The 113,700-nt window shown below is 68.0% G+C and carries 102 protein-coding genes, 1 tRNA gene and 1 pseudogene (2 of these 104 running past the window's edge); 67 read left to right on the forward strand and 37 right to left on the reverse strand.

Annotation, left to right across the window (positions count from 1 at the left end; all coding sequences use genetic code 11):
* The 8 genes from WDC82_RS08545 to WDC82_RS08580 form a co-directional block, all read right to left on the reverse strand.
* Positions 1–62 carry the start of an ABC transporter permease subunit gene (locus WDC82_RS08545; protein ID WP_340116838.1) on the reverse strand. It extends 1,636 nt beyond the left edge of the window, so 62 of the gene's 1,698 nt are visible here — the first part of the coding sequence; it begins with the start codon at positions 60–62; its stop codon lies off the left edge, out of view.
* Positions 63–75: 13 nt separating this feature from the next.
* Positions 76–1,305, reverse strand: a complete 1,230-nt coding sequence (locus WDC82_RS08550) for an ABC transporter substrate-binding protein (RefSeq protein ID WP_340116839.1) — start codon at positions 1,303–1,305, stop codon at positions 76–78.
* Positions 1,306–1,429: 124 nt separating this feature from the next.
* A complete protein-coding gene (locus tag WDC82_RS08555; RefSeq protein ID WP_340116840.1) occupies positions 1,430–2,815 on the reverse strand; it encodes a HAMP domain-containing sensor histidine kinase in 1,386 nt (461 codons plus the stop codon).
* A 4-nt stretch (positions 2,816–2,819) separates the two neighbouring features.
* Positions 2,820–3,497 carry a response regulator transcription factor gene (locus tag WDC82_RS08560; RefSeq protein ID WP_340116841.1) on the reverse strand — a complete coding sequence of 226 codons (678 nt, stop codon included), beginning with the start codon at positions 3,495–3,497 and terminating at the stop codon, positions 2,820–2,822.
* A 250-nt stretch (positions 3,498–3,747) separates the two neighbouring features.
* Positions 3,748–5,229: a DegQ family serine endoprotease gene (locus WDC82_RS08565; protein ID WP_340116842.1), complete on the reverse strand. Its 1,482-nt coding sequence runs from the start codon at positions 5,227–5,229 to the stop codon at positions 3,748–3,750.
* Between the two features lie 133 nt (positions 5,230–5,362).
* Positions 5,363–7,360, reverse strand: a complete 1,998-nt coding sequence (locus tag WDC82_RS08570) for an HWE histidine kinase domain-containing protein (protein WP_340116843.1) — start codon at positions 7,358–7,360, stop codon at positions 5,363–5,365.
* A gap of 313 nt (positions 7,361–7,673) precedes the next feature.
* On the reverse strand, positions 7,674–8,339 hold the full coding sequence (locus WDC82_RS08575; RefSeq protein ID WP_340116844.1) for a cytochrome c: 666 nt from the start codon (positions 8,337–8,339) through the stop codon (positions 7,674–7,676).
* Positions 8,340–8,470: 131 nt separating this feature from the next.
* Positions 8,471–8,683 carry a hypothetical protein gene (locus WDC82_RS08580; protein WP_340116845.1) on the reverse strand — a complete coding sequence of 71 codons (213 nt, stop codon included), beginning with the start codon at positions 8,681–8,683 and terminating at the stop codon, positions 8,471–8,473.
* A gap of 238 nt (positions 8,684–8,921) precedes the next feature.
* On the opposite strand from WDC82_RS08580, the gene WDC82_RS08585 reads away from it, so the two are divergent.
* The 4 genes from WDC82_RS08585 (at position 8,922) to WDC82_RS08600 (ending at position 13,491) form a co-directional block, all read left to right on the forward strand.
* Positions 8,922–8,995 (forward strand) — tRNA-Gly (locus tag WDC82_RS08585).
* Positions 8,996–9,191: 196 nt separating this feature from the next.
* Positions 9,192–12,698: a pyruvate carboxylase gene (locus WDC82_RS08590; RefSeq protein WP_340116846.1), complete on the forward strand. Its 3,507-nt coding sequence runs from the start codon at positions 9,192–9,194 to the stop codon at positions 12,696–12,698.
* Positions 12,699–12,732: 34 nt separating this feature from the next.
* Entirely contained in the window at positions 12,733–12,912 is a 180-nt protein-coding gene (locus WDC82_RS08595) for a hypothetical protein (protein WP_340116847.1), read from the forward strand.
* Positions 12,913–13,053: 141 nt separating this feature from the next.
* Positions 13,054–13,491, forward strand: coding sequence for a hypothetical protein (locus WDC82_RS08600; protein ID WP_340116848.1), 438 nt, complete (start codon positions 13,054–13,056; stop codon positions 13,489–13,491).
* An 18-nt stretch (positions 13,492–13,509) separates the two neighbouring features.
* Here the strand turns inward: WDC82_RS08600 and WDC82_RS08605 are convergent, their stop codons facing one another.
* The 4 genes from WDC82_RS08605 to WDC82_RS08620 all read right to left on the reverse strand — a co-directional run bounded on the left by WDC82_RS08605 (position 13,510) and on the right by WDC82_RS08620 (position 16,626).
* Entirely contained in the window at positions 13,510–14,595 is a 1,086-nt protein-coding gene (locus WDC82_RS08605; RefSeq protein ID WP_340116849.1) for a GTP-binding protein, read from the reverse strand.
* Positions 14,595–15,659 carry a COX15/CtaA family protein gene (locus WDC82_RS08610; RefSeq protein WP_340116850.1) on the reverse strand — a complete coding sequence of 355 codons (1,065 nt, stop codon included), beginning with the start codon at positions 15,657–15,659 and terminating at the stop codon, positions 14,595–14,597. The genes WDC82_RS08605 and WDC82_RS08610 overlap by 1 nt, the downstream gene beginning before the upstream one ends.
* Positions 15,660–15,784: 125 nt before the next feature.
* Complete coding sequence (locus WDC82_RS08615) at positions 15,785–16,048, reverse strand: usg protein (RefSeq protein WP_340116851.1); 264 nt, start codon at positions 16,046–16,048, stop codon at positions 15,785–15,787.
* 173 nt (positions 16,049–16,221) lie between these two features.
* Entirely contained in the window at positions 16,222–16,626 is a 405-nt protein-coding gene (locus tag WDC82_RS08620) for a tellurite resistance TerB family protein (protein WP_340116852.1), read from the reverse strand.
* A 230-nt stretch (positions 16,627–16,856) separates the two neighbouring features.
* Between WDC82_RS08620 and WDC82_RS08625 the strand changes: the two genes are divergently transcribed.
* Positions 16,857–17,795 carry an AEC family transporter gene (locus tag WDC82_RS08625; RefSeq protein WP_340116853.1) on the forward strand — a complete coding sequence of 313 codons (939 nt, stop codon included), beginning with the start codon at positions 16,857–16,859 and terminating at the stop codon, positions 17,793–17,795.
* A 70-nt stretch (positions 17,796–17,865) separates the two neighbouring features.
* Here WDC82_RS08625 and WDC82_RS08630 read toward each other — a convergent pair whose 3' ends face one another.
* The gene (locus WDC82_RS08630) at positions 17,866–18,432 is read right to left on the reverse strand and encodes a cytochrome b/b6 domain-containing protein (protein ID WP_340116854.1); all 567 of its coding nucleotides are present in this window, start codon (positions 18,430–18,432) and stop codon (positions 17,866–17,868) included.
* 4 nt (positions 18,433–18,436) lie between these two features.
* Positions 18,437–18,718, reverse strand: a complete 282-nt coding sequence (locus WDC82_RS08635; protein ID WP_340116855.1) for a PepSY domain-containing protein — start codon at positions 18,716–18,718, stop codon at positions 18,437–18,439.
* Between the two features lie 194 nt (positions 18,719–18,912).
* On the opposite strand from WDC82_RS08635, the gene WDC82_RS08640 reads away from it, so the two are divergent.
* Together WDC82_RS08640 and WDC82_RS08645 are read left to right on the forward strand one after the other, a co-directional pair.
* Positions 18,913–19,572: a response regulator gene (locus WDC82_RS08640; RefSeq protein ID WP_340116856.1), complete on the forward strand. Its 660-nt coding sequence runs from the start codon at positions 18,913–18,915 to the stop codon at positions 19,570–19,572.
* A 2-nt stretch (positions 19,573–19,574) separates the two neighbouring features.
* Positions 19,575–20,999 (forward strand): ATP-binding protein, encoded by a 1,425-nt coding sequence (locus WDC82_RS08645; protein WP_340116857.1) that lies wholly within the window; start codon positions 19,575–19,577, stop codon positions 20,997–20,999.
* Here WDC82_RS08645 and WDC82_RS08650 read toward each other — a convergent pair.
* Positions 20,913–21,629: a helix-turn-helix domain-containing protein gene (locus tag WDC82_RS08650; RefSeq protein ID WP_340116858.1), complete on the reverse strand. Its 717-nt coding sequence runs from the start codon at positions 21,627–21,629 to the stop codon at positions 20,913–20,915. The two genes, WDC82_RS08645 and WDC82_RS08650, sit on opposite strands and share 87 nt — an antisense overlap.
* Before the next feature lie 137 nt (positions 21,630–21,766).
* Between WDC82_RS08650 and WDC82_RS08655 the strand changes: the two genes are divergently transcribed.
* On the forward strand, positions 21,767–22,573 hold the full coding sequence (locus WDC82_RS08655; RefSeq protein WP_340116859.1) for a methyltransferase domain-containing protein: 807 nt from the start codon (positions 21,767–21,769) through the stop codon (positions 22,571–22,573).
* A gap of 44 nt (positions 22,574–22,617) precedes the next feature.
* Positions 22,618–23,208: a LysE family translocator gene (locus tag WDC82_RS08660; protein WP_340116860.1), complete on the forward strand. Its 591-nt coding sequence runs from the start codon at positions 22,618–22,620 to the stop codon at positions 23,206–23,208.
* On the opposite strand, the gene WDC82_RS08665 is transcribed toward WDC82_RS08660, so the two are convergent.
* The gene (locus WDC82_RS08665) at positions 23,205–26,033 is read right to left on the reverse strand and encodes an ATP-dependent DNA helicase (RefSeq protein ID WP_340116862.1); all 2,829 of its coding nucleotides are present in this window, start codon (positions 26,031–26,033) and stop codon (positions 23,205–23,207) included. The two genes, WDC82_RS08660 and WDC82_RS08665, sit on opposite strands and share 4 nt — an antisense overlap.
* A gap of 175 nt (positions 26,034–26,208) precedes the next feature.
* Here WDC82_RS08665 and WDC82_RS08670 point away from each other — a divergent pair, with 175 nt between their 5' ends.
* The 5 genes from WDC82_RS08670 to WDC82_RS08690 all read left to right on the forward strand — a co-directional run bounded on the left by WDC82_RS08670 (position 26,209) and on the right by WDC82_RS08690 (position 30,397).
* Positions 26,209–26,805 (forward strand): sigma-70 family RNA polymerase sigma factor, encoded by a 597-nt coding sequence (locus tag WDC82_RS08670; RefSeq protein WP_340116863.1) that lies wholly within the window; start codon positions 26,209–26,211, stop codon positions 26,803–26,805.
* Positions 26,806–26,866: 61 nt separating this feature from the next.
* A complete protein-coding gene (locus tag WDC82_RS08675) occupies positions 26,867–27,406 on the forward strand; it encodes a hypothetical protein (protein WP_340116864.1) in 540 nt (179 codons plus the stop codon).
* 38 nt (positions 27,407–27,444) lie between these two features.
* Positions 27,445–27,954: a periplasmic heavy metal sensor gene (locus tag WDC82_RS08680; protein ID WP_340116865.1), complete on the forward strand. Its 510-nt coding sequence runs from the start codon at positions 27,445–27,447 to the stop codon at positions 27,952–27,954.
* A 131-nt stretch (positions 27,955–28,085) separates the two neighbouring features.
* Positions 28,086–29,672, forward strand: a complete 1,587-nt coding sequence (locus WDC82_RS08685) for a lysine--tRNA ligase (protein WP_340116866.1) — start codon at positions 28,086–28,088, stop codon at positions 29,670–29,672.
* Positions 29,669–30,397, forward strand: a complete 729-nt coding sequence (locus WDC82_RS08690) for a transporter substrate-binding domain-containing protein (protein ID WP_340116867.1) — start codon at positions 29,669–29,671, stop codon at positions 30,395–30,397. Before WDC82_RS08685 ends, WDC82_RS08690 begins: the two co-directional genes overlap by 4 nt.
* Positions 30,398–30,406: 9 nt before the next feature.
* On the opposite strand, the gene WDC82_RS08695 is transcribed toward WDC82_RS08690, so the two are convergent.
* Entirely contained in the window at positions 30,407–31,249 is an 843-nt protein-coding gene (locus tag WDC82_RS08695) for a branched-chain amino acid aminotransferase (protein ID WP_340116868.1), read from the reverse strand.
* 182 nt (positions 31,250–31,431) lie between these two features.
* A complete protein-coding gene (locus WDC82_RS08700) occupies positions 31,432–32,064 on the reverse strand; it encodes a helix-turn-helix transcriptional regulator (protein WP_340116869.1) in 633 nt (210 codons plus the stop codon).
* A 140-nt stretch (positions 32,065–32,204) separates the two neighbouring features.
* Here WDC82_RS08700 and WDC82_RS08705 point away from each other — a divergent pair, with 140 nt between their 5' ends.
* Both WDC82_RS08705 and WDC82_RS08710 read left to right on the forward strand, forming a co-directional pair.
* Entirely contained in the window at positions 32,205–32,564 is a 360-nt protein-coding gene (locus WDC82_RS08705) for a DUF952 domain-containing protein (RefSeq protein ID WP_340116870.1), read from the forward strand.
* 6 nt (positions 32,565–32,570) lie between these two features.
* On the forward strand, positions 32,571–33,635 hold the full coding sequence (locus WDC82_RS08710) for a quinone-dependent dihydroorotate dehydrogenase (RefSeq protein WP_340116871.1): 1,065 nt from the start codon (positions 32,571–32,573) through the stop codon (positions 33,633–33,635).
* A gap of 9 nt (positions 33,636–33,644) precedes the next feature.
* Here the strand turns inward: WDC82_RS08710 and arsC are convergent, their stop codons facing one another.
* Positions 33,645–33,992, reverse strand: coding sequence for an arsenate reductase (glutaredoxin) (gene arsC / locus WDC82_RS08715; protein WP_340116872.1), 348 nt, complete (start codon positions 33,990–33,992; stop codon positions 33,645–33,647).
* Between the two features lie 127 nt (positions 33,993–34,119).
* On the opposite strand from arsC, the gene WDC82_RS08720 reads away from it, so the two are divergent.
* The 6 genes from WDC82_RS08720 to WDC82_RS08745 all read left to right on the forward strand — a co-directional run bounded on the left by WDC82_RS08720 (position 34,120) and on the right by WDC82_RS08745 (position 41,950).
* Positions 34,120–35,409 (forward strand): EAL domain-containing protein, encoded by a 1,290-nt coding sequence (locus tag WDC82_RS08720; protein WP_340116873.1) that lies wholly within the window; start codon positions 34,120–34,122, stop codon positions 35,407–35,409.
* A gap of 175 nt (positions 35,410–35,584) precedes the next feature.
* Positions 35,585–37,171 carry a glucan biosynthesis protein D gene (locus tag WDC82_RS08725; RefSeq protein ID WP_340116874.1) on the forward strand — a complete coding sequence of 529 codons (1,587 nt, stop codon included), beginning with the start codon at positions 35,585–35,587 and terminating at the stop codon, positions 37,169–37,171.
* Between the two features lie 131 nt (positions 37,172–37,302).
* Complete coding sequence (locus WDC82_RS08730; RefSeq protein WP_340116875.1) at positions 37,303–38,199, forward strand: TIGR01459 family HAD-type hydrolase; 897 nt, start codon at positions 37,303–37,305, stop codon at positions 38,197–38,199.
* A 30-nt stretch (positions 38,200–38,229) separates the two neighbouring features.
* Positions 38,230–40,029 carry an adenylate/guanylate cyclase domain-containing protein gene (locus WDC82_RS08735; protein WP_340116876.1) on the forward strand — a complete coding sequence of 600 codons (1,800 nt, stop codon included), beginning with the start codon at positions 38,230–38,232 and terminating at the stop codon, positions 40,027–40,029.
* A gap of 106 nt (positions 40,030–40,135) precedes the next feature.
* Positions 40,136–40,678, forward strand: a complete 543-nt coding sequence (locus WDC82_RS08740) for a histidine phosphatase family protein (protein WP_340116877.1) — start codon at positions 40,136–40,138, stop codon at positions 40,676–40,678.
* Between the two features lie 114 nt (positions 40,679–40,792).
* On the forward strand, positions 40,793–41,950 hold the full coding sequence (locus tag WDC82_RS08745; RefSeq protein ID WP_340116878.1) for a YbfB/YjiJ family MFS transporter: 1,158 nt from the start codon (positions 40,793–40,795) through the stop codon (positions 41,948–41,950).
* 35 nt (positions 41,951–41,985) lie between these two features.
* Here the strand turns inward: WDC82_RS08745 and WDC82_RS08750 are convergent, their stop codons facing one another.
* Positions 41,986–43,434, reverse strand: a complete 1,449-nt coding sequence (locus WDC82_RS08750) for a HAMP domain-containing sensor histidine kinase (RefSeq protein ID WP_340116879.1) — start codon at positions 43,432–43,434, stop codon at positions 41,986–41,988.
* A 301-nt stretch (positions 43,435–43,735) separates the two neighbouring features.
* On the opposite strand from WDC82_RS08750, the gene scpA reads away from it, so the two are divergent.
* From scpA to WDC82_RS08765, 3 genes are all read left to right on the forward strand, one after another.
* On the forward strand, positions 43,736–45,898 hold the full coding sequence (gene scpA, locus WDC82_RS08755) for a methylmalonyl-CoA mutase (RefSeq protein WP_340116880.1): 2,163 nt from the start codon (positions 43,736–43,738) through the stop codon (positions 45,896–45,898).
* 186 nt (positions 45,899–46,084) lie between these two features.
* Complete coding sequence (locus WDC82_RS08760) at positions 46,085–47,974, forward strand: ABC transporter ATP-binding protein/permease (RefSeq protein ID WP_340116881.1); 1,890 nt, start codon at positions 46,085–46,087, stop codon at positions 47,972–47,974.
* A gap of 4 nt (positions 47,975–47,978) precedes the next feature.
* Positions 47,979–48,473 carry a hypothetical protein gene (locus WDC82_RS08765; protein WP_340116882.1) on the forward strand — a complete coding sequence of 165 codons (495 nt, stop codon included), beginning with the start codon at positions 47,979–47,981 and terminating at the stop codon, positions 48,471–48,473.
* A 5-nt stretch (positions 48,474–48,478) separates the two neighbouring features.
* On the opposite strand, the gene WDC82_RS08770 is transcribed toward WDC82_RS08765, so the two are convergent.
* On the reverse strand, positions 48,479–49,072 hold the full coding sequence (locus tag WDC82_RS08770; RefSeq protein WP_340116883.1) for a LysE family translocator: 594 nt from the start codon (positions 49,070–49,072) through the stop codon (positions 48,479–48,481).
* A gap of 50 nt (positions 49,073–49,122) precedes the next feature.
* On the opposite strand from WDC82_RS08770, the gene WDC82_RS08775 reads away from it, so the two are divergent.
* The 8 genes from WDC82_RS08775 (at position 49,123) to WDC82_RS08810 (ending at position 57,690) form a co-directional block, all read left to right on the forward strand.
* A complete protein-coding gene (locus tag WDC82_RS08775; RefSeq protein WP_340116884.1) occupies positions 49,123–49,932 on the forward strand; it encodes an AraC family transcriptional regulator in 810 nt (269 codons plus the stop codon).
* Between the two features lie 50 nt (positions 49,933–49,982).
* Positions 49,983–50,975, forward strand: coding sequence for a methylmalonyl Co-A mutase-associated GTPase MeaB (gene meaB, locus WDC82_RS08780; protein WP_340116885.1), 993 nt, complete (start codon positions 49,983–49,985; stop codon positions 50,973–50,975).
* 255 nt (positions 50,976–51,230) lie between these two features.
* A complete protein-coding gene (gene rpmB / locus WDC82_RS08785) occupies positions 51,231–51,533 on the forward strand; it encodes a 50S ribosomal protein L28 (RefSeq protein ID WP_340116886.1) in 303 nt (100 codons plus the stop codon).
* A gap of 268 nt (positions 51,534–51,801) precedes the next feature.
* Positions 51,802–54,222, forward strand: coding sequence for an adenylate/guanylate cyclase domain-containing protein (locus WDC82_RS08790; RefSeq protein WP_340116887.1), 2,421 nt, complete (start codon positions 51,802–51,804; stop codon positions 54,220–54,222).
* Positions 54,219–54,980: an ABC transporter permease gene (locus WDC82_RS08795; RefSeq protein ID WP_340116888.1), complete on the forward strand. Its 762-nt coding sequence runs from the start codon at positions 54,219–54,221 to the stop codon at positions 54,978–54,980. Before WDC82_RS08790 ends, WDC82_RS08795 begins: the two co-directional genes overlap by 4 nt.
* A gap of 9 nt (positions 54,981–54,989) precedes the next feature.
* Positions 54,990–55,727, forward strand: coding sequence for an ATP-binding cassette domain-containing protein (locus tag WDC82_RS08800; protein ID WP_340116889.1), 738 nt, complete (start codon positions 54,990–54,992; stop codon positions 55,725–55,727).
* A complete protein-coding gene (locus WDC82_RS08805) occupies positions 55,724–56,785 on the forward strand; it encodes an MlaD family protein (protein ID WP_340116890.1) in 1,062 nt (353 codons plus the stop codon). The genes WDC82_RS08800 and WDC82_RS08805 overlap by 4 nt, the downstream gene beginning before the upstream one ends.
* Positions 56,782–57,690, forward strand: coding sequence for a hypothetical protein (locus tag WDC82_RS08810; RefSeq protein WP_340116891.1), 909 nt, complete (start codon positions 56,782–56,784; stop codon positions 57,688–57,690). The genes WDC82_RS08805 and WDC82_RS08810 overlap by 4 nt, the downstream gene beginning before the upstream one ends.
* Positions 57,691–57,712: 22 nt before the next feature.
* Here the strand turns inward: WDC82_RS08810 and WDC82_RS08815 are convergent, their stop codons facing one another.
* From WDC82_RS08815 to WDC82_RS08835, 5 genes are all read right to left on the reverse strand, one after another.
* On the reverse strand, positions 57,713–58,696 hold the full coding sequence (locus WDC82_RS08815; RefSeq protein WP_340116892.1) for an esterase-like activity of phytase family protein: 984 nt from the start codon (positions 58,694–58,696) through the stop codon (positions 57,713–57,715).
* Between the two features lie 7 nt (positions 58,697–58,703).
* Positions 58,704–60,572: a cobaltochelatase subunit CobT gene (gene cobT / locus WDC82_RS08820; RefSeq protein ID WP_340116893.1), complete on the reverse strand. Its 1,869-nt coding sequence runs from the start codon at positions 60,570–60,572 to the stop codon at positions 58,704–58,706.
* Positions 60,573–60,597: 25 nt separating this feature from the next.
* Positions 60,598–61,602 carry a cobaltochelatase subunit CobS gene (cobS, locus tag WDC82_RS08825; protein WP_340116894.1) on the reverse strand — a complete coding sequence of 335 codons (1,005 nt, stop codon included), beginning with the start codon at positions 61,600–61,602 and terminating at the stop codon, positions 60,598–60,600.
* 59 nt (positions 61,603–61,661) lie between these two features.
* On the reverse strand, positions 61,662–62,267 hold the full coding sequence (locus WDC82_RS08830; RefSeq protein WP_340116895.1) for a J domain-containing protein: 606 nt from the start codon (positions 62,265–62,267) through the stop codon (positions 61,662–61,664).
* A gap of 75 nt (positions 62,268–62,342) precedes the next feature.
* Complete coding sequence (locus WDC82_RS08835; RefSeq protein WP_340116896.1) at positions 62,343–63,344, reverse strand: DMT family transporter; 1,002 nt, start codon at positions 63,342–63,344, stop codon at positions 62,343–62,345.
* A gap of 138 nt (positions 63,345–63,482) precedes the next feature.
* Between WDC82_RS08835 and WDC82_RS08840 the strand changes: the two genes are divergently transcribed.
* Entirely contained in the window at positions 63,483–63,764 is a 282-nt protein-coding gene (locus tag WDC82_RS08840) for a BolA family protein (RefSeq protein ID WP_340116897.1), read from the forward strand.
* A gap of 91 nt (positions 63,765–63,855) precedes the next feature.
* The gene (locus tag WDC82_RS08845) at positions 63,856–64,527 is read left to right on the forward strand and encodes an NnrU family protein (protein WP_340116898.1); all 672 of its coding nucleotides are present in this window, start codon (positions 63,856–63,858) and stop codon (positions 64,525–64,527) included.
* A gap of 3 nt (positions 64,528–64,530) precedes the next feature.
* On the opposite strand, the gene WDC82_RS08850 is transcribed toward WDC82_RS08845, so the two are convergent.
* The 5 genes and pseudogenes from WDC82_RS08850 to WDC82_RS08870 form a co-directional block, all read right to left on the reverse strand.
* Positions 64,531–65,082 carry a DUF2889 domain-containing protein gene (locus WDC82_RS08850; RefSeq protein ID WP_340116899.1) on the reverse strand — a complete coding sequence of 184 codons (552 nt, stop codon included), beginning with the start codon at positions 65,080–65,082 and terminating at the stop codon, positions 64,531–64,533.
* A gap of 134 nt (positions 65,083–65,216) precedes the next feature.
* On the reverse strand, positions 65,217–65,663 hold the full coding sequence (locus tag WDC82_RS08855; protein ID WP_340116900.1) for a CBS domain-containing protein: 447 nt from the start codon (positions 65,661–65,663) through the stop codon (positions 65,217–65,219).
* Positions 65,664–65,869: 206 nt separating this feature from the next.
* Complete coding sequence (locus WDC82_RS08860; protein ID WP_340116901.1) at positions 65,870–67,183, reverse strand: HlyC/CorC family transporter; 1,314 nt, start codon at positions 67,181–67,183, stop codon at positions 65,870–65,872.
* Between the two features lie 156 nt (positions 67,184–67,339).
* Positions 67,340–68,446: pseudogene (gene aroB / locus WDC82_RS08865) on the reverse strand (3-dehydroquinate synthase); the annotation flags it as partial.
* Positions 68,443–69,054 carry a shikimate kinase gene (locus WDC82_RS08870; RefSeq protein WP_370661535.1) on the reverse strand — a complete coding sequence of 204 codons (612 nt, stop codon included), beginning with the start codon at positions 69,052–69,054 and terminating at the stop codon, positions 68,443–68,445. The gene WDC82_RS08870 and the pseudogene aroB, both read right to left, overlap by 4 nt.
* 203 nt (positions 69,055–69,257) lie before the next feature.
* Here WDC82_RS08870 and WDC82_RS08875 point away from each other — a divergent pair, with 203 nt between their 5' ends.
* From WDC82_RS08875 to acdA, 11 genes are all read left to right on the forward strand, one after another.
* On the forward strand, positions 69,258–69,398 hold the full coding sequence (locus WDC82_RS08875) for a hypothetical protein (RefSeq protein ID WP_340116902.1): 141 nt from the start codon (positions 69,258–69,260) through the stop codon (positions 69,396–69,398).
* Positions 69,379–71,187, forward strand: coding sequence for a hypothetical protein (locus WDC82_RS08880; protein ID WP_340116903.1), 1,809 nt, complete (start codon positions 69,379–69,381; stop codon positions 71,185–71,187). The genes WDC82_RS08875 and WDC82_RS08880 overlap by 20 nt, the downstream gene beginning before the upstream one ends.
* 11 nt (positions 71,188–71,198) lie before the next feature.
* A complete protein-coding gene (gene xerD / locus WDC82_RS08885; RefSeq protein ID WP_340116904.1) occupies positions 71,199–72,200 on the forward strand; it encodes a site-specific tyrosine recombinase XerD in 1,002 nt (333 codons plus the stop codon).
* Positions 72,201–72,382: 182 nt separating this feature from the next.
* Positions 72,383–73,360: a CoA ester lyase gene (locus WDC82_RS08890; RefSeq protein ID WP_340116905.1), complete on the forward strand. Its 978-nt coding sequence runs from the start codon at positions 72,383–72,385 to the stop codon at positions 73,358–73,360.
* Positions 73,361–73,557: 197 nt separating this feature from the next.
* Complete coding sequence (locus tag WDC82_RS08895) at positions 73,558–74,514, forward strand: acetyl-CoA carboxylase carboxyltransferase subunit alpha (RefSeq protein WP_340116906.1); 957 nt, start codon at positions 73,558–73,560, stop codon at positions 74,512–74,514.
* 250 nt (positions 74,515–74,764) lie between these two features.
* Positions 74,765–76,348 carry a peptide ABC transporter substrate-binding protein gene (locus WDC82_RS08900; protein ID WP_340116907.1) on the forward strand — a complete coding sequence of 528 codons (1,584 nt, stop codon included), beginning with the start codon at positions 74,765–74,767 and terminating at the stop codon, positions 76,346–76,348.
* 88 nt (positions 76,349–76,436) lie between these two features.
* Entirely contained in the window at positions 76,437–77,360 is a 924-nt protein-coding gene (gene oppB, locus WDC82_RS08905) for an oligopeptide ABC transporter permease OppB (RefSeq protein WP_340116908.1), read from the forward strand.
* On the forward strand, positions 77,360–78,259 hold the full coding sequence (locus WDC82_RS08910; RefSeq protein ID WP_340116909.1) for an ABC transporter permease subunit: 900 nt from the start codon (positions 77,360–77,362) through the stop codon (positions 78,257–78,259). Before oppB ends, WDC82_RS08910 begins: the two co-directional genes overlap by 1 nt.
* An 11-nt stretch (positions 78,260–78,270) precedes the next feature.
* Positions 78,271–79,281, forward strand: coding sequence for an oligopeptide/dipeptide ABC transporter ATP-binding protein (locus tag WDC82_RS08915; RefSeq protein ID WP_340116910.1), 1,011 nt, complete (start codon positions 78,271–78,273; stop codon positions 79,279–79,281).
* Positions 79,278–80,282, forward strand: a complete 1,005-nt coding sequence (locus tag WDC82_RS08920; protein WP_340116911.1) for a dipeptide ABC transporter ATP-binding protein — start codon at positions 79,278–79,280, stop codon at positions 80,280–80,282. Before WDC82_RS08915 ends, WDC82_RS08920 begins: the two co-directional genes overlap by 4 nt.
* 75 nt (positions 80,283–80,357) lie before the next feature.
* Positions 80,358–81,566, forward strand: coding sequence for a 3-sulfinopropanoyl-CoA desulfinase (acdA, locus tag WDC82_RS08925; protein WP_340116912.1), 1,209 nt, complete (start codon positions 80,358–80,360; stop codon positions 81,564–81,566).
* A 67-nt stretch (positions 81,567–81,633) separates the two neighbouring features.
* Here acdA and secA read toward each other — a convergent pair whose 3' ends face one another.
* On the reverse strand, positions 81,634–84,384 hold the full coding sequence (gene secA, locus WDC82_RS08930; protein ID WP_340116913.1) for a preprotein translocase subunit SecA: 2,751 nt from the start codon (positions 84,382–84,384) through the stop codon (positions 81,634–81,636).
* Positions 84,385–84,597: 213 nt separating this feature from the next.
* Between secA and WDC82_RS08935 the strand changes: the two genes are divergently transcribed.
* The 5 genes from WDC82_RS08935 to WDC82_RS08955 all read left to right on the forward strand — a co-directional run bounded on the left by WDC82_RS08935 (position 84,598) and on the right by WDC82_RS08955 (position 88,989).
* Entirely contained in the window at positions 84,598–85,635 is a 1,038-nt protein-coding gene (locus tag WDC82_RS08935; protein WP_340116914.1) for a peptidylprolyl isomerase, read from the forward strand.
* Positions 85,636–85,724: 89 nt separating this feature from the next.
* The gene (locus WDC82_RS08940; RefSeq protein ID WP_340116915.1) at positions 85,725–86,741 is read left to right on the forward strand and encodes a peptidylprolyl isomerase; all 1,017 of its coding nucleotides are present in this window, start codon (positions 85,725–85,727) and stop codon (positions 86,739–86,741) included.
* Between the two features lie 93 nt (positions 86,742–86,834).
* Positions 86,835–88,067, forward strand: a complete 1,233-nt coding sequence (gene argJ, locus WDC82_RS08945; protein ID WP_340116916.1) for a bifunctional glutamate N-acetyltransferase/amino-acid acetyltransferase ArgJ — start codon at positions 86,835–86,837, stop codon at positions 88,065–88,067.
* An 82-nt stretch (positions 88,068–88,149) separates the two neighbouring features.
* Positions 88,150–88,542: a (deoxy)nucleoside triphosphate pyrophosphohydrolase gene (locus WDC82_RS08950; protein ID WP_340116974.1), complete on the forward strand. Its 393-nt coding sequence runs from the start codon at positions 88,150–88,152 to the stop codon at positions 88,540–88,542.
* Between the two features lie 147 nt (positions 88,543–88,689).
* Positions 88,690–88,989 carry a ribbon-helix-helix domain-containing protein gene (locus WDC82_RS08955; protein WP_340116917.1) on the forward strand — a complete coding sequence of 100 codons (300 nt, stop codon included), beginning with the start codon at positions 88,690–88,692 and terminating at the stop codon, positions 88,987–88,989.
* Positions 88,990–89,003: 14 nt separating this feature from the next.
* On the opposite strand, the gene WDC82_RS08960 is transcribed toward WDC82_RS08955, so the two are convergent.
* Positions 89,004–89,936, reverse strand: coding sequence for a methyltransferase domain-containing protein (locus WDC82_RS08960; protein WP_340116918.1), 933 nt, complete (start codon positions 89,934–89,936; stop codon positions 89,004–89,006).
* Positions 89,937–90,014: 78 nt separating this feature from the next.
* Between WDC82_RS08960 and WDC82_RS08965 the strand changes: the two genes are divergently transcribed.
* Positions 90,015–90,857: a ComF family protein gene (locus tag WDC82_RS08965; RefSeq protein WP_340116919.1), complete on the forward strand. Its 843-nt coding sequence runs from the start codon at positions 90,015–90,017 to the stop codon at positions 90,855–90,857.
* 112 nt (positions 90,858–90,969) lie between these two features.
* Positions 90,970–91,233 (forward strand): glutaredoxin 3, encoded by a 264-nt coding sequence (gene grxC, locus WDC82_RS08970; protein ID WP_340116920.1) that lies wholly within the window; start codon positions 90,970–90,972, stop codon positions 91,231–91,233.
* Here the strand turns inward: grxC and WDC82_RS08975 are convergent.
* Complete coding sequence (locus WDC82_RS08975) at positions 91,230–91,790, reverse strand: class I SAM-dependent methyltransferase (RefSeq protein ID WP_340116921.1); 561 nt, start codon at positions 91,788–91,790, stop codon at positions 91,230–91,232. The two genes, grxC and WDC82_RS08975, sit on opposite strands and share 4 nt — an antisense overlap.
* Positions 91,791–91,904: 114 nt before the next feature.
* Here WDC82_RS08975 and WDC82_RS08980 point away from each other — a divergent pair, with 114 nt between their 5' ends.
* A complete protein-coding gene (locus WDC82_RS08980) occupies positions 91,905–92,369 on the forward strand; it encodes a DUF1178 family protein (RefSeq protein ID WP_340116922.1) in 465 nt (154 codons plus the stop codon).
* On the opposite strand, the gene ubiG is transcribed toward WDC82_RS08980, so the two are convergent.
* The gene (ubiG, locus tag WDC82_RS08985) at positions 92,366–93,175 is read right to left on the reverse strand and encodes a bifunctional 2-polyprenyl-6-hydroxyphenol methylase/3-demethylubiquinol 3-O-methyltransferase UbiG (protein ID WP_340116975.1); all 810 of its coding nucleotides are present in this window, start codon (positions 93,173–93,175) and stop codon (positions 92,366–92,368) included. The two genes, WDC82_RS08980 and ubiG, sit on opposite strands and share 4 nt — an antisense overlap.
* A gap of 240 nt (positions 93,176–93,415) precedes the next feature.
* Between ubiG and WDC82_RS08990 the strand changes: the two genes are divergently transcribed.
* The 9 genes from WDC82_RS08990 (at position 93,416) to WDC82_RS25225 (ending at position 105,543) form a co-directional block, all read left to right on the forward strand.
* A complete protein-coding gene (locus tag WDC82_RS08990; RefSeq protein WP_340116976.1) occupies positions 93,416–94,636 on the forward strand; it encodes an aspartate kinase in 1,221 nt (406 codons plus the stop codon).
* Between the two features lie 54 nt (positions 94,637–94,690).
* Positions 94,691–96,970 (forward strand): phosphoenolpyruvate--protein phosphotransferase, encoded by a 2,280-nt coding sequence (ptsP, locus tag WDC82_RS08995; protein WP_340116923.1) that lies wholly within the window; start codon positions 94,691–94,693, stop codon positions 96,968–96,970.
* A gap of 177 nt (positions 96,971–97,147) precedes the next feature.
* Positions 97,148–98,557 (forward strand): RodZ domain-containing protein, encoded by a 1,410-nt coding sequence (locus WDC82_RS09000; RefSeq protein WP_340116924.1) that lies wholly within the window; start codon positions 97,148–97,150, stop codon positions 98,555–98,557.
* A 241-nt stretch (positions 98,558–98,798) separates the two neighbouring features.
* Positions 98,799–99,959 (forward strand): flavodoxin-dependent (E)-4-hydroxy-3-methylbut-2-enyl-diphosphate synthase, encoded by a 1,161-nt coding sequence (gene ispG / locus WDC82_RS09005; protein WP_340116925.1) that lies wholly within the window; start codon positions 98,799–98,801, stop codon positions 99,957–99,959.
* A gap of 22 nt (positions 99,960–99,981) precedes the next feature.
* Positions 99,982–101,253, forward strand: coding sequence for a histidine--tRNA ligase (gene hisS / locus WDC82_RS09010; protein ID WP_340116926.1), 1,272 nt, complete (start codon positions 99,982–99,984; stop codon positions 101,251–101,253).
* A 9-nt stretch (positions 101,254–101,262) separates the two neighbouring features.
* On the forward strand, positions 101,263–102,576 hold the full coding sequence (gene hemA / locus WDC82_RS09015) for a glutamyl-tRNA reductase (protein ID WP_340116927.1): 1,314 nt from the start codon (positions 101,263–101,265) through the stop codon (positions 102,574–102,576).
* Entirely contained in the window at positions 102,573–103,649 is a 1,077-nt protein-coding gene (gene prfA / locus WDC82_RS09020) for a peptide chain release factor 1 (RefSeq protein ID WP_340116928.1), read from the forward strand. Before hemA ends, prfA begins: the two co-directional genes overlap by 4 nt.
* Positions 103,650–103,659: 10 nt before the next feature.
* Positions 103,660–104,553 carry a peptide chain release factor N(5)-glutamine methyltransferase gene (gene prmC / locus WDC82_RS09025; RefSeq protein ID WP_340116929.1) on the forward strand — a complete coding sequence of 298 codons (894 nt, stop codon included), beginning with the start codon at positions 103,660–103,662 and terminating at the stop codon, positions 104,551–104,553.
* Between the two features lie 195 nt (positions 104,554–104,748).
* On the forward strand, positions 104,749–105,543 hold the full coding sequence (locus WDC82_RS25225) for a DUF4167 domain-containing protein (RefSeq protein WP_370661536.1): 795 nt from the start codon (positions 104,749–104,751) through the stop codon (positions 105,541–105,543).
* Positions 105,544–105,610: 67 nt separating this feature from the next.
* Here the strand turns inward: WDC82_RS25225 and WDC82_RS09035 are convergent, their stop codons facing one another.
* Positions 105,611–106,357, reverse strand: coding sequence for an MOSC domain-containing protein (locus tag WDC82_RS09035; protein ID WP_340116930.1), 747 nt, complete (start codon positions 106,355–106,357; stop codon positions 105,611–105,613).
* A gap of 554 nt (positions 106,358–106,911) precedes the next feature.
* Between WDC82_RS09035 and WDC82_RS09040 the strand changes: the two genes are divergently transcribed.
* Positions 106,912–107,325: a universal stress protein gene (locus WDC82_RS09040; protein WP_340116931.1), complete on the forward strand. Its 414-nt coding sequence runs from the start codon at positions 106,912–106,914 to the stop codon at positions 107,323–107,325.
* Between the two features lie 92 nt (positions 107,326–107,417).
* Here the strand turns inward: WDC82_RS09040 and WDC82_RS09045 are convergent, their stop codons facing one another.
* The gene (locus tag WDC82_RS09045) at positions 107,418–109,037 is read right to left on the reverse strand and encodes a BCCT family transporter (RefSeq protein ID WP_340116932.1); all 1,620 of its coding nucleotides are present in this window, start codon (positions 109,035–109,037) and stop codon (positions 107,418–107,420) included.
* Between the two features lie 316 nt (positions 109,038–109,353).
* Between WDC82_RS09045 and WDC82_RS09050 the strand changes: the two genes are divergently transcribed.
* The 3 genes from WDC82_RS09050 to clpB all read left to right on the forward strand — a co-directional run.
* Entirely contained in the window at positions 109,354–110,202 is an 849-nt protein-coding gene (locus WDC82_RS09050; protein WP_340116933.1) for a substrate-binding domain-containing protein, read from the forward strand.
* Positions 110,203–110,223: 21 nt separating this feature from the next.
* A complete protein-coding gene (locus tag WDC82_RS09055) occupies positions 110,224–111,639 on the forward strand; it encodes an ATP-binding protein (protein WP_340116934.1) in 1,416 nt (471 codons plus the stop codon).
* Between the two features lie 218 nt (positions 111,640–111,857).
* Positions 111,858–113,700, forward strand: partial view of an ATP-dependent chaperone ClpB gene (gene clpB / locus WDC82_RS09060; RefSeq protein ID WP_340116935.1) — the 5' portion only. 749 nt of this gene lie beyond the right edge of the window; the window shows 1,843 of its 2,592 coding nt (coding positions 1–1,843); its start codon is at positions 111,858–111,860; its stop codon lies beyond the right edge, outside the window.

The following is a 113,700-nucleotide window of genomic DNA, read 5'->3' on the forward strand; positions in this document are numbered from 1 at the left end:
GGCGCCAGGAACAGCGTCAGGGTGAGGGCGGGCAGGACGCTGAGCAGGCCGCGGCGGCGCATCTTGTCCCGGGTCCTAGCGGGCGTAGCGCCGCTGCCACTCGGCCTCGATGCGGGTCATCCAGGTGGGATGCGGCTCCAGCAGTGTCGGGCCGAGCTTGTCCGGCGGCAGCGTGGCGATGCCCTGCGGCAGGCTCTCGAAGAGATGGCGCTGACCGGGATCCAGCTTGGCCATGGACAGCACCGTCGGGTCACCCCAGGCTTCCGGATTCTGCTTCACCGCCTGCGCCTTGGGGCTCATCAGGAAGTCGGCGACAACCATGGCGCCCTCGGCAGCATTGGCGTTGAAGGGAATGGCGACGAAATGAGTGTTGCCGATGGTGCCCTTGTCGAACACGAAGGTGCGCACCGTGTCGGGCAGCAGATTGTTGGCAATGGCCGAGGAGGCCTCGGCGGGATTGAACGACAGGCTCATGTCGACCACGCCGTCGTCCAGCATCTGGCGCTGTGCCGGGTTGCTGGCCGGAAAGGCGTCGCCACCGCGCCACAGCTGCGGGTGCAGGGCGTCCAGGTAGCTCCACAAGCGGGCCGTCACCGCCTCGAACTGAGCGTCGTCCGGCGCCGGCTTCTGCAGCACCGCAGGATCGGTGGCCAGCTCGGTCAGCACCTGCTTCAGGAAGGTGGAGCCGATGAAGTTCGGCGGTGCCGGATAGGTGAAGCGGCCGGGATGCGCCTTGGCCCAGTCGAGCAGGGCGGGGATCGAGCCGGGCGTCTCAGTGACACGCGCCGTGTCGTAGAGGAAGTTCAGCTTGGCCATGCCCCAAGGCGCCTCCAGCCCGTCGGTCGGCACGGTGAAGTCGACCAGGGTGCTCGGCTTGTCCGCGAAGTCGACTAGATGGAAGTTCGGCAGCACCTGGGTGAAGGGGCCGTACAGCAGGTGCTGCTGCTTCATGGCGGCGAAGTTCTCACCGTTGATCCAGATGAGGTCGACGGAGCCGCCTTCCTTCTTGCCGGCGGCGCGCTCGGCCAGCACGCGGGAGACAGCATCGGCGGTGTCGGCCAGCTTCACGTGGACCAGGGTGACGTCGTAGCGCTCGCGCACCTGGTCGCCGACCCAGGCGATGTAGGCGTTGATGCGCTCGTCGCCGCCCCAGGCGTTCCAGTAGACCGTCTGGCCCTTGGCGGCGGCGACGATTTCCGGCCAGGTTCGCGTCTCGGTGCCGCCTTCCGCTGGTCCGCTGAGGCCGAGTGCCGTGGCCAGGGCGGCGATCAGCATGGAGAACAACGGCATGCGTCGGCGGATCATCTGAGGCACTCTCCCGTTACCGGCCCGTTCTTGGGCGCCGGAGAGAGCCTACAAGGCGCTCCCTGGCCTGTCACCTTGGAGGCACTGTCCTCACGCGGTGTTTATGTGCCGCGAGGGGGGACGATCAAGCCGCCGGAAGGGTCAGCGTCACCCGCAGGCCGGGCGCGTTGTCGTCAAGCGACACCTCCGCGCCGTGGAGCTTGGCGACGGCGGCAACGAGGCTCAATCCCAGGCCGCTGCCGGGGGTGCCGCGGCTGTCGTCGAGGCGTACGAAGCGTTGCAGCACGCGGTCGCGGTCCTCCGCCGGGATGCCGGGGCCGTTGTCCGCGACCGCAAGCTGCGCGACGCCCCCGGCGCCGCGCCTCAGCGTCAGGTCGATGCGCCCACCCGAAGGGCTGTACTTCACGGCGTTGTCCAGCAGGTTGGCGAGTGCCTGAGCGAGCAACTGGCGGTGCCCGGCGACGGTGATCGTCTCCGAGATTACACCGTTTAGCTCAACTCCCGCGTCCTCGGCGATCGGCTGGTAGACCTCCAGCAGGTCCCCCGCCAGCGCCGAGAGGTCGAGATCGTTGAGTTTCAGGCTGTCCACGCCGGCTTCCGCCTGGGCGATGCTGATCAGCGCCTCGAAGGTGCGCAGGATGGTCTCCAACTCCGCGGCGGTCTGCTCCAATGCTTCGCGATACTGCTCCGCTCCCTGCCCCTCATCTTTGCCGGGGTGGCGTAGCGCCATGTCGATGGCGCTCCTGGCGCGGGTCAGCGGACTGCGCAGATCGTGCGCCAGGCTGTCGGTGACCAGACGCATGCCGCCCATCAGGGTCTCGATGCGCGCCAACATGGCATTGATGGTGACGGCCAGGCGGTCGAACTCGTCGCCACTGCCGGACAGCGGGACCCGGCGGGACAGATCGCCGCGCACGATGTCTTCGCTGGCCTCGCGCACGGCATCGACTCGGGCAAGGCTGTAGCGGCCGATGAGGGCGCCGCCGCCGAGGCCGAGCAGCAGCGCCGGCACCACCGCCCAGGCCAGCGCGCCGGCGACGATGTCGCGGAAATCGCCGCGCTCCACGGTGTCGCGCCCGACGAAGAGATGATAGCCGCCGGCGAGATCGAAGGCGCGGCCGCGGATGACGTGCGGGACGCCGGAAGGGTCGTCCCGCCGCGCCAGTTCGACCTCAAGCCAGCCTTCTTCGCCGGCCGCCGCCGCGGGCCAGTGGGCGAGGTTGCCTGCCAAGGGGGCGAAGCGCGGTCCGGTCAGCAGGTAGACATTCTCCTTGCTGCCGCCCGGGCCGCTGCGCTCGCGGATCACCTCCATGAGACGCACCAGGCCCTCGGCGCGGTACTGCTCGGCCAGGCCTCGGATTTCCGCCTGCACGGTTTCGTCGGTCTGGCGTTCCAGCAGGCCGGCGGTCGACCAATAGATGACGCCCAGCAACACGGCCAGAGTGATGCCCAGCAGCAGCAGGTAGACCAGGGCGATCCGGAAGATCGAGGTGTGCAGCAGCCGGGGCATCCCTTTACGGTTCGGGGCTGATGCAGTAGCCGCCGCCGCGGTGGGTGTGGATCAGCGGCCTGTCGAAGCCCTTGTCGATTTTCTGGCGCAGACGGCTGATATGCACGTCGACCACGTTGGTCTGCGGATCGAAGTGGAAGTCCCACACACCCTCGAACAGCATGGTGCGTGTCACCACCTTGCCGGCGTGGCGCATGAGGTATTCCAGCAGCTTGAGTTCCTGCGGACGCAGGTCGACCGGCCGCCCCGCGCGCGTCACCTTGCGGGTCAGCAGATCCAGTGTCAGGTCGTCGACCTGCAGCTGGGTTTGCTGGGCGATGGTACGCGGACGGCGCAGCAGCGCTTCCAGACGCGCGTGCAATTCGGAGAAGGCGAAGGGCTTGGAGAGGTAGTCGTCGCCGCCGGCGCGCAGGCCCGTCACCCGCTCGTCGACATGGGCCAGCGCCGAGAGAATCAGCACCGGCACCGAGATTTCCGCCGCGCGCAGCGCCTTTACGATGGCGAGGCCGTCCAGCCCCGGCAGCATGCGGTCGACGATGAGGGCGTCATATCCGCCGCCGGTCGCTTCGTGCAGGCCCTCGCGGCCGTCGGCCACCCAGTTGGCGGTATAGCCGCACTCGCCGAGGCCCTTGGTGATGTAGTCGGCGGTTTTCTTGTCGTCTTCGATGACCAGGATACGCATCGATCCGTCGCTGTTGGAGCCCTCATTGCCTGTTGGGGTGGGCCAGGCGGTCTGCAGTCCTTGCTGCGCCCCATATGGGGATTGTTGCGGCATCGGCAACACACTCACTTTCCGGCGGATGGCGGACAAAAACAAGTGCAGGGCCGCCCGGCGGCTGCCGGACGGCCCTGCCGGCCCGATATCGCGAGAGGGGAAGGCGCCCCAGGGGGGACGAGGCGCCTATTGGCGATACCGGTGGACTTGGGGCCGGTTACGCGACCCCGAGCTTGAGACCCAAGAACAGATCCTGGCCGTTGCGGCTGACCAGCATCAGCACGGCCTTTTTGGAGTTGTGCTCGGCCTGTTCGACGATGCGCTCCAGCTGCTGCGGGCTGGCCACCTCGGCGCCCTCGACCTTGCGGATGACGTCGCCGCTGCGCAGGCTGTCCTCGAATACCGACCCTTCCTTGATGTCGAGCACCAGGACTCCTTTGGCGTCGTCCTCCAGGCCGTAACGGGCGCGCAGTTCCGGTGTCAGCGCCGCAAGCTGCGCCGACAGGGCGGAGGAGTGGTAGCTGCCGTCCGGCGTCGAGCCGGAGGCTGCCGCCATCTGCTCGCCGCCTGGCATGCGGCCGGTCACCACGTCGACGCTCTGCGTCTCGCCGTCGCGCCACAGGGTGACCTGGGCCTCGCTTTCGGCAGGATGCTGCGCGACCACGCGGGCCAGTTCACGGGTGTCGTCGACCTTCTTGCCGGCGAAGTCGAGGATGACGTCGCCCGGCTTGATTCCGGCGGCTTGGGCGGGGCTGTCCGGCGTTACCGCCGCAACGATCGCCCCGGCCGCATCGTCGAGACCCAGTGCCTCGGCGAGATCCGGAGTCACGTTCTGGATCTGCACGCCGAGCCAGCCGCGTTCCACGCTGCCGTTTTCACGCAGCTGGGCGACGACCGACTTCACCATGTTGGAGGGAATGGCAAATCCAATGCCGACGCTGCCGCCGTTGGGCGAATAGATCGCCGTATTCACGCCGATCACATCGCCATCCAGGTTGAACAGCGGTCCGCCGGAGTTGCCGCGGTTGATCGAGGCATCGACCTGCAGGAAGTCGTCATAAGGTCCGGCCTGGATGTTGCGGCCGCGGGCCGAGATGATGCCGGCGGTGACGGTGCCACCCAGGCCGAAGGGATTGCCTACGGCCATCACCCAGTCGCCGACCTCCGCCGCGTCGGAATCGCCGAGGGCGAGGGCCGGCAGCGGCTCGTCGGCTTCGATCTTCAGCAGCGCCAAGTCGGTCTGTGGATCGGTGCCGATGACCTTGGCCGGATAGACGCTCTCGTCGCTGAGGCGGATGGTCACTTCGCTGGCGTGGTCGATCACGTGGTTGTTGGTCACCACGTAGCCCGATTCGTCGATGATGAAGCCGGATCCCAGAGCCGTGGCGCGGCGGTGCGACGGGGCGCGCTGGCCGTTCTCACCGAACTGCTCGCCGAAGCGCTTGAAAAACTCCTCGAAGGGCGAACCTTCGGGGGCGTCGAAGGGAAGGCCCGGCATGGGCCCCCGGGGGCTTTCGATTTCCTGCGTCGAGGCGATGTTCACCACGGCAGGGCTGACCTTTTTGGCCAGGTCCGAAAAGCTCTCTGGTGCCGGGGCGGCGAAGGCAAGGCCGCTCCACATCACCATCGACGCCGCGGCCAGGCCCGCGCCCCAACGTTGCGCGCGGCCGGGCCGCTGCGGGGCTGTAGTTTGCGACATAGTGTTCTCCCTTAGCTTGGCAAAGCGATGCCGCGAGAGATCACCCGCGGCTACACTTGCAACATGGGGAGGGGTGGCTGACCGTACTGCTTCAGCGGCATTAACTTGCTGTCATGATAGGCCGAGAGCGGCCTCAGCCGGCGTTCAGCAGCGTCGCGAGGGTGTCGCGCAGGGTGTGATCGACGATCGGCTTGGGCAGCCGCGGCAGACCAGCCAGGGCGTCCGGCAGGCCTTCGATGGAATCGTACCCGGTGATGAAGACGGTTGGCACGCCGCGCCGATGCAGCTCGGCCGCCACTGGCACGGAACTCTCGCCGTGGAGGTTGGCGTCCAGCAGGGCCGCGTCCGGCTGGTCGCCGTCCAGTGCGCTCATCGCGGCGGCGACATTGTCGACCGCGGCAAAGACCGCATAGCCGAAGCCTTGCAGGCGCGCTTCCAGGTCCATCGCCACCAGCGGTTCGTCTTCGGCCAGCAGGATGCGCGGCAGTGCCTTGCCGTTCCTGGTGCGCGGCGCGGCGGCTTGCCGCTCTGCCGGATCGGCGGGCGCGGCCTTTGCTCCCGCCGTCACGGGTCCCTGGCCACGCTTCAACGGCAGCTGAAGGTGGCACTTCAGGCCGTCGTGGGCCCAATCGAAGGTGATCTCGCCGCCCAGCTGGCTGCGGATCGACTTGGACAGCAGCTCGGAGCCGAAGCCGCGGCGCTCTGTCGGTGCGCTGATCGGCGTCGCCGTGGTCTCCCGCCAGTCGAGCACCAGATGCCCTGTGTCTTCGCGTTGCCAGGTCACCGCCAGGCTCCCGCCGTCGCCCTTTAGGGCGCCGTACTTGGCGGCGTTGGTGGCCAGTTCGTGCAGGACCAGGGCGATGGTCTGGGTCAGGGCGGGGCTGAGCCGCAGGGTCGGGCCGGTTATCTCCAGCCGGCCGCCGCTACCATTGGTGCCGGCGAAGGGGCGCAGTTCCTCCTCCACCAGGTTGCGCAGCTCCAGTCCTTTCCAGCGGCTCTCCGACAACAGGTCGTGGGTGCGCGCCAGCGCGGCGATGCGCCCCTCGACCATTTGGCGGAAGCTTGCCATGTCGTCGGCTTGGCTAAGACGCACGACCGCCTGGACCACCGCCAAGGCGTTCTTGGCACGGTGGTCGACCTCGCGCATCAGCAGGTCCTGGCGCTGCTCGTTGCGCAGGATCTCCACGGTGTCCCAGGCGACCTCTATGGCCTCCCGCAGCGTCAGCACCACGTCCTCGCTCCAGCGGCGCGGCTCGGCGGAGAGCACGTAGAATGCCGCGACCAGCCGGCCGCCGTGCAGCCAGGGAACAAAGAGCGCCGCCTGCGCGCCCAGCGCAGCGAAGGCCTCGGCAGTGGCTTCCCCGGCGCTACCGCAATAGCTACCGACGTCATCGATACGCACCGGATGGCCACTTGCGAGGTTGGCGATCAGGGCGCCGCCGAAGTCGGACAGGTGCAGGCCAGGGGCGGCCGGCGCATGATCATCGTCAGCCCAGTCGTGCTGCACCGTCATATCGCCGTTGCCGTTGTCCGGCGCGCAGTAGCCGACATGGATTGCCTGCAGATATTCGCCCAACAGCGCCGTGGCGTTGTGCAGCGCGGCGTCCGGATCGGTGCCTTCGTGCAGTTCCTGAGCATAGGCCAGCTTGAAGTGCAGGCGCCGCTGGTTCAGCACCACCTCTGTGGTCTCGAAGCCGGAGTTGAAGATGCCGGCGATGCGCCCGTCCTCGCCGCGGATCGCGGTGAAGTTGTAGTTCCAGTAGGTCTCTTCTTCGAAGCCGTAGCGACGCATCGGCAACAGCTGGTTCTCGGCGAAAAATCCCTCGCCGGTTTCCAGCAGGCCGCGAAACTGCGGCCAGAGGATGTCCCAGATGTCGGCCCAGACTTCCTTGGCCGGTTTGCCCAGCGCCGCCGGGTGGCGCGGGCCAGGGATCGGCGCCCAGGCGTCGTTGTAGAGGAGGCGAAGCTCCGAGCCCCAGTAGATCGCGGTCGGAAAGGCCGAGTGCAAACAGATGCTGACGGCTGAGCGCAGCGACTGCGGCCAATTCTCCGGCGGCCCGAAGGGATGGCTCGCCCAGTCGAAGCGCCGGATGCGCTCGGCCATCTCGCCGGTGCCGGCGATGAAGCTCATTTTGTCTCTGCGTTTAGACAGGTCGGGCATAGCTATCCGGGGCGCGCGTCGGCGCACAATCGACGATGATGGGCGGCCACGAAAGCGGCCGGAGTGCACGGGAAGCGGCGTAGCCAGCGTACGGCAGGGCGACCGCCGCTCCTTCGCCCTCAGGGACTTCATCCGCCGGGTGGGGCCGGATGGGATCCGTATATAAGCAGGACTTTGCCGGGTTGAGAAGCCCTCGCGCGCGCCTCACCGGGAGGCGAAGTGGGCAGGTTTAAACATTTCGGATAGGGCCGTCCGGATTCACCAGGAAGCGGCGCTGTTCGGCTCAGTTCGCCGCTGGGGGAAAGCCGGCGCGCATATAGGCGATGACCTGCCAGATCTGGTCCTCGCTCAGGCGGCCCTTGAAGGCCGGCATGGCGGTGCCGAAGGGTTTGCCGCCCTCCGCGATGGACCACAGCAGGTATTCGTCGACGGTGCCCTGTACGTCCATCATACGGCTGAGCAGTGCCGGTGAGGGCACCAAGTCGAGGCCAGCGTCGCCGTCACCGCGGCCCAGGCGGCCATGGCAGGCCAGGCAGTTCGCGCGGTAGACTTGGCCGCCTTCGTCTATGAACTTCTGGGCATTGGGGAAGGGATTGCGGCGGCTGCGGTATTCCACCGGCACACCGGCCTGGATGAATTCCAGGTGGCGCTTGGCGCGCGGCTGCAGCCGCGGCGGGGCGTTGGCGGGGTCCCAGGCCGGCAGGCTCTCGACCGGCGCGTTCCACGGATCGAGGCCGGGGATCTTCTTTTCGGTGTCGTTCGCCGTACCCACCTGGGCCAGGACGGCGGCCGCTTCCTGGGCGTTTGCCCGTGCCGCCAAGGCCCCGGATGTGAGGGCGGCGAGGGCGAGAACGGCGAGCGCCAGCCGCAGGGCGGAACCGGCGTCGCGCGCCCGCTGCCCGTCTGCCGTGCAGGGGGCGGTGGACGCTTTCTCGGCGCTGGATTTCATCGATCGGTGCTCCTGCGCGGGTGACGGGCTTGTTACCCAAACACCTACCCGGTCGGCACGGCGGGCTCCATGACACACATCAAGCGGCATCCGCGGTGTTTGTCGGGCTCAGCGCTGGAGAAGGCGGGTGCTCAGGGCGTCCAGGACGGCGGGTCGCTGGCCGGGAAGGACTCCTTACCGGCCTCCTCGACGACGTCGAGCTTGCGCTCGGCCCGCTTGCCTTTGGCCATCTTACCCTTGGCCGCCTTGCCCGGTGCGGGTGGGCGCTTGGCGGGCTGTCTGGCACGCTGCTTGGCAATCGCGTCGCCGCGCTTGCTGCCTGGACTGAGAAGGCTCTTGGTCATGAGAACGCCCCTCCGCGGATGTTGCCGGAAGACCGGATGGGAAGAGAGCGGCCGGATGTCACCGGCATCCGACCGCTCTCCCTCTGCACTTTTCCCTATATTTTTCAGGTGGGGGCAGAGGGTCGGCGGGTCAAGCGCCGTGACAGGACCGGCGGCCCAGCAAAACCCCCTTGCATCCACTTCCGGCGCTGACTAATCCTAAAGCCCGGCGGCGCCTGTGGCCCGCCGCGATACCCGGGCGGGTATGATGTAATGGTAGCCTGTCAGCTTCCCAAGCTGAACGCGCGGGTTCGATTCCCGCTACCCGCTCCAACGCCTCCTGCTTCCTTCGCCTCCTGCCACCCTATCGCCACGCCGGCGCTAAGCGCTTCGGGTGGCGTGGATTTCGGACCGTTCTGGTGCGCTTTTCGGGCCAAAGTCGCGTATAGGCTGCGGCGGCTCCTTCGTTTATACTGCAGCGCAACAACAAGATTGCGCTCTACGCAAAACGAACAGGGGGATGCACGATTTGAGCCCGTCTCAAAGCGGTCCAAGAACGTCGCGCGCCGCGCCGCCCTTCCGCAAGGTTCTCGTCGCCAACCGCAGCGAGATCGCCATCCGCGTGCTGCGCGCCTGCAGCGAGCTGGGCATCCGCACGGTGGCGCTCTTCTCCCACGAAGACCGCTTCGCGCTGCACCGCTTCAAGGCGGACCAGTCGTTCCTGGTCGGCAAGGGCAAGGAGCCGGTGGCCGCCTACCTCGACATCGACGACATCCTGCGCGTGGCGCACGACGCGCGGGTCGATGCCATCCATCCCGGCTATGGCTTTCTCTCGGAGAACCCGGACTTCGCGGAGGCCTGCGGCAAGGCCGGCATCACCTTCATCGGCCCGCGGCCGGAGACCATGCGCGGCTTCGGCTCCAAGGTCGAGGCGCGCGCGCTGGCCGAGAAAGCGGGTATTCCGGTGATGCCGGCGACCGGCGCGCTGCCGCGCGACGATAAAGAGGTCGAGACGCTGGCCGAGCAGGTCGGCTACCCGATCATGGCCAAGGCCAGCTGGGGCGGCGGCGGGCGCGGCATGCGCGTCATCGAAGGGCCCGGCGAACTGCACGAGCAGATCGCCGCCGGCCGGCGCGAGGCCAAGGCGGCCTTCGGCAACGACGAGATCTTCCTGGAAAAGCTGGTGCGCCAGGCACGCCATGTCGAGGTGCAGATTCTCGGCGACAAGCACGGCAACGTCATCCACCTCTTCGAGCGCGACTGCTCCATGCAGCGGCGCAATCAGAAGATCGTCGAGCGCGCGCCGGCGCCCTATCTCAGCGAGGCCAAGCGCGCCGAGCTCTGCGACGCCGCCGTGCGCCTCGCCCAGGCCGCCAACTACGAATGCGCCGGCACCGTCGAGTTCCTGATGGATGCCGAGACCGACAAGCTCTACTTCATCGAGGTGAACCCGCGCATCCAGGTCGAACATACGGTGACCGAGGAGGTCACCGGCGTCGACCTGGTGAAGGCGCAGATCCGCATCGCCGCCGGCGCCCGCATCGGCGAGCCGGAGAGCGGCGTGCCGCCACAGCACCAACTGCGGCTCGACGGCCACGCCCTGCAGTGCCGCATCACCACCGAGGATCCGCTCAACAAGTTCATCCCGGACTACGGCCGCATCGCCGCCTACCGCGGCGCCACCGGTTTCGGAATCCGGCTGGACGGCGGCACCGCTTATTCCGGTGCGCTCATCACGCCGTTCTACGACTCGCTGCTGGAGAAGGTGACAGCCTGGGCGCCGACCGCGGCGGAGGCGACGGCGCGCATGGACCGCGCGCTGCGCGAGTTCCGCATCCGCGGCGTGGCGACCAACCTGTGGTTCCTGGAAGCGGTCATCGGCCACCCGAAATTTCAGAGCGGCGAGGCGACGACGCGCTTCATCGACGAGACGCCCGAGCTCTTCGAATTCCACCGCCGCCGCGACCGCGCGACGCGTCTGCTGACCTACATCGGCGATGTCATCGTGAACGGCAACCCGGAAGTCGCGGGGCGTCCCGATCCCGGCCCCCAGGTGAGGCAAGGCGTCTCGGCCGTGCTGCCCGACATTCCGCCTGCCGAGATGGCGAAGGACCCGCCGGGGGGCAGCAAGCAGCGGCTCGACGCGCTGGGACCGGAGAAGTTCGCCCAGTGGATGCTGGAACAGAAGCAGCTCCTCATCACCGACACCACCATGCGCGACGCGCACCAGTCGCTGTTCGCCACGCGCATGCGCGGCATCGACATCACCGCCGTCGCGCCGCACTACGCGCGGCTGCTGCCGGAACTTTTCTCGCTGGAATGTTGGGGCGGCGCCACCTTCGACGTCGCCATGCGCTTCCTGAAAGAGGATCCCTGGCAGCGTCTTGCCGATCTGCGTGAGGCGGTGCCCAACATCCTTCTTCAGATGCTGACCCGCGGTTCCAACGGCGTCGGCTATTCGAACTATCCCGACAACGTGGTGCGTCACTTCATCGCCCAGGCGGCGGACGCGGGCATGGACATCTTCCGCGTCTTCGACTCGCTGAACTGGATGGAGAACATGCGCGTCTCGATCGACGCCATCCGCGAGGCGGGCAAGCTCTGCGAGGCGGCGATCTGCTACACCGGCGATCTCGCCAGCCCCAAGGAGGCCAAGTACACCCTCAACTATTACGTTGGCCTGGCAAAGGAGATGGAGGCGGCGGGCGCTCATATTCTCGGCATCAAGGACATGGGCGGCCTCTGCAAGCCCGCCGCCGCGCGCCTGCTGGTGGAGACGCTGAAGCAGGAGGTCGGCATCCCGCTGCACTTCCACACTCACGATACCTCGGGCATTTCCGCCGCCTCGGTGCTGGCGGCGGCGGAGGCCGGCGTCGATGCGGCCGACGCGGCGATGGACGCTATGAGCGGCCTCACCTCGCAGCCCAACCTCGGCTCGATCGCGGCGGCACTGGAAGGCAGCGACCGCGATCCGGGCCTCGACCATGAAAAGCTGCGCCGAATTTCGACCTATTGGGAGGGCGCACGGCGCTACTACCGCGGCTTCGAGAGCGAGATGCGTTCGGGCGCCTCCTCGGTCTACGACCACGGCATGCCCGGCGGCCAGTTCACCAACCTGCAGGAGCAGGCGCGCTCGCTGGGCCTCGGTGGGCGCTGGCCGGAGGTCGAGAAGGCCTACGCCCAGGTGAACAAGCTGTTCGGCGACATCGTCAAGGTGACGCCGACCTCCAAGGTGGTCGGCGACCTGGCGCTCTACATGGTCTCCAACGGTCTCACGCCGGCAGACATCGAGAACCCGAAAAAGGAGATCGCCTTCCCGGCCTCGGTCATCGCGCTGTTCCGCGGCGAGGTGGGCCAGCCCTATGGCGGCTTCCCGGAGGCGTTGCAGAAGAAGATCCTGAAGGGCGAGCCGCCGCTGACCGAGCGGCGCGGCGCGCTCTTGCCGCCGGCGGATCTCGCCGCTACGCGCGATGAGGCGGAGAAGAAGGTGCGCCGCCAGATCAGCGAGACGGAGCTGTCGTCCTATCTCATGTACCCTGAGGTCTTCGTCGACTACGCCAACCACCGCCGCGCCTACAGCGATACCTCGGTGCTGCCGACTCCTGTCTACTTCTATGGCATGGAGCCGGGCCAGGAGATTGCGGTGGAGATCGAGCGCGGCAAGATCCTCATCGTCTCCTTCCTGGCGACGAGTGACGCGGATGACGAGGGTCAGCGCACCATCTTCTTCGAACTCAACGGGCAGCCGCGCACGGTGAAGGTGCTCGACAAGGCGATGGCTGCCTCCGGCAAGATCCGCCGCAAGGCCGACGACGGCGACCCGGCGCAGGTCGGTGCGCCGATGCCAGGGATGATCGTGAACGTCTGCGAGGCCGGCAGCTCGGTGAAGCAGGGCGACCGTCTCTTCACCATCGAGGCGATGAAGATGGAAACCGCGGTCTACGCCGACATGGACGGCAAGGTCGCGGAGGTGGTGGCAACAACCGGCCAGCGCGTCGAACCGCACGACCTCGTGGTGGTGCTGGAGGCGGTGTAACCGTAGTTTAAGGGCGACGGGTTAGGGTGAGTCCATGAGAAACAAACGTCTGCTTTCGCAGTTTGCCGCGTTTGTCCTGTTGTTTGGCGTCGCCGCCTGCAGCAATCAGCAGATCGCGCATTTCCTCGGCGGCCTCTGCCACGGCGCCGACAACTGCACGGCGCACAACAGCGACGGGACCCCCGTCGAGGGCCGCTGGTACAATCCGCACTGAAGCGCTCCGGGCGGCGACCGGCCTTTGCGGGCTGCCGCCGAACACTCGCAACGGCATTTGTCGCAAATGCCGGGTTTCATTTTTTCTCAAGAATCGAGCGTTAATTCCTGGTGCTGTCGTTGATACACAAGGAACTGGCAGATGTCCGGAAAGGTCATGTCTGCGGCTTTCGTGCTGCTTGCCGCCGTTTCGGCGGCGTCGGTGACGCTGCCGGCGGTGGGCTTCGCCGCCACCAGCAGTGACGACCATCGCACCGGCGGACCCGCGGGGGTGCAACACGTCACGGCGGCAGCCATCCGCGACATGCTTGACGAGGCGATCGAGGTGAAGGGCGGGGTGCAGCGCGTCGAGGGCAATGTCCTGCGCGTCGAACTGCCGGCCGAAAACCGGGTGCTGTTCTTTACGCAGCCCGGGCACATCGCGCATCCCGGTGTCGTGGCGGCTCAGATCGTCGAGCATGACGGCACACCTGGTATCGCCACTTCCGGCTGGTGCGCCGGCGATGCCAAGGCCTTTGAGATCTGGTTCAGCGCCTTCGAACGCCGCAACGAGCGGCTCAGCCAGGAGTGGGCGCAGTAGCGCGTTCCGCCGGCCTCCTCAGGCCGGGGCGAGCGGTGCCGAAGAGTCTTCGTTGAAGGCCTTCAGGGTGTGCTCGAACATTTCCGGCTTCAGATCGCGTACGATGAAGACGATGCGCGAGCGGCGGTCGTCGTCCGGCCAGGCGTCCAGGCGCACCGGTGGATGAAACACGTGCTGCACGCCGTGGATGACGATGGGCTCATCGGCGCCCGCCACGTTCAGCACGCCCTTGATGCGCAGGATGCTGCCGCCGTAGAGGGTGATCAGCATCTCCACCCATGAATTGAAGCGGTCCCAGTCCAACGGCCTGTCGTATGTCAGACAGAAGGCGCGGATCGACTCGTCGTGCCGGTTGACGTCATGATGATGGTGGCCGTGGTGATGCCCGTGGCCGTGCCCGTCGTCTTCGTAGGCCTCAGCCTTCAGCCAGGCCTGCACGTCGGCGGTCTTGGTCGTCGGATCGTAGAGTCCGGCGTTGAACAGCAGCGCCGGTTCGATCTCGCCCTGCACGACGGGATAGATCGGCGCCGCGGGATTGAGCGCGCGCAGGCGCGCCTCCAGGGCCGCGCGCTCTTCCGCGCTCACCAGGTCGCTCTTGGTCAGCAGCAGGCGGTCGGCGACGGCGGCCTGCTTCACCGATTCCATCTGGCGGTTCAGGGTGGCGGCGCCGGTCGCCGCGTCCACCGTGGTGATGACGCCGTCCAGGCGGAAGCGTTCGGCCAGCAGCGGGTCGCTCATGATGGTCTGCAGGATCGGCGCCGGATCGGCGAGGCCGGTGGTCTCGATCACCAGGCGCTCGAAGGGCGGCACCTCGCCCATCACCCGGCGCTTGTAGAGGCTGCGCATGCCCTCCACCAGGTCGCCGCGCACGGTGCAGCACAGGCAGCCGCTGTTCAGCAGCACGGTGTCTTCGCTCGCCTGCTCGACCAGCAGGTGGTCGAGGCCGATCTCGCCGAACTCGTTGACGATGATGGCCGTCTCCTCCATCGCCGGGTGGGCGAGCAGGTGGCGCAGCAGAGTGGTCTTGCCGCTGCCGAGGAAACCGGTCAGCACCGAGACGGCGAGCGGCTCCTCCGGAATGGCGAGCTTTGTGTCCTCACTCATCAGCGCGGCCTCAGGTGGTAGAGCGTCCACAGCGTCGCCGTGAGCACCAGGATGGCGCCGGCCTGGTGCAGCGCGCCGAGGGTTACCGGCACCACCAGCACCAGCGTGGTGATGCCGAGGGCGAGCTGGATCAGCGCCAGGATCGCCACGGCGGCAAAACCCATCTGCGCCGCCGGGGCGAGATTGCGGTTCAGCGACCACAGCCACAGGCCGAGCGCTACCGCGACGGTGGTGACGGCGAGCAGGCGGTGATTGAACTGCACCGCGGCGATGTTCTCGAAGAGATTCACGATCCAGGGCGACAGCATGGCGTAGCCGTCGGGGATCAGCCGGCCGTCCATCAGCGGGAAGGTGTTATAGGTCAAGCCGGCGTTGAGGCCGGCGACGAAGCCGCCCGAGGCGATAGTGACCGCAACCAGCGCCAAGAGGCTCCAGAGCGCACGGCGCAACAGCGGCGCGGCGCCGTCGCGGCTGCGCTCAGGGCGCGGCCACAGCACCGCCAGCGCCAGCCAGAAAAGGTAGCCGTAGATGGCGAGCGCGAGGGCGAGGTGCGCGGTCAGCCGGTACTGGCTGACGTCGGTGCGCTCGGCAAAGCCGGAGGCGACCATGAACCAGCCGAGCCCGCCCTGCGCCGCGCCGAGTGCGAAAGCGATCAACAGCTTCTTGCCCAGCGCGCGGTCAATCCGTCCGCGCCACCAGAACCACGCCAGCGGCAGAGCGAAGACGACGCCGATGAGTCGGCCCCAGAGGCGGTGGATGTATTCCCACCAGAAGATCGTCTTGAACGCGTCCAGGCTCATCCCGGCGTTCTGCTGCTGGTATTCGGGAATCTGGCGGTAAAGATCGAAGAGGCGCTGCCATTCTTCCTGGCTCAGCGGGGGCAGGACGCCGGTGACCGGCGCCCACTCCATAATCGAGAGGCCGGACTCGGTGAGGCGGGTGATGGCGCCGATGACCGCCATGGCGAATACCATGGCGGCACAGCCCAGCAGCCAGAGGCCGACGGCCCGCGCGGGCGGACGGCTTGCATTGGCGCTGAAGGCCTCGGGGGTGGTCGCGGACATCGAAAGGGCGTCTGGTTGCGGGAAGGCCTCGTTTGGAGGTCTGCCGACAACCTAATGGCCGCAGCGGGGCGCGCCAAGCCCCCCAATGGATCACCGGGGGCGGAAGATTGCCCCCTAAGCCGGGTTCAGTGCAGCGTCAGGCAGATGTCCGCGAAGCGGGCCTCAGCCGGCTTGATGATCGGGATGTTGGCCACCTTCACCGAATGCAGCGGGCCATCCAGGTTCTTTTCCCAGAAGGCCAGGAACCTGCGCAGCTCGGGATAGCGCGGGGCCAGGTCGTAATCCTGCCAGATGTAGGTCTGCAGCAGCGCAGGGTGATCGGGCAGGTGGTACAGAATTTCGGCCGTGGTCAGCCGATAGTCGTTCAACTGACGAACCAAATCGCTCATCGTCCCTCCTCTCCATCCGTCCCCTAAGGGCCCTAATAGGGACCAGCTTGCCCACCTGTTAGAGAAATCTCAACAGAATAAGCTTAATAAAACAATAACTTAGCAGCCTACCCTCAGGAGTGCTGCCAGTGTTTGTCTGCCCTCGAAAGGGCCGGGGAGGGAGGGGGGAAGCGTCAGATGCGCGTGTAGCGGGCGCGGGCGCCGCGCTCGATGGCGGCGGCCGGCAGGCGGCCGACGGCCAAGCGGTAGCGCAGCATCTCCAAGAGACGCAGTTCCTCCTGGCTGGCGGCGCCGTCGGCGGCGGCGACATCCAGGGCCACCGCGTAGGCGGTTTCCTTCAGCTTTTCCGGCAGGCCGGAGACGATCTTGCTGAACACCTTCTCCAGTCCGTCGTCTTCGCCCAGCAGTTCGGCACAAGCCTGCGCGTCTTTGGTCAGGTTCTTGGGGTCGTAGTCGGCGAACACCGGCAGGTGCGAGACGATCTCGCCGATCGTCTGCAACTCGGGATCGGTCATGTCGCTGTCCGCGGCGGAGACCAGGACCATGGTGTAGACGAGGGCCGTGTGATGCTGGGACATTGCGTGTCGCTTCTCGCTGAAATGACGAACTAACCCCTGCGGGCCGCCCGAAGCCGGCCCTGGAGGCGGCAGAGACTAGGCAGGCCGGCCCCCCGAGGTCAAGGACCGCTGTGCCGCCGGCGGCCGCGGTTGCCGCCGCGGTCCGCGGCGAGCAGCGATGCGGGTGATACCCGCAGAGTTGCGGTCTTTGCGCTCGACAGCGGGGCGTCGGGCGGGCTATTCCCGCCCCCATGGGTCCGATCCTCAATGTCGTCTTCCCGATCTTCGCCATCATGGCTGCCGGCTACGCCGCCGGACGCGTCGGCATTCTGGGGGCATCGAGCAGCGAGGCGCTGAACCGCTTCGTCTACTTCATCGCCCTGCCGGCACTGTTCTTCGTTTCCATGGCGCGGGTCTCCCTGGGCGAAGTCTTCAACCTGCCCTTCCTCGGCGCCTATGGCGGCGGCGCCGCGGCGACCTTTCTGATCGCGGTCATCGTGGCGAAGTTCGCCTTTCCCAACCGCCTCGGCGCGCTCGGCCTCGCGGGCTTGTCGGCGATCTTCTCCAACACCGGCTACATGGGGATTCCGCTCCTGTTGCTGGCCTTCGGTGAGGCCGGCATGCTGCCGGCGATCATCTCCACCATCCTGAACGGGGCCGTCATCATGGCCTTCGGCATCGTGCTGCTGGAGATGGACGTGCATCAGGGCAAGAGCCCCCTGGTGGTGCTGAAGAATGTCGGGCGTGGCGTGGTGCGCTCGCCGCTGGTGCTCTCCGCCGCCGCCGGCCTCACCGTCTCCGGCCTCGGCATTCCCCTGCCCCAGGCGGTCGGCACCTTCTGCGACATCCTCGGGGCCTCCGCCGGACCCTGCGCGCTCTTCGCCATCGGCCTCTTCATGGTCGGCAAGTCGCCGACCGCCGGCATGACCGAGGTCTCCTGGCTGGTCTTCCTGAAGCTCCTGATCCAGCCGCTGATCACCTGGTGGCTGGCTTTCCACGTCTTCACCATGGATCCGGTGTGGGCAGCCGGCGCGCTGGTGCAGTCGGCCCTGCCGACCGGTGCCCTGGTCTTCGTGCTGGCGCAGCAGTACGACATCTACGTGCAGCGCTCGACCGCCGCCATCATGGCCTCGACGGTGATCTCGCTGTTCACGCTCTCGGCCCTCTTCGTCTGGCTTGGCATCGGCTGAGCAGTGGAAGAAGTGCGGCGGGCAGTTGTGGGAACCACCCGCCGCACGGCTGCTGGCCGCCAGATTTCCTCTAGCTTTCGTCGCCGCGAGCGGGGGCGCGCTTGCGGCCGGTCACCATGGCCCGCACCAGGTTCTCATGGTGCTTGAGGGAGGCCAGGGCGACGCCTGCGACGTGCAGGCCGACGAGCACCAGCAGCAGGTTGGCAAGGGCTTCGTGGACTTCCTCCACCCATTCCTCGCCCCAGAAGGCGTCCAGCGTGTACATCCAGCCGGTCAGGCAGAGCGCCGTGAGACTGACGATGAGCAGCAGGATCATCTCGCCGCCGGCCGGGTTGTGGCCCAGATAGCGGGCCTCCCGACCGCTGAGCAGGTCCTTGAGGTAAGAGACGACGGCGCCGGGCGCGCGGACGAACTGGCTGAAGCGGGCGTAGCGCGAGCCGAGCAGCCCCCAGACCACGCGGAAGGCGATCAGTGCCGCCGCCGCGTAGCCGGCCCAGATGTGCAGGTCGTCCCATTCGTCGGCGCTGATCCAGGCCAGCACGAAGCTCAAGACCAGCGACCAGTGAAAGACGCGGACCAGCGGGTCCCACACGCGCACGGTTCCCACGCTCGTCTCCGTTTCTGCCGACGCCGTCATGACCTCAGCTCTCCGAACCGGACTTCACGACCGCGAAGGACTTGGGGTCGAAGTAGACCTCCATGCGCTTGCCCTGGGCGTCGGTGCCGTAGACCTCATAGCATCCGTCGTCGATCTTGATCTTCTTGATCTTCCAGCCGTCTCCCTCCAGCTTCTGCTGCAGAGCCTCTTTCGGCTGCCATTCGGCTTGCGGCACGGCGCATTTGTCGCTGGCCTGGGCGGCGCCGGCGGCAAGGGTAGCGGCGAAGGCGGCGGCAATGGCAGCGGACATAGCAGTGGTTTTCATATCAGTACCTCTTGGGCTTGGGGTGGTTAGGTTGCAATCTTGGGGGCCTGACGCTTCCGGCCGGCGGCTGTTTTGCCCGAGAGCGCTGACCGCAAACTGACGAAGCGCGAAGAATCCCGTCAGCCTGACGTAAGCTTGGCGTGGGATCCCCGCTCTCTTGCGGAAAACCAGGGAAAAGGTGGCACGAACGGCCGATGCGCGTTCTCTTGATCGAAGACGAGCCCTATCTGGGCCAGGCGGTGCAGGAACAGGTCGCCGCCGATGGCCATGCCGTCGACTGGGTGAAGCGCCTGGATGAGGGCGAGGCCGCCCTGCGCGCGGTCGACTACGGGCTGGTGCTGCTCGACCTGCACCTGCCCGATGGCCGCGGCCTCGACTTCCTGAAAACCATGCGCCGCGGCGGCGATCCCAGGCCCGTCATCATCCTCACCGCGCGCGACCAGATCAGCGACCGCATCGAGGGCCTGAACGCCGGCGCCGACGACTACCTGGTGAAGCCCTTCGACCTCGACGAGTTGAGCGCGCGGGTGATGGCGGTTTCACGGCGCTACGCCGGCAACCCCAATCCGCTCATCACCTTTGGCGACGTGAAGATCGACAAGGCGGACCGGCGCGCCTGGCTTGGCGACAGGCCGGTCGACCTTACCAAGCGCGAATGGGCGATCATGGATCTCCTGACCCAGCGTGCCACGGCGGTCATCTCCAAGGAGCAGATCGAGGAGGCGCTCTATGCCTTCGGCTCGGAGATCGAGAGCAACACCGTGGAGGTTCACATCAGCCGGCTGCGCAAGAAGCTGGGCCGCGACGCCATTCAGACGCTGCGCGGCGTCGGCTACCGCCTCGGATCGGCGTGACCGTGGCCGGCGCGAGTCCCGATCGGGAGCAAGGCAAGGCACCCTGGAGCATCGCCCAGCGGCTGAGTTCTCTGCTCACCGTCGCGCTGACCGCGCTTTGGCTGGTCGCCGTCGTCGCCGCCGCCGCCGTGGTCAACCACGAGACCAATGAGGTCTTCGACAGCGCCCTGCAGGAGACCGCCCAACGCCTGGTGCCGCTGGTGGTGGAGGACTTCGGGGAGCAATCCGAAGGTGACGACCACCAAGACGAAGCACGGGTGATCGAAGAAAGGCTCGAATTCGCCAGCCACGAGGAATATCTCGTTTACCAGGTGCGCGATGCCGAAGGTCACGTTCTGCTGCGCTCCCACGACGCGCCGGTGCGAGCCTTTCCGGCCGCTCTGAATCGCGGCCACGCCGAGGTCGGCGACTGGCGGTTTTTCACCGAGCACTACGCGCCGGCCGACCTCTATGTCCAGGTCGGCGAATCGCTGGCTCACCGCCGCGAGGCGCTCTATGAAACCATGGCGGGCCTGGTCGCGCCCCTGGCGCTGCTGATCCCGCTCGCCGGCTTCGTTATCTTCTGGACCGTGCGCCGCAGCCTCGCGCCGCTGGCCGCGGTGCGCGCTGAACTCGACGCACGCGGCGGCGCCAACCTGGCGCCGATTGCGGTAGAAGCCATGCCGCGCGAGCTGGCACCGATCATCGATGACGTGAACCTGCTGCTGGCACGCCTCGGCAGAGTACTGGAGAGCGAGCGCGCCTTTGCCGCCAACTCGGCGCACGAACTGCGCACGCCGGTCGCCGCAGCGCTGGCGCAGATCCAGCGCCTCGCCGCCGAGCTGCAGGGATCTCACCAGCGCGAAGCCGTGCTCGCCAGGGTCGACCAGGTCGCCGCCACCCTGCGCCGCCTCGGCGATCTCGTGGAGAAGCTGCTGCAGCTGGCACGCGCCGAGGCCGGGATCGCGCTCAGCCGCGATCCCGTCGATGTGATGCCGGCGCTGCGCCTTGTGACCGAGGAGCTGACGCGGCGCGGTGCGGTTGGCCAGCGGCTCGACTTCGACGACGGTGGCTGGCAGCACCTGACAGCGCGCATCGACATCGACGCTTTCGGAATCGCGCTGCGCAATCTTATCGACAACGCGCTGCTCCACGGTAAGCAGGGGGGCCGTGTCGCCGTATTCCTGGACGGGGAGGGCGCCGTCCATGTGCGTAGCGAGGGCGCGGCGGTGCCGCCCGAACGCCTCGCCCGCCTGACCGAGCGATTCGAGCGCGCGGGCGCCGAGGCGCAGGGCGCAGGCCTCGGCCTCGCCATCGTCGAGATGATCGTGACACAGTCCGGCGGCAGCCTGACGCTGCACTCACCCGTGCCGGGGCGCTCCGACGGATTCGAAGCGGTTTTGCGGCTTGATCTTGCTGAGCGGGCTCAGGTTCAACCAGCCCCTTAGGGCCTTGCGGGCGCGAGCGGTGCCGAGGGCTTCCAGGCGCCCGCTGGCCAGTGCGCGGCTCAGCGGCAGGTCGCCGCGCACGATGTAGATCATGTCAGGTAAAGTCGCTGCGAGGTAGAGATCCACCGCGAAACCGGGATCTTCCAGGCAGAGCTCGCAGACGCCCTCACGGTTGATGAACCACCACAGGCGCTGGTTCCTCGGCTGGTCGGTGAACTCGATGCGCACCAGGCTCTGCGATTTGCCGAAAGCATCGGCGTTCACCGAGCGCTCCAGCGCCCATACCAGCAGGCCCAGATCGACCTCTCCTGCGACGAGCTGGCGGCGCGACCAGCGCTGCCCCCAGGTGCCCAGCGCGACAATCATCGGGATGAACTCGCGGCCGGACTCGGTCAGGTGATAGGTCTTGCCGCGCCCGTTGGCTTGCGGCCGGGTCTTCACCACGCCTTCGGCTTCCAGTTGCTTCAGGCGCTTCGACAGCAACGTCGGCGACATCAGCGGTACACCGCGCTGCAGCTCGGAAAAGCGCGTCGCGCCCCACGCCAGATCGCGCACGATCAGCGGGGTCCAGCGTTCGCAGAACAGCTCGGAGGCCTTGGCGACGGGACAGAACTGGCCATAGCTCTTCATGGCGTCCTCCTTTCGCGCGAACAGCAGACTAACACAAGGTCCGCAGGGCACTGAACTACACTTTGTGGACTAGCCTCCTTGGGCTGCTGTCGCTCAGGCTTTCTCCAGCATCAACGTGAGAATCATTGGAGGTAGCCATGGCTGCGATGGAGAGGCATGTAGTGGAGAGTGGACAGCTCACCAAGACCGCCGCCGAGGTCTACGAGGAATTCTTTGTCCCGGCGCTGTTCGGCGAGTGGGCGGCGCGGCTCTGCGATGTGCTTCGCGTTGGCGAGGACAGGCGCGTTCTGGACGTCGCCTGCGGTACGGGCTGTCTGGCGCGCGAGGCGGCAAGGCGCGGCGCTGTTGTCACCGGGATCGACTGCAATGGCGGCATGCTGGCCGTGGCCCGCCGATTGGACGACACCGTCGACTGGTGCGAAGGGACGGCAGAGGCGCTGCCCTTTGAGGATGCCAGCTTCGACGCGACCGCCTGCCAGTTCGGCCTCATGTTCTTCGAGGACCGTGTGAAGGCGCTGGCAGAGATGTGGCGGGTGACGAAACCCGGCGGGCGCCTGGCCGTTGCCGTCTGGGATTCCCTGGATCGCACGGCGGGCTATGCCGCCATGGCCGCTCTGCTGCAGCGTCTATTCGGGGAAAACATCGCCGCCGCTCTGCGCGCGCCTTTCGTGCTGGGCGATTCGGGTCACCTGCGGGCCCTCTTCGAGTCGGCGGGTATCGCATCACCACGGATCAAGACCGTAGTCGGGGAGGCGCACTTTCCCTCAATCGAGGACTGGGTGCGCACGGATATTAAAGGGTGGACCCTCGCCGATGCCCTCGACGACGCGCAGTACGCGGACCTGCAGGCGGCCGCGCAGCAGGAACTGCAGCGTTTCCGGCAGCCGGACGGCACGGTCGCCTTCGACTCGCCCGCGCATATCGTTACGGTGGTGAAGGCGTAAGCGCCGCAGTTGATTCCTGCCGCGCCGCCTGCTACCGAGTTTGCATGCTCGAATTCGCGGCTGCGGTCTTCTTCCTGATCATCACCCCCGGCCCCGGTGTGCTCTCCGCCGCCGGGGTGGGCTCGGGCTATGGCTACCGCGCGGGCTTTGCTTATGTGGCGGGACTCTGCGTCGGCAACGCCCTGGTGGGGGCAGCGGTGGTCTCAGGCATCGCCGCCGTGGCCCTGGCGCAGCCGGGCCTGCGCGAGGTGCTGCTGTGGGGCTCGGCGGCCTACCTGCTGTGGCTGGCGGCGAAGATCGCCTTCGCCGGAGCGCGCATCGCCTTCATTCATTCCGAGCGCGCGCCGGGCTTCTGGAACGGCCTCGCGCTGCAGCCGATCAATCCCAAGGCCTATGCGGTGAACACGGCGCTGTTCTCCGGCTTCGCCTTCATGCCGGGAGCGCTGGCCGCCGAGACGGCGGTGAAGTTCGCCATCCTCAACGCCATCTGGATTCCGATCCACCTGCTGTGGCTCTGGGCCGGCGTCACCCTGCGCCGCCTCGACCTCAATCCCAAGGTCCAGCGCGCCATCAATATGGCCATGGCGCTCTCCATGCTGGCGGTGGTGGGGATCGCCGTAGCCGCGCAGCTCTAGGCTTCGGCGTTATCGAAGAATGCTTTCACCGCCGCCACCGCTTCGGCGAGGCCGACGCGTTCGGCGGTGACCTCCGGCGGGAAGGCATCGAGCAAGCGTGAGGGAAGAGGATCGAGCAGCACGAAGACGCCGCGGTCGTCGGCGCGGCGGATGAGGCGTCCGTAGGCCTGGCGCAGCTTCAGGCGGGTCAGGCGCTCGTCATAGGCACGCCCGCCGAAAAGATCGCGGCGCGCCTTGTGGATGATGTCGGGGCGCGGCCAGGGCACGCGGTCGAAGGCGATGAGGCGCAGCGCACGTCCCGGCACGTCGACGCCGTCGCGTACCGCATCGGTGCCCAGCAGGCAGGAGTCCTCCTCGGCGCGAAAGATGTCGACCAGGGTGCCGGTGTCCAGCCCGTCGGTGTGCTGGCTGTAGAGCGTGATGCCGGCGTCGGCCAGCGGCTGGGCGATCTGCTTCTGCACCGCGCGCAGCCGCGCGATGGCGGTGAACAGGCCGAGGCCGCCCCCCTTTGAGGCCAGGAACAGCGCCCGGTAGGCGGCGGCGAGCTGCGTCAGGTCGCCGCGCTTCAGGTCATGCACGATGAGGATGCGCGTCTGCCGGACATAGTCGAAGGGCGAGGGCAGGGAGAGACGCGAGACGTGGGCTGCGAGATGATTGATGCCGAGGCGTGCCTCCGCCGCGCGCCAGGCCGACTCGCCGTGGAATTCCTCGCCGTTGCTGTGCTCGCCGCTGTTGTCGGTGAGGGTCGCCGAGGTGATCAGCATGCCGTGGGCGGCCTGGCCCAGGCTGGCGGCAAAGGGCTGGCTGGGATCGACCCAGTGGCGGTAGAGCCCGACGTCGATATCGCGGCCGTCGATGCGCTCCACGGCGAACCAGTCGCAGAAGTCGCGCGGCGTCTCCTCTTGCAGGGCCCCCAGCATGGCGCGCCAGGCGGCAAGCGGCAGGATCGCGCGAGTCTCCAGGCTGCCGGCCGCTGCCTCGATGCGCCGCCGGGTGTCGCTGTCCAGGCTGTCGGATTCCTCGTCGAGGCGCGCCAGCAGCAGCCGGCGCAGCTTCTTCAGCGGTTCGGCCAGCGCCATCAGTTCCGCGGCCAGGAGCTGCGCCGCGTCGAGCAAGCCCTCGACCGGAGGGTGCGCCGGCGCCTCCAGACTGTAGCCTTGCTCCTGGCCGCCGGCACGGGCGTAGACCTGGCGCCCTGCGAGCAGCAGGAACTTTTCCATGGCACCTTCGGGGCGGCCCTCCTCGACCCGCTGGCGCCAGCCTTCGCCGGCCAGTACGCCCGCAGCCTTCAGCGCCTCGTCTAGCGCCTCCTGCGCTTTCGGGTCGTTACCCAGCAAGTCTTCCAGGCGGCGCTGCAGGCCGCGCATGCGGCTGCCGGCACGCCGGCCGCCTTCTGCGCCCAGCAGCCAGCGGCGCAGCTCCCGCGATTCGAGGCCGGTCAGGTGCGCGGCGAAGGCGCTGTCGGCGGCATCGAAGAGATGATGGCCCTCGTCAAAGACGTAGCGCGTCGGCAGCTGGCCGTCGTCGCCGCCGCCCATGGCCGCCTGGATGAGAACCAGCGCGTGATTGGCGATGACGATCTCCGCCTGGCGGGCGGCGCGCACCGAACGCTCGATGAAGCACTTCTTGTAGTGCTGGCAGGCGGAATAGATGCACTCGCCGCGCCGGTCCGCGAGGCCCAGGGTGCGTAAGGGGCCGAAGAGATCGGCGAGCCAGCCGGGAAAGTCGCCGCCCACCATGTCGCCGCCGCGCGTGCGCGCGGTCCAGCGCGCCATGAGGCCGAGCGCCACGGCGTCCTGCGGGCGGCCCTGCGCCACCGCCTCGGCAAGATTCAGCAGGCAGAGGTAGTTCTCGCGTCCCTTGCGGATCACCACCTTGCGGGCGTGCTCGCGCCGCTCGGGGAAGAGGCGCGCCAGTTCGTCGTCGACCTGGCCCTGCAGGTTGCGGGTGTAGGTGGAAACCCAGACGGCGGCGTTGTTGCGCTCGGCCCAGAGGCTGGCCGGAGCCAGGTAGCCGAGGGTCTTGCCGGTGCCGGTGCCGGCCTCGGCCAGTACCACCTGCGGCTCACCCTCGTGCTCGCGCGGGGCGAAGGCGGCCGCGGCGGCGGCGGCGTAGGCCGCCTGCTGCGGGCGCGGTTCGGAATCGTCATCGAGGAACTCGGCCAGGCGGTCGCGCGCCTCCTCCGGCCCGACCGGCCGGGTGCCGGGGGCGCCGCGCGGCGGGCGCTCCTCCCATTCCGGCAGGCGCTCCCAGACGCGCAGGCCGATGCTGCGCTTCGGTAGCGTCGCGCCGCCCTCACCGAAGCCGAGCGCGTGGATGACATAGGGGCCCCAGGCCCAGCCGGCTTGAGCCATCTGCCAGGCGATGCCCGGCGCGTCGCGGTCGAAGGCCGAGGAGGCGCCGGCGCGGGCGGCCAGCTCGGCCAGCAGGGCATGGGCGAGGCCCGGGATCGCGATGGCCGCGGCCTCGGCATCCGCAGGCTTCGGCTGGCCCAGCGCCTGGGCCAGGCCGTGCGGGGTCGGGGCGCAGAAGCTGGCCGGGCGCACGAAGGCGAAGAGCTCCAGCAGGTCGAACGCCGGGAAGGGGTCGCAGCCGAGGCGCCGCGCCGTCGCCCGCGCGTGGCAGAGCATCGGCGGGGTCTCCCGGGCGCGCTTCACCGCCTCGGTCGCCTTCAGCGTCAGGACTTCGCCGTCCGGCTCGACCCACACCGCCCGCCCGATGCCGGCCAGCAGCAGCGGCGCCGCCGGCAGGCGGACGGCCGGGGCTCCGGGGCCGGGCGGCGGGGCGGGCGGGGATGACTCGGCGGGAAGCGACGTAGAAGACATGTCGGGACTATAACGGGAACAACGGGCCCCCGCATTCCGATAAGGCGGCAGAGGGGGCTTTTCCGCAGGATCGAGGGTCGGCTTGGACGCTCCCATACTGCGGCAGGTGAAATCGGGCTATTCTGGATATGGGGTCGGGTTTCCGGCCCCCCGTGACGTGTGAAGTGGGAGCAGGATGAGTTTTGTCGCTGCGGTGGGAAGCGAAGCGGTGAGCAGGGATGCCTGCGGCGGGGACGCCGATCTGGAAGCCCTGCTGCGGGGTGACAAGGCGGCGTGGGATCGCTTCGTGACGCGCCATGCCGGGGTGATCTTCGCGGCGGTGCGTCGCCGGCTGGTGCCGGCCGGACGCGTCGCCGATGCGGAGGACGTGGTGCAGGATGTCTTCGTGCGCCTCTGCCAGCACGATTTCCGCCTGCTGCGCAGTTATGACGCGGCGCGCGCCAAGATCACCACCTGGCTGACCGTGGTCGCTCACTCGGCGTCAGTGGATCACCTGCGGCGCCTGCGCCGGCGTACCGAGGATATCGAGGCGCAGCCGGAAGCGGTGCTGGCGGTCGAACCGGTGATCCACGAAAAGGTGAAGATCCCCGAGGGCCTGCTTTCGCCGCGCCAGGCACTGGTGCTGGAACTGTTGTACCAGCGCGACATGACGCCGGGCGAGGCGGCCGAGGCGATCGGCATCGATCCGCAGACGGTGCGCTCCATGCACCACAAGGCGCTGTTGAAGCTGCGGGCGCATTTCCAGGCGGAGCTGGGGGAAGAAGGCGCGTGATGCGGGGATATTCAGGCACCGCAGCGCGTAGAGTAATTCAAGGGGCGAGAGGTTTAAGGACATGAGGGAAGAAGACGGCAAGACGAAAGAAGGCGCGGCCCTGTGGCGCGAAGCCCGCCAGGGCTGGCGTTCGCCCGCGGACCCAGACCTGGTTGACGGGTCGCCGGACGCGCTGCTGCTCGCGGCCTACCTGGACGGTGGGCTGGCCGAGGACGAGGCGGCACGCCTGGAAGCGCGCCTCGCCGGCGAAGCGGCGCTGCTCGACGAATTGCTGGCTCTGCGCGAGACCTTGCAGGCTGCGCCGGAAGCGGTGCCGGGGCCCGTCATGACGGCGGTGCTGGCACGCGCCCAGGCGGCATTCCCCGAGCGTCCCGCCATGCGGGTTGTCGAAAGCGCCCGGCCGTCGCTGCTGGACCGGCTGTTTGGCTTCCAGCTGCGCCCGGCGGTGTCGGCCTTCGCGGCTATTGCCCTGCTGCTGGCCTGTGCCGGTGCCTTTGAGCTGGGGCGCTATCAGGCCGCGCAGCTGGACACGGCCACGCAGACCGCCGACACGGCGGAGAGCGACGTCCCGGCCGAATTCGTGCTCGGCGGACTGCTTTAGAACCAGGGCCAGAGTCAGAAGATCGAGAAAGAAAGCCGATGCGTAGCAAAGTTCTCTGGTTCCTGCTGGTCGCCTCCCTGGCGCTCAACGTGTTCTTCGTCGCCGGCGTCATCTATCCGCGCCTGATGGGCCACCCCCATCCGCCGCACGATTACGATCCGGTTGCCCGGGCGGCCGAGGAATTCTCCCTCGACGCGGGACAGACAGAGGCGCTGACGGCGCTGCGCGGCCGCATGGCCGAGCGCCTGGCTGCGGGGCGCGAGGAGCGGGAAGGATTCCAGGCGATCATTCTGGAGGCTCTCGGCCGGTCGGACTTCGACCGCGCCGCCCTGGCAGAGGCCCTCGTTGCGCGGCGCGCCGGGGGTGACGACATGATTCTCGACATGACCGGCGAGTTGCACGGCTTCCTCGCCGAACTGTCGCCACAGCAGAAGGCCGCTTTCCTGGAGCGCGCCCGCGAGCGGGACTTCCTGCGCCGCCTGCTGTTCCCGCCGCGACCCCGTCCGGACCATGACGGATCTGGCCGCGAGGGACCCCGCCGCGACTGATCGGGTCGCGACTGATCCGGCTCGACTCCGAACGTTGACGCTCAGCCGCGCTCGGCCTAGTGTCCGCCTCACTTGAAGGGGGCGGCACCCGGCCGGCCCCGCGAGATCCATCCCGTCACAAGAGCGGAGCCATGAGCACAGAGAGAGACCTGGCCAAGGGCGCACGCGCCTGGCCCTTCGAAGAAGCACGACGTGTCCTTCAGCGCATCGACGGGAAAGCGCCGGAAAAAGGCTACGTCCTCTTCGAGACGGGGTACGGCCCATCGGGGCTGCCGCATATCGGCACCTTCGGCGAGGTGGCGCGCACCACCATGGTGCGACAGGCCTTCCAGCGCCTCAGCGACGTGCCGGCGCGCCTGTTCTGCTTTTCCGACGACATGGACGGCCTGCGCAAGGTGCCGGACAACATCCCCAACAAGGCGATGGTGGCCGAACATCTCGGCAAGCCGCTGACGCAGATCCCCGATCCCTTCGGTACCCATGAAAGCTTCGGACACCACAACAACGCGCGCCTGCGCGGCTTTCTCGACACCTTCGGTTTCGAGTACGAGTTCCAATCGTCGACCGACTGGTACACGTCGGGCCGCTTCGACGCTGCGCTGCTGCAGGTGCTGCGCCGCTACGACGACGTGAAGAACGTGGTGCTGCCGACCCTCGGGCCGGAGCGGCGCGAAACCTACAGCCCCTTCCTGCCGCTCTGCCCGAAGACGGGCCGCGTGCTGCAGGTGCCGGTGCTGGAGGTGAATGCCGATGCCGGCACCATCGTCTATGAGGACGAGGACGGTTCCAAGGTCGAGGTGCCGGTCACCGGCGGCCGGTGCAAGCTGCAGTGGAAGGCCGACTGGGCGATGCGCTGGTACGCGCTGGGCGTCGACTACGAGATGTCGGGCAAGGACCTCATCGATTCGGTGAAGCTCGGCTCGCAGATCTGCAGGATTCTCGGCGCGCGTCCGCCGGAGGGCTTCAACTACGAGCTCTTTCTGGACGAAGACGCGAAGAAGATTTCGAAGTCCAAGGGCAATGGCCTCAGCGCCGAGGAGTGGCTGACCTACGGCCCGCCGGAGAGCCTGTCGCTCTTCATGTTCCAGAAGCCCAAGGCGGCCAAGCGGCTCTACTTCGATGTCATCCCGCGCGCGGTCGAGGATTATCTCTCGCATCTCGCGGCCTATGACGCCAACGACGAGAAGCGTCTGGAGAACCCGGTGTGGCACATTCACAACGGCAATCCGCCGCAGCCTGGCACCAAGCTCAGCTTCGGCATGCTGTTGAACCTTGCCTCGGTGTGCAACACCGAGGACCCGGCGGTGCTGTGGGGCTTCATCTCCCGTTACGCGCCTGAGGCTTCGCCGCAAAGCGATCCCTTCCTCGACCGCCTGGTCGGCTTCGCGCTGCGCTACTACGCCGACTTCGTGAAGCCGAAGAAGTCTTACCGCGCACCGAGCGAGGCCGAGCGCAACGCGCTGGAGGATCTGGCTGGACGCCTCAGGCAGCTGCCGAAGGACGCCGACGGAGAAGCGATCCAGAACGAGGTCTACGCGGTCGGCAAGGAGCACGGCTTCGACAACCTGCGCGACTGGTTCAAGGCGCTCTACGAAATCCTGCTGGGCCAGGACCAGGGTCCGCGCATGGGTTCCTTCATGGCGCTCTACGGTCTTCAGGAAAGCCTCGCGCTCATCGAAACGGCCCTACAGGGCGAAAGCCTCAAGGCGTCGTCGTGAGCGAGGCGGCGCGCGCCGAGCTCGGCCGTCCCGGCACCCTGCGGGTCGGCATCAATCTCGGCAACATCCTGCTGGTGACTGGCCGCGCCGCCGACGGCACGCCCCAGGGCGTCGCTCCGGACACGGCGGCGGCGATCGCCGAGCGGCTTGGCGTCGCCGTCTCTTACGTCGCCTTTGACACGCCGGGCGAGGTCGCTGACGCGGTGACGCAGGATCTCTGGGACATCGGCCTCATCGCCGAGGAGCCCAAGCGTGCCGAGACCATAGCGTTCTGCGGTGCCTATGTGGAGATCGAGGCGACCTATCTCGTGCCCGCCGGCTCAGCCATCCAGTCGGTGGCGGAGGTCGACCGGCCCGGCGTGCGCATCGCCGTCTCAGATCGTGCCGCCTACGATCTCTATCTGAGCCGTACCCTGAAGCACGCTGAACTCTATCGTGCGAAGGGCCTGGCCGGCGCCTTCGAGCTGTTCAAGACGGAGAAGCTCGACGCCCTTGCGGGTCTGCTGCCGGCGCTGAAGGACAACAGCGCGAGCCTGCCGGGCTCGCGCGTTCTCGCCGGAAACTACACGACGGTGCGCCAGGCCGTCGGCACCAAGCCGGCCAACACGGCGCTCAAGGCCTTCATCGGGGAGTTTGTCGCCGAGGCAACGGCGAACGGCCTGATCGCTCGCCTGATCGACAAGCACGGCGTCACCGGCAAGCTGCAGGTGGCCGCGCCGCTCTGAGCCGCGGGTTCAGCCGTGCGCCCATTCCCAGTAGGCTTCGCGCGCGGCGGTATAGACCGGCCCCGGCTGCAGGCTGCGGTCCTCGACGCGGGTGATGGGGATCACCTTGCCGTAGTTGCCGGTGGAGAACACTTCGTCGGCCGCCAGCACGTCCTGCCAGGTCACCCGCGCCTCGACCACCTTGATGCCGCGTTCTTCCAGCAGGCGCATGATGCGCTGCTTGGTGATTCCGTTCAGGAAGCAGCCGTTGGGCACCGGGGTTATGGCGGTGCCGTCCTTGACGATCCAGAAGTTGGCGGTCGCCAGTTCGGCGACGTTGCCGACGGCGTCCAGCACCACCGCGTTGTCGAAGCCGCGCTGGGCCGCCTCGGTCAGCGCGCGCGCCGAGTTGGGATAGAGGCAAGAGGCCTTGGCGTCGGTCGGCGCCATGTTGGGCGCCGGGCGGCGATAGCTGGACAGGCAGACGGAGAATCCCTCCGCCGAGGGCATCGGCGCTTCGTAGAGGGTGAAGCAGAAGCGCGTCGACTCGGGGTCCGGCGCGACGAAGCCGGACTCGGCCCACAGCATGGGACGCAGGTAGAGCGCCTTGTCTTTGCCGAAGTGCTTGAGGCCGTCCTCAGCGATCTCCAGCATCTCACCGGCCGTGTGCACGGCCTTCAGGCCAAAGCTGGCCGCCGAGCGCACCAAGCGTTCGCAGTGCTGATCGAGGTCCGGCGTCACGCCTTCGAAGGCGCGCGCGCCATCGAAGACGACCGATGCCATCCAGGCGGCATGGGTGAGCGGGCCCATCACCGGCGGGTTGCCTTCGACCCACTTGCCTTCCAGGAAATGCACGGCCTTCGGAGCGGTCATCGCGGAATCATTCCTTCTTTGTGACGTCGATCGGGGAGCGCGACGGCGGAAAGCCTAACCGCTCGACGGAGCAAGGAAAAGCGCCGCCATGCCGGGAAATTGTAGCGGTGACAAAAGGATCGGAAGAGCGCCGGCGCCGTGGCCGGCAACCGACTTGGTACCGCGACTTTGGTGTCCTGGCTTTAGTGTCCGGACCAGGCGATGCGCGAGACCCACTGCGCCTGGCTGCGCGGCAGCTCGCGCACCACATTCTCGCGGCTCAGCGACTTGATGCGCAGGCGGTCGCTGCTGCGCTCCAGCAGTTCGGCGATCAGCAACTCGCCCTGCAGGCTGCGCAGCAGGATGCGGTCGCCCGACTTCACCTCGGCGCTGGGGGAGATAACCACCAGGTCGCCGTTGCGGTAGACCGGCAGCAGGCCGTCGCCGGTGATCTCCAGGGCATAGGCGTGGGGGTCCGGCACGTCCGGAAAGGCGGCTTCCTCCCAGTGGCTGCGCAGCGGTCGACCCTCGGCGTCGAAGTAGCCCGGCTGGGCCGCCATGGCAAAGCGCAGCTTGGGCAGGCGGCGGAAGCTCACCGGGTGCTCCTGGTCCTCGACCAGGCTGATGAACTCGGCGAGCGAGGCCCCCGTGGCGTTCAGCACCTTGGCCAGCGATTCGGTGCTGGGCCAGCGCTGCTTGCCTTCCTTGGTGATGCGCTTGCTCTTGTTGAAGGTCGTGGGGTCCAGGCCCGCCTGCCGGGCGAGGCCGGACGGCGAGAGGTTGTACCTTGCGGCGAGGCGATCGATCGCTCGCCAGACGCTCTGGTGCTCCAACATGGGAACATTGTCTTATAAAGTTAAGGGGCATGCAGCAAGAACATAGTCTTACTGGCCTCCGCGTCGCGGGACCCGCTTTTTGCGAGCTATTTCAGAGAGGGCGCTGTTCAGCCCTGTTACTCTCGACTACTTTGGCGCCCATGAATCGAGGGTTTATTTACCACATCTGCCGCAAGGACGAGTGGGCGGCGGCCGCGGCAGCCGGCCGCTATAGCGGGTCCTCGCAGGACCGGGCCGACGGCTTCATCCATTTTTCCGGCCCGGACCAGGTCGTCGCCTCGGCTGCCAAGCACCGTGCCGGCCAGGACGGACTTGTTCTACTGACGGTAGAGGCCGCGGTGTTGGGTGACGCGCTGAAGTGGGAGCCCTCGCGCGGCGGCGCGCTCTTCCCGCACCTCTATGGCGACCTGCCGGCCGACGCCGTGCGCCGGGTCGACGACCTGCCGCTTGGGGCCGACGGATACCATCGCTTTCCCGCAGGTTTTGCAGAAGAGAAATAGGAACCCTTGGACGCCTTCTCCCTGATCGGCCCGGCGTTGCGTCTGCTGGACCCGGAAGTCGCGCATAACCTGACGCTCCGGGCGCTCGAACGCGGCTTTGCGCCGCATCCCAAGACGGCCGACGATCCGGCCCTCGCCACCCGGGTCTGGGGCCTGTCCTTTGACAATCCGATCGGTCTGGCCGCCGGCTTCGACAAGGACGCGCGTGTCATGCCGGCCATGCTGGGTCTCGGCCTGGGCTTCACGGAGGTCGGCTCGGTGACGCCGCGCCCGCAGCCGGGCAATCCAAAGCCGCGCATCTTCCGCCTGCCCGAGGACGGCGCGGTGATCAACCGCCTGGGCTTCAACAATGGCGGCCTGGAGGCGGCGCGCCGCCGGTTGGAGGCTTTCCGCAAGAAGGGCAGTGCCCGCGGACCCGTCGGCGTGAACCTCGGCAAGAACAAGGACACCGCCGACGCCGCCAGCGACTACGTGCTGGGCGCGGCGGCGCTGGGGCCGCTCGCCGACTACCTGGTCGTCAACGTCTCCTCGCCGAACACGCCGGGCCTGCGCGCCCTGCAGGGCCGCGGCGAGCTGGAGGAACTGCTCGGCCGTGTCCTCGCCGCCCTGCCGCAACCGGCGCCGCCGCTGCTGGTGAAAATCGCCCCCGACCTCACCGCGGAGGACAAGGCCGATATTGCCGCCGTCGCGCTCTCGATGAAGATCTCCGGCCTTATCGCCACCAACACCACCATCGCCCGTCCCGATGACTTGAAAGGGGCGGCGCGCGGCGAGACCGGCGGCCTCTCGGGCCGACCACTGTTCGGCCCGGCGACGGCGGTGCTGGGCGATCTCTACCGTCTCACCGAGGGCAGGATCCCCCTCATCGGTGTGGGCGGCGTCGCCTCGGGCGCCGATGCCTACCGCAAGATCCGCGCCGGTGCTTCGCTGGTCCAGCTCTACACCGGCCTCATCTACGGCGGGCCCGCCCTGGTCCCGCGCATGAAAAGCGAGCTCGCCCGTCTGCTCCGCGAGGACGGCTTCGACAACATCGCGGCGGCCGTCGGCGCCGATCACCGCTACAGCGGATAGGGCAGCGAGCTAGAGAATCTCGAGCACCTTTTCCGGCGGGCGGCCGAGGGCGGCCTTGGCGCCCTTCAGCACGATGGGACGCTCGATGAGGATTGGGTGCTCGACCATGGCGGCGATCAGCGCCTGGCGGCTGAGCCCCGGATCGTCGAGGCCGAGCTCCTTATAAGGCGCCTCCTTGCGGCGCATCAGGTCGCGCGGCTCCAGTTTCAACTTCTTCAGGATGTCGTCCAGCGTCTTGGCGTCGGGGGTGTCGTTCAGGTATTCCACCACCTTGGGCTCGATACCGTGGTCCTGCAGCAGCGTCAGGGTCTGGCGGGATTTGCTGCAGCGCGGGTTGTGGTAGATGGTGACGGCCATGGCGGCGTGCCTCCTGATTGCGGGCGGGTGTTAACGGCAGAAAAGCGCCCCCTGCCGCCGCTCGTCAAGCATCCCGACAACACTCCGTTAACCAAGTCTCAAGGCTATCGAGGGCAAAGTGCCCTCTATGTTGAAACACCTCGCGATCTTCCTTTGCTACGCGGGCGGCGCCGTGGCGCTGGCGCTCTTTGCGCCGCTGTGGCTGCCGCTGACCGGCCCCGAGGCCGCGGTCGGCCTGGGCCTGGCCGCGCTGATCGGCGGCGGCCTGCTGCACGAGGTCTATGCCCGCCTGGGCCGCGAGACCTTCCTGGTCGAAAAGCTGCTCGGCCTGCGCCAGGCGCAAGGCGAGGCGCTGGAGGAGCTCAACTGGACCCGCCGCGAGCTAGCTATCCTGCGCGAGGCGCTGGAATCCGCCGGCGGCGTGAGCCGTTCGGGCAAGAGCGTCGACGAGGTGATCTCCGAGGTGAAGGTGCTGCAGTCGTTGATCACCCGCCTTGCCAAGTCGACCAAGGCGCCGGTGCAGGATGTCGGCGCCGCGCCGTCCGGCCCGGCGATGGGCGACCCGGCCCGCCGCCCTGCCGAGAAGTCCGTGCCGCGGCCGCTGCCGCAGGACGGCGGCAGGATCGCCGTGATGCCGGCCAACGCCAACCAGCGGCCCGGCGTGCTGCCGCCGGTCGCCGAAGGGCTCGACGAGTCGGCGGTGCTGGAGATCGCGCGCCAGGCGCTGTGCGACGACCGCATCGACCTGGTGCTGCAGCCTATCGTGCTGCTGCCGCAGAGGAAGCGGCGCTACTACGAGTGCTTCTCGCGCTTGCGCACGACCGACGGCTACATGATCCTGCCGGAGCAGTACATCGGCCTCGCCGAGCGGGAAGGCATCGTGGCGGCCATCGACAACATGCTGCTGATCCGCTGCATCCAGCTGGTGCGCAAGATCCAGTACCGCGAGGAAAAGCTGGACTTCTTCTGCAACATCTCCAGCCATACCCTGGGCGACGACGCCTTCTTCGGCGACTTCGTGGCCTTCCTGGAGAGCAACCGCGACCTCTCCAAGCACCTGATCTTCGAATTCTCGCAGAGCGACTACGAGGCCTGGGACTCTGGGGCCGCCCTCTACCTGCGCCGCCTTGCCGACCTCGGCTGTCGCTTCTCGCTGGACGGCGTGCACCACCTGGACATCGACGCCGATACCCTGGCCAACCGCAACTTTCGCTTCGTGAAGGTTCGGGCCGACCTGCTGCTCAGCGACCCGCGCGCGGGCGAAGCCCTGGTCGACAACCTGAAGGAGCGCGGCCTCACCATGGTGGTCGAGAAGGTCGAGGACGAGGACGCCCTCATCGAGGTCATGGAACTGGGCGTTGAGTGCGCCCAGGGCTACCTCCTGGGCGAGCCGCGCCTCGCCAAGCCGGCGGCGTAACGACCCCTTTTTCCCAAAAATGTCTTGGTCCGCCCCCTGGCCGGCTGTGCTAGACCGGTCGCCGCAGCGGCGCGCCTTCGCGTGAGGCCCCTTTGGGGGAACCTTTCGCGCCGTGGGCTATTTCTGACGGCATGCCCCTTGCGCCGGCCGATCCTCTCCACAACTTTGACGGACTATGACAGCTCTCGATCGACGCACCCTCCTGCAGGTCTTCCTCGCGGCGGGCGCCGCGCGCCTCGTCGGCGGCGCAGCACCGGCGGCGGCCCAGGCGAAAGGCCTCTCCTTCGGCCCCGCCGAGGCGTTTTCCTATGACTGGCTGAAGCAACACGCGCGCGAACTGGCGGCGCGGCCCTACGAGCCGCCGCCGCGTCCCGATCCGGCCATCGTCGAGCAGATCGACTACGACGCCCACGGCAAGCTGCGTTTCCGCAAAGACTTCGCGCTCTATCGCGAGGGCAGCTATCCGATCTCCTTCCAGCACGTCGGCCGCTTTTTCCCCAAGACCGTGCGCATGCATGCGGTTGATGGCGACACCGCGCGCGAGGTGCTCTACGACCCGACGCTATTCACCGTCACCGCCGACCACGTGGCGGCCGGGCTGGGCGAGCAGCCTTCGGCCTTCGCCGGCTTCTGGGTGCATGAACCGCCCAGCGCCGGCGACCTCGACAAGGTGGAGCCCTGGGCGACCTTCCTTGGCGCCTCTTACTTTCGCGGCGTCGGCGAGCTGGGCCAGGTCGGGCTTTCGGCGCGCGGCATCGCGCTGGCGCCCGGCGCGCCGGGACCGGAGGAGTTCCCGGATTTTACCGAGTACTGGTTCGTCCCGGCCGAAGGGCCGGACGACCCCGTCACCGTCTACGCCCTCTTGCACGGGCCGTCCGTGGCCGGCGCCTACCGTTTCCTCCTGCGCCGCACCTCCGGCGTGGTGATGGACATCGAGGCGAACGTGCATCCGCGCCGGACCCTCGAGCGCCTGGGTCTGGCGCCGCTCACCTCGATGTTCTGGTACTCCGAGACCGCCAAGCCGACCATGGTCGACTGGCGCCCTGAGGTGCACGATTCCGACGGCCTGGCGATCTGGACCGGCAGCGGAGAGCGCATCTGGCGGCCGCTCAACAACCCACCGCGCGTGAGCTTCTCCAGCTTCCTCGACGACAACCCGCGCGGCTTCGGGCTGTCGCAGCGCGATCGCCTCTTCGACCACTACCAGGACGGCGTGCGCTACCATCTGCGGCCCTCGGCCTGGGTCGAGCCGCTGGGTGACTGGGGCAAGGGTGTGGTGCAGCTGGTCGAGATCCCGACCGACGACGAGATCCACGACAACATCTGCGCCATGTGGATCCCCGACGCACCGCACGGCGCCGGCAGTCACATCCAGATCGCCTACCGTCTGCACTGGCTGGCCGACGAGCCCTATCCGGGCGAGCTCGCGCGCTGCGTGGCGACCCGCCTCGGCAACGGCGGCCAGCCGGGCCAGCCGCGGCCGCAGGGCGTGCGCAAGTTCATGGTGGAGTTCCTCGGCGGCCCGCTGAAAGACCTGCCGATGGGCGTACTGCCGGAGCCGGTGCTGACGGCTTCACGCGGCGAGTTCTCCTACATCTTCACCGAGGCGGTGCCGAATGACGTGCCGGGGCACTGGCGCGCCCAGTTCGACCTCACCGTCGAAGGCGATCAGCCGGTCGACCTGCGCTGCTTCCTGCGCAACGGCGACCAGGTATTGAGCGAGACCTGGCTCTACCAGTACCACCCGCAATCCACGGTATAGCGGCGGCGCGGAGCCCGGAGAGGGCAAGCCAGGCTCCGCATCGCTCCTTTGCATAGGGCCCCGGGCTGTGGCAGAAGAGGCGCGCAATAGCGTTCTTTTGCCTTCAAACGACCCGGAGCCCCCGGAATCCCATGACATCCGATACCCCCTCGCCCGAGGTGCCGATTTACCCCGGCCTGTCGGCGGTGGCCGACCGCTACGATGCCTTCATCATCGACCTCTGGGGGGTCATGCACGACGGCCTCCAGGCGTATCCGGCGGCGGTCGATGCGCTGCGGCGGCTGCGCGAGGCGGGTAAGAAGTCGGTTGTTCTCTCCAACGCGCCGCGTCGCGCCGCGGTGATTGCCGAGCGCAATGCGGAGATCGGCATTCCCCCCGAACTGCCGGACCACCTGCTGAGTTCCGGCGAGGACGCCTGGCAACACCTGAAGACCCGGCCTGACGCCTGGTACCGGGCGCTCGGTAGCCGCTGCTATCACCTGGGGCCGGCGCGCGACCACGGCATGCGCGAGGGGTTGGACGACATCCGCTTCGTCGAGGCGCTGGGCGAGGCCGACTTCATCCTCAACACCGGCATCCTCAACGATCACGACCAGGTTGAGACCTACCGCGCCTTCCTGGACGAGGGACTTGCCCGCAAGCTGCCGATGATCTGCGCCAATCCGGACCTCATCGTCATGCGCGGCGAGGCGATGGAGATCTGCGCCGGTGCGCTGGCCCTCGACTACGAGCAGAAGGGCGGCAACGTGCGCTGGCACGGCAAGCCTCACCCGGAGGTCTACCGCAGCTGCTTCGCCCTGCTGAAGGGCATCGACCCCACGCGCATCGCCGCCATCGGCGATTCCCTGCGCACCGACGTCGCCGGGGCCCAGGCCTCCGGCATCGGCAGTATTTTCATTGCCGGGGGCATCCACGGCGAGGAACTCGGCGTAGACAAGGACGGGGCGATCGATCGCGAGGCCTATGCCCACTTCATGGCGGCGGCCGAATGGAAGCCCTCCGCGGTGCTGCCCTACATGCGCTGGTAGCGGCGCCGCGGTTGGCCGAACGGTGGGTGAATGGCTGAACCGCAGACGCGCCGCTTTCATGTCGACTTCGACTCTCCGCCGGAAGCGGTGTGGCCGATCCTGGCCGACACCGTGCGCTACAATGAAGCGGCTGGGCTGCCGCGTTATACGGTCACCGAAACCCCGCAGGCCGACGGCACAGTGCTGTACGAGGGGCGGACCAAGATCGGTCCCTTTTCGCTCGCCTGGCGCGAGGTGCCGGCCAATTGGGTCGGCGGCCGTTGGTTCCAGATCCGCCGCGAATTTTACAACGGCCCGTTCCAGGACCTTACGGCCCGCTTCGAGCTGACGCCGGCCGCCGGCGGACGGACCTGTGCGGGCGATTACACCCTGAGCGCCACCCCGGCCAACCTGCTGGGTCGTCTGCTGCTGCGTACCCGCTTCCTGGAGAAGGCCGGCAAGACCTTCACGGTGCTGGCCGGCGATGCCCGGCGCTACGCGGCCGGTGCCGCGGCGGCGCCGTTCCGCTTCTCGGCGCCGAAGGCCGATCCGGCCCTGAGGCGGAAGGTCGATGCCCTGGTGGGCGAGATCGAAGCGAGCGGCCACGGTCACGGACTGGCGCGCCGCCTCGCCGACCACCTGCTGGGCGCGCAGGAGGCCGACCTGGTGCACATCCGCCCGCTGGCGCTGGCGCGCGACTGGGGCGCGGCGGAACGCGCGGTGATCGAGCTTTGCCTGCAGGCGGTGCGCGCCGGCCTGCTGACCATGCGCTGGGATTTGCTGTGCCCGCGCTGCCGCGTCGCCAAGGCCGCCGTGCACGCGCTCGACCAGTTGCCCAAAGGGGCGCACTGCGCCACCTGCAACATCGACTACGAGCGGGACTTCTCGCGCAACGTCGAACTCAGCTTCCAGCCGGCGCCGACGGTGCGCGCGCTGGGGACGGGCGAGCACTGCCTCTTTGGCCCGATGTCGACGCCGCACATCCGACTGCAGATCATCCTGCAGCCGGGCGAGCGCCGGGCCGAGCCCTGCGCGCTGCCGCCCGGCAGCTACAGGCTGCGCAGTCTGGAGGCCGGGCCGGAAGCGGAAGTGACGCTGGCGGCGGGCGAAGCCCTGCCGGAAATCGTGCTGAGCGGGGAGGCCGTGAGCCTCGGTCCGGCGGGCGAAGCGGACAAGGTGGTGCTGCGCAACGCATCGCCGCGGCCGGTGACCGCCATCGTCGAAGAGCGGCCCTGGCTGCGCGACGCGCTGACCGCCGATCGGGTGACCGCGCTGCAGGCCTTTCGCGATCTCTTTTCTGACCAGGTGCTGCGGCCCGGCGACGAGGTGGCGGTGGCGCGCGTCGCGCTGCTGTTCACCGACCTCAGGCGCTCGACCGAACTCTACGGCAACATTGGCGATGCCGCCGCCTATCAACTGGTGCGCGATCACTTTGCCTTTCTCGGCGCCATCGTGCGGCGCCACGACGGCGCGCTGGTGAAGACCATCGGCGATGCCATCATGGCGGCCTTCACCAAGCCCGCCGACGCGCTGGCCGCCGCGCTCGACATCCAGCGCGAACTCGGCAGCTTCAATGCCGCCGGGCAGCGCCCGCTCACCATCAAGCTCGGCCTGCACGAGGGGCCCTGCATCGCCGTTACCTTGAACGGGCGGCTCGACTACTTCGGCACCACCGTGAATATGGCGGCGCGCCTGCAGGGCCAGAGCCAGGGCGGGGACGTCGTGCTGTCCGAAGCCGCGGCGGAAGATCCCGATGTGGCGGCGCTGCTGGCGGGTTTCGAGGTGGGCGCCGAGACGACCGCCCTGAAGGGCTTCGATACGCCGGTGGCCTTTCGCCGAGTTCGCCTGTAGGGAACTGCAGCCGGGCGCATGCTGCGCTATAATAACTCCAATGCGGAACGATATCGGGGGAAGCGTCATGCTGCGGAGATGGCCGCGGGTTCTTGCACCGCTTTTAATGGCCGGCTTGCTGGCCGCCACGCCGGCGCTGGCCGGGGACTTCGATCTGTCCAAGCTGAACGACGGCGGCATTGTCCTGCTGCTGCGTCACGTGAAGGCGGGCGGTGTCGATTCCGACGATTTCGACCTGAAGGACTGCCGCACCCAGCGCGAGGTCGGCGGACCGGGGCGTGCCCAGGCTGCGGTGCTGGCCCAGCGCTTCAAGGTCGCCGGGATCTCCGCGGCGCGGGTGCTGACGAGCCAGTGGTGCCGCGCCAGGCAGACGGCGGAACTCCTGGGGCTCGGTCCGGTGACCGACGAGCCGGCACTGAACTACTACCACTGGAAGCTCGGCAGCGAGGCCGCCATGACGGAGGCCTTGAAGCGCTTCTTCATCGATCTGAAAGCGCCGACGCCGGGCGCGCCGCTGGTGTTGGTCAGCCACACCACCGCTTTCGGCCTCATCGGCGTGGACGCGCCGCAGTCCGGCGGCGGCCTGGTGCTGCGTCCGAACGGCACCGCCACGCCGGAGGTGGTCGGCGTCATAAGCGCGCCGGAGTGAGCCGGCCTCGCGGCGACTTGAGCGGGACCCTGCCCACCGGGAATTGCAATTCGACCGCCCGGCCGGCGTGCTAGCCTTGAGGGCATGATGGGCGAGTCCGAAGCAGTGGCGCCGGTGGCTGACACGGCAGGCAAGGGCGTGGTGGCGGTCGCGCTGGGCGGTTGCATTGCGCTGGCCACGGCCATGGGCATCGGGCGCTTCGTCTACACCCCGATCCTGCCGTTCATGGTGGAGAGCCTGGGGCTCACCCAGGCCGAGGCCGGTATCATCGCCTCGGCCAATTTCCTCGGTTACCTGGTGGGTGCCCTGGCGGCGGCCAAGGCCAGCCTGCCGGGTGGCCGGCGGCGCTGGTTCCTGGTCGCGCTGGCGATCTCCGCCTTGACCACCGCGGCCATGGCCGCCGAGGCGGCGGTGCCGCTGTTCCTGCTGCTGCGCTTCGCCTCCGGCGTCGCCAGCGCCTTCGTGCTGGTCTTCGCCTCGGCCCTGGTGCTCGACCGTCTGGCGGCGGCCGGGCGGCCCGGCCTCTCGGGACTGCACTTTGCCGGAGTCGGCATCGGTATCGCGGGATCCGCCGTGCTGGTCGCCGCGCTCGCCGCTCAGGATGTCGGCTGGCGCGGCCTCTGGCTGGCCAGCGGCGCCCTGGCGCTGGCCGGATTGTTCGCCGTGCTGCGCCTCGTCCCGGCCGAGCAGGAGCCGCCGCTGCCGCCGCGCACCAGGGCCAAGGCGAAACCCAATCCGCGCCTCGTCGCCCTCATCGTCGCCTACGGACTTTTCGGCTTCGGCTACGTCATCACCGCCACCTTTATCTCCACCCTGGTGCGCCTGACACCGGAACTGCAGTGGCTGGAGCCCTATGTCTGGCTGACGGTCGGCCTTGCCGGCATTCCCTCGGTCGCGGTCTGGGGCTGGATCGCCCGGCGCATCGGCAACGGGCGGGGCTTCGCTGTCGCCTGCCTGGTGGAGAGCGTCGGTGTCGCCCTGTCGGTGCTGGGCAGCGGCGCCGCCGCGGTGCTCTTCGCCGCCGCGCTGCTGGGCGGCACCATCATGGGGATCACGGCCTTGGGCCTGGTCCATGCGCGCAGCCTGTCGTCGGGCGATCCGCGCCGCTCCATCGCGCTGATGACCGCCGCCTTCGGGCTGGGCCAGATGATCGGGCCCAGCTTTGCCGGCTTCGCTTACGGCATCGGCGAGTCCTTCCTGCTGCCGACCCTGGTGGCCGCCGGCGCCCTGGTCGCCGCCTTCGCCCTCACCATGGAGTGGCGCCGCCGTTAGACGGTGTTGGGGAATGGCGCCGCCATAAAAGGCCTTCAGTAGCCCTGGGAGACCGCGCGGCTGGCCGCCAGGGGAGCGGCGCCGTCATTCTGGCCGGCATCGTCGCCGGGCAGTGGCAAGAAGATGCGAAAGATCGTGCCGCGCTCGCCGGCGCGCTTCAGTTCGATACGGCCGCCCTGAGCCTCGACATATGACTTGGCGATGGTGAGGCCCAGTCCGACGCCGGTATTCTCGGCGACGAAGGAGTTGCCTTCCTGCCAGAACGGCTCGAACACCTTGGCGAGGCGCGCCTCGTCGATACCGACGCCGTTGTCCTCCACCGTCGCCACCGCGAGATTGCCTTCGACCTTGGCGCTGCAGATCACCGTGCCGCCGCGCTGGGTGTACTTGATGGCGTTGGAGACACCGTTGATGAGCGCCTGGCGGGTGAGCCGGGGATCGCAAAGCGCCGCGCAGGGGCCGTCGTCGCGGCAGTCGAGAACGATGTCCTTCTGGTCGGCCAACGGCTGCAGCAGGCGGCGGATCTCGGTCAGCAGAGCGTTGAGATCGCAGGCTTCCTTGTTCAGTTCGAGGGCGCCGGCCTCCACGCGTGAGAGGTTCAGGATGTCGTTGATGATGATCTGCAGGCCGTTGGCCGCGTCGTGGATGTTCTTGGCGTAGTCGGTGACTTTGTTGAGCACCTGTTCCTTCGGCAGCACGGCGAGAACCTCGGAAAAGCCGAGGATGGCGTTCAGCGGGGTGCGCAGTTCGTGGCTCATGTTGGCGAGGAACTGGGTCTTGGCGGCGTTAGCGGCTTCGGCGTTCTGGCGCGCGGAGAGGTATTCCTCGTTGCGCCGTTCCAGCCGCAGCATCAGCTCTTCGCTCTGGTTATAGGCGCCGACCAGTTCCTGCTCGTGCTTCTTCAGGTCGTCGTAGGCCCGGAAGAAGCCAGCCATCAGCAGGCCGACGCCGGCCATCGTCGCGAGCACCAGACCGGCGGCGAAGACCACGTAGAGCATCTCCTGCTGGGCCCAGATCGGATAGAGGAAGGCGTTCAGCGTGCGCCCGGCGAAAGCGGCGGCGATGAAGTGGTTCAGCCAGCCGCCCTGGCGCAGGAAGAGCAGGGCGGCGGCGAGGTTCGCGATGCCGACGGCGGCAGTCACGTACAGCGTGCTGTAGCGGGGGGCGACCAGATAGCTCAGCAGCAGCGCGGGCACGGCGATGGCGAGGAACAGCAGCACCCAGGCGATGCGCGGTGGGGGGCGCTTGTTGCGGTAGTGCAGGGTGCCGAGCAGCAGCACCGGCGTGGCGGCAGCGGCAGCGAGGGTGGGGAACGGAGGGTGGCCGATCGACGCGATGGTGACGGCCAGCGCGAACTCGTAGACGCTCCAGTACACGAGAAAGGGGTTCTTGCGGTCGGAGCGGCACCAGAAGGCGTAGAGCGCGCTGCCGATCACGACCAGCACGGCGACGTGCAAGCCCTTTATGATGACGTAGGGATCCATGGCCCCCGACGGCTCCTCCCACGGTCCTGGGTCCCCACCTTCCCGGACCTTACCGCGATGAATAAGCTGAATGATTGCTTAAAGTAAATGTTTTAACATGGACTTAATTGAGAAAATGCACGGCAATGCAATCGTCGCGGCGGTTGGGCGGTATGGTGCCGCAACTCCTTCGGTTGGCGAATCCGCGCCACCTGCACCCTTTCCCCGCAATCGTTAGAGCGCCTATACTGCACCTGCGAAGAAGGCAAGCGGTGCAAAGCCGCCGAAGATGGGAATCCCGAGGGACGCGAGGGCGAAAACGATGACCGATTGGCCGGAGAAGACGCTGGACGACTGGCGCGCCCTGGCGGCGAAGGAAGCCAAGGGCGCCAAGGGCGAGGGCGCCGACGATCTCGTCTGGCAGACGCCCGAGGGCATCGCCGTGAAGCCGCTCTACACCGCCGAGGACCTTGAGGGCCTGGAGACGCTTGGCAGCCTGCCCGGTTTCGCGCCCTTCACCCGGGGGCCGCGCGCCACCATGTACGCCGGCCGCCCCTGGACCCTGCGCCAGTACGCCGGCTTCTCCACCGCCGAGGAGTCCAACGCCTTTTACCGCGCCAACCTCGCCGGCGGGCAGAAGGGCCTCTCGGTCGCCTTCGACCTGGCGACCCACCGCGGCTATGACTCCGACCACCCGCGCGTGGTCGGCGACGTCGGCAAGGCGGGCGTCGCCATCGATTCCGTCGAGGACATGAAGATCCTCTTCGACGGCATCCCGCTCGACGAGATGTCGGTCTCCATGACCATGAACGGCGCCGTGCTGCCGGTGCTGGCCGGCTACATCGTCGCCGCCGAGGAACAGGGTGTTGGGCCGGAGAAGCTCTCCGGCACGATCCAGAACGACATCCTCAAGGAGTTCATGGTTCGCAACACCTACATCTATCCGCCCGAGCCCTCGATGCGCATCGTCGCCGACATCATCGGCTACACCTCCCGGCACATGCCGCGCTTCAATTCGATCTCGATCTCCGGCTATCACATGCAGGAGGCGGGGGCGACCTGCGTGCAGGAACTGGCCTTCACCCTGGCCGACGGCATCGAGTACGTGCGCGCGGCGCAGTCCAAGGGTCTCGACGTCGACGCCTTCGCGCCGCGCCTGTCGTTCTTCTTCGCCATCGGCATGAACTTCTTCATGGAGATCGCCAAGCTGCGCGCCGCCCGCTTCCTCTGGGCCGAGCTGATGCAGCAGCACTTCCAGCCCAAGAGGCCGGAATCCCTGATGCTGCGCACGCATTGCCAGACGTCCGGGGTCTCGCTGACCGAGCAGTCGCCCTACGGGAACGTGGTGCGCACGGCGATCGAGGCCATGGCCGCCGCGCTGGGCGGCACCCAGTCGCTGCACACCAACGCCCTTGACGAGGCGGTCGCGCTGCCGACGCCGTTCTCCGCGCGCATAGCCCGCAACACCCAGCTCATCCTGCAGGAGGAGACCGGCATCACCAAGGTGGTGGATCCCCTGGCGGGCAGCTACTACGTGGAGAGCCTCACCGCTTCCCTCGTCAGCGAGGCGCGCAGGCTGATCGGCGAGGTCGAGGAACTGGGCGGCATGACAAAGGCCGTCGAGTCCGGCATGCCCAAGCTGAGGATCGAGGAGTCCGCCGCCCGGCGCCAAGCGCGCATCGACCGTGGCGAGGAGGTCATCGTCGGCGTGAATAAGTACCGCAGCGAGCAGGATGACCCGGTCGAGATCCTCGACATCGACAACACCAAGGTGCGCGAGCAGCAGGTGAAGCGCCTGGAGAAAATCCGCGCCGCGCGCGACGATGCTGCCGTCGAGGCGGCGCTCGCCGACCTGACGAAGGCGGCCCAGGACGGCAGCGGCAACCTGCTCGACCTCGCGGTGAAGGCGACGCGCGTGCGCGCCACGGTGGGCGAGATCTCCGACGCGTTGGAGAAGGTTTACACCCGTCACCGCGCCATCATCCGCTCGGTCACCGGCATCTACGGCTCGGCCTACCAGGGCGACGAGGGCTTTCGCCGAATCCAAGGCGAGGTGGAGGCCTTCGAGCGCGACGAAGGCCGCCGCCCGCGCATGCTGGTGGTGAAGCTGGGCCAGGACGGCCATGACCGCGGCGCCAAGGTGATCGCCACCGCCTTTGCCGACATCGGCTTCGACGTCGACGTCGGCCCGCTGTTTCAGACCCCGGAGGAGGCGGCCCGCCAGGCGATCGAGAACGACGTCCACATCGTCGGCGTCTCCAGCCAGGCGGCCGGCCACAAGACCCTGGTGCCGCAGCTGCTGGACGCCCTGAAGCGCGAGGGCGCCGACGACATCATCGTGGTCTGCGGCGGCGTCATCCCGCCGCAGGACTACGACATGCTGCTGAAGGCCGGGGTCTCGGCAATCTACGGCCCGGGCTCCAACATCCCCCACGCCGCCAGCGAGATCCTCGGCATCGTGAAGCAGCGCCGCAAGGCGGCGTGACCATCTAAGGCTGTCATGTCCGGGCCTGACCCGGGCATCCATGGACTTGCCGCACGGACGGTGCGGCGGAGGAATGGAGCCTCGGGTCAAGCTCGAGGGCAACGACTGGGGGGCGGAGGGACTCGCAAACGGCCTTGCAACAGAATGTTTGGCGGGGCGGGGTGCAGCGCCTATATGCTCTGACACATGAGCGAAACCTCCCCAAATCCCGGCCATAAGGCCGAATACGGCCAGGGCAGGGCCCTGGCCGGCCTGCTGCCCTACCTCTGGCCCGCGGGGCGCAGCGACCTGAAGCTGCGCATCGTGGTGGCAGTGGTCTTTCTGGTGCTGGCCAAGCTGGCCACCGTGACCGTGCCGCTGGTGCTGAAAGAGGCGGTCGATGCCCTGACCCCCGGGGGCCTGACGGCCGCTGAAGGGGCTGCGGGAGGCGCCGCTTCCGCCGCCCTGGTGCTGCCGCTCGCCTTGCTGCTCGCCTATGGCGCGGTGAGGGTGGCGGCACTGGGTTTCGGCGAACTGCGCGACTCGCTTTTTTCCGCCGTCGAGCAGAACGCGGTACGGCGCGCGGCCCTGGCGACCTTCCGCCACCTCCACGCCCTTTCCCTGCGCTTCCACATGGAGCGCCAGACGGGCGGCCTCAGCCGGGCCATCGACCGCGGCACCAAGGGCATCGAGTTCCTGCTGCACTTCGCCACCTTCAACGTCATCCCGACCCTCATCGAGATCGCGCTGGCCTGCGGCATCCTGTGGTACCTGTTCGACTGGCGCTTCGCGGTGGTGCCCTTCGTCACGATTCTCGGCTACGTCATCTTCACCCTGAAGGTGACCGAATGGCGCATCGAGATCCGCAAGCGGATGAACGATGCCGACAACGACGCCAACACCAAGGCGATCGATAGCCTCTTGAACTTCGAGACGGTGAAGTACTTCGGCAACGAAGACCACGAGGCACGCCGCTTCGACACGGCACTGCAGGCCTACGAGAAGGCCTCGGTGAAAAGCCGCAGCAGCCTCTCGGTGCTGAACACCGGACAGGCAGTCATCATCGCCGTCGGCATCACCCTTTTGATGATCCTGGCGGCCCAGGGCGTGGTCGCCGGCACCATGACCGTCGGCGACTTCGTCATGGTGAATGCCTACCTGCTGCAACTCGCCATGCCGCTGAATTTCCTTGGCACGGTCTACCGCGAGATCAAGCAGTCGCTCATCGACCTGGAGACCATGTTCCGTTTGCTGCACTCGGATGCCGAGGTGCGCGACGCGGCCGATGCCGGCACGCTGGATCTGGTGAAGGGCGAGGTGGTCTTCGACGGCGTCTCCTTCGGCTATGACCCGCGCCGTCCGATCCTGAAGGATGTGAGCTTCACGGTGAAGGCGGGCAACACGGTGGCCATCGTCGGTCCGTCCGGTGCCGGCAAGTCGACCATTTCGCGCATCCTCTTCCGATTCTACGACGTGCTGGACGGCGCGGTGCGCATCGACGGCCAGGATATTCGCGATGTCTCCCAGGCATCGCTGCGCCAGGCCATCGGCATCGTCCCCCAGGACACCGTCCTCTTCAACGACACCATCGGCTACAACATCAGCTATGGGCGACCGGCGGCGAGCGACCAAGAGATGCGCGAGGCGGCGCGCCTGGCGCAGATCGACGGTTTCGTCGAGAGCCTGCCCGACGGCTACCACACCATGGTGGGCGAACGTGGCCTGAAACTCTCCGGCGGCGAGAAGCAGCGCGTGGCCATCGCCCGCACCATCCTGAAAGCACCCAGGATTCTGCTGTTCGACGAGGCGACCTCCGCCCTCGATACCAAGACAGAGCGCGGCATCCAGAAGTCCCTGCGCGAGGTGTCGCGCGACCGCACCACCCTGGTCATCGCCCACCGCCTCTCTACCGTGGTCGAGGCCGATGAGATCCTGGTGCTGGAGGCTGGCCGCATCGTCGAGCGCGGCCGTCACGAGGCGCTGCTGGGCCGCGGCGGCGTCTACGCCCAGATGTGGGCGCGCCAGCAGGCCAGCGTCGACGAACTGGCCGACAAGATTGCCGCCGCCCCAACGCCCGCGGACAGTGCGGCGGAGTAGAGAAATGCTGGCGCTGGATAGTTCACGATGGGCCGAACTGACCGATGCCTATGGCGGAGCCTCCCGCATTCCAATATTGCTTGAGAAAGCAGCACAGAATCGGTCCGCCGACGGTGACCTCTGGTCATCGCTTTGTCACCAGGGCGACGTCTACACCGCGTCCTATGCGGCTTTGCCCCATCTTGTTGAGGTCGCCAGATCCGGCGTTGATCGCACAGCCATCGCTACGCTCGACTTGATCGGGGCGATAGAGGTTGCCCGCCTGCAAGGGAAGGGCCCTGCGATGCCCGGTGATCTGGCCCATGCGTACAATGCGGCTTTGTCGGTCTTGCCCGAGATCGCCGCCAGACTGCTGATAGAGCCTCGCAGCGAGGAGGAATGTCGCGTCATTCTCGGCGCCCTGGCCGCGGCCAAAGGGCATCCACAGCTGTCTGCAGCCATCTTTGAATTGTCGCCGGACATCGCGGACCGACTTCTCGGTCGTTGGCTTTTCGAATAGGGCGCTCAAAGCAGTGCCAGTCCCACCGAGGCGACCAGCAGCACGGCGAAGGTGACGTTGGCGATGCGGCTCTTCTTCGGATCTTGGAGGGTGTGCGCGACAAGGCTGCCGAACAGCAGCCAAGCGAAATTCACCAGCACGATGACCAGAGTGAGCGCGGCGATCTTCACCACCGCGTCCGCCGCCAGGTCGCCCGGCACCGCGCTGTGGCCGGCGTAGACGGCGCCAATGGCGGCGAAGGCCTTGGGGTTGGCGATGGCCAGGAAGAGGCCGCCGGGGAAGGTGGGCGCCTTGGCCGTGTCGGCCTGGGCGGTGAGCGGCGGCGCCGTCGCGATGCGCCAGGCAAGGTAAAGAATATAGGCGGCGGCCAGCAGGGTGATCGCCGTCTTCAGCGCCGGAACGGTCAGCACCACCGCGGTCACCCCGGTCGCAATGAGGCAGAGCACGGTCGCGGTGCCGCAGATTATCCCTGCAAGGTAGGGCAGGCCGCGGCGCCAGCCGAAGGAGGCGCCGACGGCGGCAGTCGAGAGGGTGGCCGGGCCGGGGCTGCCCATCAGCGGCAGGGCGGCGAGCCACAGCAGGACGAGGTTGCCAAGCATGCGGTAAGCTAGGCGCGCGACGGCGGCCCGGTCTTGAAGGATTGTGCAGCATGGCAACGGAGCGACGCAGAGACTGGCTGCGCTACCGGTCGTCGGGGCCCGGCCTCGACTGGGCCGAGGCGGCCTTCGTTCGGCACCGCTTCTCGCCGCACCGCCACGATACCTACGCCATCGGCGTCACCACGCGCGGCGTGCAGGCCTTCACCTATCGCGGCGCGGCGCGCGCCTCCCTCGTCGGCGACGCCTTCTTCCTGCATCCCGACGAACTGCACGACGGTGGTCCGGGGGGAGAAGAAGGGCTCGGCTACCGCATCCTCTACATCGATCCGGCGCTGATCGGCGCGGCCCTGGGCGGCGGCCCGCTGCCCTTCGTCGCCGATCCGGTCGCCCGCGCGCGCGAGATCGCGGCGGCAGTGGATGCCGTCTTCCCGCACCCGGAAGACCCGCGCGAGGAACTGCGGGAGGCCGATGCGATCTGCGCGCTGGCGGCCGTGCTGGCGAAGACGGCCGGGTGTCCCGCCGGGCCGCCGGTCGCACCCGATCCGGCCCTCAAACAGGTGCACGACCAGCTGACGGATCGCTGTGCCGAGGGGATCTCGACATCCGAACTCGAAGGCTTGTACGGCCGCGACCGCTTCACCCTGGCGCGCCAGTTCCGCCGCATCTACGGCGTCTCGCCCAGCCGCTTCGTCACCCTGCGCCGCTTGGACCGTGCGAGGCGCGCGATCGCCGACGGTACGCCGCTGGCCGAGGTCGCGCTGGCGGCGGGCTTTGCCGATCAGGCGCACCTGACGCGCCAGTTCCGCGCCGCCTACGGCACCACGCCGGGGCGCTGGCGTAGCTTGCTACGCGCGGCCTGACGCCCCGGAGGGACTTGCTTTTAGGTCACGCTTCGGCCCATAAGCGGGGCATGAGCGGGCTTCAAGAGCAGGCGACGGCCGGGCTGGCGGACAAGGTACGCGCGGGTGACCGCCGCGCCCTGGCGCGCGCCATTACCCTCATCGAATCGACCAAGCCGGAGCATAGCGGCGACGCCGAGGCCTTGCTGGAGGCCCTGCTGCCGGCCAGCGGCCACTCGGTGCGCATCGGCATCTCCGGCGTGCCCGGCGTCGGCAAGTCCACCTTCATCGAGCGCTTCGGCCTGCACCTGCTGGAGGCCGGCCACAAGGTGGCGGTGCTGGCGGTCGATCCTTCCTCGAAGGTCAGTGGCGGCTCGATCCTGGGCGACAAGACCCGCATGGAGGAGCTGTCGCGCGATCCGCGCGCCTTCATCCGTCCCTCGCCGACCGGCGGCACCCTGGGCGGCGTCGCCCGGCGCACTCGCGAGGCCATGCTGATCTGCGAGGCCGCGGGCTTCGACGTGGTCATCGTCGAGACCGTTGGCGTCGGCCAGTCGGAGACCGCCGTCGCCGAGATGGTGGATATCTTCCTCCTCATGCTGCTGCCCGGCGGCGGCGACGAGCTGCAGGGCATCAAGAAGGGCATCGTCGAACTGGCCGACGCGGTGGTCGTGAACAAGGCCGACGGCGACCTGAAGCCGGCCGCCGAGCGTGCCGCAGCGGAGTACTACGCCGCCCTCGGCCTGTTGCGCGCCGCCAATAAGGACTGGCGGCCTCCCGTCTTGAAGTGCTCTGCCCTTTTGGGAGAGGGCATCGAGGCGGTCTGGCAGACTGTCGAGAAGCACCGCGCGGTCATGGAGGCCAGCGGCGCCCGCGCCGCCAAGCGGGCCGCCCAGGCCGGCGCCTGGATGTGGGCGGAGATCGCCGACGGCCTCATGCGCCGCTTCAAGGCCCACCCGGAGGTCGCCCGCGAGTTGGAAGGCCTCGAGCGCCAGGTGAAGGCCGGCAAGACCACCCCCACCGTCGCCGCCCGCCGCCTGGTCGGCCTGTTCAGCCGGGATTAACGCGATTCTAGGGTAAATGTTGAGGAGAGGCCCCTCGCCCTCCCACTTCGCGGACCCTCCCTCTCCCCACGGGGAGCGGGCAGGGGTGAGGGGGGCCTTTTTGGCCCGGGATTCGGCTTGACGGGGCCCCGCTGCTGCCTTAGAAACCAGCCCGCACCGGGTGGCTCCGTCCGCCCGGTATCCCATTTTAATGACCCAGGCGCCTCCATCCGAGGCTTCCTCCGGCGCCGGGCCCAAGAGCTAGGATTTGCGATCATGGCACGACGTTGCGACTTCACCGGCAAGGCCGTTCAGACCGGCAACAACGTGAGCCACGCCAACAACAAGACCCGGCGCCGCTTCCTGCCGAACCTGCAGGACGTCAGCCTGATGAGCGACGCGCTGGGCACCACGGTGCAGATGCGTCTGTCGACCCGGGCGATCCGGACCGTCGAGAAGCGCGGCGGCATCGACGCTTACCTGCTGTCCACCCCGGCCGCCAAGCTGGGCACCAAGGCCCGCGAGATGCGCAGCCGCATCAAGAAGGCCGCTGAGAAGCAGGCCGCCGCCGGCGCCTGAGCCTCACCCGCTCATCTGAGTTCCGAAAGGCCCGCCCTCCGGCGGGCCTTTTTCGTTTCGGGCGCCGGCCCCGTCTGTTGCCCGTCTGCCGCCCCTCTGTTGCACGGGCGCCTGAGGCCCAGGGGCGCCACCTTGCCCTAAAGGCCTACCCGATCGGTAATGACTCCGTCGGAAATCGCTCTATTCTTTTGCCTGGAAAGCCCTTTGCAGGTGCTGCCTAGCCGGTTTTCCGCTCGGCGGCGGTATTCCTCGGAAAGTGGATTGCCCCATGCAGAGCGTCGAGATTATTGACGTCGACAGCGATCCGACTGCGGCGCGCAGAGCCTTCTGGCGCCGGGTGGTGCGTTTCGGCCTGCCCGCCGGTGGTATCGTGGTGGTGGCGGCTGGCCTGATCGCCAGCGCCGTCTACACCAACGCCATGAACAAGGCCGACGTATTGGCTTTGTCGCGGGACTTCATCGGTTCACTGAATGCGAGGGTGCACAGCGACGTCCGCGCCTTCCTGGACCCCACCCAGACCGCCGTCGGTAGCCTCGCCGCCGTGGTGCCGGCCGAGCCGCTCTCCGAACCCGGACGCGCTCTGTTCGAACGCCTGGCCCGTGACCTGCTGCACCGCCACCCGCAGCTTGCCTCCGCCTACCTGGGTACCGCCGAGGGCGAGTTTCTCATGGTCCGGCGCAACGAAGCCGGGACCGCCGACACCAAGGTGATATGGCAGACGCCCGAGGGTCGGCAGTCGGTCTGGACCCGGCGCGACGCCGGTGATCAGGTGATCGCCATCGAGGAGGACCCGGACGACCCTTACGATCCGCGCACGCGCGACTGGTTTCAGGACGCGCGGCAGGGTGACGGCATCGCCTGGAGCCGGGTCTACATCTTCTTCACCGACAAGGCGCCCGGCATCACCGCCTCCACCGCGGTGAGCCGGTCGGGGGACGCGCCGTCGGGCGGTACCGTGGTGGGCGTCGACATCAACCTCAGCAGCCTCAGCGGTTTCCTCGCCGGCCTGCAGGATGAGGCCCGCGGCACCCTGGCGATCGTCAACGATGACGGACAGGTGGTGGCCTTTCACGAACCCGAAAGAGTGATGATCGAGCAGGAGGGCCAGTTGCGCTCGCGGACCATCCGCGAGCTCGGCTATCCAGCGCTCGCCGAAGCCTTCGACCGCCTGCGCGTCGAAGGGCCCGACCGCTCGATCATAGAGATTGACGGGAACCGCTACGTTTTCAGCGCCGCTTCGCTGCAAGGCGCGGTGTCACGCGCCTGGTGGCTCATTCTGCTGGCGCCCGAAAGCGCCTACCTGGGTTTCATCGCGGTGAACGGGCGCCGGGGGCTGATCGCGGCCGGCGGCATTATCGCCTTGGCTTTTCTCCTGGCGGCGCTGCTGACCTGGCAGGGCATCGTCGCGGAACGCCGTGCCCGTGCCGTGCGGGCGACCGGCGCGCGGCTGGAGAAGCAGCGCCACACGTTCGACGAACTGGCGGGTCTGACCGCGCTGGCCGATCCGGGCGATGAGCATGATCTGCGCCGGGCGACCGAGATCCTCGCCCTTGCCGAGGCGGCCAGCCGGGTCGGCATCTGGCGGCTTGCGCGCGACGGCCGCGGCCTGGTCTGCCTGGACGCCTTCGAGACGCAGACCGGCAGCCATGCCGCCGGCACCAGTATCCGCGCACGCGACTTCGAGACGCTGTTCGCCGCGATCGTCGCGGGACAGACGCTGGACATCCCGGACGCGCGCAACGACCGGCGCGCCGAAGGCCTGCAGATGACCTATTTCCAGGCGGTCGAGACGAACGCCCTCACCTCGCTACCCATCGTCGCCGCCGGCGGGACATGGGGCGCGCTGTGGATCGAGGATGCCGATCCGGCAGCGGCGGTCGATGTCGACCGCAGTGTGGCGCGCACCGTCGCGAACCTCGTGGCGCCGCGCCTGCAGGCGATGGCCGCGTCCGAGCAGGTCAAGCCGGCGCCGCGCGAAACCCGCTCGGAGAGTCTCCACGGTTCCCTGGTGATTCCGCGGGGGCAGGGTGATGCGAAGCTCTCCAGTCCTATGCTGCGCAAGGCCTCGCTGCTGGATCTGCGCCGCCAACGCTCCGCTGCCGAAAACAACGGTCAGGCGATGGGGGCAACGGTCTACCGCAACGCCACGGTCCTCGTTCTGAAGCTGCTCGACGATGACGCGCTGGCGGCCTGTTCATCCGGCAGCAAGGATGGCGCGGTGATCCGCGAGGTGGTCGGCATCTTTAAGGAAGCCGCCGACAGGGTCGGCATTCCCTACGTGAAGATTCTGACCGATCAGGTGCTGGCCGTCGACGGTTTCGGCGGCGACGACTTAGATGGCGCAATGGCCGCGGCGGCGGCCCGGCAGGTCGCGGTGGCGCTGAACGTGCGCGAGCGCTGCAACGCTATTTTCCTGGCCGCCGGCCTCGGGCCACAATTCGCCATGGGCCTCGACAGCGGCACGGTGTTCGGCTCGGCGGTCGGTTTCGGCGACAGCCCCTACAACGTTTGGGGCGAGGCTGTGCGCGTGGCCATCACCATGGCGGAAACGGCGGACCGCGGCACCATCCAGGTTAGCGAGGCCACCTACGAGCTGCTGCGCGGCGACTGCATCTTTCGGCGCCGCGGTGCTTTCTACCTCGGGCAACTCGGCGAGATGTCCACCTTCACCCTGCGGAGCCGGCTGTGAGCGCCGTATTGGGAACGGCCAACTGGCTGTTCATGGCCTTCGCCATGGCAACGGCGGTGGTCCGCCAGGCGCTGCGGCCGATCACCTGGCGGCGGCCGGCGCGTCAGGAATTCTGGCGCTTCATGGAGATCGTCTGCCTGCGCAACCTTCTGGCGGTCTGCATCGCCGCCGCCTTGATCGGATTGACGCTGATCTCGCAGGGGCTCTATTGGCTGGACCGCTTCGGCCAGGCCGACGCCATCGGCCAGGTCATCGTCTTCGCCATGGTGCGCGAGATCGGCCCGATCGTCGTCGGCCTGCTGGCACTTGGGGGCGGTGGAATCGTGTTGTTGGGCGAGCTGAGCGCCATGCGCGCGCACGGCCAATTGGAATCGCTGGACCGGCAGGGCGTCGATCCCTTCCTGATGATGGTCGTGCCGCGGGTTCTCGCCATTGTCGTCGCCGTTTTCACCCACAGCATCCTCTTTATCGTCGTTGCCCTGGCGACCGGCTATACGGTGGCGCACGCGACCGGCGCGACGGCGATTCCAACGGGGCAGTTCGTCGTCAACATGCTGGCGGCGATCGGGTCCGCCGGCTATCTGATCCTGCCGGCCAAATCGTTGGCGATTGGGCTGACCATCGGCGCGGTCTGCGCGCTGACGGCGCTGGACCCTCGCGCCAGCGGACTCGGCGCTGCGACGCTGACCGCCACCGGCTTCATTCGTGCGATCTCCGGCGTGCTGCTGGTCAGTGCGCTGATCAGCCTGGCGATTTGAGGAGCGGCGATGCACTCGGGCCCATCATCAGCTCAGCGTCACGACGAGCCGGTGTTGCAGTTCGAGTCCTGCGGCCTGCCGCTGGGAGACGGCGCGGAGGAGGTCTTCTCCCTCGATCTCGTTTTGCGTCCGGGTGAACTGATTCTGTTGCAGACCGAGGATGTGCTGCATGAAGAGGCCGTGAGCCAGGCGAGCTGCGGCCTGCTCGAGCCGGTGAGCGGCAGGGTGACCTTCCGCGGCCGCGACTGGCAGGCGATGGCGCCCGACTGGTCCAATGCGTCGCGCGGACGCATCGGTATCGTCTTCCGCCAGGACAGCTGGGTCCCCCACCTCTCGATGATGGAAAACATCATCCTGGCCCAGCTGCACCACACCCGCCGTCCGGTCGACGAAATCTGCCTGGAAGCTGCGCGTTGGGCCACCCGCTTCGGTCTGCCGGGGCTGCCCCGCGACGTACCGGCGGCGGTTTCCCCGGCTGACCGCGAGGCGGCAAATCTGGTGCGGGCCTTCCTCGGCGCCCCCTCGCTCATCGTTGTCGAGCATCTCGCAACTCAGCCGTCGGCCGCCCGCCTGCAGCATCTGGTGAACGCCATGCGCGAGGCGCGCGAGCGCGGCGCCGCGATCCTCTGGCTGACGCAGGACATGACGCTCGGCCTGAACGAGTCAATTCCTGCCACCCAGCGCCTGCGCCTTGGTGGGACCTGGCAGGATTTCCCGGCACAGGGTGCCCGGGAGTCGGCAGCATGACCTCTTCGCCCCAGAACCTGCGCTATGTGAACCGCTGGTCCGGCGCCGTCGCCCTGGTGGCGGTCATCATATTCTTCTCCGCCCTGCTGCAGGCCGGCGTGCTGCAGGACCTCTTCCGGCAGACGCGGGAACTGCGCGTCATCTTGCCGGAATCGGGCGTCTCGGGCCTTTCCGCGGGCGCGCAGGTGGAGGTGCTGGGCACCGCGGCCGGCCGCGTCGAGGAACTGGTCCTCGATCCGGAGGCCGGATTTCACGCGCGGATCAGCATCGAGAGGTCGATGGAGCCTTTCGTGCGCAGCGACTCGGCAGTCTACATCCGCAAGCAGTTCGGCATCGCCGGTGCCGCCTATCTGGAAATACTGCGCGGCAATGGCGCGCCGCTCGACTGGGACTACGCGGTGCTGACCGCCAGGGTCGAGGCCGCGCCGGCCGCCAGCGTCGGCGAGCTGATCGAAGACCTGCGCGCGCGTGTTCTGCCGGTGCTTGACGACACGCACCGCGCCATCCAGGCGACCGCCCAGCTGGTCGAGGGACTCAACGATCCGGAGAGCGGATTGCAGGTTGCGCTCGGCAATCTCTCCATGGTCACCACGCAGATCGCCCAAGGCCAGGGCAACGTCGGCCGGCTGCTGCGCGACGACCGCCTGATGGTGGAACTGGAAACGACGGTGGCGGGGCTGAAGGAAACCGTTTCCTCCTTTGCGGTCATCGTCACCAACCTGGAATCGACCAGCGGCGACGTCGCCTCGATGACCGCCGGTTTCGGCGCGCAGTCGCGCAAGCTGCCCGAAGTGATCGACAACATGAACGGCACGCTGAAGTCGCTCAATACGGTCATGACGGAAGTCAGCAACACCATGCCGCAGATCACCGCCATGGTGAAGAATTCGGCCGACGCTTCCAACACCATGCCGACCCTGATGGCGCAGACCCAGCAGACGCTTTCCGAACTGGAACGCCTGCTGGTGCAGTTGCAGGGCAACTGGCTGCTCGGCGGCGGCGGCGACCTGCCGCCCAAACGGGTCAACCGCCTGTCGCCGATCGAGGCGCGGCCATGAGCCGGTCGTGGCGCCTCGGCTGGCTGCTGGCGGGCGGCCTCCTGCTGCTCTCGGCCTGCGCCTCGCAGCCACCGCAGCAAGCGGCCGAGCCCAGCGATCCCCAGCTGGAGTCCAGCTGGCGGCTGGCGCGTTTCGCGTTGCAGAACGGGCAGCACGACCAGGCAGTAGTACTCTACGAGCAGGCGCTGGCGCTGGCCTATGCCCGCGACGACGCGGAGGCGATCGGCAACGTCGGTTATGAATATGCCCTTGCCCAGCTGCGCGCCGGCGAACCCGAGGCGGCGGCGGCGCAGGCGGCGCGCACCCGCTGGGAGCTGGAGCGGCGTGACGCCGATCCCTTCGCCGAGCTGTTTCTCGTCGAGGCGGTGGCGCATTATGAGGTGGGGCAATCGGCGCTTGCCCGTGAGGCCGCGCAGACCGCGATCGACCTGGCGCGGCCGGATGACGTGGCCACCCGAGGGCGCGCTTACTTCGTTCTTGGCATGCTGGCGGCCGACGCCGGCGACACGGTCTATGTCGAACGGGCGCTGGTGGCGCTCGGCGATCCCGGCCAGGACGCCCTGAAAGCGGACCGCGACGAATTGGAGGGACGCCGGCTGATGCTGGCGGGGGACGCGGGCACGGCGCAGCGGGTCTTCGAAGCGGCCGCCGATCGGCGCCGCGAACTGCGCGATTATGGCGGCATGACGCGCGGGCTGGCAGCGGCCGGTGAGGCGGCCGAGGTGGCGCGGAACCCGACGGCGGCGGCCGACCTCTACTACCGCGCCGGCCTCAGCGCCACCATCCAGGACGATCCCGCCCGCGCGGAGATCTGGCTTACCAAGGCGCTCGATCTTGCCGCCGAGAACGGCCTCAGCGGCATCGAGGCCGACGCCCGCGCCCGCCTGTTGTCGCTGGCGGAGTGAGCCTGCAATCTCCCGGATCCGGTCAGGGCGGCGTCAGCAGCTCAAACTGCACGATGAGGGTGCGCTGCAGCGGGCTGAAGTTGTCGTCTGAGACGAGGGTGAGGCGGACGGAACCGTCGTCGAGGCGATGCACTGCCACGCCTTCGAAGTTGTCGAGGCTGAGTGGCGGGCGCAGCTCGGCGATTTCGCTGCCGGTCAGCTGGGCGCCCGGCCGGATCGCCGCCAGGGGAATGCGGCTGAGCCGTGCGCCGAGACCGCCCAGCAGGGTGAAGCGGCGCTCCAGCAGCAGCACGTCGCCGTTGGGCAGCTGCGCCGCGCCGGTAGGGACGAAGAGCCCCTTGGGCCGCAGCGCTAGGGTGTGCCATCTGCCGTCGGCCTCGCGCAGGTAGATGGCATAGCTGTCCCCCATCTTCTGCCCTTCCGTGAAGGCCAGCAGGCGATTTCCGGCCAGCGCCACCAGCGCCTCGAGCCCGGCGTTGGCGCGGGCCCCGGCGAGGTCGGCGGGCGCCGGGACTGCCTTGGGTACGCTGGCCAGGCCGCCCTTCCCATACTGCAGGAGGCGGTGGTTGCGCTCGAAGGCGACCATCAAGCTGCCATCGTCGAGGCGGACGAGCGCCTCGGCATCCTGCTCGCGCTTGCCTTCGAGCAGCAGGCCCTGGGCATTGCGCAGGGTGCCGCTCGCGCCGCCGGTGATGCCGGCGAGCTTGCCGGCGCTGTCGTAGGTGAGACGCGCCGTCACCCAGCGGCCCGCGTCGCTGATCGCCGTGAAGGCGCTGCCGTCCGGCGCCAACACCAGATCGGAAAGGCCGCCGAAACGCGGATCGTCGGAAGTGATCTCCAGGCCGCCGCGCCACCGGAGCCCGCCGATGGTCTCCTGCGTCTTGTCTTCGGGATTGAAGGGCAGCGGCGACGCGCTCAGGGCGAGCGGGCTCTGCGCCAGGGCGCTGCCGGCCCCGGCCAGCGGAACCAGCAGGCCCAGCAAAATAGCGGCGAGAAGCAGTCGCAAAAAGAGCTTAGTGCAATGCGGCGCGGCGCGAGGGGCGGCGCGTCGGCCCGGCGGCGCTTTCCTCGTCGAACAGCTCGGCGAGCTTCTCCATCACCGTGCCGCCCAGCTGCTCGGCGTCGACGATGGTCACGGCGCGGCGATAGTAGCGCGTCACGTCGTGGCCGATGCCGATGGCCAGCAGTTCCACCGGCGAGCGGGTCTCGATGTACTCGATGACTTCGCGCAGGTGGCGTTCCAGGTAGTTTCCCGGGTTTACCGAGAGGGTGGAGTCGTCGACCGGGGCGCCGTCGGAGACCACCATCAGGATGCGGCGCTGTTCGGTGCGCCCGATCAGGCGATTGTGCGCCCACAGCAGCGCCTCGCCGTCGATGTTCTCCTTGAGGATGCCCTCGCGCAACATCAGGCCCAGGTTCTTGCGGGCGCGGCGCCAGGGCGCATCGGCGGACTTGTAGACGATGTGGCGCAGGTCGTTGAGGCGCCCGGGGTTGGGTGGCTTGCCGGCGCTGATCCAGCGCTCGCGCGACTGTCCGCCCTTCCACATGCGCGTGGTGAAGCCCAGGATCTCGACCTTCACGCCGCAGCGTTCGAGGGTGCGGGCCAGAATGTCGGCACTCATCGCGGCGACGGTGATCGGCCGTCCGCGCATGGAGCCGGAGTTGTCGATCAGCAGGCTGACCACGGTGTCGCGGAATTCGGTCTCGCGTTCCTGCTTGAAGGTCAGCGAGTGCATCGGGTTCGCGATGATCCGGGCGAGGCGCGCGGTATCCAGCATACCCTCTTCCAGGTTGAAGTCCCAGGCACGGGTCTGCATGGCCAGGAGGCGGCGCTGCAGCCGGTTGGCGAGGCGCGCAATGACACCCTGCAGGTGCGCCAGTTGCTGGTCCAGCAGCTGGCGCAGGCGGGTCAGCTCGTCGGGGTCGCAGAGTTCCTCGGCGTTGATGGTTTCGTCGAAGTCGTTGGTGAAGGCGTGATAGGGGACACCGGACTGATTGTTGTGGCCGAACAGCTCAGGCAGCTGGCCGGGGCGGCCCGGGTCATCCTCGCCTTCGCCTTCCATCATGTCGCTGTCGGCTTCGGCGCTCTGCGGCTCGGCGTCGGCGGCATCGTCGCCCTCGCTGTCCTCGCCTTCCATGGTGGTCGGCGTCTCGGCGCTTTCGTCACCGTCGGTCTGGGTGCCGGTGTTGTCCTGGTCGGCCTCGTCCTTCTGCTGCTCCTGGTCGTCGTCCTGCTCCAGCTCGTCTTCCAGGCCGATGTCGATGTCCAGGTGCTGCAGCATGTCGCGCACCTTCTCGGCGAAGGTCTCCTGGTCGCCGGCGCGGCGGCCCAGCTCCCTCAGGTCCTGCATCACGTCGGCGCCCAGCATGGGGCGCCACAGGTCGACGGCGGCGCGGGTGCTGGGCGGCAGCGGCGTGCCGGTCATCGCCTCGCGCGCCATCAGGCGCAGCGCCTCTGAGAGCGGCACGTCATCGCGGCTCTGCGCGCGGGAGAGGCCGCGCACGCGATATTGCTCCTCCAGCGCGGCATCCAGGTTCTGTGCCACGCCGCACATGCGCCGCATGCCTAGGGCCTCACAGCGCGCCTGCTCGATGGCATCGAAGATCTCGCGCGCTTCCTGCGCGCGGGGCCGCGTGTGGGCATGCAGGCCGCCGTCGTGGTGGCGCAGGCGCAGCGCCGCAGAGTCGGCCTCGCCGCGCACCAGGGCGGCGTCCTCGGCGGGCAGCGAGCGGGCCGGCAGCGTGACCTTCACTTCCTTGCCGACCAGTCCCTGGCCGCGCGGTGCGTAGGTCACGTTGATGTCGTCGCGCTCGGCGATGGCGCGCACCGTGGCGGCGGTAGTGCGCCTGAAGACGTCGAGCGGATTTTCCGGCTGGCTCATCGCTGGGGTGTCTCGGGTTTTCCGCTCAGGTCAGGTGCGCCTTGACCCCGGACTCCGGCAGGTCGGTACCAAAGCAGCGCTGATAGTACTCCGCCACGATCGGCCGTTCGATCTCGTCGCACTTGTTGAGGAAGGTGACGCGGAAGGCAAAACCGACGTCGGCGAAGATGCGCGCGTTCTCGGCCCAGGTGATCACCGTGCGCGGGCTCATCACCGTCGAGATGTCGCCGTTGATGAAGCCGCTGCGGGTCAGATCGGCCAAGGCAACCATGGCGGAGACTTTCTCGCGGCCCTCGGCGGTGTCGTAGTCCGGCGACTTGGCGAGGATGATCTCCACCTCTTCGTCGTGCGGCAGGTAGTTCAGCGTGGCGACGATGTTCCAGCGGTCCATCTGTGCCTGGTTGATCTGCTGGGTGCCGTGATAGAGGCCTGTGGTATCGCCCAGGCCGATGGTGTTGGTCGTCGCGAACAGCCGAAAAGCCGGGTGCGGGCGGATGACGCGGTTCTGGTCCAGCAGCGTCAGCTTGCCCTCGACCTCCAGCACCCGCTGGATGACGAACATCACGTCCGGCCGGCCGGCGTCGTACTCGTCGAACACCAGGGCGGTCGGGCGCTGCAGCGCCCAGGGCAGCAGCCCCTCGCGGAACTCGGTTATCTGCTTGCCGTCCTTCAGGACGATGGCGTCCTTGCCGATCAGGTCGATGCGGCTGATATGGCTGTCCAGGTTGACGCGGATGCACGGCCAGTTGAGGCGCGCCGAGACCTGCTCGATGTGAGTCGACTTGCCGGTGCCGTGGTAGCCCTGGATCATGACCCGGCGGTTATGCGCAAACCCGGCCAGGATCGCGAGGGTGGTGTCGCGGTCGAAGCGGTAGGTCTCGTCGACCTGCGGCACATAGTCGTTGGCCTGGCTGAAGGCCGGCACCTGCATGTCGCAGTCGATGCCGAAGGTCTGGCGCACCGAGACTTCGATGTCGGGACCGCTCGTCGGCATCTCGCCGGCACTCATCGTGGGGTCTGCTGAAGCCATGGGGTAGGAATTCCGTCGTTTAGGTGTAAAGCCTTAGCCGGCAACGAACCTGTTGAACATCACTCGAAGGCCGCCTTCAAGTCCGAATACGCCAGATTGATGATTTTCAGCCGCTCCTCGGCGTGGCCGTCGCCGCCGGTGACGTCCGGGTGCAGCGCCTTGACCAGCGACTTATAGCGCGCCTTCACCTCGGCCAGGGTCGCGTTGGGCGCCAGCTCCAGGGTGCGCAGCGCCTTGGCCTGGCGTGAATGGGGCGGAAAGCGGCCCTTGCTGGCGGCCCTGGCCGGCTCCGGGCCTTCTGCGCCGAAGAAGTCGAAGGGATCGCGAAAAGGTCTGCCGTAGGGACCACTGCGGTCTTTGTTCGCCTTCCCTCCATTCAGCGGCCAGGTCGGGCGCTGCCAGACGGCGTCGCGGCGGCGGATCTGCTCGATGGCGTCCTCGTCCAGGTCCTTGAAGTAGTCCCAGGCCAGGTTGTACTCGCGCACGTGCTCCAGGCAGAACCAGAAGTAGCTGTTGAGCGCCTCGCGGTTGCGCGGCGCCCGGTGCACGCCCTCGGCCGCGCAGCCCGGCCGATCGCAGGGACGCGGCGCCGCACTCCCGCCGGCGGCCTTGAAGGGGCCCGCGTCGAAGGGGTTGCTTGCGCGATCTCGGGGGGAGCCAGACATCCGCCGATTATGTGGGATGCAGCGCCGCATAGGCAAGGGAGCCGGCGCGCTGCCTCGTTGAATTTCCGCCGCTTTTCAGCGGTTTTCCGCAGACTGGTCGTTGCTCGGGGCGGGCCGGCTCCCCGGCCGCTCGCCGGAGGAAGGCCGGGCGGCGGCCGTTGCCGGACCCTTGCGCAGGTCGCTGAGGTTCACCAGCACGGTGCCGCCCAGGATCAGCACCAGCCCGGCGACAAGCGTGGTCGTCAGCGGCTCGCCGAGGAAGAGGGCGGAGGCGGCGACGCCGGTCACCGGCACCGCCAGCAGGCTCAGCGAGGTGGTGACCGCCGGCAGGGCGCGGGTAACGCTGACCACCGCCCAGAAGCAAAAGGCAGTGGCCAGCGGGCCGTTGTAGGCGAGGATCGCCAGGGTGCCGCCGTTCCACTGTATCTGCGACCAGTCCTCGGTAAGCCAGGACACCAGCGCCAGCGGCGGCACCGCCACCAGCATCTGCCAGGGGGCGAGCTGCAACGGCGAAGAGCCCCAGCGGTGGCGCCGCACGTGCAGGATGGCGATCGACCACGAAAAGGCGGCGAGCAGCAGCAGGCCGTTGCCGATCAGCACCGGGCGGTCGGACCAGTCGAAGCCGAACGGATTGAACAGCGCGGCGACCCCGCCCAGGCCGAGCGCCAGGCCGAGCGTCTTCAGCGGCGACAGCCGCTCGCCCAGCAGCAGCACGGCCGCCGGCGTTACCCACAGCGGCGTGGTGTAGGCCAGGATCGCCGAGCGGCTGGCCTCGACCTGCTGCAGGGCGATGTTCACCAGCCCCAGGAAAGCCGCCATCTGCAGCAGGCCGACGCTCAGCACCACCGCCAGGTCGCGGCGCTGCGGCAACTGCAGGCGGCCGAGGACGGCAAGGAAGGCGAAGAGGCTGAGCGCACCCAGCACCATGCGCGCGGCGCCGAACCATACCGGGGGCATGGCACCGACGCCCAGCTTCATGACCGGCCAGTTGGCGCCCCACAGGATCACCACGCCGACCAGCAGCAGCCGGGCGACGGTAGGACTGATGGCGGCGGAAGCGCGGGCCTGGTTCGGCATCGGGGCAAGGTTCCTCATCACGCGTTGACAGGCGGCGGCCGGCGACACACCTTCACCAATATCGTCAGGGCACGCCGGGCCGGAACTGCGTGGCCCCGGCGTTGAGGCAGGAATGCGTGGCGATGAAGGAGCGGGACCTTGGCGGTTACACACACGATCGAACGGAAGTTGACCGAGGCGCTGGCGCCGCACCGCCTGAAGATCGTCGATGAGTCGGAAAAGCACAAGGGCCATGCCGGCTACCGCGAGGGCGGCGAGACCCATTTCCGCGTCGAGGTGGTGTCCGATGCCTTTGCCGGGCAGAATCGCGTTGCCCGCCAGCGCCGGGTCTACGAGATCCTCGCCGCCGAACTGGCCGGCGGCATCCACGCCCTGCAGCTGAAGACCCTGACCCCGGCTGAGGACGCCAAGGCCGGCTAGTCGCCGGTCCGGTCAGCGCCCCGGGCTCCGGCGACCCGTTCTCCGGACCCGCCCGATACATCATGGTGGTGCCGACCTGCAGCGTTTCCCGATGATCGAATTCCTCATCGCCATTGCGGTCTTTCTCGCCGCCCACATCCTGCCGGCGGCGACCGGTCTGCGCGCCGCGCTGATCGGCCGTCTCGGGCGCAGCCCTTACCTCGCGCTCTATTCTCTGGTGTCGCTGGCGACCATCGTCTGGGTCATCGTCGCCGCGCTGGCGGCGCCCTACAGCGAACTCTGGCCGCCCAGCCGCGGGGCCGCACTGGTGCCGATCGTCGCCATGCCGGCGGTCTGCATTCTCTTCGCCGCGGCGGCCTTGCAGCCTAATCCGCTCTCGGTCAGCTTTCGCGGCGGCCTGCCCGATGCGCGCAAGACCGGCCTTGCGTCGCTGCTGCGCCACCCGCTGCTCTGGGCCTTCTTCCTCTGGGCCGGCAGCCATCTCGTCGCCAATGGCGATCTGGTGAGCGTCATCCTCTTCGGCAGTCTCGCCGTGTTCAGCCTCGCCGGCATGCAACGACTGGAGAGCCGCGCCCGGCAGCGGCTGTCCGCGGTCGACTATGCTGCTGCGACGGCTCTCTACGAAGGTGGGTTGGGTGTGCGGCTCAGGCGCATCAGTGTCCTCCGCATGTTGGTGGAGATTGTCGCCGGCGTGTTGCTCTACGCTGCGTTATTGCACCTGCATGGGCCCGTCATCGGCGCGGATCCGCTTGCCTGGCTGTAGAGCTCAGTCCTTGCCGGTGTAGAAGTCGGGCCAGGAGCGCTTGACGATCGGACTGTCGGGAGCGAAGGCGTGGCAGGTGTTCAGCAGACCCGGACGCTCGCCGGGCTGGCGCTTGGCGGCCTTGGCGGCCCGCACCGGGTAGAGCGTCTGGAAGGCGACGGTAGCCATGGCGTTCAGCAGATCGACCAGGTGGGTGCAGCCTTCGACGCCGCCCAGGGTCTTGCGCACCTGCAGCGTCCAGCCGGATCTGATCTCGCTGCCGATCATGCGCTTGAAGTTCGGCGTGATGTCCGGGCAGAGGGTGAAGGGGCTGAAGTCGGTCACCGCCTCGATGTCGTGGACCTTGAAGTCCTCGTCGATGGTCAACCGGATCGACATGTCGTGCAGCGCCTCGCCCGGCGCGATTTCGCCGCGGTCGTGGTTGGCGAAGGGATAGGTCTTGGTGTCGACGATGCGCCCCTCGATGTCCCACAGGCCGTCGGCACGCTGGTAGCCTTGGAAATCGTAGGTCCTGTTGTGCAGGCAGTTTCGCTCGACAGGGGGCGACAGGGGCATGGCTGGGGTCCGCGCGGAGTTCGTCTCAGGGGTTCGTCGTCGGGAACCCGCGACTATAGAAGCCAGCCGCGCCGCGTCAACCGAGGCCCGGGACAGACGCGGCAAAGGCTTGGGAAGGACGGCGGAAAGGCCGCTCAGCCGGTGCCGTAGCCGGTGTCGAAGATGAAGGCCTCGCGCTGCTGCAGGTCCTCCTCCAGCTCGCTCTTAGCAGCGGCGTAGAGGTCGCGCAGGGAGACGATGCCGACGACCCGGCCATCCTCGACCACCGGCACGTGGCGGTAACCCGAGGTGCGCATGCGCTCCAGCGCCACGGTAGCCCAGTCGTCGGGCTCGACCGTGTCGGGGTCTGCGGTCATCACGTCCTTCAGCCGCGTGCTGTCCGGATCGAGGCCGCGCGCCACCACGCGGATCAACAGATCCCGCTCGGTGAAGATGCCCCTGAGGTGCCCGCTTTCGCCGATCAGCACGGCGCCGATGTGGCGCTCGGCCATGTTGCGGGCGGCATCGCGAACCGTCGTCGCGGCGGGCAGGAGCTCGATCTTTTGCTGGCTGACGATATCGGGCACAACTTTCCGGTGCATGCTTTCCTCCCGCTCGCAAAGGCCTTCCGGCGAGGAATTTCGCGGTGCGGCCCGAGGCGACGCGCTGTTTTTGCCGGCGGGAACGCTGCCGGTCTCTTCTTGCGACCAATTGTGCAGGGGTTCCGAATCCCGGTCAAGCGACACCGCGGGGGCAGATGCGACAACCCTCGCGGGTGCCAGAGGAGGCCTCCCGGACTGTCCGGGGGCTATCCCTGGGCGGCGCTGCGCTTGGCGTTCTTGCCGCTGTCCAGGCTGTCTTCGGCCGTGGCGATGCGGACCGAGGTGATCTGGTTGCGCTTGCGGCCCAGGATTTCGAAGGTGAAGCCGTGGAAGGTGAAGACCTGGCCGACATCGGGGATGCAGCGCGTCTCGTGCAGGATGAGACCGGCCAGCGTCGAGGCCTCCTCGTCGGGAAGGCGCCATTCGAAGCGGCGGTTGAGGTCGCGCAGGGTGACCTTGCCCTCGACGATCACCGAGCCGTCGCGCTGCAGCTGCACGCCCTCGATGTCCTCGTCGTGCTCGTCGGAGATGTCGCCGACGATCTCCTCCAGAATGTCTTCCAGAGTGACGATGCCCAGCATCTCGCCGTATTCGTCGACCACGATGGCGAAGTGCTCGTGGCGGCGGCGAAAGGCCTGCAGCTGCGACAGCAGATCGGTGGTGTCGGGGATGAACCAGGGCGGCGCGGCGATGGCCTTCACGTCCAGCTTGTCGAGGTCGGCGCCGGCTGCCTGTACCGCGCGCAGCAGTGCCTTTGCGTGCAGCACACCGACGACGTTGTCGGGGTCTTCGCGCCACAGCGGCATGCGGGTGAAGGGGCTGGCCAGCACCTCCTCGACGATCTTGGCCGGCGGCTGGTCGACATCGATGGCGACCACGTCCTTGCGGTGGATCATGATCTCCTCGACCCAGACGTCGCCGAGGTCGAGGATGGAGCGCAGCATCTCGCGTTCGTGACGTTCCTCTTCGCCTTCGCCCTGATGCAGGTCGATGGCGCCGCGCAGCTGTTCCTCGGAGGCCTCGGCGGTCAGCGCGTGGCGCACCTCGACACCGAACAGCGACAGCGCCGCGCGCACCACCATCTGGATGACCAGCGAAAAGGGCTTCAGCACGGCCACGATGATGCGCAGCGCCGGCGCGACGGCCAGCGCCGTGCGGTCGGCATTCTGCAGCGCGTAGGTCTTCGGCAGCACCTCGGCGAAGACCAGCACCAGAACGGTCATGCCCAGCGTCGCATAGACAACGCCGGTGTCGCCGAATACGGCGATCAGCGCGCTGGTGGCCAGCGCCGAGGCGAGGATGTTCACCAGGTTGTTGCCCAGCAGGAGGGCGCCGATCAGGTGCTCCTTCTCGTGCCACAGGTGATTCACCGTGGTGGCCCGGTGGTTGCCTGACTGCGCAAGGTTGTGCAGGCGCGGACGCGAGGCGGCGGTCAGCGCCGTCTCGGAGCCGGAGAAGAAGGCCGAAAAGACCAGCAACGCCAGAATGGCGCCGAAGGTGATGGCTAGGTCTATGTCCATTGTCGTCTATGCAGGTTGGTGAAACGTCGTGGCACTGCGGGCGGCGGGCCGGACCGGTGAGGCGGTCGGCGGCGTTTGCTTCATCTAGCTGCCCAGGATGGCGCGGCCGATCAGGCCCGCCGTGTCGTTTTCGCGTGCCAGCTGGTCGGCGTCGTTCAGCGCGCCGGTCAGGAGAGCGCGCACCTCGTCCAGTTCCACGGTGGCGTCCAGATAGGCTTGGCCGATGCCGCGTGCAAGGACGAAGGTGATGCGCCCGTCGCTCACCTTCTTGTCGCGGCCCATGTGGTCGATCAGGCGCTCCACGTCCCAGTGGCGCGGCGCCAGGTCGGCGAAGCCGGTAGGCAGGCCGATGGCGGCAAGATGACGGCGCACGCGGTCGGCATCCTCGGCCGGGCAGTGGCCGCGCTGCACCGAGAGGTCGAAGGCCATCACCATGCCCACGGCGACCGCTTCGCCGTGCAGCAGCTCGTCGCCATAGCCGGTTTCGGCCTCCAGTGCATGGCCGAAGGTGTGGCCGAGGTTGAGCAGGGCGCGCTGCCCGCTCTCGCGCTCGTCGGCGGCGACCACCGCCGCCTTGGCGCGGCAGCTCTCCAGCACCGCGTGCTGCAGCTCGGCGCGCTCGCCCTGGACCAGGTCGGCGCCGTGCGCCTCCAGCCAGTGGAAGAAACCGGGGTCGCGGATCAGGCCGTACTTCACCACCTCCGCATAGCCGGCCAGCATCTCGCGGCGCGGCAAGGTGGTGAGGATCGAGGTGTCGGCCAGCACCAGGCGCGGCTGGTGAAAGGCGCCGATCAGATTCTTGCCCTGCGGCGCGTTGATGCCGGTCTTGCCGCCGACCGAGCTGTCGACCTGCGCCAGCAGGCTGGTCGGCACCTGCACGAAGTCAAGACCGCGCAAGGTCACCGCCGCGGCGAAGCCGGCGAGGTCGCCGATCACGCCGCCGCCCAGTGCCACCAGGGTGGTCGAGCGCTCGACCTTCCTGTCCAGCAGCGCGCCGATCAGGCGGCCCAACTGGTCGAGGCTCTTGGAGCCGTCGCCCGGCGGCACCACGACGCTGTCGTGCGCCAGGCCGGCGTCGTCCAGTGCCCGCTGCAGACGGGCGAGATGCAGCCCCGCCAGGTTGCTGTCGGTGATGACGATGACGCGGTTGCTCTTCAGCACCGGCTTCATCAGGGTGCCGGCCGCGGCCAGCACGGTGGTGCCGATCACGATCTCGTAGCTGCGCTCGCCCAGCGCGACTTCCAGCCGCTGCGGTGCGGTCATTGTGCCGCACTCCGCACGCCCGCGGCGTCATCCCCGGCGGACTCTTCGTAGTGGCGGCGCAGGCCCTCCATCACGCGGGCCAGCGTCATCTCCGGCGGGCCGTCGACGGAATCGACCGCCACGTCGGCCTCGGCGTAGACGGGATAACGCTCCTCGATCAGCTTGGCGAGGATGTCGCGCGGGTCGCCGCGCTTCAGCAGCGGGCGGTTGTTGCGCCGGCCGGTGCGGCGCACCAGCAGGTCGGCGTCGGCGCGCAGCCACACCGACGTGGCGCGCTCGTGGATCAGACGGCGTGTCTCGGCGTCCATGAAGGCGCCGCCGCCGGTCGCCAGCACCATGGTGGGTTCGGACAGCAGCCGGGCGATGACGCGGCGCTCGCCGTCGCGGAAGGCGGCCTCGCCGTGGGCGGCAAAGATGTCCTCGACGGAGCAGCCGGCTGCGGCCTCGATCTCCTTGTCGGCGTCCATGAACGGCAGGCCCAGCGCGCCGGCGAGCAGGCGGCCGATGCACGACTTGCCGGCGCCCATCAGCCCGACCAGGGCAATGGTTCGCGGCACCGCCAGGGGGGCGTCCCCGGCGTGCGTCATCTCTGCGCTTGTCTCGGTCACGAACTCTTGCCTGCTGAACGTTGCAACGCTGAAAGACCCTAGGTAAACTGCCGTATTCACGTCAGATTCGGACCTTACCATAAAATCACTTTGACGGCGCAAGAAGACAGTATTGCCAGGCCAGGAGCCAGCCTCGGGGCGGCAGAGCATGGCAGTGCGGTCCCCTCAGTTCACGCAGTTTTCTGCCGCAAGCGATCGTTTTGATGAAAAAAACCACCCTCGTTGCCCTTGTCGTTCTCGCCGGTTTGATAATCTCCGGCGGTTTCTTCCTGCTGACCTGGGATATCCCGCCGCCCTCGGCACCGGTCGAAAAGGTGCTGCCCGATGAACGCTTCCCGCGCTAATTTTTGCCGCGCTAACGTTTCGCGGCGCTACCTGGCGGCCCTGCTGGCGCCGCTGATGCTGGCCGGAACGCCGGCCTTGGCTCAGGGCACGGGGGATCAGCCGGCCGGACCGATCTCGCTGTTCCCGCCGACGGTGACCGCGCCGGGCGCCGGCGGGACGCCCGCCGGGACCCCGGCCGGCGAGGGCGAAATCGTCGGCTCCGGCGATATCGTGGTCAACCGCCTGGGCGCGCTGAGCCCCGAATCCCTCGGTATCCTCGACCGCGACCACGGCGGTCTCGGCACCGACGCCTGGGCCGGCAGCGACCGCCTCGCCGCCGAGGCGCTGCTGCGCGAGCTGCCGGGCGATCTCGCCTCGCCCACTCTGCACGGGCTGGCGACGCGCCTGCTGCTCAGCAGTGCCCGCGCGCCATCGGCAAGATCCGCCGCCGCGCAGCCGACCATGGCGGATGCCGTCGCCGCCGCGCAGACCTCCGACTTCCTGCGCCTGCGCGCCGAGGGGCTCTACCGTCTGGGCGATCTCGACGGTCTGAACCGCCTGCTGGCGCTGGTGCCCCAGCATGTCGAGGACCCCTGGCTGGCCGAGGCGCGGGTCGATGGCCTGCTGCTGGCCGGGCGCGACGGCGAGGCCTGCGCCCAGGTCCCGGCCGGTTTGGCGCGCTATCCGCGGGAGCTCTACTGGACCAAGGCGCAGGTGTTCTGCCAGTTCGCCGCCGGCCAGACCGACCAGGCGATGCTGGGCCTCGATCTGTTGCGCGAGCAGGCGCCGGACGGCGACCCTGCCTTCTTCGCCGCCGCCAATATGATGATCGCCGGTCAGGGCAGTACGCTGGCGGACGGCGACCTGACGCCGCTCACCCTTGCCATGCTGCGCAAGGCGGGCGGCAGCCTGCCGGCGGCGGCGGTAGAGACGGTGAAGCCGCTGCTGCTGCACGGCATCGCCGGGCTGCAGGGCGGCGACCATGCGGTGCGTGCCGCGGCGGTCGAGCGCCTGGTCGAGATCGGCGCCCTGCCCGGCGAGCGCCTCGCCGGCGCTTACGGCGCTTTCGAGTTTACCGAGCCTGAGCTGAACGCCGCGCTGTCAGGCGCCTCCGGGGCCACCACAGCGGAGGGCGTACGCGGGCGGGCCCTGCTGTACCGCGCCGCCAATCGTGAAAGTCTCAGCGCGACACGGGCGGAGGTGCTGCGTGCCGCCTTTCTCTCCGCCGAGCGGGATGGCCGCGCCACCGCCATGGCGCAGGCGGCGCTGCCGCTGATGAGCGAGTTGGCTCCGACCGCCGAGCTTGCCTGGTTCGCGCCGCTGGCGGCGCGCACGCTCTACCGTGCCGGCCAGTTCGAGCGTGCGGGCGCCTGGCTCTCGGTGCTGCGCGTCGACGGCCAGCGCAATGCGGACTCCCAGGCGGCTTACGCCGCGCTCAGCCCGCTGATGCGCCTGGCCGGCGGCGCGGAACCGCTCGCCGCCGAGGAGAACGTCTCCGGCGAGCAGCGCCTGCTGCTCTTCGTGCTGTCGCGTGCGCTGGGCCAGGAAGAAGACCTCGCCGTCGCCGAGGCGGCGGAGAGCCCGCAGCCCCTGGTGCGGCTGCCGCGTCTCCTGGCGCTGGGCGATGCCGCCGCCGCCGGGCGCCGCGGCGAGACGGTGCTGCTGGCGGTGACGGCGCTGGGCGCCGAGGCTCCGGCCGGCAGCCACCCGCTGGCCCTGGGCTATGCGGTCTCGGCGCTGAACGCGATCGGGCTCGGCACCGACGCCCGGGCTCTCGCCATAGAGGCGGCGCTGGCCGCCGGCCTCTGAGGCGCCGCGCCGTGCCTGCCGCGGCTCCCGGCTTTGCGCAGCTCGATCCTTTCCTGGAGATGCTGGCCGCCGAGCGCGGCGCCGCCCAAAACACCCTCGAAGCTTATGAGCGCGACCTCAAGAGCTTCGCCGCGTTTCTCGCCAAGCGGAAGGCCATCCCCGAAACCGCAGGGGTCGAGGACATCAGGGCCTTCCTCGGCCAGCTCGCCAAGGCCGGCATGGCGCCGCGCACTGCCGCGCGCCGGCTCTCGGCGCTGCGCCAGTTCTACCGCTTCCTGCTCAGCGAGGGGCGGCGCGCCGATGATCCCACTGCCGGTATCGACAGCCCCCGCCAGGGCCGCCCGCTGCCCAAGATCCTCAGCGAGGCCGAAGTCGGCCTGCTGCTCGATCACGCCCAGGCAGCTGTTGAGGCGGGCCCCGGGTCAGGCCCGGAGAGCGGTAAAGACCCAGAAGCCCTGCGCCTGGCCGCCCTGGTGGAGCTGCTCTATGCGACCGGCCTGCGCATCTCCGAATTGGTCGGCCTCAGGCTCGCCGCTGCCCAGCGCGATCAGCGCCTGCTGATCGTCCAGGGCAAGGGCGCCAAGGAGCGCATGGTGCCGCTCAGCCCGGCTGCGCGGCACAGCCTGACCGCCTACCTCGCCGTGCGCGACCATTTCCTGGAATCCCGGGGCCAGGGCGCGAAGGCGGTGAAGACGCCGTCGCCCTGGTTATTCCCGTCGCGCGGGGAGACGGGGCATATCACCCGCCAGCGGGTCGCCCAACTGCTGAAGGACCTCGCGCGCGCCGCCGGTCTGGATGCTGCCAAGGTCTCGCCCCACGTGCTGCGCCACGCCTTTGCGAGCCATCTGCTGGACCACGGCGCCGACCTGCGCTCACTGCAGAAGATGCTGGGCCACGCCGACATCTCGACCACCCAGATTTACACTCACGTGCTGAGCGAGCGCCTGAAGTCCCTGGTGCAGGAACGTCACCCGCTCGCGGCCGCGTTCGCGAATAAGGCGAAACGGGCCTGACGGCATCTCACAGGATCGAATAAAATACCGGCCTTCCGTGCGTTTTGTGCGCTGCGGCGATGTTCCGGTTGACAAGACCAATTGGTCTGACCAGTTTCCGCATCTGAAAGCGGCAGGGCGGATCCGCCCCGGGCAGGCCAGCCTTCACCAACAGCGTTCCCAAACGAAGCAGGGGGAAATCCATGAGCTTTACCATTGTCGAGCAGGCGGCTGCGCGCCTGAACCGCAGCGAACTGGCCGTGCCGGGCAGCAACCCGAAACTGTTCAAGAAGGCTGCGGAATCGGCGGCTGACGTCGTGTTCCTCGATCTCGAGGACGCGGTTGCGCCCGACGACAAGGAGCAGGCCCGCAAGAACATCATCAAGGCGCTGAACGAGATCGACTGGGGCAACAAGACCATGTCGGTGCGTATCAACGGTCTCGATACCCACTACATGTACCGCGATGTCATCGACATCATCGAGCAGGGCGGCGAGCGCCTGGATCTCATCATGATCCCCAAGGCCGGCACCGCGGCGGACATCTACGCCGTCGACATGCTGGTCACCCAGGCCGAGGACGCCGTCGGCCGCAAGAAGCGGATCGGCTTCGAGATGATCATCGAGACGGCGCTCGGCATGGCCAACGTCGATGCCATCGCCAAGGCCTCGCCGCGCAATGAGAGCCTGCATTTCGGCGTTGCCGACTACGCCGCTTCGACCAAGGCGCGCACCACCGTTATCGGCGGCCCGAACGAGCTGTACGGCGTGCTGACCGATGCCAATGCCAAGGGCGAGCGCGACTACCACTGGGGCGACATGTGGCACTACGCCATCGCCCGCATGGTGGTGGCCGCCCGTGCCGCCGGCCTGCGTCCCATCGACGGGCCGTTCGGCGACTTCTCGGACCCCGAGGGCTTCCGCGCCCAGGCGCGCCGCGCCGCGGTGCTGGGCTGCGAGGGCAAGTGGGCGATCCATCCCAGCCAGATCGAGCTGGCCAACGAGGAGAACAGCCCCTCCAAGGCCGAGGTCGACAAGGCCAAGCGCATCCTGAAGGCGATGAAGCAGGCCCAGCAGGAAGGCAAGGGCGCGGTGGCGCTGGACGGGCGCCTCATCGACATCGCCTCGATCAAGCAGGCCGAGGTCCTGGTCAAGAAAGCCCGCCAGATCGCCAAGGGCTGACGCCCCAACGCCGATCTGGCAGTTCGGGCCGGCATTTTCCCCCAGGTGCCACGGGGCGGGGAGATGCCGGCCCCTTGATTCCGGGGCTTCTTTGCGGCATTTCAAGTGTGCCGGCGGCGCGAATCAGGGCTTTTTCGGCGTCCTGGCGGCAAAGCTTGGGCGTGCCACCCGCGAAATGCTGTGTTAGATAGGCTGTCATGCACAATTTTCTCGATTTCGAAAAGCCGATTGCCGAGCTGGAAGGCAAGATCGAAGAGCTGCGGCACCTCTCCGACGACGGGGAGTTCAACATTGCCGACGAGGTCGAGAAGCTGCAGGGCAAGGTCGAGCGCCTGCTGCGCCAGACCTACGGCAAGCTCTCGGCCTGGCAGAAGACCCAGGTGGCGCGCCACCCCGACCGCCCGCACTTCCAGCACTATATTTCGGCATTAGTCGAGGATTTCACGCCGCTGGCCGGCGACCGCCTGTTCGGCCAGGACCACGCCATCGTCGGTGGCCTTGGGCGCTTCCGCGGCTACTCGGTCATGGTGATCGGCCACGAGAAGGGCGCCGACCTCAACAGCCGGGTAAAGCACAATTTCGGCATGGCGCGACCCGAGGGCTACCGCAAGGCGCAGCGCCTGATGCGCATGGCCGAGCGTTTCGGCCTGCCGGTCATCACCCTGGTCGATACCGCCGGCGCCTATCCCGGGATCGGCGCCGAGGAACGCGGTCAGGCCGAGGCCATCGCGCGCTCCATCGAGGTCTGTCTCAACGTCGAGGTGCCGCTGCTGTCGGTCATCATCGGCGAGGGCGGCTCCGGCGGCGCCATCGCTCTGGCCGCGGCCAACCGGGTGTACATGCTCGAGCACTCGATCTATTCGGTGATCTCGCCGGAAGGCTGCGCCTCCATTCTGTGGCGCTCCGGCGAGCAGGCGCAGGAGGCGGCCGAGGCGCTGCGCCTCACCGCCCAAGACCTGCTGCGCCTCGGCGTCATCGACGACATCATTCCGGAGCCGCTGGGCGGTGCCCACCGCGGCGGCAAGCTGACCATCGCCGCGGTCGGCGACAAGCTGGAAGAGGGTCTGCGCGAGCTGCTGCGCGACAGCGGCCCGCAGCTGAAGCAGGGCCGCCGCCAGAAATTCCTGGAGATGGGCCAGAAGGGCCTCGGCTGAGCGGCCAGCCGCGCCTCACCCCAGGGCGGATTCCCCGGCTGGTTGAGTATTGCTGTCGCCGGGCAGTCATTTTCTTCCACTTTCTCCCTGAACAACGCAACCCATCGCTGTGTCATGAAGTGGCATGGGGCTTGTGCCGGATACCCCTTGCGGCGCTAATATGCCGTCAACGCCCGGCGCAACGACGCCGGCCTGCCGCACCGATTCCGGCCGGCAGGGTGACTTCGACAACAGCAGGGAGAGTGGCAAAATGATTCTGAAATCCTTTAAGCGCGCCGTTCTCGGCGTAGGCCTTGCGCTGGCGTTTAGCGGCGCCGCCCAGGCCGAGAAAGTGCTGCGGGTCGGCAACGATGGCGAGCCGCAGTCCATGGATCCGCATTACATCTCGACGGTGCAGACCAGCCGCCTCAGCGACGACATGATCATGGGCCTGCTGACTTACGGCCAGGATGGCGAGCCGATCGCCGGTGCGGCGGAAAGCTGGACCATCAGCGATGACGGCACGACCTACACCTTCAAGCTGCGCGACCACGTTTGGTCCGACGGCACGCCGGTCACCGCCGAAGACTTCGTCTACGCCTGGCGCCGCCTGCTGGCGCCCGAGACCGGTGCCGAATACGCCTCCCTGCTTTACATCATCAAGGGCGCCGAGGACGTGAACAGCGGCAAGGCCGGGCCCGAGGCCCTGGCCGCCGAGGCGGTCGACGACAAGACTTTGAAGGTCGAGCTGACCGCGCCGGCACCCTACTTCCTCGCCCAGCTGACCCACCAGACCGCCTTTCCGGTGCCCAAGCACGTGGTCGAGAAGCTCGGCAGCGACTGGACCAAGCCGGAGAACATCGTCGTCAACGGCCCCTACAAGCTGGTGAGCTGGACGCCCAAGGTCGAAGCCACCCTGGTCAAGAACGACAAGTTCTACGACGCTGAGAACGTCGCCATCGACAAGGTGATCTACTACGCGATGGAAGACCGCACGGCGATGCAGCAGCGCTTCCGCGCCGGCGAATTGGACGTCGCCCGCGACATCGCCTCGGAGCAGATCGACTGGCTGCGCGAGAACATGGCCGACAGCCTGCGCATCGCGCCCTATGCCGGCATCTACTACTACGTCTTCCGCTCGGACAAGGAACCCTTCACCGACGCCCGTGTCCGCAAGGCCCTTTCCATGGCGATCAATCGTGAAGTGATTACCGACAAGGTGCTGCGCACCGGCATGCTGCCGGCCTACAGCTTCGTGCCGCCGGGCACCGGCAACTACGGCGAGCCGGCCTATGCCGACTTCCAGGGCGTGCCGTACGGCGAGGCGGTTACGGAGGCCAAGGCTCTGCTGGCCGAAGCCGGCTACGGTCCCGACAAGCCGCTGAAGATCACCCTGCGCTACAACAACGCCGAGGATCACAAGCGCATCGCCGTGGCGGTGCAGTCGATGTGGAAGCAGCTCGGCGTCGAGGCCGAGCTGTTCAATACCGACGGCAAGATCCACTACGCCGATCTGAAGCAGGGCAGCTTCGAGGTCGCCCGCGCCGGCTGGATCGCCGACTACAACGATCCGCAGAACTTCCTCTTCCTGATGGAGAGCAAGAGCGGGCCGATCAACTACTCGAAGTTCAACAACGAGAAGTTCGACGGCCTGATGGCCGAGGCCGAGGCGGTCTCCGACCTGAAGCAGCGGGCGAAGATCCTGCGCCAGGCCGAGGAAGTGGCCATGGACGGCCAGCCGGTGGCGCCGATCTTCTATTACGTCTCCAAGCAGCTGATTTCGCCTAAGGTGGTCGGCTGGGTCGACAACGCCCCGGACCGTCACCCGACCCGCTTCTTAGATCTGAAGCAGTAAGCGTCGCTTCCCACGAACGGACCGGCGGGCTCCCCATCCGGGGGCCTGCCGGGCCGGCACCGCATTTCGTGAAGGGAGCTTCGCGGCCATGCTGTCCTATGCCCTCCGGCGCCTGATTACCGCCGTACCGACCCTGTTCGTCATCATCACCGTCGCCTTCTTCATGATGCGGCTGGCGCCCGGCGGTCCTTTCGACTCGGACCGCGCCCTGCCGCCGGAAATCGAAAAAAATATCCAGGCGGCCTATGATCTCGACAAGCCGCTGGTCGAGCAGTACTTCCTCTACCTTGGCCGCATCCTGAAGGGCGACTTCGGGCCTTCGCTGAAGATCCGCGACTTCTCGGTCGGCGAGTTGATCGCTTCCGGCGCGCCGGCGTCCATGGAACTCGGATTCTCCGCGATCCTGCTGGCGCTCATCATTGGGGTTTCATCCGGCACCCTGGCGGCGCTGCGCCAGAACAGCGGTACCGACTTTTCCGTCATGTCGATCTCGATGATCGGAATCGCGGTGCCCAACTTCGTCATGGCGCCGCTGCTCTCCCTGGTGCTCGGCGTCTATCTCGACCTGCTGCCGACCTCCGGCTGGGGTACCGGCGAACTGCGCTACAAGGTTCTCCCGGTCATCGCCCTGGCGCTGCCGCAGATCGCCTATGTGTCGCGGCTGACTCGTGGCTCCATGGTGGAGGTCCTGAATTCCAACTTCGTGCGCACCGCGCGCGCCAAGGGCCTGCGCGAACGCCTCGTCGTCGTGCGCCACGCCCTCAAGGGCGCCATGATGCCGGTGGTGTCCTACCTCGGCCCGGCGACGGCTGCGGTGATGACCGGCTCGGTGGTCATCGAGACCATCTTCGGCGTGCCCGGCATCGGCACCTACTTCGTGAACGCGGCCCTCAACCGCGACTATCCTCTGGTTATGGGCGTCGTCATCGTCTACGCGGTGCTGATCATGCTGCTCAATCTCGTGGTCGACCTGCTCTATACTGTGCTCGATCCCAAGGTGAGGTACAGCTGATGATCCATACCACGGCGAGCACGGACGGCCTCGTGCCGGTCGAGGAGTTCCAGGGACGCAGCCTGTGGCAGGACGCCCTCGCGCGCCTGCTGCGCAACAAGGCGGCGGTAGTCTCCATGGCGGTGCTGGGGATCATCGCATTCCTGGCGCTCTTTGCGCCGCTCCTCAGCCCACATCCCTACGACGAGATCTACTGGGACCGCATCCAGGCGCCGCCGGACTTCGCCAACGCCCACTGGTTCGGCACCGACGGCAACGGGCGCGACATGTTCATCCGCGTGCTCTACGGCGCCAGGGTCTCGCTGGCGGTGGGCCTGCTGGCGACGACGGTGTCGCTGGTCATCGGCGTCACCTACGGCGCCGTCGCCGGCTTCATGGGCGGGCGCATCGACAACCTGATGATGCGCATTGTCGACGTGCTTTATTCGCTGCCCTTCATGTTCTTCGTCATCATGCTGATGGTGGTCTTCGGGCGGAACATCTTTCTCATCTTCGTGGCGCTGGGGGCCGTCGAATGGCTCACCATGGCCCGCATCGTGCGGGGGCAGACCATCGCGGTGAAGCGCAAGGAGTTCATCGAGGCGGCACAGGCCGGCGGCGTATCCAACACCAAAATCATCTTCCGCCACGTCATCCCCAACGTCCTGGGGCCGGTCATCGTCTACATGACGCTGACCATTCCCCAGGTGATCCTGACCGAATCGTTCCTCTCCTTCCTGGGTCTGGGCGTGCAGGAGCCGCTGACCTCCTGGGGCGTGCTGATCTCCGAGGGCGCCAAGGTGATGGAGTTTGCGCCGTGGATGCTGGTCTTCCCGGCGACGTTCCTGGCGGCGACGCTCTTTGCCTTCAACTTCATCGGCGACGGGCTGCGCGACGCCCTCGATCCGAAAGACCGCTAGGGGGCCTGGCGATGGCGGCCATTCTCGACGTGAAGCACCTCGACACGCGCTTTGCCACGCAGGACGGCGAGGTCCATGCGGTGAACGACGTGTCCTTCCACATCGTACCCGGGGAAACACTCGGTGTGGTCGGCGAGTCCGGCTCCGGCAAGACACAGATCTTTCTGTCGATCATGGGTCTCCTGGCCAAGAACGGGAAGGCGACGGGCTCAGTACGCTACCGCGACCAGGAGATCCTCGGCCTGCCGGCGCGCGCGTTGAACAAGTTTCGCGGCGTCACCCTGTCGATGATCTTCCAGGACCCGATGACTTCGCTGAACCCCTATCTGCGCATCTCCCGGCAGATGACCGAGGTGCTGATGGAGCACAAGGGCGCCGGCGAGGCCGAGGCGCGGCGCCGCGGCATCGAGATGCTCGATCGCGTCGGCATTCCCTCGGCTAAGGACCGTTTCGACCTCTATCCGCACGAGTTCTCCGGCGGCATGCGCCAGCGGGTGATGATCGCCATGGCGCTGCTCTGCGAGCCTGACCTGCTGATCGCCGACGAGCCGACCACCGCGCTGGACGTCACCATCCAGGCACAGATCCTCGACCTCATGGCCGACCTCAAGCGCGACTTCGACACGGCGATCATCATGATCACCCACGACCTCGGCGTTGTCGCCGGCCTCTGCGACCGGGTCATGGTGATGTACGCCGGGCGCGTGGTGGAAACCGGCAGCGTGCGCGATATCTTCTACCGGCCGCAGCACCCCTACAGCCTGGGCCTCCTGCAGTCGATGCCGCGCATCGACGAGCACGGCGCCTCGGCGCTGCAGGCGATCCCCGGCCAGCCGCCCAACCTGCAGAGGCTGCCGCAGGGCTGCGCCTATCAGGAGCGCTGCCCCTATGCCTTCGAGCGTTGCCGCCGCGAGGAGCCGGCCTTGCGCAGCCTGGGTGAAGCCCCGGAAAAGGGGAGAGCCAAGGCCTGCCACCTGGAAAACCTCGAGACCGCCGAGGCCAAGGTGGAGGTGCCGGCATGAGCGAGACTCTTCTTTCGGTCGAGGACCTCAAAGTCCACTTCGAAATGCGCGTCGGCGGTATCCTGGTTGGCCGCTACGCCCCCCTGAAGGCCGTCGATGGGGTGAGTTTCGAACTGAAGGCCGGCGAGACCCTGGGGATCGTTGGCGAGTCGGGCTGCGGCAAGTCGACCCTGGGCCGCGCCATCCTGCGCCTCATTGAGCCGACGGCGGGCCGCGCCGTGTGGCTGGGTCAGGATCTTGCCGCGCTGGAGCCCCGGGCGATGCGGGCCAGGCGCGAGGACATGCAGATCATCTTCCAGGACCCGCTGGCCAGCCTCAACCCGCGCATGACGGTGGGCGAGATCATCGCCGAGCCGCTGCACACCTTCCACCCGGGCATCGGGCGCAACGCCATGAAGGCCAAGGTGAAGGAGATGATGCAGCGCGTCGGCCTGTTGCCGCAGATGATCAACCGCTATCCGCACGAGTTCTCCGGCGGCCAGTGCCAGCGCATCGGCATCGCCCGCGCCATGGTGCTGGACCCCAAATTGATCGTCTGCGACGAGCCGGTTTCGGCCCTCGACGTCTCGATCCAGGCGCAGATCGTAAACCTGCTGATGCGGCTGCAGCAGGAGTTCGGCCTCTCGCTGCTGTTCATCAGCCACGACCTTTCCGTCGTGCGCCACATCAGCCACCGCATCATGGTGCTCTACCTCGGCAAGGTGATGGAGATCGCCGACCGCGACGCCATCTACCGGCGCCCGCGCCATCCCTATACCCAGGCCCTCATCTCCGCCGTGCCGATCCCCGATCCGGACAAGGAGCGGGCGAAGCAGCGCCTGGTGCTGCAGGGCGATCTGCCGTCGCCGCTGGCGCCGCCCTCGGGCTGCGTCTTCCGCACCCGCTGTCCCAAGGCGACCGAACTCTGCGCCCGCGAGGTGCCCGTCCTGGAAGAGGACGGCAGCGGCGACGCCCACAAGGTCGCCTGCCACCACTGGCGGGAGCCGCTACCGTCTGAGTGAGGCCGGCCACACGCCTTGACCCGCCCGGGCCCCGACCCGGATACTTCCGGTAAAACAATCGGGAGGACGGGCGCCATGACACGGCTGACGCAGGAACAGGAAGGCATCCGCCAGAAGGCGCGGGAACTGGCCGCGGCGGTGATCGCCCCCAGGGCCGCGCAGGTCGACCGCGATGAGGCCTATCCCTGGGACAACTGCCGTGCACTGCGCGAGGCCGGGTTCTTCGGCATGACAATCCCAGTGGCCTACGGCGGCCCGGGTCTCGGCTTCCTTGAGGTCTGTCTGGTCATCGAGGAGATGGCGAGGGTCTGCGGCGTCACCGGGCGCATCGCGGTGGAAGCCAACATGGGCGCGGTCAGCGCCATCATGGCCTACGGAAGCGAGGCCCAGAAAAAACTCGCGGCGCAGCAGGTGCTCTCAGGCGACAAGCCGGCGATCTGCATCACCGAGCCGGGCGCCGGCAGCGCCGCCACTGAGATGACCACGCGGGCCGACAAGCGCGGCGACCGCTACGTCCTCAATGGCGGCAAGCACTGGATCACCGGGGGCGGCGTCTCGCAGCTGCATCTGATCTTCGCGCGGGTGTTCGAGAACGGCGTGGAGCAGGGCATCGGCGGCTTCATCGCCGTGCGCCACCCGGAGACCGGTACGCCCAAGGGCCTCAGGATCGGCCGGCGCGAACCGACCATGGGCCTGCGCGGCATACCGGAAACCGAGATCCTGTTCGAAGATCTCGAAATCCCCGACGACATGCTGCTGCTGCCGCCGCAGGGCCTGCGGCGCGGCTTCGGCGCCCTCATGTCCGCCTACAACGCCCAGCGCGTCGGCGCCGCGACGGTGGCCTTGGGGATCGCCCAGGGGGCTTACGAACACGCGCTGGCCTATAGCGGAAAGCGCGAGCAGTTCGGGCGCCCGATCGCCGAGTTCCAGGGCCTGCAGTGGATGCTGGCCGACATGGCGACGCAGCTCGCCGCCGCGCGCGCCCTCATCCACAATGCGGCCGACTGCGGCGAGGGCTTTCCCGACGTGCTGGAAGCGGCTCAAGCAAAGGTCTTCGCCTCGGAGATGGCGATCAAGGTCAGCAACGACGCGCTGCAGGTCTTCGGCGCCGCGGGCTACTCGCGCAACAACCCCCTGGAGCGCATGGTGCGCGACGCGCGCATGTTCACCATCGGCGGTGGCACCGCGCAGATCCTGCGCACGGTAATCGCTTCAAGAATTCTGGAGCGCAAGCTGCCGCAGACCCGCGACGGCTATCTGAACCTGCAGCGGGCGGGGGAGTGAAGCAGCTTCTCAGATGTCATCCTCGGGCTCGACCCGAGGATCCATGGTGCCGTGGAGGCTCTCGCCGTCAGCTCAGCTTGCCGTGGCAGTGCTTGTATTTCTTGCCGGAGCCGCAGGGACAGGCGGCATTGCGCGAGACCTTGCCCCAGGTAGAGGGGTCTTTCGGGTCGATCTCCGCGACGCCGGCGCCGGCGGCGCGGCTCGTCACCGGCTGCTGCGCCGCGGTGCCGGAGGGGCGCGGGGTCTCGGCCGCGGTGCCGGCGGCCCCCGAGCCGGAAAGCGCCACGTCCTCGCGGCCTTCGTGCATTTCCTGGCGCGGACGCGGCACCTGGACAGGCTCCTGCGGGCGCAGTTCGACGCGGCTCAAGAGGCTCACGGTCTCCTCGCGCACCTCGGCCAGCATGCTCTCGAACAGGTCGAAGGCCTCGCGCTTGTACTCGATCAGCGGGTCGCGCTGGCCGTAGGCGCGCAGCTGCACGCCCTGGCGCAGGTGGTCGAGCGACAGCAGGTGGTCCTTCCACTGGCGATCCAGCACCAGCAGCAGGATCTGCTTTTCCAGGCCGCGCATGACTTCGGGACCGAAGTTGGCGGTCTTGGCCGCCATGCGCTGCTTCACCGCGGTGCCGATGCGCTCCTTGATCTCCTGGTCGGCGATGCCCTCTTCCTTCGCCCAGTCCTGGATCGGCAGGTCGAGGCCGAAGAGCCGCAGCGCCTCCTCGTGCAGCGAGTCCGTCTGCCACTGCTCGGCATAGGCATTGTGCGGAATGAAGCGCGAGACCAGCGCGTCGATCACGTCGTCGCGCATCTCGGTGACGGTTTCCTGCACGTCGGCGGCGCGCATGAGGTCCTTGCGCTGCTCGAAGACCACCTTGCGCTGGTCGTTCATCACGTCGTCGTACTTCAGCAGGTACTTGCGGCCCTCGAAGTGGCGCGCCTCGACCTTCTGCTGCGCCTTTTCCAAGGCCTTGTTGACCCAGGGGTGGACGATCGCCTCGCCTTCCTGCAGGCCCAGCTTCTGCAGCATGGAGTCCATGCGCTCGGAGCCGAAGATGCGCATCAGGTCGTCTTCCAGGGAGAGGAAGAACTTGGAGGCGCCGGGATCGCCCTGGCGGCCGGAGCGGCCGCGCAGCTGGTTGTCGATGCGCCGGCTTTCGTGGCGCTCGGAGCCGACCACGAACAGGCCGCCGGCGGCCAGCGCCTGCTGCCTGGCGGCTTCGATCTCCGCCTTGATCTGCTCGATCTTCTCGGCGCGCGCCGTTTCGTCCTCGATGTGCGCGGCCTCGTGGGCGGTGCGCATTTCCAGGTTGCCGCCCAGCTGGATGTCGGTGCCGCGACCGGCCATGTTGGTGGCGATGGTGACGGCGCCGGGCACGCCGGCCTGGGCGATGATGAAGGCTTCCTGCTCGTGGAAGCGGGCATTCAGCACCTGGTGCTTGATGCCGGCCTTTTTCAGCGCCTCGGCCAGCATCTCGGACTTTTCGATGGAGACCGTGCCGACCAGGATCGGCTGGCCGCGCTGCTGGCACTCACGCACCTGCTCCAGCACCGCGTCGTACTTCTCGCGCGCCGTGCGGTAAACCTCGTCGTCCCAGTCCTTGCGGACCACCTGGACGTTGGTCGGGATCTCGATGACTTCCAGGTTGTAGGTTTCCAGGAACTCGCCGGCCTCGGTCATCGCCGTGCCGGTCATGCCGCCCAGCTTGGGGTAGAGGCGGAAGTAGTTCTGGAAGGTGATCGAGGCCAGCGTCTGGTTTTCCTGCTGGATGGTGACGCCTTCCTTGGCCTCCAGCGCCTGGTGCAGGCCTTCGGAATAGCGTCGGCCCTCCATCATGCGCCCGGTGAACTCGTCGATGATGACGACCTTGTCGTCCTTGACGATGTAATCGGTATCTCGGCTGAACAGCTTGTGCGCCCGCAGCCCCTGGTTGGCGTGATGCAGCAGCGAGACGTTCTGGATGTCGAAGAGGCCGCCTTCCTCGATCAGGCCGGCCTCGCGCAGCAGCTCTTCCATGTGATTGGCGCCGGTCTCGGTGAAGGTGACCGAGCGCGCCTTTTCGTCCTTCTCGAAGTCCTCGTCGGTCAGCTGCGGCAGCAGCTTGTTGACCGCGATGTAGGAGGCAGAGGAATCTTCGGCTGGGCCTGAAATGATCAGCGGCGTGCGCGCCTCGTCGATGAGGATCGAATCGACCTCGTCGACGATGGCGAAGTTGAATTCCCGCTGGACCATGTCCTCCAGGCGGAACTTCATGTTGTCGCGCAGATAGTCGAAGCCGAATTCGTTGTTGGTGCCATAGGTGACGTCGGCGGCATAGGCGGCGCGCCGCTCGTCCTCGCTGAGGCCGTGCACGATGCAGCCGACCGTCAGGCCGAGGAAGCGGTAGACCTGGCCCATCCAGGCGGCGTCGCGCTTGGCCAGGTAGTCGTTGACGGTGACCACGTGGACACCCTTGCCGGCCAGGGCGTTCAGGTAGACCGCCAGGGTGGCGACCAGGGTCTTGCCTTCGCCGGTCTTCATCTCGGCGATCTTGCCCTGGTGCAGCACTATGCCGCCGATCAGCTGGACGTCGTAGTGGCGCTGGCCGAGGGTTCGCTTTGCGGCCTCGCGCACCGTGGCGAAGGCCTCGGGCAGGATGGCGTCCAGGGTCTCGCCCTGGGCCAGGCGGCCGCGCAGTTCCGCGGTGCGGCCGCGCAGCGCCTCGTCGCTGAGCTCCTGGAACTGCGGCTCCAACGCGTTGATCGCCGCGACGGTCGGGTTCAGGCCTTTCAGGAAACGGTCATTCGCCGACCCAAACAGCCGCTTGGCGAGCACGCCGAACATGCGAGATCCTTAGATGTCTAGGGGGCGGCCCGAAGGCCGCACTTCACGTGACGTGACACATAGGGCCCCCGCTGCGGGCTGTCAACGATGCAGCCCGGGCCCTCGGGAGCCGCGTGGCGGGCGGAAATCCCCGGTTAGCGCCCTTGTTTCTGCGCCATTTTTCCCCTGTTTGACCCCTTGTGATATAGCCCGTGCCGTGCATGATGCGTAGCCATGGCGGCACAGGAACACAACAGGATCGGCGGCATCAACCGGGCGTTTTCCGGGCTCTTGGTGCTTGGGATGGCGCTGCTGCCGGCCGCGGGGATGGCGCAGACCGTAACCCCGGACAGCCCGGCCGCCAGCCCTGTCCCGGAGAATACCGTGTCCGAGGCGCTGCCTCTGCCCGATGCGCCGGCGGCCCCTGCCGCCGCCGGTCCCGAGGTCGCCCGCCTCAAGGAAGCCTTCGAGCAGATGAATGCAGAGAACCCGGTGGTTGCGCGGGTGAATGGGCATGAAATCCGCTGGTCCGAGGTGGTGGCGTCCGCCGACGACCTGCCGGAGCGTTACCGCGAACAGATTGAGTCGGTGTTCCCGGCTCTGCTCGACCGCCTGGTCGACCTGCGCCTGCTGGCCGATGCCGCCCGCGCCGAGGGTCTTGGCGAGGACGCCGCGGTGCGCCGGCGCATTGCCGCCTACGAAGACCGCGTGCTGTCGGGCACCCTGCTGGAGCGCTACCTGGCCGAAAACGTCACCACCGCCGCCCTGCGCCAGCGCTATGACGCCTTGGTGGCGGCGCGCCGCGGCGACCGCGAGATCCGCGCCCGTCACATCCTGCTGGACAGCCGGGAGGCCGCCGAGGCGGCGATCGCCCGCCTCGACGCCGGTGAGGTCTTCATCTCGCTGGCGACGGAGCTTTCCCAGGGCACCTCGGCGGACCGCGGCGGCGATCTCGGCTACTTCCATCCCAGCCGCATGGCGCCGGCCTTCGCCGAGGCGGCGCTGGCCCTGGAACCGGGCCATTACACCGACGCGCCGGTGCGGACCGAGTTCGGCTGGCACGTCATCCTGCTGGTCGACCGCCGCGCCGATGACATTCCTTCCTTTCTCGACATGCAGGACAAGCTGCGCGAGGAAGCTACCAAGCTGGCGGTGGACCGCCTGCTGATCGCGCTGCGCCAGCAAGCCGCCCTTGAGATGTTTCCGGAAGACGCCGGCGCCGCTGTCGGCCCGGAAGCCGGACAGGCCGGGGAAGCGCCCGCCAAGGAGTAGTCCGGCAAAGAAACAGCCCGGCGAGGGATCGGCCCGCCGCCGGGACCCGTTATTGACGGGGCTTCGCGCCCCCAAAGGAGATTTTTTCGATGAGCAAGTTGTCGTTAGTCGCCGCGCTGATCGGCGCCGCCGTGATCGGCGCGGTGATCGCCGTCGTGGCTCAGCCGCTGGTCATGCCGTACATGCCGCAAGGCGAGATGGCCAGCGCACCGGCGGACACACCCGCTGACGCCATGGCGGAGTCGTCCACCGAGAGCACCGACGCGGCCGACGCCGCGGCGCAAGACGAAGGCGAGGCGGTCGCCATGGTGAACGGCAAGGCGATCACCGAAACCGACCTCGCCGCCTTCATCCAGCAGCTGCCGCCGCAACTGCAGGGCCAGGTACAGCTGCTGATGCCGCAGATCCTCGACCAGCTGGTGAACAACGCGCTGTCGACCCAGGCGGGCCGCGAGGCCGGCCTGGCCGACGATGCCGACGTGGAGCGCCGGGTCGGCAAGATCGCCGATCTCATCATCGGTCAGACCTACCTGACCCGCGCCATCGACGAGCGCGTGACCGAAGACAAGGTCGAGGCCGCCTACCAGAAATTCCTGGAGGAGAACCCGCCGCAGCGTCAGCTGCAGGCCCGCCACATCCTGGTCGAGACCGAGGAGGAGGCGAAGGAAGTCATCGGCGCGCTGGACGGCGGCGCCGACTTCGCCGAGTTGGCCAAGGAGAAGTCGACCGGCCCGAGCGGCGCCAACGGCGGCGAGCTGCCGCCGTTCAAGGAAGGCGAGATGGTGCCGGCCTTCTCCGATGCCGCCTTCGCCATGGAGGTCGGTACCTACTCCAAGGAGCCGGTGAAGACCCAGTTCGGCTTTCACGTGATCAAGCTGGAAGGCAGCACGATGACCGAGCCGCCGGCCAAGGCCGAGGTCGAGGGCCAGCTGCGCGACCAGATCTCCCAGGAGGCGGTGGAGGAAGTCTATGCCGACCTGCGCGAGGGTGCCGAGATCGAAATCCTGCTCGGCAAGCCAGCGGAGGGGGACACTCCCGCGGAGAACGCACCCGCCGAGGCACCGCAGGACGGCGCTGCCGAACCGGCCGCGCCTGCCAACAACTGAGGCGCCGGCAACGCATGACTGACAATAAGTAACTGGACCCACTCGCGGCGGACCTTGCTGAGGTCCGCCGCGACCTCAGCGGGGAATTCTGCCTTGGCCCTGACGCGCTCTCCTTTGGCACCGAACAGCTTTCCAGCCCTGCCGCCGATCGCCGGGCTCTCAATCGCGACGGCCGCCGTCGGCATCAAGTACAAGGGGCGTACGGACGTCTGCCTCATGGTGATGGACGCCGGCAGCACCGTCGCCGGCGTGCTGACCCGCTCCAAGACTGCCTCGGCACCGGTCGACTGGTGCCGTCAGCAGCTGCCGCACGGCCGTGCCCGCGCCATCATCGTGAACTCGGGCAATGCCAACGCCTTCACCGGCAAGACCGGCGAGACCTCGGTGCGCCGCGTCGTCGAGGCGGTGGCGGCCAGCCTCGGTTGCCGCCGGCAGGACGTGCTGGCTGCTTCCACCGGCGTCATCGGACAGCCGCTGCCGACGGAAAAGTTCGTCAAGGCCATCGGCAGCCTGCCCAAAAAGCTGAAGCCCGACGCTCTGAAGGACGCGGCCGAGGCGATCATGACGACCGACACCTATCCCAAGGCGGCGGTGCGCCAGACCGAGATCGGCGGCAAGCCGGTGACCATCGCCGGCATCGCCAAGGGCTCCGGCATGATCGCGCCGGACATGGCAACCATGCTGTCCTTCGTGTTCACCGACGCGCGCCTGCCGGCGCCGCTGCTGCAGGCGATGCTGCGCGAGGGTGTCGACAAGTCGTTCAACTGCATCACCGTCGACGGCGACACCTCGACCAGCGACACCCTGTTGATGGGGGCCACCGGCAAGGCCAAGCATCCGCGTGTCAGCGAACCGCGCGACCCGAGACTCGCCGCTTTCCGCGCGGCGCTCGACGATCTCCTGGCCGACCTCGCCCAGCAGGTGGTGCGCGACGGCGAGGGCGCCGGCAAGTTCATCACCGTCCGGGTGCGCGGCGCGGCCTCGCGCAACGCTGCGCGGCGCATCGGCCTCGCCATCGCCAATTCGCCGCTGGTGAAGACCGCCATCGCCGGCGAGGACGCCAACTGGGGCCGCATCGTCATGGCGGTCGGCAAGTCGGGCGAGAAGGCCGACCGCGACCGTTTGGGCATCGCCATCGGCGGGGTGCAGGTCGCCGCCGCGGGCGAGGTGGTGCCGGACTATGACGAAACGCCGGTCGCCGCGCACATGAAGGGCCAGGAGATCGACATCGAGGTCGACATCGGTATCGGGCGCGGCAAGGCCACGGTGTGGACCTGCGACCTGACCCACGGCTACATATCCATCAACGCCGACTATCGGAGCTAATCGCTTGGCGGAGAGCGCGGGACCGGCCGAATCGGGCTGCTGGCGCGACGATGCGCGGGGGGCGTCCGCCCAGGCGAAGGCGATCCTGCTGGTCGCCGCTGGCGCGCTGGTCGACATCGACGGCCGCGTTCTGATCGCCGAGCGCCCGCAGGGCCGCTCGATGGCCGGTCTCTGGGAATTTCCCGGCGGCAAGGTGCACGAAGGCGAAACCCCGGAGGCCGCCCTGGTGCGCGAGCTGCACGAGGAACTGGGCATCGACACCCGGCAGAGCTGCCTCGCGCCGATCGCCTTCGCCTCTCACGCCTATGACGATTTCCACCTGCTGATGCCGCTCTATGCCTGCCGCACCTGGCACGGCGAGCCGCGCGGCCGCGAGGGCCAGCGCCTGGCCTGGGTGCGGCCGGCACGCCTGGCCGACTATCCCATGCCGCCGGCCGACGTTCCTTTGGTCGCCCTGCTGCGCGATCTGCTTTAACCTCTCCCTACTCTGCAAAACAGGCCGTTACCGTGCAAACGGTAAGAGGCCGAAGCGAGGTGCTGCGACATTTCCGGGAACGGGCGGAGAGTGCTTGCTACTGTCGGTTGCTGGGAGTTAAAGTGAACTTTCAACGATTGTTATTTCTTGAAACGATTTTCTTCGGGTCCCGTGTCTACGCTGATTAGCCGCAATATTACGCTCGCGGACAGGCGGACGAGTATCCGGCTTGAGCCGGAAATGTGGGATGCATTGAACGAGATCTGCGCCCGCGAAGGACGCAGTCTCCACGACATCTGCACACAGATCGACCGCGACCGCACCCAATCCGGCCTCACCGCCGGGGTGAGGGTGTTCGTTTTGAATTACTTCCGCCGGGCCGCGACGGAAGAGGGTCACGCGCGCGCCTCGCGGGATCGCGGCGTTCCCGATCAGCGGCTGGGCTGATTCCAGCCGCTGCCCTAGTTCTTCTTGCCGGTCTTTTCGCCGGCTGAGACCTCGGTGCTGTCCAGCGCCGTGGCAAGGCGTGCCTGGGCGCTGCCGGGTCTCAAGGCCTGCGGCTGCGAGGCATGCGGCGCCCAGCCGGTCAGATAGAGAATCTCGAATGTCGCCGGAATGCGCCCGGCGGCGTCCGCGCGGGTCTCCTGGTAGACCGCCGCCGCGCGCAGCAGCGTCTCGCGGCGGCTCATTCCGCGGCGGCGGTTGCGGTCGGTGCCGCTCTCGCCCATGCCCCGGAGATCGTGCATCAGCGCCAGCGCCGAAGAGTAGGTGACGGTCAGGGTGTCGACGTCGGCGACCGGCAGGGCAAATCCGGCGCGCTGCAGCAGCCCGCCCAGGTCGCGCAGGTCTGCGAAGGGCGAGACGCGCGGGCTGACGCCGCCCTCCACCTCGATCTCCGCCTGCATCAGCGCCTCGCGCAACTCCTTCAGGCTGTCGCCACCGATCATCGCGGCGAGGAACAGGCCGTCGGGCTTCAGCGCGCGGGCGATCTGCAGCAGGGTGCCGGGCAGGTCGTTGACCCAGTGCAGGCTCAGCACCGACAGCACGAGGTCGAGCGAGCCCTCGGCGAAGGGTAGCGCTTCTTCATCCGCGACCAGAGTGGGGCGGCCCTTGGCGGCCGCCTGCCGTGCCATGGCCGGCGAGAGATCGGCCTGCACCAGGGTTTCGATGCCGCCCAGGCCGGCGGGATTTCCGGCCAGCAGCTCGCCGACCACGCCGTGGTGGCAGCCGAGGTCGAGCGCCAGCGGAAAGCGCCGGCGGATGTCCTCCAGGCGATCGAGCAGGCGTTCGGCGACCTCGCGGATCAGGAAGTCGTGGCCGGCGATGCCGGCGGCGGCGCGCGTCCGGTGACGGCGCAGCACCCGGCGGTCGAAGATTTCGCGGCTTTCGGTCATCGCCCGCACTATGGCGCGGCGCAGCCTTCGGGAAAAGGCTGGTACCCGGCCGTCGACGCCAGCCGTTGACGCCGGCGGTTGACCCCGGCAGTTGACCCCGGGGGAAGCTCCGGCGACGATCGCTTCCCGATGCTGCCGGATGCCCGCCCGCTCGCCCGTCCATCGGGCCGTCCCCTCGCCCGCACCTTCGCTTGGGCGCTCGATCTCGTGCTGCCGCCGCGCTGCCTCGGCTGCGGCGCCCTGGTGGCGGCACAGGGCGCGCTCTGCCCGGCCTGCTGGTCGGCCATCACTTTCGTCACGGAGCCGTTGTGTCGCTGCTGCGGCCTGCCGTTTGCCTTCGGATCGGAAGAGGAAGCGGCCGGGGGCGCGGCCGAGGGCCTGGAATGCGGCGCCTGCCTTGCCGCGCCGCCGCCGTTCCGCCGGGCGCGGGCGGTGATGCGCTATGATGACGGCAGCCGACCGCTGCTGCTGGGCTTCAAGCACGGCGACCGCACCGAGGCGGCGCCGCCCTTCGCGGCCTGGCTGGCGCGCAGCGGCCGCGACCTGCTGGCCGAGGCGGATCTCATCGCGCCGGTGCCGCTGCACTGGCGCCGCCTCTTCGCCCGGCGCTTCAACCAGGCGGCTCTCCTGGCCCAGGCGCTGGGCCGCGCGAGCGGCCTGCCGGTGGTGCCCGATCTGCTGGTGCGCCGGCGGGCGACGCCGTCGCAGGGCCACCTCAGCCGCGCCGAGCGCCAGCGCAACGTTGCCGGCGCCTTCGCCGTGCATCCGCGCCGCGGCGAATTGCTGCGCGGGCGCCGCCTGCTGCTGGTCGACGACGTGATGACCACCGGGGCGACGGTATCCGCCTGTGCCCGCGCGGCTCTCAAGGGCGGTGCGGTCGAGGTCGAGGTGCTGGTGCTCGCCCGCGCCGTGCGGGACTGACCCGCCCCCGGAAAGGCGCGCCCCCCTGGAAAAGCGGACGCCGGCTCCTTAGATTGACGGCTTGAGGTATGGCGGTTCCGTGACGGGCCGCGAAGGAGATGACCGGTCAGCCATGGCAAAAGTCGAAGTCTATTCCAGCATGCTCTGCGGGTTCTGCTATCGGGCCAAGAAGCTGCTCGAACAGAAGGGGGTCTCCTTTACGGAGATCGACGTGATGATGCATCCTTCGCGCCGGGCCGAGATGGTGGAGCGCAGCGGCGGGCGCACCTCGGTGCCGCAGATCTTCATCGACGACCGCCACATCGGCGGCTGTGACGACCTTTTTGCCCTGGAATCCAGCCACAAGCTTGATGCCTTGCTGAAGCCGGCCGGCTAATCCGCCGGTTCGGATTGCGCGCAAAGCCGTTGCAGCGCTGCGGGGCGCGGCGCCTCTACAACCATATCCTCGTAGGCGATCACCTTCAGTTTGTCCCGAAAGGCGCGCAGCAGTTCGCCTTTGTCCAGCAGGAAAGCGGGATTGCTGGGCTTGCCGAAGCGCTCGTTGCCCTTGGCGAAGGTCTCGTAGAGGAGGATCCCGCCGGGCGCCAGCGCCGCCGCGAGGAGGCCGAACAGCGGCCGGTGCAGGTAGTTGGTCACCACAATGGCGCCGAAACGGCGCTTGAAGAAGGCCGGCACGCTGCCGTCTTCCAGGTCGCAGGCCAGGGCCTCCAGGCGCGGATGGGCCGCCAGGTCACCCAGGCGCGAGAGGTCGCGGTCGACTGCCAGCACCGGGTGGCCGCGTTGCAGAAACAGCCGGCTGTGACGCCCGCTGCCGCAGGCAAGGTCCAGCACCGGCGAGCCCGTGGGGACGAGCGGCACGAAGCGCACCACCCAGGCCGAGGGCTCGGCGGAAGCGTGGGATATTTCAGTGCTTTGACGGAAGGACGGTTTCACCTTATTTGTTTCCTTGGAAGGATCATCCAACCTTCATATCTATACGAAGTAAGCCTAGCAGTTTTCGCAAAGTGCTCTTTCTGGATTTTTCTTGTTGAGGACCTGCGATTTGCCATGATCGTCTTCGATCTCAAGTGCCGTAAGGACCACGTTTTCGAGGCTTGGTTTCCGGACAGCGCCAGCTTCACCGAGCAGGTGGCGGGCGGCAAGGTGCTTTGCCCGGTCTGCGGCAGCAGGAAAGTGGCGAAGGCGTTGATGGCGCCCAACGTGGTCGCCAAGAAAGGTCGCGGCTCGGCGCCCGCGCAGCCTGACGCCCCCGCGCCGGTGCCCGAGGTCGCGCTCGCCGATGCGGAGAAGGCCGGCCGGCTGCGTGGTCTGCTGCGCGAGTTGCGCGCCCATGTGGAGAAGAACTGCGACTATGTCGGCGGCGCCTTTGCCGAGGAAGCGCGCAAGATCCACTACGGCGAAACCGATCCGCGCGGCATTTACGGGGAAACCTCGGATGACGAGGCCAAGGCGCTGGAGGACGAGGGCATCGAGGTCGCCCGCGTGCCCTGGCTGCCCAGAGAGAACTCCTAAGCCTCGGAAGCCTCGGGCTTCAGCGCCAGCATCATGTAATTGACGTCCAGGTCGCGCGGCGCGAGACGCCAGCCGTCGGTCAGCGGGTTGTAAGCCATACCGCAGACCTCCTCGACGTTCAGGCCGGCGCGGCGCAATGCCGCCGCCAGTTCCGACGGCTTCAAGAAGCGGCGCCAGTCGTGGGTGCCGCGCGGCAGCCAGCGCAGCACGTATTCCGCCCCGACGATGGCCATGAGAAACGCCTTGGGCGTGCGGTTCAGGGTCGACAGCACCATGACGCCACCCGGGCGTACCAGCGCCGCCGCGGCGCCGAGGAAGGAGCCGACATCGGCGACGTGCTCCACCACCTCCATGGTCAGCACCGCATCGAACGACTCATTGCCTGCAGCGAGTTCTTCGACGCTGCCGTGACGGTAGTCGACCGTCACGCCGGACTCCGCCGCGTGCAGCGCGGCGATGCGCACGTTCTTTTCGGCGGCATCCAGGCCGGTCACCGCGGCGCCGAGGCGCGCCAGCGGTTCCGTCAGCAGACCGCCGCCGCAGCCGACATCCAGCAGCTTCAGCCCTTGCAGAGGCCTGTCCGCCATCGGGTCGCGCCCGAAGTGGGCGCAGAGCCGGTCGCGGATGAAGCTCAGGCGCACCGGATTGACCCGGTGCAGCGGGCGGAACTTGCCGTCCGGGTCCCACCAGGCCTCGGCGATGGCGGTGAACTTGGCGATCTCCCCCTCATCGATGCTGGGCGCATCGATGCTCGCCGCTGGCCGTCCTGCAGCAGTCTCCGGGGGTCGCTTCTGGCGCTCGGCCATCCCTGTCACCTCGATATCCAATGATGCCGGCTGTCGCGGATTCCGGCCGCTCCGCCTGCCCCCCGTACTTGCGCTGGGGCAGCGCTAAGAGTATGGATAGCCGCCGCTTTGCGGGCAACCTTCCAAGCCGGGAAAGCGGCCGGGCGGGGACTTGCGCGCCGGTGGCCTGGGGGCGGGCTGGAGACGGCCGGGCCGGCCGCAGCAGCAGCAACGAAATCGCAGCAAGGCTTGAACAAGACGATGGCCCGCATCGTGATGAAATTCGGCGGCACTTCGGTGGCCGACCTGGAACGGATCCGGCGCGCCGCCACGCGGGTCAAGGCCGAGGTCGAGGCCGGCAACGAGGTCGCCGTGGTGGTTTCCGCCATGGCCGGCGTGACCAATGCTATGGTCAAGCTGGTCAGCGACGCGGCGAGGCTTGCGGACCTGCGCGAATACGACGTGGTGGTCTCCTCCGGCGAGCAGGTGACCTCCGGCCTGATGGCCATCGTTTTGCAGTCCATGGGGGTGCCGGCGCGCTCCTGGATGGGCTGGCAGATCCCGATCGTCACCGACGACTCGCACGGCTCTGCGCGCATCGAGAACATCGCGGTGGACGATGTGGTGCGTCGCTTCGGCGAGGGCCAGGTCGCGGTTGTCGCCGGCTTCCAGGGTATCGACCCGGCCGGGCGCATCACCACCCTGGGCCGCGGCGGCTCCGACACCTCGGCGGTGGCGCTGGCCGCCGCGCTGCAGGCCGAGCGCTGCGATATCTACACCGACGTGGATGGCGTCTACACCACCGACCCGCGTATCGTTGCCAAGGCCCGCAAGCTGGATAGAATCACCTACGAGGAGATGCTGGAGATGGCCTCCCAGGGGGCCAAGGTGCTGCAGACCCGCTCGGTCGAGATGGCCATGAAGCACCATGTGCGGGTCCAGGTGCTGTCCAGCTTCGAGAATTCTCCCGGAACCCTAGTCGTCGACGAGGATGAGATCGTGGAACAAGCCCTTGTCTCTGGCATCGCCTACAGCCGCGACGAAGCCAAGATCACGCTGCTGCGCGTGCCGGACCAGCCGGGCGTCGCGGCCAAGATCTTCGGTCCGCTGGCCGAGGCGGCGATCAACGTGGACATGATCGTGCAGAACGTCTCCGCCGAGACCGGGCGCACCGACCTCACCTTCACCGTCGGCAAGGCCGAACTGGAGCGCGCCGTGCAGGTGCTGCGCAGCCGCCAGGCGGAACTGAAGTTCGAAGAACTGCGCTCGGACGCCAACGTGGTGAAGGTCTCAGTCATCGGCGTCGGCATGCGCAGCCACGCCGGCGTCGCCCAGCAGATGTTCACAGCGCTGGCCGAGCGCGGCATCAACATCCAGGTGATTTCCACCTCCGAGATCAAGGTTTCCGTGCTGATCGCCGAGGAGTACACCGAGCTTGCCTTGCGCGGACTGCACACCGCCTACGGCCTGGATGCGGCCTAGCCCCCGTGATCTGGCAGGGCTGACCCGCCGCACCGCCGGCCGGGGAGCGGGAGAGTGAGCGCGCCGCCCGGCATCGACCCGGGCTGGGCGGGATCGCGCCGTCTGCTGCGGCTGCTGCGCGACCTGATGAAGGGCAAGGGGTCGAGCCAGACGCGGCTCGACAAGGTGGTCGACCTCATCGCCCAGGACATCGTCGCCGAGGTCTGCTCGATCTACCTGCTGCGCAGCGGCGACGTGCTGGAACTCTTCGCCACCAAGGGCCTGAAGCCGGCCGCCGTGCACAAGACGCGCATGCGGGTCGCCCAGGGTCTTGTCGGCCTCATCGCCGCCCAGGCGCGCCCGGTCGCCCTGGCGGACGCGCAGAGCCATCCCAATTTCGCCTACTTCCCGGAAACCGGCGAGGAAGTCTACCAGTCGCTGATGGGCGTGCCGATCATGCGCGGCGGGCGGGTACTTGGCGTCCTGGTGGTGCAGAACCGCACCCAGCGCAACTACACCGAGGAAGAGGTCGAGGCGCTGGAGACCGTCGCCATGGTGCTGGCGGAGATGCTGACCGGCGACAGTCTGCTGGATGTCACGGCCGCGGGATCCGCGGCGGCCGCCGGCACCATGCCGGCGCGGCTCAGCGGCATGGTGCTGAACGAGGGCCTGGCCATCGGCACTGCCGTGCCCCACCAGCGCGGCATCGTCATCACCCAGGTGGTCGCCGAGGATCCGGAGGCCGAGCTGCGGCGCCTGGACGGCGCGCTGGGTAAGATGCGCGAGGCGCTCGACGTCATGCTGGCGCGCAGCGATGTGGCACGCGATGGCGAGCATCGCGAAGTGCTGGAAACCTACCGTATGTTCGCCGACGACCGCGGCTGGATGCGGCGCATGCACGACGCCGTGCGCGGTGGGCTGACCGCCGAGGCAGCGGTGCAGAAAATCCAGAACGAGACCCGCGCGCGCATGGCGGCGATCAAGGACCCCTACCTGCGCGCGCGACTGGCCGATCTCGACGACCTCGGCAACCGGCTGCTGCACCACCTCCTGGGCCTGGAGGAGAAGCGTGAGGAGGATCTGCCGAACGATATGGTGCTGATCGCGGCGGACCTCGGCCCGGCTGAGCTGCTCGACTACGACCAGAGCCGCCTGCGCGCGGTGGTGCTGGAGCACGGTGCGCCGACTTCCCACGTCGCCATCGTGGCGCGGGCCTTGCAGATTCCGATGATCGGGCGCTGCGGCGGCATCGGCACCGAGGTGCGCGAGGGCGACCGGGTGATCGTCGACGGCGAGACCGGGCAGGTGCTGCTGCGCCCCAGCCCGGCAGTGCTGGCGGGCTTTGCCGAGAGCATGGCCAACAAGGAACGCCAGCGCGAGGCCTACCGCGCGGTGCGCGGGCTGCCGTCGGTCAGCCGCGACGGCGAGGCGGTGAGCCTGCTGATCAATGCGGGGTTGATGATCGACCTGCCGCACCTGCGCGACGGCGGCGCCGAGGGCATCGGGCTCTGCCGCACCGAGGTGCCTTTCATGATCCGCGATTCCTTTCCGGACGTGCCGACCCAGACCGAGATCTACAGCAAGATCCTGGATACCGCCGACGGCAAGCCGGTGGTGTTCCGGACCCTCGACGTCGGCGGCGACAAGGTGCTGCCTTACTGGCGCGGCGGCGATGAGGAGAACCCGGCGATGGGCTGGCGCGCCATCCGCATCGGTCTCGACCGCCCGGCGCTGCTGCGCCGCCAGCTGCGCGCCCTCTTGCACGCGGCGGCCGGGCGCACGCTGTCGGTCATGTTCCCCATGGTCAGCGACGTGGCCGAGTTCGAGGCCGCCAAGGACCTGCTGCAGCGCGAAATCGAGCGTGAAAAGGCCTTTGGCGACCGCCTGCCGGCGCAGATCCGCGTCGGCGCCATGCTGGAGGTGCCGGCGCTCGCCCTGCAGTTGCCACAGTTGCTGCCGCGCTGCGACTTCGTTTCCCTCGGCACCAACGACCTGGTGCAGTTCCTCTTCGCCGCCGACCGCGGCAACCCGCGCCTTGCGCGGCGCTACGACGCGCTGTCGCCGGCGGTGCTTGGCTTCATCCGCCAGATCGCCCGCCAGGCTGCCGAGCACGGCAAGCCGCTCACCGCCTGCGGCGAGATGGCGGGCCACCCGCTGGAGGCGATGGCACTGATCGGCTGCGGCATCCAGCGCCTGTCGATGGCTCCGCAGGCGATCGATCCGGTAAAAACCATGGTGCGCGGGCTGGAAGTGGAGCCGCTCAGGGACTGCATCAATCAATTATTAACTTTGCCGGATCACAGTATCAGGGAACAGTTAAAGTCCTACGCGTCAGATCGCGACGTCCCGATCTAACGCGTTGCTGCGGCAGAGAGAACATTGTTAAATGTTCAGGCATGCGACGGCGGCGGCGATGGCCGCCCCGCGCAAGATATGCTCGACACGCGGTATCGAGTGCGCCTGACGCTGAATGGCCCTTGCAGGGCACGATCCTTTGAAGGCGTAGTTCCCGTCCGGAAGATGTGAGACCCCGTGGCACACCCGTTGAAGAAGAGCGAAGACAAGCGCGCGGAGCCCAAGTTCGGTGAACCGAAGCTGGGCGAACCCAAGTTGGTCGAGACCGACGGCGCTTCCGAAATCACCATTGCACAGGCGCTGACCGGCGAGCAGGTCGCCGACACGCTGATCCGTGCGCGACAACAGCTCGGCCAGGACCTGCGCTCGATCGCAGAGGTCCTCTGCATCCGCTATTCCTATCTCGATGCCATCGAGCGCGGCCAGTACGAGAACCTGCCCGGACCGACCTATGCCATGGGCTTCGTGCGAACCTATGCCGAATACTTGGGCCTCGACGGCGACCAGGTGGTCGACCGCTTCAAGCACGAGGTCGAGGGCATCGACAGCCAGACCAAGCTGCATTTCCCGACGCCGGCGCCGGAGGGCAAGATGCCCGGCGGCGCGGTGTTCCTCGTCGCCGCGCTGCTGTTCGCCGGCGCCTACGGCGTTTGGTTCTACCTTTCCAACCAGGGCGAAAGCCTGAGCGACCTGGTCGCGCCGGTGCCCGAGCAGTTGCAGGACATGGTCGGCGGCACGACCCAGACGGCGGAGAGCCCCGGCTCGGCCCCGGCCGTCCCGGCGCCTAGTGCTGCCCGCGAGGCCGCCACGCCGGCTCCGGCGGTCACCGTGCAGCCCGACTCCGAGGCCGCCGCTCCGGCGCAGGCTGGCGCTGAGCCGACGACCGCCGAAATCCCGGAAACCCCGGCCGAAGCCCCGGCCGAAACCCCGGCGCAAACGACCCCGGTGCAAACGACCCCGGCAGAGACGCCTGCGCTGGCAGAGACGCCATCCGCGGTTCCCGCTGCGCCCTCGACGGCCCGCGGCGACACGCCTTCCGATACCGTCTCCAGTGTGCCTTCCAGCGCGCCGGCTTCCGCCGCGCGGCCGCAGGAAAGCCCCGCGACGGCGCCTCAGGCCGGCGTGGCGGCCAATCAACCCACGGCACCGCAAGCGACCCCGCAGGCCGATGCGCCGACGCCCCCGGAAGAGCCCGTCGCAGCCGAGCCCGCGCCCAGCGAACCCTATGCCATTCCGGCGGCGCCGGAAGGCAACGCCCCGGCGACCGCCTTCCTGCTCAACCACGAGCCGACGGTCTACGGCGAGGAGAACGCCGGCGCGCGGATCGTTCTCAAGGCCAACCAGGACGCCTGGGTGCAGGTCCGCGACCGCCAGGGCAACCTGCTGCTGACCCGCGTGCTGCGCGTCGGCGACAGCTACATGGTACCGAACGACGCCGATCTGACCCTGCTGACCGGCAATGCCGGCGGCCTGGAAATCAGCGTCGATGGCAGCGCGCTGCCGCCGCTCGGCCCGGTCGGCGCGGTGCGCCGCAATATCCCGCTGGACCCCGAGCAGCTGCGCAACGGCGCCGGCCGCCAGCCCTAAAAGGGCGACGCTCTGCCAATCCCGACAGGGCCGCCCCGCGTATGCCGGGCGGCCCTTCGCTTTTGCGGGCGTCGGCTCTCACCTTGAAGTTTGCGGCGTTTCGGCGCATCTTGCGCCCGGACACCCGCCGCCCGCGCTGCCGGGGATGGCCGGGATTTGGCTTGAAAGCAGTCGGCCAGGCTCTGACATAGTGCCTACAGGCCATTGGGCCCTTCGCCGGCGGCACGTGGGACAGGAAGGCATGAGCGTTCGCCCTTATCGCGATATTCTTCGGCGCAAGTCGCGCCAGATCCATGTCGGCAAGGTGCCGGTGGGCGGCGACGCGCCGATTACCGTCCAGTCCATGACCAATACCCGCACCACCGACATTCAGGGCACCATCGACCAGGTCCGCGCGCTGGAGATGGCCGGCGCCGACATCGTGCGCATCTCCTGCCCCGACGAGGACTCCACCGCGGCGCTGAAGAAGATTATCCCGGAAGTGACGGTGCCCATAGTCGCCGACATCCACTTCCACTACCGCCGCGGCATCGAGGCGGCCGAGGCCGGCGCTGCCTGCCTGCGCATCAACCCCGGCAACATCGGCTCGCGCGAGCGCGTGCGCGAGGTGGTGAAGGCCGCGCGCGACAACAACTGCTCGATCCGCATCGGCGTCAACGCCGGTTCGCTGGAAAGAGAACTGCTGGAGCGCTACGGCGAACCCTGCCCGGAGGCCATGGTGGAGAGCGCGTTGAACCACGCGCGCATCCTGGAGGACGAGGACTTCTTCGAGTTCAAGATCTCCTGCAAGGCCTCGGACGTCTTCCTCGCGGTTGCCGCCTACATGGCACTGGCCGAGGCCTGCGACTACCCGTTGCACCTCGGCATCACCGAAGCGGGTGGGCTCAGGAGCGGCACCGTGAAGTCGTCGGTCGGCATGGGCAACCTGCTGTGGGCCGGCATCGGCGACACCATCCGCGTGTCGCTCTCGGCCGACCCGGTCGAAGAGATCAAGGTCGGTTTCGACATCCTGAAATCGCTCGGCCTGCGCCACCGCGGCGTCAACGTGATTTCCTGCCCGTCCTGCGCGCGCCAGCAGTTCGAGGTCATCAAGACCGTCGAGGTGCTGGAACAGCGGCTCGCTCACATCACCACCCCCATGACGATTTCCGTCATCGGCTGCGTGGTGAACGGCCCGGGCGAGGCGCTGATGACCGACATCGGCTTCACCGGCGGCGGGCGCGGCACCCACCAGGTTTATATCAACGGCCTGCAGGACCATCGCCTGAAGGACGACAACATCGTTGACCACCTGGTCGAGCTGGTCGAAGCCAAGGCTGCCGAGATCGAGGCGGCGAAAGCGGCCGAAGAAGCCGAGGCGGAATCCGGTACCGGCGGCAAGCTCGCCGCCGCCGCCTCTTAGCCTCTTCCGGAGCCACAGTCCCGTGAGCAGTCTGCAGCCCGTCAGGGGTACCCACGATCTTTTGCCTGAGGCCATGCGCCGCCACCGCGCGGTGATCGATACCGCGCGCGAGGTCGCCGCGCGCTACGGTTTCCAGGAGATGGCGACACCGATCTTCGAGTTCACCGAAGTGTTCAAGCGCACCCTCGGCGACACCTCCGACATCGTGACGAAGGAGATGTACACCTTCGCCATGGGCGCGGGTAAGGGCAGCAGCGCGGACGAGGAAGGCGCCACCATTACTCTCAGGCCGGAGAACACCGCCGGCGTGGCGCGCGCCTTCATCTCCGGCGGGCTGGCCCAGCAGGTGCCTGTGAAAGCCTTCTATGCCGGGCCGATGTTCCGCCACGAGCGCCCGCAGAAGGGCCGCCAGCGCCAGTTCCATCAGTTCGGCGTCGAGCTGATCGGCGTCGCCCAGCCGCAGGCCGACATCGAGGTCATCGCCTGCGGCGCGCACATCCTGGAGGCGCTCGGACTCAGCGACGCGGTGACGCTGGAGCTGAACACGCTGGGCGACCCGGACAGCCGAACCGCCTACCGCGAGGCGCTGGTCGCCTACTTCTCGGCGCACCACGACAGCCTGTCGGAGGACAGCCGCGATCGCCTGACGCGCAATCCGCTGCGCATCCTCGATTCCAAGGACGAGGGGGACCGCAAGCTGGTCGCCGACGCGCCGCTCTTCGAGGACTACCTCAATGCCGGGAGCCGTGACTTCTTCGCTGCCGTGCGCGAGGGGCTGGAGAGTCTCGGCATTGCCTACAGGCTGAATCCGCGCCTGGTGCGCGGGCTCGACTACTACTGCCACACCGCCTTCGAGTTCACCACCGACCGCCTCGGCGCGCAGAGTGCCGTGATGGCGGGCGGGCGCTATGACGGCTTGATCGAGACCATGGGCGGCCCGGCGACGCCGGGCGTCGGCTGGGCCTCCGGCATCGAGCGCCTGGCGATGCTGCTGGCCGAGGACATCCCGGCGCCGCGCCCCGTCGTCGTCGTGCCGGTCGGCGAGGCGGCGCAGGCCACGGCGCTGACGGTGGCGCAGGATCTGCGCCATGCCGGTTTCGTGGTGGAGCTCGGCTACTCGGGCAACCTGAAGAAGCGCCTGCAGCGGGCCAACAAGATGAATGCCCGCGCCGCCTTGCTGTTCGGCGAGGAGGAGCTGGCGGCCGGCAATGCCACGCTGCGCGACCTCGATTCGGGGGAGCAGGAACTCGTCTCGCTGAACAGCCTGGCAGAGCGCCTCTCCCGTTTGGCTTAGGGGGCCGCCATGGCGCTCACCGAGCCGACCGCTGCGGACGATCCGCTGAACCGCCTGCTGCTGCTGGGGGTCAGCGCGCGCAGCGTCGTAGCCGCGCTGCGCGATCCCCTGTTCGCCGAGGAGCCCGACCGGGCCCGCCTCATCGCCGGGCTGAAGCAGTTCGGCTGCGAAGAGGGCCTGGTGCTGGCGACCTGCGAGCGCATCGAGTTCCTGGTGGTCACGCGGCCCGGCCAGCGTGTCGCCGGCCAGTTGCTGCAGCTCATCGCCGCTGCTGCCGGCTGCACGCCGGCGGCGCTCGCCGGCCAGAGCTATTGCCACATGGGCGAGGACGCGCTGCGCCATCTGATGGCGGTGGCCGCTTCGCTGGAAAGCCAGGTGATCGGCGAGCCGCAGGTGCTGGGCCAAGTGAAGCAGTGCTACCGCGCGGCGCAGGAAGCCGGCATCGCCGGGCCCTATCTGGCCGCCGCCACCCAGGCGGCCTTCGCCGCCGCCAAGCGGGTACGCAGCGAGACGCCGATCGGCCAGCAGGCCAGTTCCATGGCGCTTACCGCCGTGCAGGTGGCGCGCGACCTGTTCGGCCGCTTCGACGCTTTGAATCTCCTGTGGCTCGGCCTTGGCGAGATGGGCGAGATGCTGAGCGACGACTTCGCCGAGGCCGGCGTGGCCCAACGTTTGGTCATGCACGCTTCGCTCGCCCGGGCAGAGGCGGCGGCGCGGCGGCTCGGTTGCAACGTCGCGCCCTGGGAAGAGCTTGACCGCCACCTCGCCGAAGCCGATATCGTTATCTCCGACGCCGGCACCGGCCGCTTCACCCTGGCGCGCGCCCAGGTCGCGGCGGCCCTCAAGAAGCGGCGCCACCGCCCGGTGCTGCTGATCGATGCCGGCGTGCCGGCCGACATCGAACCCGGCACCGGCGATCTGGCAGACGCCTTCGTCTACGATCTCGACGACCTGGAGCGCCTGGCGAGTCAGCAGTCCGGCGGCCGGGCTGCTGCCAGCGGCCAGGCCTGGGGTCTGGTCGAGGACGAATTGGCCAGCTTCCTGCGCGCCCAGGCGGAGCGCCCGGCGACGCCTTCGGTGGTCGCCCTGCGCCAGCACTTCGAGGCGGTGCGCCGCCAGGTTCTGGAAAGCGGCGATCTTCCGGCGGCGGAGGCCACCCGCCTGCTGGTGAACAAGCTGCTGCACGGCCCTTCGGAGGCGCTGCGTCGCAGCGTGGCGGAGGATCCGGCGCAGGCGGGCCGGCTGGAGGAGATGCTGCGCCGCTTGTTCGACTTGCCTGACGATGCGGTGGATGCGGTGGATAAGGAGCGGGAAGAACCGTGAACCTCGACGACAATCTGGATCGCGTGCTGCGCCGCTATGACGAGCTGCAGGACCTCGTGGCGCGCCATCCCAAGCCGGGCTCGCCCCAGCACACGGCGATGATGAAGGAGTATGCCGAGCTGACGCCGGTGGTGCAGGGCATCGAGGCGCTGCGCGGGGCCAAGCATGAGATGGCCGACCTCGCCGGGCTGATCGCCGATCCGGGGTCGGACGCGGAGATGCGCGCGCTCGCGGAAAGCGAGTTTCACGAGCTGAAGGAAAAACTGCCGGACCTGGAGCACGAACTGCAGATCCTGCTGCTGCCGAAGGACGAGGCGGATTCGCGCAACGCCATCCTGGAGGTGCGCGCCGGCACGGGCGGCGACGAGGCGGCACTGTTCGCCGCCGACCTCCTGCGCATGTACCAGCGCTATGCCGAGCTGCAGGGCTGGCGCTTCGAGATCCTCGATGCCTCCGAGACCGAGATCGGCGGCTACAAGGAAGCCAGCGCCAAGATTTCCGGGCCCCACGTCTTCGCCCGCCTGAAGTTCGAGTCGGGCGCTCACCGCGTGCAGCGCGTGCCGGTCACCGAGTCGGGCGGCCGCATCCACACATCGGCCGCCACGGTGGCGGTGCTGCCGGAGGCCGAAGAGGTCGACGTGCACATCGAGGAAAAGGATCTGCGCGTCGACACCTACCGGTCGCAGGGCGCCGGCGGCCAGCACGTGAACACCACCGACTCCGCGGTACGCATCACCCACCTGCCGACCGGCGTGGTGGTGCAGTGCCAGGACGAGAAGTCGCAGCACAAGAACCGCGCCAAGGCGATGACCATGCTGCGCGCGCGGCTCTACGAGGCGCAGCGCCAGAAGCAGTTTGACGAGCGCGCCGCCAGCCGCAAGAGCCAGGTCGGCAGCGGCGACCGCTCCGAGCGCATCCGCACCTACAACTTTCCGCAGGGCCGCGTCACCGACCACCGCATCAACCTGACGCTCTACAAGCTGGAGCGCGTCCTCGCCGGGGAAGCGCTCGACGAGTTGATCGATCCGCTGGTCGCCGCGGACCAGGCCGAAAAGCTGGCGGAGTTGCAGTGAGACGGCGGCAATGACTCTGGCCGAGGCCGTGGAAGGCGCGGCCCGGCGCCTCGCCGCGGCCGGCATCGACGAGCCCCGGCGCGACGCCCGCCTGCTGGTCTGCCGCCTTCTGGGCGGCGGCCCGGAGCTGCTGCTCGGCCATCCCGAAAGAGCGCTCAGCGAGGAAGAAGCGGCGCGCATCCAGGCGGCGGTCGCACGCCGCGTGGCGCGGGAGCCGGTGTCGCGCATCCTGGGCGAACGCGAGTTCTGGAGCCTCCCCTTCGGCCTCAATGCCGCCACGCTCGACCCGCGTCCGGACAGCGAGACCCTGGTGGAAGCGGTGCTGGCCGAATGCGCCGACCGTGCCGCCCCCCTGACGCTGCTCGATCTCGGCACCGGCACCGGTTGCCTGTTGCTGGCCTTGTTGAGCGAACTGCCGGCGGCCAGCGGCACCGGCATCGACATCAGCGCCGAGGCGGTCGAGCAGGCGGCGGGCAACGCCGGGCGGCTGGGGCTTGCCGCGCGGGCGCGCTTTGCGCGGCATTCCTGGGCGCAGGGTCTCGCCGCGCTGGGCGATGGCTGGGACGTCATCGTCAGCAACCCGCCCTATATCGCGAGCGGCGCGATCGCCGGCCTGGAGCCGGAGGTCGCCGGTTACGATCCGGCGGCGGCGCTGGACGGTGGGGCCGACGGCCTTGCGGCTTACCGGGCGCTGATCCCAGCCGCGGCGGCGGTGCTGACACCCGGCGGACTCGTCGCGCTGGAGATCGGCATCGGGCAGGCGGCCGCGGTTGAGGCACTGCTCGCGGGCGCCGGATTGGCGCCCGTCCGGCGGGCCCGTGACCTGGCCGGTGTGGAACGCTGCCTCCTGGCCACGAAAGCGCGGAATGGTGCGGCTTTGCGCCCGCCGGAGAGCCGTGGATAAATGAAAAAAAGAGTTGGAAAGCAGGGCAAAGCTCTCTACGTTGAATGAGCCGAGCCCAATTGGCTCCAGCGTCTCGGGGAGACGCAACTCACCACCCAAAATTAACTTGTGTGTGGTTTAGAGCCCGCGAAATCGCAAGATCCGCGATTTCGATGGGCGCGAGTGGCAAGTCATCCATTCTGAAGCAAGCGAATGATGAGACAAGGTCAAGGTTCCAACAATGGACGTCGGCCTCGCGGCCGAACCAATCGTAAACAGCACGGTGGTGGTGGAGGCGGCGGCGGAGGCGGCCAGTCCCGCACTCACACCTTCGACAGCAACGGGCCCGATGGCCGGGTTCGCGGCAACGCTCGGCAGGTTTTCGAGAAGTACCTGAGCCTGGCCCGCGATGCGACCTCCGCGGGCGACCGTGTCGCCGCCGAGGCCTACTTCCAGCATGCGGAGCACTATTTCCGCATCCTCAGCGACACCACCGATCCGACGCCCACCGGGCGCCGCCACGAAGATCGCCCGCAGCCTTCGTACAGCAATGACGAGGGCTACTACGGTGACGACGATGACGACGCGCCGGGCAACGGCGCGCGGGACGGCCAGGGTGAGGGTCGTCAGGAGGGTCGCCAAGAGGGTCGTCAGGAGGGGCGCCAGGAGAATCGTCAGGAAGGGCGCCAGGACGGACGATCCGAGGGACGTTCCGAGGGCCGCCAGGACGTTCGCCAGGACGGCAGGCAGAACAACGCCGGCCAGCGGCCGCCGCGCCGCGATCGCGAGCAGCGCAATGCCCCGGAGGCAGTGGCACCGGCGACGGACGACCAGCCGCAGCCGGCCCCGCAGGGGCAGCCGCAGCCGCAGCCGGACGTCCAGTCCGTGGAGGGTGAGGCCCCGGCGCGGCCGCGTCGTGGCCGTCCGCGCAAGCCGCGCCCGGATGACGACGGCCAGCCGCGTCAGCCGGAAACGACCCCCGAGACCGAAAGCGGTCCGGCAGCCAGCTGAAAGTTTGACGTTTTCTGATCGCGCCGGGGCGGTGGCCCCCGGCCGGCGGAGGGCTTTGTGCCGTCCGCTAGATCTCCACGATTTCGTCGCCGGTTCTGACGGTGCCGCCGGCGATCACCTCCGCATAGACCCCCATGTCCATGTGCCCGAAACCCTTGCGCAGGGTGAGCGGGATGTTCATGTCGCGCTCCGCTGTCTCCGGGTTCACGTTGGTGGCCGCGCAGCGCTGGGTCCGCTCGACCACCTTCAGCCGCGCCGTTCCGACGCGGATTTCGCGGCCGATCCAGGCGAACTCTGCCCAGGCGGGCAGCCCGTCGAACAGGATGTTGCCGCGAAAGCGGCGCGGGTCGACCGGCTGGCGCGCCACCCGCTCGAAGTCGCGGATGCTGGCGAGGCTGATGAGAGCCACCGGCGCGACCCGCGACTCCACCTGTGTGGCGGCGTCGAGTTCCCGGAATGACGGCGCGCCGCGCCGCGAACCCGCCAGGAAACCGGCAAAGAACTGGCTCAGCAGCATGCGGCCGGTCTGGTCGGTCGGATTGGCGCTGACCACCTGGCGGCCCTGGCGGCTGATGGTGACCGTGGGGACCCCCGGATCGTAAGCGACACGCAGTTGGGCCAGGCGTTCCTCCTCGAGCAGCTCGAAGAAGCCGCGTTTTGCCCCGGTGCCGAGTCCGTAGGCGACGGCAAAGCGGCGGTCGTCGGGCAGGGGCTGGCCCGGCACCAGGGTGACGTCGTCCAGCACCTCGGCGTTCAACCCCTTCACGGGATAGCGGCAGATCTCACGGACGGTGGCGGCGTCGGAGCTGGGCATGGGTGCCGGAGGTTCCTTCTGGGACCCCGCGTGGGCGGCGAGGCGTCTGGCTGGCATAGAAGTAGCCGGGAAAGCCAGCTAATCGCGCCCGGCGCGGACCTGTCAAGCGAAGGCCCGTCAATCCGGGCCGCTGCGGGGAAATCCAGGAAAACCGGCCTTTTTTCCGGGCCGGTGGCTGGGCGTCATTTTGCTATTGATAATCATTTGCAATTAAAAGCGAATCGCACTAGGTTCCCCTTCATGCTCTTCGCTGCCGTGTCCAAGCGGCTCATCCCGGGCGGACCGGCGGGGTAAGCATTGATCTCTCCTGATCCTACTTTTGGGCTTCGCCCGCCCCTGTGCCTTCGCGGCACAGGGGCCTTTTTTTGGCGCTATCGGCCCGGTCCGGATCGGCTGGGTGGCAAGAGGGCGGCAGTCCCGCGGGCCCGATTACGAACGCCTTGGTTTGACCTGTCTCAATGGCCGCGAAGGGCCTTGCCGTATAGGGTGGAATTTCCGCCGCTCCGCAGCGCGCGGGGCAGAACGCTACCACGTCAGAAAAAGGGAGCGTCCGCATGTACAAGAAGATCATGGTTCCGGTGGATCTGCGCCACCGCGAGAAACTCGAAAAGGCGGTGGCGACCGCCGCCGACCTCGCCAAGCACTACGAGGTGCCGCTGCAGATGGTCGCCGTCACCGCCAGCGCGCCTGGATCGGTGGCGCACAATCCAAAGGAGTTCGCCGCCAAGCTGGCGGAGTACGCCGCCGCCGAGGGCAGCAAGTACGGCGTCGACATCGGCGCCCACGCCGTCACCAGTCCCGATCCGACCATCGACCTGGACGACAAGCTGGGCCGCGAGGCGCACGACATCGGTGCCGACCTCATCGTCATGGCCTCCCACGTGCCCGGCTTCGCCGAGCACCTGTTTTCCTCCAACGCCGGATACCTGGCCTCGCACACCGACATTTCCGTCTTCGTCGTGCGCTGAGGCGCGCTGCCTGCAGCCAAGAAAAAGAGCCCCGCCAGCGATGGCGGGGCTCCAGATGTCTCCACCCGGCCCTTGGGGCCGGCGGCTTCGTCTTATGCCTGGCTTCTTCGGCTGGTCTGCGTGGGGTCCTTGCGTGCCCGGTTGAGGCCCATGAGCAGGCTGACACACATCACCAGCAGCACGATGGTGAAGGGGAAGCCGGTGGAGACCGCCATGGCCTGCAGCGCGGTCAGCGCCCCGGCGCCGCCCACCAGAAGCAGGGCCGCGGCCACCAGGCCCTCGAAGGTGCACCAGAAGACGCGCTGGGCGACCGGCGCGTCGGTCTTGCCGCCGGCGGTAATGGTGTCGATCACCAGCGAGCCGGAATCCGACGAGGTGACGAAGAACACGATCACCAGCACGATGCCCAGGATCGAGGTGAACCAGGCGAGCGGCAGCTGGGCCAGCATCTCGAACAGCTTCAGCTCCAGGGCGGCGTCCTTCACCGCGGCATTCGGGTCGGCAATCACCTGCTCGATGGCCGTGCCGCCGAAGACAGCCATCCAGAAGATGCTGACGATGGTGGGCACGAAGATGACGCAGATGATGAACTCGCGCACCGTGCGTCCGCGCGACACCCGGGCGATGAACATGCCGACGAAGGGCGACCAGGAAATCCACCACGCCCAGTAGAACGAGGTCCAGCCCTGGCGGAAGTTGTCGTCATCGCGCCCGAAGGGATTGGACAGCGGCACCACATCGCTGACGTAGGCGATGCCGCCGGAGACCAGGGTCTCCAGGATCGTCGCCGTGGGCCCGACGAAGAGGATGAAGACCAGCAGCAGCGCGGCCAGCGCGATGTTGATCTCCGACAGCACCTTCACGCCCCCGTCCAGGCCGCGCAGGACGGAGATCAGTGCCGCCGCGGTGATCAGCGAGATGAGGATGACCCGCGCGCCGTTGCCCGTCGGCGTGCCAAAGAGGTGGTTGAGACCGGCCAGAGCCTGCTCGGTGCCGAAGCCCAGCGACGTGGCGAGGCCGAACAGCGTTGCGAAGACGGCCAGGGTGTCGATGACGTGGCCGACCCAGCCCCACACCGCCTCGCCGAAAATCGGATAGAAGGCCGAGCGCAGGGTGAGCGGCAAGTTGAAGTTGTAGGCGAAAAAGGCCAGCGCCAGCGCGACCACGGCGTAGATCGCCCAGGGGTGCAGTGCCCAGTGGAAGATCGTCGCCGCCATGCCCAGGTTGCGCGCCGCTTCGACGTCGCCCGCCGCCGCACCCAGCGGCGCCCAGTCCGTGCGCACGCCGTTTTCCATCGCGGTGCCGCCCATGGAGGAGGCGAAGTGCGACATCGGCTCCGACACGCCAAAGAACATGAGGCCGATGCCCATGCCGGCGGCGAACAGCATGGCGAACCAGCCGAGATAGGAATATTCCGGCTTGGCGTCGGTGCCGCCCAGGCGCACCGACCCGAAGGGGGTCACCACCAGGAAGATGCCGAACAGCACGAAGATGTTGGCCGACAACAGGAAGAACCAGTCAAAGGTCGAGGTCAGGAAGGGCCGAAGCCAGCCGAAGAACGTGGTCGCCTCTTGCTGGAAGGCCAGGGTCAGCAGAACGAAGGCGATGATCGAAAGGGCCGAGACGACGAAGACTGGATTGTGAATATCCAGGCCGAACGGTTGTATGTTGTCTTGGCCTACCTCGTATTCGGTGGCTTCCGGATTGCTCATGGCGTTCCCCCTTGGTGGTCTCGTAGAAATCCACAAATAAAGTGGATCGTCCGTCCTAGTATTTCCCCCGACCAGCGACCTGATGGGTCAGCAATAACTGCCTGTCTGCTCCGTTATACGGAGGAAGGCGACGAGTTGGCTCGTCGGTATCGTAGGGAATGCCCAGCTTAACAAATCGCCCAGGACAGTAGTACCCATTGTCTATTTGCGACAACACGCCGCCGTGGGGGCACCTAAGCACCCGGGCCGAAAGCAGTCGTTAAGCAAAGATACGATATGATGATTTGTTTATTTCCTCCTGCCCAGGCGGTATGGATTGATTCTCACACCCGGATTTTCTACCCGCTGGTACCGATCCGCGGTGGCCGTTCTGCTGGTCCTCCTGGCCATTTCGGTCGCGCCGCTGCCTGCCCGGGCGGCGGACTCCCTGCTGCGAATCGCTGGGACCGGGGCGTCGCTGGCGCTGATGGTCCACCTGGGCGGCGCATTCCGGGCTGAAAACCCGCAGACCGCGATCGAGGTGCTGCCCAGCATGGGCAGCGGCGGCGCCATTCGCGCGCTGGCGGACGGGGCCATCGACCTTGCCGTTTCGGCACGGCCCCTGAAGGCTACGGAGGCCGCGCTGGGGCTGGAAGCCCGTTCACTGCTGCGCACGCCCTTCATGATCGTCAGTTCGATTCGCAATCCGATGCCGGTCGCCGCCGACCGGCTCGCCGATCTCTATGGCGACCCTGCCGCGCGCTGGGCGGACGGCACCCCGGTGCACATCATCCTGCGGCCGGCCTCCGAGAGCGATACCGCTCTGCTGGCGGACAGCTTCGCTGGGATGACGGAAGCGCTGGAGCGGGCGCGCCTGCGCCCGGAAGTGCCGGTCGCGCAGTCCGACCAGGACAATCTCCGTCTGGCCGCCGAGATCACCGGGTCTTTGACCTCGGCAACCCTGGTCCAGGTGGTGCGCGAGTACGCCACCGTGACGGTGCTGCCGATTGACGGGATCGTGCCGACCTTGGCCAATCTGGAGTCGGGACGCTACCCCTACGCCAAGGAGATGATCCTCGTACGGCGCGCCGGCGACAATCCGTCGCTCGACCGCTTCATCGCTTTCCTCGCATCGCCCACGGCCTCCCGGATCATCCGGGAATCCGGCGCCATCCCGCTCCTCTGACTGTCCGGAACGGCTGGCCGCATGCAGAACCTCCAGCAGATCGCGCAGCTGCGGCGCACCATGCGCCGCCTGGCCATCCTGGTCGCGCTTGCGACGGCCGTCTCGCTGCCGCTCGGATACGCCACCGTCTCTTTCAGCAATCAGAGCGGCTTCCTGCAGCATCAGGCGTCGCTCGCCGCCGAGCGTCTGGCCGGGTACATCTACGTGCAGGGGGCTTCCTGGCGCTACACGCGCGAGCGTCTCGCCGAGATCATCGGTGAGACCCAGTCGAGCGTCAGTGCGATCCACGAAACGGTTACCGGTCCCGACGGCGTGCCGGTCGTCAGCTACGCGCCGCTGCCTGAATGGCCCCGCCTCAGCGAGAGCGCTGACATCGTGGTGGCGGGCGTTCCGGTCGCGACGGTGACGGCCACCGCGACCGCAAAGCCGCTGGTGCTCAATACCGTGGGGGTCGGCCTCTTCGCCCTGCTGCTTGCCGGCGGCGCCCTGGTCGCCATGCACCTGCTGCCGTTGCGCGCGCTCGACGAGACGCTGGGCGAACTACAGGGCTCGCTGGCGACCATCAAGGCGCACGCGGCGGAAACCTCCTTCGCCTACGAGGAACTGAAACGCCAGCACCGCCTGGTGGAGGAGACCACGCAGGAACTCATGCGCACGCGTGACCAGGCCATGGCCGCCGACCGTACCAAGTCGGCCTTCCTTGCTACCATGAGCCACGAACTGCGCACGCCGCTGAATGCCATCATCGGCTTTTCCGACATGCTGGCGCAGGAGATCTTCGGCCCGCTCGGCAACCCGCGCTACCGCGATTACTGCAATTCCATCGGCGACAGCGGGCGCCATCTTCTGGCCGTCATCAACGACGTCCTGGACATTTCCAAGGTGGAAGCGGGCAAGCTGCAGCTCCACCTGGAAGACGTCGATCTATGGCAGCTGCTCGACTCGTGCAGTCGCCTTGTCCGCGCCAAGGTCTTCGAGGCCGGCGTCGACCTGCACCTCGAACAGCCTGTGGCACCGTTGCCACTGCTGCGCGCCGATGCCGTAAAGGTGAAGCAGATCGCCCTCAACCTGATGTCCAATGCCCTGAAGTTCACGCCGGCCGGGGGCAGCATCGGCATCACCCTCGGCAGTGCCCCGGGCAAGGGTGTGTTCTTCAGCATCACCGACACCGGCATCGGTATGAGCGACGCCGAAATCGCCCTGGCGCTGCAGCCCTTTCAGCAGGTCGACAACTCCCACACCCGCAAGTACGAGGGTACCGGTCTCGGCCTTCCCCTGGCGAAGGCCCTGGCCGAGCAGCACGGCGGCCGGCTGGAGGTCGCCAGTTCCCCCGGCGCGGGCACGGTGGTCACCGTGATTCTGCCGCAAACCCCGGCCGACCGTTCGCTGCCTGCCTCGGCTCCGCCGAGCGCTCCCCCGCGGCTGCGCAAGGCCTAGCCGGGCCTGACTTTCCGGCGCAAAACCCCGGCAAAAGCCGTTTTTTTGCCCCGTCCAGCCCTTGTGTCTTTTCTGCAACAGCCCCATATCCACACTGAAAGCAGGGCCGTCGGGCCGGCTTTCGCGGGCGTCGTGCCGCTGGGATGGGCGCGCCTGCTGCAGTACCATGGACCACATCGCCTGCATGCCAAATCCTGGGTGCGGGAAAGGGGATATAGATGGATCTCAATCGCTATACCGAACGTTCTCGCGGATTCCTCCAGGCCGCGCAGACCCTGGCCAGTCGCAAGCACCACCAACGCCTCACCCCCGAACACCTGCTGAAGGTCCTGCTCGACGACGAGGAAGGCTTGGCGCGTAACCTGATCCGCCAGGCCGGGGGCAAGCCCGAGGCCGCGGTGAAGGCCGTCGAGGAGGCGCTCGCGAGGCAGCCCAAAGTCGAGGGCGCCGGCGCAGGCCAGCTCTATCTGGCACAGGAGACCAACGACCTCTTCGGCCAGGCCGAGAAGCTGTCGGAGGAGGCCGGCGACTCCTACGTGACCGCCGAGCGCATCCTGCTGGCGCTCGCCATGCTGCCGGGCACCGCCGCGGCCAAGGCGCTGGCCACCGCCGGCGTGACGCCGCAGAAGCTGAATCAGGCGATCAATGCCATGCGCAAGGGCCGGCGCGCCGACACGGCGACCGCCGAAGACCGGTACGAGGCGCTCAATAAGTACGCCCGCGACCTCACCGAGGTGGCCCGCGAAGGCAAGCTCGATCCGGTCATCGGCCGCGACGAGGAGATCCGCCGCACCGTGCAGGTGCTCTCGCGCCGCACCAAGAACAATCCCGTCCTCATTGGCGAGCCCGGCGTCGGCAAGACCGCCATCGTCGAGGGTCTTGCCCAGCGCATCGTCAACGGCGACGTGCCCGACAACTTGAAGAACAAGCGCCTCATGGCGCTCGATCTCGGCGCCATGGTCGCCGGTGCCAAGTTCCGTGGCGAGTTCGAGGAGCGCCTCAAGGCGGTACTGCAGGAAATCGCCGACGCCGGCGGCGAGATCATCGTCTTCATCGACGAGTTGCACACGCTCGTCGGCGCCGGCAAGGCGGAAGGCACCATGGACGCCTCCAACATGCTGAAGCCGGCGCTGGCGCGCGGCGATCTTCACTGTGTCGGCGCCACCACGCTGGACGAGTACCGCAAGTACATCGAAAAGGATGCGGCGCTGGCGCGTCGCTTCCAGCCGGTCTTCGTGCCGGAGCCGAGCGTCGAGGAGACCGTCTCGATCCTGCGCGGGCTGAAGGAGAAGTACGAACTGCACCACGGGGTGCGCATCACCGATGCCGCCATCGTCGCGGCGGCGACGCTCTCCAACCGATACATCGCCGACCGCTTCCTGCCCGACAAGGCGATCGACCTGGTCGACGAGTCCGCCAGCCGCCTGCGCATGGTGATGGACTCCAAGCCGGAAGCGATCGACGAGCTGGACCGCCGTCTGGTGCAGATGAAGATCGAGGAGAACGCGCTGCAGAAGGAGAGCGACAAGGCCTCCAAGGAACGCCTCGAGAAACTGACCGGCGAGATCAAGGATCTGGAAGCCAGATCCGCGGAGTTGACCGCGCAGTGGCAGGGCGAGAAGGACAAGCTGGCCGGCGCCCAGAAGCTGAAGGAGCAGCTCGACCAGGCGCGCAGCGAGTTGGAAATCGCCCAGCGTGAAGGCGACCTCAACCGTGCGAGCGAACTGAAGTACGGCGTCATTCCGGGCCTCGAAAAGCAGCTGACCGAAGCCGAGAGCGCCCAGGAACATCGCATGCTGAACGAAGAGGTGACGGAGAGCGATATCGCCTCGGTGGTGTCGCGCTGGACCGGCATTCCTGTCGACAAGATGCTGGAAGGCGAGCGTGAGAAGCTGCTGGGCATGGACGATGCGCTGAGCCAGAGCGTCATCGGTCAGGAGGAAGCCATCGTGGCGATCTCCAACGCGGTCCGCCGCGCGCGCGCCGGCCTGCAGGACCCCAACCGGCCGATCGGCTCCTTCCTGTTCCTCGGCCCGACCGGCGTCGGCAAGACCGAACTCA

It is taken from the genome of Pelagibius sp. 7325 (genome assembly GCF_037652055.1).
In the GTDB taxonomy this organism is placed as follows: domain Bacteria; phylum Pseudomonadota; class Alphaproteobacteria; order Kiloniellales; family Kiloniellaceae; genus Pelagibius.

Coding starts and splice junctions, on each gene's coding strand:
- WDC82_RS08550 (WP_340116839.1), bottom strand. CDS start 1,305: ATGATCCGCCGACGCATGCCGTTGTTCTCCATGCTGATCGCCGCCCTG.
- WDC82_RS08555 (WP_340116840.1), bottom strand. CDS start 2,815: ATGCCCCGGCTGCTGCACACCTCGATCTTCCGGATCGCCCTGGTCTAC.
- WDC82_RS08560 (WP_340116841.1), bottom strand. CDS start 3,497: ATGCGTATCCTGGTCATCGAAGACGACAAGAAAACCGCCGACTACATC.
- WDC82_RS08565 (WP_340116842.1), bottom strand. CDS start 5,229: ATGTCGCAAACTACAGCCCCGCAGCGGCCCGGCCGCGCGCAACGTTGG.
- WDC82_RS08570 (WP_340116843.1), bottom strand. CDS start 7,360: ATGAGCTTCATCGCCGGCACCGGCGAGATGGCCGAGCGCATCCGGCGC.
- WDC82_RS08575 (WP_340116844.1), bottom strand. CDS start 8,339: ATGAAATCCAGCGCCGAGAAAGCGTCCACCGCCCCCTGCACGGCAGAC.
- WDC82_RS08580 (WP_340116845.1), bottom strand. CDS start 8,683: ATGACCAAGAGCCTTCTCAGTCCAGGCAGCAAGCGCGGCGACGCGATT.
- WDC82_RS08595 (WP_340116847.1), top strand. CDS start 12,733: ATGAGAAACAAACGTCTGCTTTCGCAGTTTGCCGCGTTTGTCCTGTTG.
- WDC82_RS08600 (WP_340116848.1), top strand. CDS start 13,054: ATGTCCGGAAAGGTCATGTCTGCGGCTTTCGTGCTGCTTGCCGCCGTT.
- WDC82_RS08605 (WP_340116849.1), bottom strand. CDS start 14,595: ATGAGTGAGGACACAAAGCTCGCCATTCCGGAGGAGCCGCTCGCCGTC.
- WDC82_RS08610 (WP_340116850.1), bottom strand. CDS start 15,659: ATGTCCGCGACCACCCCCGAGGCCTTCAGCGCCAATGCAAGCCGTCCG.
- WDC82_RS08615 (WP_340116851.1), bottom strand. CDS start 16,048: ATGAGCGATTTGGTTCGTCAGTTGAACGACTATCGGCTGACCACGGCC.
- WDC82_RS08620 (WP_340116852.1), bottom strand. CDS start 16,626: ATGTCCCAGCATCACACGGCCCTCGTCTACACCATGGTCCTGGTCTCC.
- WDC82_RS08625 (WP_340116853.1), top strand. CDS start 16,857: ATGGGTCCGATCCTCAATGTCGTCTTCCCGATCTTCGCCATCATGGCT.
- WDC82_RS08630 (WP_340116854.1), bottom strand. CDS start 18,432: ATGACGGCGTCGGCAGAAACGGAGACGAGCGTGGGAACCGTGCGCGTG.
- WDC82_RS08635 (WP_340116855.1), bottom strand. CDS start 18,718: ATGAAAACCACTGCTATGTCCGCTGCCATTGCCGCCGCCTTCGCCGCT.
- WDC82_RS08640 (WP_340116856.1), top strand. CDS start 18,913: ATGCGCGTTCTCTTGATCGAAGACGAGCCCTATCTGGGCCAGGCGGTG.
- WDC82_RS08650 (WP_340116858.1), bottom strand. CDS start 21,629: ATGAAGAGCTATGGCCAGTTCTGTCCCGTCGCCAAGGCCTCCGAGCTG.
- WDC82_RS08655 (WP_340116859.1), top strand. CDS start 21,767: ATGGCTGCGATGGAGAGGCATGTAGTGGAGAGTGGACAGCTCACCAAG.
- WDC82_RS08660 (WP_340116860.1), top strand. CDS start 22,618: ATGCTCGAATTCGCGGCTGCGGTCTTCTTCCTGATCATCACCCCCGGC.
- WDC82_RS08665 (WP_340116862.1), bottom strand. CDS start 26,033: ATGTCTTCTACGTCGCTTCCCGCCGAGTCATCCCCGCCCGCCCCGCCG.
- WDC82_RS08670 (WP_340116863.1), top strand. CDS start 26,209: ATGAGTTTTGTCGCTGCGGTGGGAAGCGAAGCGGTGAGCAGGGATGCC.
- WDC82_RS08675 (WP_340116864.1), top strand. CDS start 26,867: ATGAGGGAAGAAGACGGCAAGACGAAAGAAGGCGCGGCCCTGTGGCGC.
- WDC82_RS08680 (WP_340116865.1), top strand. CDS start 27,445: ATGCGTAGCAAAGTTCTCTGGTTCCTGCTGGTCGCCTCCCTGGCGCTC.
- WDC82_RS08685 (WP_340116866.1), top strand. CDS start 28,086: ATGAGCACAGAGAGAGACCTGGCCAAGGGCGCACGCGCCTGGCCCTTC.
- WDC82_RS08695 (WP_340116868.1), bottom strand. CDS start 31,249: ATGACCGCTCCGAAGGCCGTGCATTTCCTGGAAGGCAAGTGGGTCGAA.
- WDC82_RS08700 (WP_340116869.1), bottom strand. CDS start 32,064: ATGTTGGAGCACCAGAGCGTCTGGCGAGCGATCGATCGCCTCGCCGCA.
- WDC82_RS08705 (WP_340116870.1), top strand. CDS start 32,205: ATGAATCGAGGGTTTATTTACCACATCTGCCGCAAGGACGAGTGGGCG.
- arsC (WP_340116872.1), bottom strand. CDS start 33,992: ATGGCCGTCACCATCTACCACAACCCGCGCTGCAGCAAATCCCGCCAG.
- WDC82_RS08720 (WP_340116873.1), top strand. CDS start 34,120: ATGTTGAAACACCTCGCGATCTTCCTTTGCTACGCGGGCGGCGCCGTG.
- WDC82_RS08725 (WP_340116874.1), top strand. CDS start 35,585: ATGACAGCTCTCGATCGACGCACCCTCCTGCAGGTCTTCCTCGCGGCG.
- WDC82_RS08730 (WP_340116875.1), top strand. CDS start 37,303: ATGACATCCGATACCCCCTCGCCCGAGGTGCCGATTTACCCCGGCCTG.
- WDC82_RS08735 (WP_340116876.1), top strand. CDS start 38,230: ATGGCTGAACCGCAGACGCGCCGCTTTCATGTCGACTTCGACTCTCCG.
- WDC82_RS08740 (WP_340116877.1), top strand. CDS start 40,136: ATGGCCGGCTTGCTGGCCGCCACGCCGGCGCTGGCCGGGGACTTCGAT.
- WDC82_RS08750 (WP_340116879.1), bottom strand. CDS start 43,434: ATGGATCCCTACGTCATCATAAAGGGCTTGCACGTCGCCGTGCTGGTC.
- scpA (WP_340116880.1), top strand. CDS start 43,736: ATGACCGATTGGCCGGAGAAGACGCTGGACGACTGGCGCGCCCTGGCG.
- WDC82_RS08760 (WP_340116881.1), top strand. CDS start 46,085: ATGAGCGAAACCTCCCCAAATCCCGGCCATAAGGCCGAATACGGCCAG.
- WDC82_RS08765 (WP_340116882.1), top strand. CDS start 47,979: ATGCTGGCGCTGGATAGTTCACGATGGGCCGAACTGACCGATGCCTAT.
- WDC82_RS08770 (WP_340116883.1), bottom strand. CDS start 49,072: ATGCTTGGCAACCTCGTCCTGCTGTGGCTCGCCGCCCTGCCGCTGATG.
- WDC82_RS08775 (WP_340116884.1), top strand. CDS start 49,123: ATGGCAACGGAGCGACGCAGAGACTGGCTGCGCTACCGGTCGTCGGGG.
- meaB (WP_340116885.1), top strand. CDS start 49,983: ATGAGCGGGCTTCAAGAGCAGGCGACGGCCGGGCTGGCGGACAAGGTA.
- rpmB (WP_340116886.1), top strand. CDS start 51,231: ATGGCACGACGTTGCGACTTCACCGGCAAGGCCGTTCAGACCGGCAAC.
- WDC82_RS08790 (WP_340116887.1), top strand. CDS start 51,802: ATGCAGAGCGTCGAGATTATTGACGTCGACAGCGATCCGACTGCGGCG.
- WDC82_RS08800 (WP_340116889.1), top strand. CDS start 54,990: ATGCACTCGGGCCCATCATCAGCTCAGCGTCACGACGAGCCGGTGTTG.
- WDC82_RS08805 (WP_340116890.1), top strand. CDS start 55,724: ATGACCTCTTCGCCCCAGAACCTGCGCTATGTGAACCGCTGGTCCGGC.
- WDC82_RS08810 (WP_340116891.1), top strand. CDS start 56,782: ATGAGCCGGTCGTGGCGCCTCGGCTGGCTGCTGGCGGGCGGCCTCCTG.
- cobT (WP_340116893.1), bottom strand. CDS start 60,572: ATGAGCCAGCCGGAAAATCCGCTCGACGTCTTCAGGCGCACTACCGCC.
- cobS (WP_340116894.1), bottom strand. CDS start 61,602: ATGGCTTCAGCAGACCCCACGATGAGTGCCGGCGAGATGCCGACGAGC.
- WDC82_RS08830 (WP_340116895.1), bottom strand. CDS start 62,267: ATGTCTGGCTCCCCCCGAGATCGCGCAAGCAACCCCTTCGACGCGGGC.
- WDC82_RS08835 (WP_340116896.1), bottom strand. CDS start 63,344: ATGCCGAACCAGGCCCGCGCTTCCGCCGCCATCAGTCCTACCGTCGCC.
- WDC82_RS08845 (WP_340116898.1), top strand. CDS start 63,856: ATGATCGAATTCCTCATCGCCATTGCGGTCTTTCTCGCCGCCCACATC.
- WDC82_RS08850 (WP_340116899.1), bottom strand. CDS start 65,082: ATGCCCCTGTCGCCCCCTGTCGAGCGAAACTGCCTGCACAACAGGACC.
- WDC82_RS08855 (WP_340116900.1), bottom strand. CDS start 65,663: ATGCACCGGAAAGTTGTGCCCGATATCGTCAGCCAGCAAAAGATCGAG.
- WDC82_RS08860 (WP_340116901.1), bottom strand. CDS start 67,183: ATGGACATAGACCTAGCCATCACCTTCGGCGCCATTCTGGCGTTGCTG.
- WDC82_RS08875 (WP_340116902.1), top strand. CDS start 69,258: ATGAAAAAAACCACCCTCGTTGCCCTTGTCGTTCTCGCCGGTTTGATA.
- WDC82_RS08880 (WP_340116903.1), top strand. CDS start 69,379: ATGAACGCTTCCCGCGCTAATTTTTGCCGCGCTAACGTTTCGCGGCGC.
- WDC82_RS08890 (WP_340116905.1), top strand. CDS start 72,383: ATGAGCTTTACCATTGTCGAGCAGGCGGCTGCGCGCCTGAACCGCAGC.
- WDC82_RS08895 (WP_340116906.1), top strand. CDS start 73,558: ATGCACAATTTTCTCGATTTCGAAAAGCCGATTGCCGAGCTGGAAGGC.
- WDC82_RS08900 (WP_340116907.1), top strand. CDS start 74,765: ATGATTCTGAAATCCTTTAAGCGCGCCGTTCTCGGCGTAGGCCTTGCG.
- oppB (WP_340116908.1), top strand. CDS start 76,437: ATGCTGTCCTATGCCCTCCGGCGCCTGATTACCGCCGTACCGACCCTG.
- WDC82_RS08910 (WP_340116909.1), top strand. CDS start 77,360: ATGATCCATACCACGGCGAGCACGGACGGCCTCGTGCCGGTCGAGGAG.
- WDC82_RS08915 (WP_340116910.1), top strand. CDS start 78,271: ATGGCGGCCATTCTCGACGTGAAGCACCTCGACACGCGCTTTGCCACG.
- WDC82_RS08920 (WP_340116911.1), top strand. CDS start 79,278: ATGAGCGAGACTCTTCTTTCGGTCGAGGACCTCAAAGTCCACTTCGAA.
- acdA (WP_340116912.1), top strand. CDS start 80,358: ATGACACGGCTGACGCAGGAACAGGAAGGCATCCGCCAGAAGGCGCGG.
- secA (WP_340116913.1), bottom strand. CDS start 84,384: ATGTTCGGCGTGCTCGCCAAGCGGCTGTTTGGGTCGGCGAATGACCGT.
- WDC82_RS08935 (WP_340116914.1), top strand. CDS start 84,598: ATGGCGGCACAGGAACACAACAGGATCGGCGGCATCAACCGGGCGTTT.
- WDC82_RS08940 (WP_340116915.1), top strand. CDS start 85,725: ATGAGCAAGTTGTCGTTAGTCGCCGCGCTGATCGGCGCCGCCGTGATC.
- WDC82_RS08960 (WP_340116918.1), bottom strand. CDS start 89,936: ATGACCGAAAGCCGCGAAATCTTCGACCGCCGGGTGCTGCGCCGTCAC.
- grxC (WP_340116920.1), top strand. CDS start 90,970: ATGGCAAAAGTCGAAGTCTATTCCAGCATGCTCTGCGGGTTCTGCTAT.
- WDC82_RS08980 (WP_340116922.1), top strand. CDS start 91,905: ATGATCGTCTTCGATCTCAAGTGCCGTAAGGACCACGTTTTCGAGGCT.
- ubiG (WP_340116975.1), bottom strand. CDS start 93,175: ATGGCCGAGCGCCAGAAGCGACCCCCGGAGACTGCTGCAGGACGGCCA.
- WDC82_RS08990 (WP_340116976.1), top strand. CDS start 93,416: ATGGCCCGCATCGTGATGAAATTCGGCGGCACTTCGGTGGCCGACCTG.
- ispG (WP_340116925.1), top strand. CDS start 98,799: ATGAGCGTTCGCCCTTATCGCGATATTCTTCGGCGCAAGTCGCGCCAG.
- hemA (WP_340116927.1), top strand. CDS start 101,263: ATGGCGCTCACCGAGCCGACCGCTGCGGACGATCCGCTGAACCGCCTG.
- prmC (WP_340116929.1), top strand. CDS start 103,660: ATGACTCTGGCCGAGGCCGTGGAAGGCGCGGCCCGGCGCCTCGCCGCG.
- WDC82_RS25225 (WP_370661536.1), top strand. CDS start 104,749: ATGAGACAAGGTCAAGGTTCCAACAATGGACGTCGGCCTCGCGGCCGA.
- WDC82_RS09035 (WP_340116930.1), bottom strand. CDS start 106,357: ATGCCCAGCTCCGACGCCGCCACCGTCCGTGAGATCTGCCGCTATCCC.
- WDC82_RS09040 (WP_340116931.1), top strand. CDS start 106,912: ATGTACAAGAAGATCATGGTTCCGGTGGATCTGCGCCACCGCGAGAAA.
- WDC82_RS09045 (WP_340116932.1), bottom strand. CDS start 109,037: ATGAGCAATCCGGAAGCCACCGAATACGAGGTAGGCCAAGACAACATA.
- WDC82_RS09055 (WP_340116934.1), top strand. CDS start 110,224: ATGCAGAACCTCCAGCAGATCGCGCAGCTGCGGCGCACCATGCGCCGC.